This window comes from Phaeobacter italicus, assembly GCF_001258055.1.
Lineage (GTDB): Bacteria > Pseudomonadota > Alphaproteobacteria > Rhodobacterales > Rhodobacteraceae > Phaeobacter > Phaeobacter italicus.
In genome coordinates this window covers 1-111,039 of record NZ_CVRM01000032.1, presented here as the reverse complement: position 1 = coordinate 111,039, position 111,039 = coordinate 1, and the positions used below count along the sequence as shown (strand labels likewise).

Below are 111,039 nucleotides of genomic sequence, written 5' to 3'. Positions count from 1 at the left end.
AGACTGTCGTGGCACGTTTGCGCGGCGCGATTGATGCAGGCGCAAGCTATGCGGGACTGCTGGACGAACTGACTGCGCTGGGCGTTGATGTCCCCGATGCGCTGGCTGGATCTGCCGAGGGTGGCGTCAGCACGCTATCGAGCCTCAGAGACAGTTTTGCCCCTGCAGCGCGCGATGCGTTGGCCGTTGCGCGGGACGAAACCAAAGGCACTGGCGGGTTGGCCGCCTATGTCCGCCGCCAGCTTGGTGCCCGATCAGTAGAGCCGCGCGATGGCGAGGATCCGGATGCTGTCCTGTCCCGCGCCGAAGCAGCGGTTCACGCAGGCAACCTGCAAGGTGCCCTGGACGAGCTGTCCACCCTGCCGGAGGCTGCACGGGTGCCGCTGGCAGATTGGGAGGCTGCGGCACGCGCGCGCCTGTCTGCCGTTGCCGAAGTCAATGAATTGGCCACAAGCCTGACCGCCAAATAAGGAAGCCGCCATGCTCTGGTCATTGTTGAAGATCCTCGTTTTCGTCGCAATTGTTGCTGTTCTCGCGTTTGGTGCCTCTCTGCTGACAGAGACCGCCGGCGGTGTGCAGATTACAGTTGCAGGCACCGAATACACCCTGAGCGCATTGCAGTCGGTGATTGCGCTTGCTGTGCTGGTGTTTGCTGTCTGGCTTGGGTTCAAGGTGCTGTCGTTGCTTATTGCCACGCTGCGCTTTTTGAACGGGGATGAAACGGCCCTGTCGCGCTATTGGGACAAGGGGCGCGAGCGGAAAGGCTATCAGGCCCTGTCTGATGGCATGATGGCGCTTGCCTCTGGCGAGGGGCGTCTTGCGATGGCCAAAGCCGCCCGCGCAGAGAAATACCTGAACAACCCGGAACTGACAGACCTGTTGACTGCGCAGGCTGCTGAAATGGCCGGGGATACGAAAAAGGCCGCTGAAGCCTACAAGCGTCTTGTCAGCAATCAGTCCACCCGCTTTGTCGGTGTGCGCGGGATCATGAAGCAGAAGCTGTCCGAAGGTGACACAGAGACCGCGCGCCAGCTGGCGGAAAAGGCTCTTGCCCTGCGTCCCAAGCACGAAGAAGTGCAGGATACACTGTTGACGCTACAGGCCCGGGCCCAGGATTGGGCGGGTGCGCGCAAGACGCTCACGACCAAACTCAAGACCGGAACTCTGCCGCGTGATGTGTACAAGCGGCGGGATGCCGTTCTGGCACTGTCCGCATCCAAGGCAATTGTCGAGGATGGAGCCACCGTTGAGCAGCAGGAGCAGGCCATCGAGGCCAATCGCCTGTCCCCTGATCTGGTCCCCGCGGCAGCCATGGCGGCCCGGACATACCTTTCCCGTGGCAAAAAACGCAACGCTATCCGGGTCCTGAAGAAGGCATGGGAGGCCCAGCCACACCCTGATCTGGCACAGGCCTTTGCGGAGGTAGAGCCGGGCGAGAGCGCGCAGGAGCGGGTCAAACGGTTTGTGCAGCTGTCGCGGTTGGCGCCGCAGCATGATGAAACACGCCTGATCATGGCAGAGCTGAACATCGTTGCCGAAGATTTCCCCGAGGCCCGTCGGGCGCTGGGAGATTTGGTAGAGCGCGCACCGGATGCGCGGGCGCTGACGTTGATGGCGGCAATCGAAAAGGGCGAAGGTGCACCAGATGCGGTCATTCAGGGGTGGCTCACTCGCGCCCTCAGTGCACCGCGCGGGCCACAGTGGGTTTGTGACAAATGCAATCACATCCATGCCGACTGGGCGCCGGTCTGTGAAAACTGCGCGAGTTTCGACACCCTCAGCTGGACCCGCCCAGAAGCCCCTCATGTGATGGGCCCGCAGGTGCTCCCGTTGTTGACTGGCAAGCCGCAGGCAGACGAGGCGCATGGGGCCGACATCGCCGATGTCGAACTGTTGGAAGATGATCAGACCGACGCTGAAGATGATTCCGCAACCGTATCAGAGGATGCGGAATTGAAGGACGCAAAATAGATCTTTTCCGTGCGGCGCGCGAATGCTAAAGCGCGCCGCACAAGACTTTGGGCGGTTTTTATCGCCTCAGGTCGCCGCTGTAGCTCAGCTGGTAGAGCACGTCATTCGTAATGATGGGGTCGGGGGTTCGAGTCCCTTCAGCGGCACCACTCTTCTCCGAAAACCGCGACTTTAGGATTTTGGTGACTGCATCCCCGCAGTCAGAGGGCAGACAATTGGCCCGCTTTCATCCTGACAAAACTCATGGAGATATGGGCGCGCTGCATCAATGCGGCGGCATGTAGATCTCCGATTTGCAGCGCTCCAATGACGTCTTTCAGCTCTCGGTGAAAGATCTCCATCTCTGCCGCCAGATCCAGACGAGAGGCAAAGACCGACTGCAACCAGAACCTTGCTGTGCGGTAATACAGCCGTTCTGCGGTGTCGCGTAACGGTTGGTTGTCTGTCAGCAGAAGCGTGGTTCTGAAGAAATCAGTCAACAGCTGCGCAAATGCGCGGGGGTCCTGGTCCTGCAACCCATCCAGCGATCGATCCGCGAGCCGGTGGAACGTACCGATGATTTCGTCGAGATCCTGTTTCGGTGACAGCTGGCCAAGAAGCCCTGCCAATTCCATGCGGAGCTGAAACGTCTGTTCCAGCTCCTCCAGGGATACTTCTGTCACAAACGTACCTGCCCCATGCACGGATTGCAGCAGGCCTTCGTCTTCGAGACGGCCGAGAACACGGCGGAGCGGTGTGCGGCTGATTCCAAACTCCTCTGCGAGGGCAACCTCGGATAGCCGCGTGCCAGGCGCATAGTCCAACAGGCAGATCCGGTCGCGTATTTCGCCGTGGATCCACTCAAACCGGTCCTTTGCAGACAAGTCGGCGGCTGCCGTGAGTTGGGTGGGGGTGTTCAGAGTCATTCTGTCCTGCGAATTGGTGTCATGTCAGTCTTTGCGCCAGCTGCTCCAACAGATCAAGGCAGAGCGAAAGTTGCGAGTGGGTGATAAACTCATCCGGTTTGTGGGCCTGCGCGATGGATCCGGGCCCGCAGACCACGACATCCATCCCAAGGGCCTGATAGACGCCTGCCTCAGTGCCGAAGGGAACAGTAGAGGCGCCATTCTGTCCAGTGATTGCGAGCAGAGTGTCACGCAATGGATTTTGCGTCATCGCGTTCAGCCCGTCCACTTCCGCCAGCGCGGTGGTCACGATATCTGCCTGCGGACATACCGCCCGCATTTCGGGCAGCAGTTCCTCTTCGCACAGGGTTTGCAGCGTTTGTTTCACATGAAGCGCATCGACCCGCTGAACCGGGCGCATTTCCCAATCGATCTGGGCCGAGCCCGGGATCACGTTATGCGCCTGACCGCCGGTCAGGGCGCCCGTATTGATTGTGGTCCAGGGTGGATCAAAGGGGCTGTCTGGGGGGCATGCTGATTTCAGCTGCTGTTTCAGCCTCACCAGAACGCTGACAAAACGCGCGGCGTATTCAGCGGCGTTTACACCCAGATCGGGCATGGATCCGTGGCCCTCTAGCCCGCTGATGATGGTCGTGTATTCAAAACATCCTTTGTGAGCATCAATCACCTGCATTTCTGTCGGCTCGCCAATGAGCGCCTGTGCGGGCCGGATTGGCCGGCTTTCCAGAATGCGGGCAAGGTGCTGCGCGCCAAAACAGCCGATTTCCTCGTCATAGGTGATGGCATAGTGGATCGGTCGTTTGAGCGGGAGATCAGCGAAATGGGGCGCCATTGCCAGCGTCGCCGCCAGAAACCCCTTCATGTCGCATGTTCCGCGCCCATACAGTGCGTCATTGCGCGACAGCAGGGTAAAGGGGTCGCTCTGCCAGATCTGATCAGTAACAGGCACCACGTCGCTATGGGCAGACAGCATCAAACCACCGGGTCGGTCGGGGCCGATGGTGGCAAGGAGATTGGCCTTGTGCCCGCTCTCATCCGGCAGGATTTCTACCCGTGCGCCTGCGGCCTCCAGTTGTTCGGCAACATAGGCAATGCAGGCCCGGTTGCTGTCGCAGGACACGGTGGGAAACCCGACGAGCTGGGCAAGAATTTCCTCGGTGCGGGCGAGCCGCTGCATTAGTCTGCGTCCTTCACGAACAATTTGCGATCTATCTGCGATAGTGCCTCTGCAGGGCCGTCGTCCCGGATCAGGATGGTTTCGGTGGTTTCCAGACCCCAGTTGTCCATCCAGAGGCCGGGCATGAAGTGAAATGTCATGCCAGGGCGTAGTTCGCTGTTGTCTTCTTCGCGGATGGAGATGGTCCGCTCTCCCCAGTCTGGCGGATAGCTGAGCCCGATTGGGTAGCCACAGCGCCCATTGCGATCGATGCCGTTCTTTTTCAGTTCTGCATGCAGGGCGCGCGCGATATCACCGGCGGTGTTGCCTGCGCGTGCGGCCTCGATCCCGGCGGCCAACCCGTCCTCCAGCGCCTGGGCTGCGTGCAGCATGTCCTTTGGCGCGGGGCCTAGATGGACGGTCCGGCACAGGGGGGCGTGATAGCGGCGATAGCAGCCGGAAAGTTCAAAGAATGTTGCCTCCTCCATCTGCATCTCGCGGCCATCCCAAGTCAGATGCGCCGCTGTGGCGTCCTGACCGGAAGGGGTGAGAGGAACAATCGCCGGGTAATCCCCCCAATCCCCGCCAGTGCCATAGATGCCCGCCTGCATGATATCGCCAACCAGTTCATTCTTGCGTTGACCGGGGGCCGCGCGATCGATGGCAAGCTGCATGATATGATCGGAAATCCGGGCGGCCTTGCGGACAAAGACCTGCTCTTCGTCGGATTTGACAGCGCGCTGCCAGTTCACAAGCGCGGTTGCATCAATGAGATGTGCCTCGGGCATGGCGTTGGTCAGAACGGCATGGGCCTTGGCTGAGTAATAGTAGTTTTCCATCTCGACCCCGATGCGCGGGCGGGCAGACCCCTGTCGATCCGCGAGCGCCAGCAAATGCTGGGCAAGATCCTGCATCGGGTGACGCGTGGTCGATTGGACGTAGCTGTCGTCATAGCCGGTGATCTCGCTTTCCTGCATCCACACGGTACGGCGGGCGCCAAAGGAATCCATTCGCCGTCCCCACCAGATCGGATCACCTTCCTGCGGGAGGATGACCCCCTGATGAACGTAAAAGGACCATCCGTCATAGCCCGTCAGCCATGCCTGATTGGAAGGGTCCGTGACAAAAAGGATATCCAGATCGAGTGCCTGCATGGCGGCCCGCGTTTTGGTTAGGCGTCGGTCGTATTCCTGTCTGGAAAAGGGGAGGTCGATGGCTGGCATGGAAGGGCTCTTTTTCGCTGATTCCTTGAATTTGTACACAAATCGGAATTGATCTGGCAATTCCTATCGGGGTTTGGTGAGTTATTCACGGCTATCTTCGGAAAAACGCTTGACGGAATGCATTTGGTTTGACTGGTTGTGTACAAAATATGGATCCACGCCTTGGGTCCGCAGATATGAGGACCGAATATGCTGACCAATGATCATCTTGATGCCTGGGATCGCGATTGCTTTTTTCATCCCTCCACCCATCTTGCGCAGCACGCGCGTGGTGAAAGCGCGAACCGGGTGATCCGGACGGCCAGCGGGGTTCACATCGAAGACCGGGATGGAACCCAGCTTCTGGACGCTTTTGCAGGGCTTTACTGCGTGAATGTCGGATATGGCCGTCAGGAAATCGCCGACGCCATCGCGGAACAAGCACGGGAACTGGCCTATTACCATTCCTATGTCGGTCATGGGACAGAGGCGTCGATCACGCTGGCAAAGATGATTCTGGATCGGTCGCCGTCCCATATGTCCAAGGTGTATTTTGGACTTGGCGGTTCTGATGCGAATGAAACCAACATCAAGTTGGTCTGGTATTACAACAACATCCTTGGGCGTCCGCAGAAAAAGAAAATCATCTCTCGCTGGCGCGGTTATCACGGTTCAGGCCTGATGACAGGTTCACTGACCGGGTTGGAGCTGTTCCACAAGAAATTCGATCTGCCCCTGGCGCAGGTCGTGCACACGGATGCGCCCTACTACTTCCGTCGGGAGGATACCAACCAGTCGGAAGCGGAGTTTGTGGCACAATGCGTTGCTTCGCTCGAGGCTCTGATCAAGGCGGAAGGCGCTGATAGCATCGCGGCCTTCATCGGTGAACCGGTGTTGGGAACCGGTGGTATTGTGCCGCCACCTGCGGGCTATTGGGATGCGATCCAAGCCGTTCTCAAAAAACATGACATCCTGCTGATCGCGGATGAGGTTGTCACCGGATTTGGCAGGCTTGGCAGTATGTTTGGCTCGGACCACTACGGTATGAAGCCCGATATCATCACCATCGCCAAGGGGCTGACCTCGGCCTATGCGCCGCTGTCAGGATCTATCGTGTCTGATCGGATGTGGAAGGTGCTGGAGCAGGGCACCGACGAGAATGGCCCGATTGGTCACGGCTGGACCTATTCGGCGCATCCCATCGGGGCTGCCGCAGGGGTGGCCAATCTGGAGCTGATCGACAAGCTGGGACTGGTCGAGAACGCCGGAACCGTCGGAGCCTACCTGCAAGAGGGGCTGCGTGCGGCATTGGGGTCGCATGCGCATGTGGGGGACATCCGCGGTGAGGGCATGCTGGCTGCTGTCGAATTCGTGGAAGACCGCGATGACCGCCGGCTGTTTGATCCCGCCCGCAAGATCGGACCGCAAGTGGCCGCAGCTCTGTTAGAGCAGGACCGGGTCATCGCTCGCGCGATGCCTCAGGGGGACATTCTGGGGTTTGCGCCGCCCTTCTGCCTGACCAGACAAGATGCGGACCAGATTGTTGCAGCCACTCAGCGTGCGGTTGAAACCGTTCTGGGCTGATCCCCGATGCATTGACGTTCCGTCAGTGTGGACAGGCGATCCAATTGCGGCGCTCATCTTTGCTGTGGGGTCAATGATCCTGCGCAGCGGGGGAGCGCTGCAAGATGTTGGTTGTGCGGGAGGATCGTTATGCAGGCGGATTATGTCATCGTGGGGGGCGGTTCGGCAGGGGCAACGCTTGCATCGCGGTTGAGCGAAGATCCGAACACAACTGTCTGCCTGCTGGAAGCCGGTGGGCGCGGAGACAGCATTCTTGTTCGGGCTCCAGCCGCCGTGGTGGCGATGTTGCCGGGCCGACCAAAAATCAACAATTGGGCCTATGAAACCGTGCCGCAGCCCGGTTTGAACGGGCGCAGGGGTTACCAGCCTCGGGGCAAGGGGCTGGGCGGCTCCAGTGCGATCAACGCCATGCTTTATATTCGTGGCCACGCCGGTGACTATGATGAATGGGCCAGCCTTGGCTGCGAGGGCTGGGACTGGCAATCGGTGTTGCCCTATTTTCGCAAGGCTGAAAACAACGAACGCGGCGCTGATGACGTCCACGGTGCAAGCGGCCCCCTGCAGGTGAGCAACCAGAAATCACCGCGCCCCATAACGGATGCCTTTGTCGCGGCGGGTCAATCGTTGCAGATCCGGCAGGTGGATGATTTCAACTCCGGCGACAATGAAGGCATCGGCCTTTATCAGGTCACCCAGTTTCATGACGAGGCCAGGAACGGTGAACGCTGCTCGGCGGCGGCGGCCTATCTGCATCCCGTTATGGACAGGCCCAATTTGACGGTTCTCACCGGGGCGCACGCCAGTCGCATCCTGTTTGAGGGCAAGCGCGCCGTTGGGGTCCAGTATCTGCAGCATCAACAAAGCCATGAGGTCAAAGCCGCGCGTGAGGTGATCCTTTGTGGCGGGGCGTTCAATTCTCCACAGCTCTTGCAGCTGTCCGGCGTTGGCCGCGAAGAGGACATCCGCCCCCACGGCATCGAGATGCGGCACCACCTGCCGGGTGTGGGGCAGAACCTGCAGGATCATCTGGACTTCACCCTGGCTTACAAATCCAGGGATCGCGACAATTTTGGCATCTCGTTGCCGGGCAGCGTCTCTCTGCTGGGTCATATCCTGAACTGGCGCAAGACCGGCACGGGGATGATTGCCACTCCGTTTGCCGAGGGGGCAGCGTTCTTCAAGACCGATCCGGCTGGGGACCGCGCCGATGTGCAGCTGCATTTCGTGATTTCCATCGTGGATGACCACGCCCGCAAGCTGCATCTGGGGCATGGTTTCAGCTGTCATGTTTGCGTCCTGCGTCCAAAATCGCGGGGATCGGTCACGCTGGAGAGCAGCGACCCGATGGCCGCACCCCGCATTGACCCTGGTTTTCTGTCAGATCCTGAGGATTTGGATGTCTTGATGAAGGGCGTGCGCAAGACCCGCCAGATCATGGCGGCAGAGCCTTTGGCGCGCTACATTCACAAAGAGCTGTTTATCGAAGGCGAGCCAGATGACGCCGCGCTGGAACAGCACATTCGAAATCGGGCTGATACGATCTATCACCCGGTTGGCACCTGCAAGATGGGCATCGATGACATGGCTGTGGTGGATCCTCAGCTACAGGTGCACGGGTTGGACGGTCTGCGGGTGGTCGATGCCTCGGTCATGCCACGCCTTGTCGGTGGGAATACCAATGCGCCAACCATCATGATCGCGGAAAAAGCAGCGGATATGATCCGCGAAGCTGCAGCACATATTTGAATTTCTGACTTGGAGTACATGACGATATGCTTGGCAAGATGATGCACAAACAGCTGACCATCGGGTCGCTGATCGAACATGCGGGCCGCTTTCACGGTGCAACTACGGTGACATCTGTCGAAACGTCCGGCGAAACAGTGCATGTGACTTGGGGTGATATCGATCAGAACGCACGCAAACTGGCGGCTGCGTTGGGGCGCCTCGGCCTGGAACAGGGCGCACGCTGTGGAACCATTGCCTGGAACAACCGGCGGCACCTTGAAATCTATTTTGCCGTCTCTGGTGCCGGGTATGTCTGCCACACGATTAACCCACGCCTGAAACCCGAGCAGCTGATCTACATCATCAATCATGCCGAGGATCAGGTGCTGTTCATCGACACCACCTTTGTTCCAGCGGTGGCCCAGCTTCGTGCCCATATTTCGGGTGTCCGCCATATTGTCGTGATGGGCCCCCGTGACCAAGCCATTGCAGAACAGATTGAGGGCGTCCTGTTCTATGATGAGTTGATCGCCGCCGAAGATGGGCGTTTTGACTGGCCGGAGTTGGATGAAAACACGGCGTCCAGTCTCTGTTATACCTCCGGTACGACGGGCAACCCCAAGGGCGTGGAATACACCCATCGTACCAGCGTGCTGCACTCCTTGGGGGGAAATCAGCCGGATGGCATGGGGCTTCGGGCGCGTGATACCGTGTTGGCGGTTGTTCCCATGTTTCATGTCAACGCTTGGGGCACGCCCTATATTGCTGCTTCAGTTGGGGCCAAACTGGTTTTGCCGGGACCGCATCTTGATGGTGTCAGCCTTGCCAAACTGATCGACGCTGAGAAGGTGACAGTGGCGCTGGGCGTTCCGACAATCTGGATGGGATTGCTGCAGGGTTTGGCCGAAACGGGCTCTACCGCAGACAGTCTGGAGCGCACCATCGTCGGAGGATCTGCTTTGCCGACCGTTATGATTCCGACCTTCCGCGACAAATATGGTGTGGATCTGGTCCATGCCTGGGGCATGACTGAAACCAGCCCTCTGGGAACATTGAACCAGCTTTTGCAGAAACACGATGTGCTGGACACAGAGGCACAGGCAAAGCTGCGAGAGGGGCAGGGCAGACCGCCCTATGGTGTCGATTTGCGGATCGTGGACGATGAGGGCACGGTCCTGCCGCGCGATGGCCAGACGCAGGGAAATCTTCAGATCCAGGGCCACTGGATCATCGATCAGTATTTCCGCGCTGATGGATCCGCTCTTACCGATGATGGTTGGTTTGATACCGGCGATGTCGCAACCCTGGATCAGGATGGCTACATGATTATCCGGGATCGCTCAAAAGACATCATCAAATCCGGAGGTGAGTGGATTTCGACGGTTGAGCTGGAAGATATCGCCATGTCCCATCCCAAAGTCGCCCAGGCCGCAGCCATTGCAGCCCGGCACCCCAAGTGGGACGAACGGCCGGTTATCATTGCCATCAAATCTGATCCTAAACTGAACGCCGACGAACTGCTGTCGCACTATGATGGCAAAGTGGCCAGCTGGCAGGTGCCCGACCGGGTGGTGTTCGTCGACAGCTTGCCACTTGGGGGCACGGGTAAGGTTTTGAAAAACAAATTGCGCGACACCTACGGCGACATTTTGCTGGAGAACTGAGACAGCAAGCCTGCGGACGCTGGACCCTGTAGGCAGGTTTCCGCGTCCGGGGCTGGCAAGGTGCAGAGGTTGGGCGTCTATAACTGCCGGCAAATTTATCTGTTAAGCCTCACTTAAGACACCACCTGATATCCCGGTAGTGGGTGAAAATAGGTGGTGGATATGAGCGCACAGAGCAATGTGGCGCCCATTATCATCAAGAAGAAGAAATCAGGTGGTGGCGATGGTCACCACGGTGGCGCATGGAAGGTCGCATATGCGGACTTCGTGACGGCAATGATGGCATTCTTCATGTTGATGTGGCTGCTCAACGCAACGACAGAAAAACAACGCAAGGGTTTGGCGGATTACTTTTCGCCGTCCATTCCGCTCAGCCGGGTGTCCGGTGGCGGCAACGGCGCGTTCAATGGTGACAGCATGTTCACCGAACAGATCAAACCGCAGAACGGGACGGGTGCATCTGACACCAACCCGATGGATGCGCAGCAGGCCCAGGGTGATACCGGGGTTCAGGATGATCAGGAACGCGAACAGACGGATGAGACCTTCCGCGCCTTGGCCGAAGAACTGAACGGTCGTGGTGGTGAAAGCATGGTCTCGCTTGAGATGGCGCAGCATATCATTACGCGCGTCACGGATGAGGGACTGGTGATCGAACTTTTCGACACAGAGACCTCTCCGCTGTTCAAGGAAGGCACGCCTGAGCCGACGCTTCTGTTCCGCGACATCATCGAGATGGTCGCGCGTGTGACAGGTGTGGTTGAAAACAACATTGCGGTTGGTGGGCATACCCGCTCGCACCCTGTTGTGATCGCCAATAATCCAGTGTGGGAGCTGTCGCACGCACGTGCGGACATGACGCGGGTTATGCTCGAATCAGGTGGGACCAAATCCAAGCGAATCCACCGCGTCACGGGGCATGCAGACCGCAAGTTGACCGATGCAAACCCGATGGCGGCGCGCAATAATCGGATCGAAATCGTCCTCCTGCGGAAGTAATTCCACGGATTTGCCCTTTCGGGCGGCCAACAGACCAGACAATTTTATCTGTTAGCCGCCCGTTAATGGGCGATCGGCTAGCTGTTGCATCAAGAAAGATTCGATGCAGCAGAAAGGCGTATCCATGACGATTTCTTCCTCGCTCAATGCCGGCGTGTCCGGACTGACCGCGAATGCCAGCCGACTGGCCTCTATTTCCGATAACATCGCCAATTCCTCGACCGCTGGTTACAAGCGGGTGCAAACCGATTTCCATTCGATGGTCATGGGGTCTTCTGGTGGCACCTATTCCGCCGGCGGTGTGCGCACCACGAACGTGCGTCTGATCGACGAACGTGGCCCGTTGGTATCGACCAACAACGCGACCGACCTGGCGGTACGTGGCCGGGGTATGCTGCCAGTAACCTCGATGACAGAGGTTGAGGTTGGTGCATCCAATCCGCAAATGATGCTGACCACTACCGCATCTTTCCGGACCAATGCCGATGGTTTGCTGGCAACCGAGTCCGGTCTGGTTCTGATGGGCTGGCCCGCACAGTCTGACGGCACCATCCCGCCCTATGCGCGTGATACCTCGGATGGGCTGGAGCCGGTCCGCTTCAACGTGAACAAACTGTCGGGTGAACCAACCACAGAAATGTCGCTGGGTGTGAACCTGCCTGCAACTGCGACCGAGTCGGGCGCCGCGGGCACCAGCGAAAACCTGTCGATTGAATACTACGACAACCTCGGTAAATCCGAGTCCCTGCAGATTGAGTTCGTCCCAACCGTCCCGGCAACCGGTGAGTCCAACGAATGGACCATGATCATCACCGACACCGCGACAGGTGCAACACCGATTGGTGAATACACACTCACCTTTGATGACAACCGAACCTCTGGTGGTGCGCTGAACGCCGTGACCCTGGGCTCTGCCGGTGGTGCCTATGATCCTGCAACCGGTTCGATCATCGTGAACGTTGCCGGTGGCCCGATGGAGATCAACATCGGCATGATCGGTGATGACAATGGCCTGACGCAACTGTCTGATACATTTGCCCCGGCATCGATCTCCAAGGATGGTGCCCCGGTTGGTAACTTTACCGGCGTTGAAATCGACGAGGCGGGTTTTGTGCGTGCCAACTATGACACCGGCGTCAGCCGCGTGGTCTATCAGGTGCCGCTTGTCGACCTGCCCAACCCCAATGGCATGATCGCGATGGATCGCCAGACCTATATGCCCTCAAGCGAGAGTGGCTCCTACTTCCTGTGGAATGCTGGGGAAGGTCCGACAGGCGATATTCTGGGCTATGCGCGTGAGGAATCCGCCACCGATGTGGCCGGTGAACTGACCAACATGATCCAGACACAGCGCGCCTATTCGTCAAACGCGAAAGTCATCCAGACCGTGGATGAGATGTTGCAGGAAACCACCAACATCAAGCGCTGATAACGCGCCTTTCTCTTTGACACTGCACCTTTGAAAGCAGACTGATCATGACCATTACAAGTGCTCTCAATTCCGCAATGTCCGGGCTGACGGCGGCGGGCCGTCAGACTTCGGTTGTCTCGGAAAACCTGGCGAATGTCCTGACACCGGGGTATTCGCGCCGCTCTGTTGCTCTCACCAGTGCGGGGGACGGTTTCGCCGGAGTTCGCGTAAACGGGGTGCAGCGGTTCAACGACCCGGGCCTGCAGGCCAGCGTCCGCACCGCAAACACCGAACTTGGCGTGTCCAAGGTGCAGTCGGATTTCTATGGCCGCATGGTCGAACTGGTCGGAAAGGCGGATGACCCCTATTCGGTCACCCAGCGTCTTACCGATTTCGACTCGGCCCTGATCGAGGCGATTTCTCGCCCCGATTCCGGTCCTCGCCTGAATGACCTGTCCATCCAGGCAGAGGAACTGGCTCGGTCCATTTCTGACGCCGCCGAGGGGCTGCGGAATGAACGTACGGCCGCAGATCGCGCGATTGATGTGCAGGTTGAAACGGTCAATCAGTCGCTGGAAAAAATCCAGAAGCTGAATGCCAAGATTGCCATCAGTCAGGCGGCTGGTGCCGATACGGTGTCTCTGCTGGACCAGCGGGATCTGCTGATCGATCAGGTAAATGAAATCATCCCCGTCAAGGTTGTGAACCGCGATCGTGGTCAGGTCGCGCTGTTTTCGGACGGGGGGGCTGTCTTGCTTGATGGTCAGCCAGCAGAGCTGACCTTTGATGGCAAGGCCGACACCCTCCCCTACATGACGCTGGGCAATGGCCTGCTGTCTGGCCTGCAGATCAATGGCATCGATGTTGATACCGGTCCGGGTGGCCCGTTGCGCGGTGGCAGTCTTGCGGCCAACTTCGAAGTGCGCGACGTTCTGACCGTTGAGGCACAGGAAGATCTGGATGCGGTGGCGCGGGATCTGATTGAACGGTTCCAGGACCCGGCACTTGATACGACACTGGGTGCATTGGATCCGGGGCTGTTTACCGATCAGGGGGCCTTTTTCGATCCGGCCAATACTGTCGGCATCGCCAACCGGATCGAGCTGAATGACAAGGTTGCCATGCAGGGGCAGGCGGAAACCTGGCGTTTGCGTGACGGCCTGAATGCCGCCGGTCCGGGCAATGCTGGCGATGCATCACTGCTGCGGGCATATACTGACGCGCTGGATACCAAGCGTCTGGTGTCGTCTGTAGGCCTGGGAACGGCCAATCTGGATGCCAGCACGCTGAGCGCGAACCTGTTGTCGCGTTTTGCGCAAAGCGAATACAGCGCCCAACAGAATGTTGCCTTTGCACAGGCAACCCACACGGAAATGCAACAGCGCCAGCTGGCTCAGGGTGTCGACAGCGACGCCGAGCTGCAGAACCTGATTGTTATTGAAAAAGTTTACCAAGCGAACGCCAGAATGATCTCTGTCGTAGATGAGCTGATGGAAACGCTTCTGAGGATCTGACGAATGATTTTGACTTCCTATGGCGACATGGCCCACCACCTGTTCCTGCGCAATCGCTCCGTCGATCTGAAAAACAATATTTCGACACTGACGCAGGAACTGAGCACCGGAAAGACCTCTCAGCTGACCCAGAAACTGGGCGGTGATCTGACCTATCTGTCTGATGTAGAGCGCAGCCTGAGTCGCTTGAAATCCTTTCAGGTGGCCAACACAGAAGCCTCGCTTTTTGCCTCTTCCGCGCAGGAAAACATCACGCTGCTGCATGACAATGCCGCCAAGCTGACATCGGATATCTTTGCGGTCACGACCTCGCCCAATGATGACACCTCTCGCCAGATTTCCAATCAGGCGCGCGGTTATCTGACCGAGGCAATTCGCGGGCTGAACGGGGAAATTGCCGGGCGCAGCCTGTTTGGCGGCAAGGACACAGAAACCAAACCCCTAGAGAGCTTTGACACGCTCATGACGAACCTTGTGACCGAGGTTGCAGGTCTGACCACCGCGACAGATATTGTTCAGGCTGTTGAGGATTGGTTCAACGATCCGGCTGGTTTTGATGCGGTGATGTACAACGGCTCTCCTGACCGGATGGATCCGGTGAAGGTTGGTCCGAACGAGGAGGTGACTGTCTCGCTCTTGGCGACTGATCCTGCGTTCAAGCAGACCCTGATGAGCCTGTCGATTTCCTCTCTGGTGAATGAGCCTGCGCTGACGCTCGACACGAACCTGAAGTTCGAGTTGCTGCGTTCAACGGGGATCGAGCTGCGTGAAAGCACGGATCAACTGGTGCAGATGCAATCGGACCTCGGATTTATCGAGGGGCGTATCGAACAAACCTCGGCGCGCAATGCGGCTGCGGAAACCAGCCTCAGCCTTGTCTTCAATGAACTGGTTCAGGCGGACCCTTACGAAACCGCGACCCGTCTGGAAGAGGCCCAGTTCCAACTGGAGAGCCTGTTCACCGTGACGGCGCGCACATCGCAGCTGTCCCTGATGAGGTTCCTGACATGATGCGGATTGTTCGTTTTCTTCTGGCTCTGGTTCTGCTGCCTGCGATGGCACAGGCCAACGCCATCCGTCTGAAGGATCTGGTGGAATTCGACGGGGTCCGCGGCAATGATCTTGTCGGCTACGGCCTAGTTGTTGGCCTGAACGGGACGGGTGACGGTCTGCGGAACTCTCCCTTCACCGAAGAGATCATGTCGAACATTCTGGAACGGCTGGGGGTCAATGTGACCGGCGAACAGTTCCGTCCCAAGAATGTGGCGGCTGTGTTCGTGACGGCAACCCTGCCGCCCTTTGCGCGGGTTGGCGGAACGGTGGATGTAACCGTCTCCGCCATTGGTGATTCCAAGAGCTTGCTGGGTGGCACGCTGATCATGACACCGCTGAATGCGGCGGATGGTCAGATTTACGCTGTTGCGCAGGGCACGATTCTGGCTGGTGGCGCCGTGGCCGAGGGCGAAGGCGCTTCTGTCACCCAAGGCGTCCCAACAGCTGGCGTGATCCCGTCGGGTGCGCGGGTTGAGCGTGAGATCGATTTCGATCTTGCGTCGCTGACCTCCATGCGTCTTGCTCTGCGAGAGCCCGATTTCACCACGGCAGGCCGGATCGAACGGGCGATCAATGCTGAATTTGGCCGCAGCGTCGCCCTGATGCGGGATTCCGGAACGGTAGAGGTTGACGTCCAGCGGACCAACGCCCGCTCTACGGCGCATGCGGTTGGCCGGATTGAGAACATCCTGGTCGAACCTCAGCGCAAGGCACGTGTTGTTGTTGATCAGCGGTCCGGCACCATTGTGATGGGCAGCGATGTGCGCATTTCACGTGTTGCTGTTGCGCAGGGCAACCTGACACTGCGGATCGAGGAAACGCCGCTTGTGGTACAGCCCAACCCGTTCTCTGATGGTGAAACGGTTGTGGTTCCTCGCACCGGTGCAGCCATCGACGAGGAAGAGGGCATCCAGCTTGCTGAGGTACCTGAGACCACCACATTGTCCGAAGTGGTTGCGGGTCTGAATGCCCTGGGCGTTTCCCCCCGCGATATGATCGACATCCTCAAGAGCTTGAAGGCCGCTGGCGCGCTTCATGCAGAGTTCGTGGTGCGCTGAGCGTAAACAGCCGGCCAAGTTTTGCAGACAGCACCCTCCGACACCTTTTGGGTTCGGAGGGTGTTTCTTTGTGGCGTCTACGTGCGGAACTAGCAGGGTGTTGTACCCGCTGGTCTGCTGAGTGATTGGAAGGCCCTGCAGGGATGTGCCCATTGGCCATTTGTCCGGACCGGAACTTGGCTGCCTAAGGCCGGGGGCTTGCGTGGAACCGCGGCTGCATTTCTGAAAATCGACCGCGCGAACGACGAAACGAGCGCCTGCTATGACCGACTTGGCCGCAACACGGCGTTCGCGCCCAGCAACATGGGCAGGAAAGCGGGATCAAAAGGGCTGTATCAGACAATTGGGAGCGGACCGGGGATTTTTGTGATCTGCACGGGCCTGTCCCAATTCATTGACCTGGTGACCGGACGTAAAAAAGCCCGGATGCATTTCTGCAATCCGGGCTAATGAAAGGCGCGCAGCGGAAACCCTAAGGATAGTAGCTGCGTACCAGCGCGCTTGCGATCAGGCTCCAACCGTCTGCCACAACAAAGAAGGCCAGTTTGAACGGCAGCGAGACAACTGCCGGGGGAACCATCATCATCCCCATCGACATCAGAACCGCAGCTACCACCAGGTCGATGACGAGAAACGGCAAGAACACCAGAAACCCAACCTGAAAGGCGCGGGCAATTTCCGACAAAAGGAAGCTGGATACCAAGGTGGAAAGCGGGGCGTCCGGGGTTGGATCAATACCAGCCGTGCCCGGGCGGAGGTCCGCAATGGCATAGAAGGTATCGGGATCCAGACGGGCGGCCATGAATTCACGGAACGGCACAAGCGCGCGCTCCATGCCTGTTTCGACGTCGATCTGTTCTTCGATGAGAGGGTTAATGCCTGTTTGCCATGCTTCGTTAAAAACCGGCTCCATGACGAAGTAGGTCAAAAACAGCGCCAGGCTGATCATCATCATGTTGGGCGGCGCCTGCTGCAGACCAATGGCCTGCCGCAGGATGGACAGCACCGTCACCAGGAAGGGAAAACAGGTCACCATGATCAACAGCCCCGGGGCGAGGCTGAGGACCGTGATCAGAAGGATTAGCTGAATCGAGCGCGCCGAAAGCGATTGCCCATCACCCAAAGACAGGCTCAGATCCTGGGCTGCCGCGAAACCGGGCAGGCCCAAGACCAGCGCTAGTGCCAGCGCAGCAACAGCAAGAGGAGTGCGTGTCATCCCAGCCCGCTTTGCAGATCGGCAATTTCCGTCAGTCGAACAGCCAGCTGTCCGGCCTGTTCGCCTTCCATCTCTTCCAACTGGCCGCGCGCCACCAGACGATCCCCAACGTAGAGATCGACCGGGTCTTCGACCCGTTTGTCGAGGGTCAGAATGGCATTTTCACCGAGATTCACGAGATCACGGATCAGGGGGCGTGCCTTGCCAACAGACACCACGACTTCAACAGGGACAGAGACAAACGGATTTGCTGCGTCGGGGGATTTCGTCTTCATCTCGGCGGAGTTATCCATAGTTACTGTCCTCGGTCATTTGATGAGAAAAGGCTTCGATCGAATCCTTGATTGCGTCGATCAGGGCGGCACTGTTGAGCTCTCGCTCCACTCCACCCACCTTCAGATAGGCTTGCCCCGCGCTCAGCCCGACGTCTTCGCGCACGGTAACTGGCACAGAAAAGCTGCGCGTCAGCAGCGCGCGAACTGCGGCACCTTCACCTGGGGAAACAACGATGTTGATTGGCTGATCAGCCTGTGATTTTGCCATATCGGTCAGCTGATCGACGATGTGATGGCCAAAGCTAGCAGCCATCGCATCCGGCAGAACCGCGCTGGTCAACACCTTGAACATAGGATCCAGAGTTTCGAGAAGCTGGCTCTGGGCCTCGTGGAAGGTGAAGGAAAGATCTTCGAGCGAGCTGGCCAGTTCAGACGAAATCTTCGTGACTTCGTTGTCCTTGGCCGTCACGGCATCATCCCAACCCGCGCTATAGCCGGTTTCATAGGATGCCAGTTTCTGCTCTTCGATTTCGGCTTCGTTGATTTCGGGCATCGCGACGACAGGCGTTTGCGGTGCGAAATCTTCAAGAAGATGGGCAATCGTCATCAGGCTCTCTCCTCATTTTCTTCCAACCAGCCACGCAGGATCTGCACGGTTTCTTCCTGGCGTTCGCCAATCATGGAGCGCAGGCGATCAACCGGGTTTTCCTGGCCACCACCCAAGGCCGGCAGGTCGCCCATACCGCCCAGTTCGTCCAGGCCAGAGCCCATGCCCATGCCGCCCATCGGTTCAAAACCGCCATCGCCGTTCTGGATTTCACCATCCAGCGCAAGGTTCGCACCAAGATTGGGGTTGGCCATAAAGTCGCCGCCGCCAAGGGCCGGGAGTTCGGGCAGGCCACCCATGTCGTCACCATCCGGCGCACCAAGTGCAGGAACACTGGCCTGGTTCGACAGAATCGGGCGGATCACAAAAAGCCCAAGGATCAGGGTCACCAAAGCAAGTGCAGCCATCTGGATCAGAGACATCGCGTCCAGATAGATGTTGTCGAGGATCGAGGAGGACACCACCGTACCCTGCGGTTCGATCGTCGGCATCTCCATGGATTTCAGCGTGATAACGTCACCTCGGTCGGCGCTGAACCCGACAGCAGCTGAAATAAGCTCACGCAGGGCGCCCAGCTCTTCTTCCGAACGCGGCTCCATCACGGTTTCACCAGCAGCATTGGTGGTCGCAACACCGTTGAGGAGTACAGCAACAGTCAACCGCTTGATCGCACCTGGGCCACGGATGATTTCCTTTTCGGTTTCGGAAATCTCGTAGTTGACCCGCTCACGTGTTGCACTGGTGCTGGCTTTGGAACCGTCGCCAGAGGCAGCATCCCCATCAGGGATATTGGAGGCCACGGTCACTTCGCCGGACTGATTCTGCGAGGAGTCAGCGCGCTCTTCCACGTCTGTGCTGATGGCCACGCGGCTTTCCGGATCAACGCGTTTTTCGCGGATGGATTCGGTATCGGTCACGGTTTCGACGCTGACTTCAACAACGGCATTGCCGTGGCCAACGCGGGCTTCGACCAGGCGCATGACGCGTTCACGAATCGCCTGCGACCGATCGTCGGTACCTGCTCCCGCGGCCGCGGCGGCCTCGGGCGAGCCGATCAGCGCGCCGTTTGCATCAATCACCGCGACATTGTCGACGGACAGGCCGGTCACAGCTGACGACACCAGGAACCGAATCGCATTGGCCTGCTGCGGTGTGATGGGAGAGCCCATCGGCACAACCGACACAGAGGCAGTCGGCTCAGCCGTGCGTTGGAAGGGATTCGATCCGGTGTTGGCGATATGAACACGCGCCTGCGTGACATGGGGGCTGGCAACAATTGTGCGGGCCAGTTCGCCTTCTTTTGCACGCCAGTAAGCGGCATCGAACATTTGCGAGGTGGTTCCAAATCCGCTGAGCGAATCAAGCAGCTCATAGCCGCGGCCACCATTAGCGGGCAGGCCTTCGCTTGCCAGCGTCATCCGAAGTTCGTCTCGTTCCGTGGCAGGAACATAAATTGATCCGCCGCGGACTTCATATTGTGTACCGCGCTGATCCAGCGCTCGCACCACATCCCCGGCCGAGCCGCTTTCCAGCCCGGCGTACAATAGTTGCATCGTGGGTGTATTCGCCACACGGGACATCGCCAGGACGCTGAGAATCACGATAACCGTGGCTCCCACGGCAATCAGCCGCTTCCGCGTATCCAAACCTGCCCAGACATTCTTGATCTGCTGCACATTAACCTCCGTAGCACCGGCATTCTGTCCGATGTGCAACCCTTTTGCCGGATTGCCCTTAACATTCGGTTAGTGTCCGCAAGCTAAGAAGGTGCTGCACGACGTATTAGGGATAGTCATGACAGACGCTGTAGTAGACACGGAACAGGACGCCCCGGCCAAGAAGAGCAAGATGCCCCTCATCATTGGGGTTGTTCTTGCGATTGCTGGTGCCGGTGGGGGATTCTTCGCTGTCCAGTCAGGCCTTCTTCCCTTTGGTCAGAGCGCGGCCCCAGAAGGGGTGAAAGCGACCGAAGTGGCGCCAGAAGGCGTGGACAATGGTGAGTCGGCGGAAGATATCGCCAATCTCGCCTTTATCGAAATGGAACCGATCATCATCTCCTTGCGCAAAGCAAGCGGGTTGCAACACCTTCGATTCCGTTCCCAGCTGGAGGTAGATCTTGCCCATCAGGCAGAGGTCGAAAAAATCCTCCCGCGGATTGTCGATGTTCTCAACAGTTATCTCAGGGCTCTGGAGCTTGAGGATCTGACCGATCCGATGGCCCTGCCAAAATTGCGCGCACAGATGCTGCGGCGGATCAACATTGCAGCCGGTCAGGGCCGGGTGCGTGATCTGCTGATTATGGACTTCGTATTGAACTAGGAGAACGGAATGGAACTGATTGCGGATATCCTGCTGGCTGCCGGTGCCATGGGGGCGGGTTTCTACTGCCTCGTGCTGTCGCGCCGCCTGAAGAAATTCAATGACCTGGAAAAAGGCGTCGGTGGCGCCGTTGCCGTGCTGTCGGCACAGGTTGATGATCTGAACAAATCGCTGCTGGCCGCGCGCCATGTCTCCGATGGCTCCAGCAAGGCGCTGGATCAGCTGACGGAGCGTGCCGAATCGGTGGCACAGCGGTTGGAACTGATGATGGCCTCGATGCACGATCTGCCAGATGTGCCGATGCCCGAGACCCAGGCAGAAGAAAAGCCAGCCCCGACCCCGGCACCGGCAGCGCCTGTTGCGGAAGAATCGGACGCGTTGGCTGCGGCCTATGAGGCCGAAAAAGAACCGGCACCTGCAGCAGAAGCAGAGCCCGCAAAACCCGCAGGCTTGATGTTTGTACGTCACAACCGTGCACAGGGTCGGGTAGCATAATGTCGAAAGCCAAAGTCAAACAGCCCAAGGCCAAACCGGCCAAGAAGCAGCGCAACCGCCGCGCCCGCGGCAGTGCGCTGATGATGCTGGCTCTTTTGCTGATCGGGTCGGCCGCTGTGCGGCTGGGCCTGGAGGCAGGCCCCGCGATCGCGCGCGAGGTTGCCAATCTGCAGCAGGAAGATGTCGCAGACGGCGAAGCCAAGGGCGGGCTGAAAGGCCAATCCATGCCATCTTCTGCGGAACTGCAAAGCATGCTCGCCGCCTTCAAGGAGCGTGAAGCCGCCCTCAGCGCCCGCGAAGCGGAGATCGAAGACCGCATGAAGGCGCTTGAGATTGCCGATGAGGCGATTGAACAGAAACTGGTCGCGCTGGAACAAGCCGAGGAAGAGCTGAAATCCACGCTCGCCCTGGCTGATGGCGCAACCGAAGGGGATCTGACGCGGCTGACAGCAGTCTACGAGCAGATGAAACCCAAGGAATCAGCTGCCCTGTTTGAGGAAATGGATCCGGCCTTTGCGGCGGGTTTCCTCGCGCGGATGCGCCCGGAGGCAGCAGCAGGCATCATGGCGGGTCTCAGCCCGCAAGCTGCCTATACCATCAGCGTGGTCCTGGCGGGTCGCAATGGGTCTGTTCCAAAGGAGTGAGCCGCGGCCACTCCTCAGGCTTTTTTAACGTGAATCGCCTAAACTTGTACAAACAAACGAAATTCGGAGTGGACCTATGCTTGGTATAGTAGGCATCGTGGTTATCTTTGTCATGGTGTTCGGCGGCTACCTCCTTGCTGGTGGTAAGTTTGCGATCATCATCAAAGCTCTGCCATTCGAATTCATGATGATTGGTGGTGCAGGCATCGGTGCCTTTCTCATCAGCAATGACATGGGCGGCGTGAAGCACACGCTGAAAGATCTGGGCAAGGTATTCAAAGGCCCCAAATGGAAGCCGGATGATTACCGCGATCTGCTCTGCCTGCTGTTTTCGCTGATCCGAATTGCCCGCGCCAACCCGGTTGAGGTGGAGCAGCATATCGAAGATCCGGAAAACTCTTCTGTTTTCAACCGCTACCCCAAGATTCTGGCTGACAAGGAAGCTGTGAACCTGATCTGCGATACCATGCGCTCTGCGTCGATGAACTATGACGACCCCCACCAGGTGGAGGAAGTGTTGGAAAAACGGATCGAGGCAAACCTGCATCATGCCATGCATTCCAGCCATGCGCTTCAGTCGCTGGCGGATGGTCTGCCCGCTCTCGGCATTGTTGCGGCGGTTCTTGGTATCATTAAGACGATGGGCTCGATCGACCAGCCGCCAGAGGTTCTGGGTAAACTGATTGGTGGCGCGCTTGTCGGGACGTTCCTTGGGGTTTTCCTGGCCTATGGCATCGTTGGTCCCTTCGCAGGCAAAGTGAAGTCTGTGACCGAAGAGGACGGCCATTTCTACTCCCTCATCCGTGAGGTTCTGGTGGCCAATCTGCACAACCATGCAGCCGCTATTTGTATCGAAGTGGGCCGTCAGAATACGCCCTCGCATATCCGTCCCGGCTTTTCCGAGCTTGAGGACGCCCTGAAATCGGTGAAACAGGACGCAGCATAATGTGGCGAGCCATCGCACCTGCCTTTATTGCGGCACTCGCATCGACCGCTGGCGCACAAACTGTCGTGACCCGTTCGGGCGAGCACGACAGCTTTTCCCGCCTGGTCATGCGGTTGCCTGACGGCGTGGCCTGGTCCCTGAACCAGTCCGGCCAATCCGCCAGCCTGTCGGTTGATGCGCCAACGATCGTTTTTGACACCTCAAGCGTGTTCAATCTGATCCCCCGCACCCGGCTGCAGGCGGTCACCCAGGCAGGTCCGGGGCAACCACTGCAGCTGCAGCTGGGCTGCGAATGTGAAATCAGCACGTTTATCGAAGATGACGGATTTCTCGTGGTCGATATCCGCGATGGAGAAGGAGGCGCGCCGCGTCAGTTGACCGGGGCCACCTTGCCAACGTCGTTGCCGCTCATTCCCGGTGGGCTGGGTGCGGCATCCGGTTCTGGCTATCGGTTCAACCTTGCAGCCCGTGCCGCCGCAGATGCCCGCACGGCGCTGGATCTCGCTGGTGTGATTTCCGGCCGAACCCCGACACAGACTATTCAGATTGCCGCCTCTTCGGTCGAAGTCCCGGCCGTGACACAGCCCGATCCGGCAGAGCAGGCAGCACTCAGCCGGGAAATTCGCCTTCCTGTCAGCGGGTCGACATCGACCGGGCTCAACCTGTCCTCCGTGACGCTGGCTGATCCCAAGCCAGAGCGCAGCGCGCAGCAAGTCGCTGCCGCCACTGAGGTGACACCAGCCCGTGAACCACAAAAGCTGGAGGAAGAACCGGTCGCGGTTGAGGTCAACAGTGATCTGCTGCTGGATCTGGCTGAAAACGAACGGGCGGCCACGGTCAATGCGTCTGAACAACGTCTGTTGCAGCAAATTGGCCGTGCAACCAACCAGGGCCTGCTGGATCTGGTTGGCATGAACGCGCGGGATGGTGGACGTATCATTGACCCGCTTGGCCTGGCTGATCGTCCGCTTGATCCGCTGGATCAGGTCGCTGTGACGTCTTCTGTCGATCGCGAAAGCGGCCTTTCTGCTCGTCGTGCGCCGACCAGCAGCGAGGCCTCTCACTGCATGCCTGGCTATCAGGTTGCAGTGCACAACTGGGGGTCCGACGCTTCGTTTAACGAGCAGATCCCGCCGCTGCGCGCCGCGCTGGTGCGTGAATTCGATGACGTTGACCCGGTCGCGGTTTTGCGACTGGCACGGGCCTATGTCTATTTCGGTTTCGGAGCTGAGGCGCAGGCGATCTTGAACATGATGCCCTCGGGCGCTGTGGAACATGACGACGCGATGGCGCTGGCCGCGATGGCGGCGATCCTTGACGGCAAGGAGATGGATGTCAATCACGCCTTTGCCGGCCAACAGGTCTGCAACAGTGACGTGGCATTCTGGGCCGCACTTGCCGACGGCACCATCAAGAAAAGCGCCAAGACCGACGCGATTCAGCAGGCTTTTGCCAAGATGCCTCCGCACTTGCGGATCCAGGTGGGCCCGCGATTGAGCAAACTTTTCGCCCAGGCCGGTGACCCGCATCTCGCGGGTGCGGCGCTGCGGTCGCTTGACCGGATGGGGGTTGAGGACATTCCTGACATCAACCTCGCAGAGGCAGAGCTGGCAAAGCTGGAAGGCGACATTGAAACCGTTGCAGAAGAGTTGACCGAAGAGGTTGCGGAACGCACGGAAAATGCACCACGCGCTTTGATCGAACTGATTGAACTCAGCTATGATGAGCGAAAGGCGCTGTCGCCGGATGTGCCGGATTTGGCGGCATCCTACGAAGTCGAAAGCCGGGATTCGGAGCTCGGGGCTGATCTGCGCGAGGCAATCGTGACCGCGTTGGCGTTGACGGGTCAGTATCATGACAGTTTTGCGCAGTTGGACAAGGTTGATCGCCACGACGGTGATGCCGCCCGCGCGACCGCGATGATACCGCTGATGACGCTGCTGACAGAGCGGGCGGATGACGTCACATTCCTTCAGTATGCCCTGGTTTTTGCCGCCAACGGCAAGGCTGCAGACGTCGAACCGGTTGCCGATCTGGTGGCTGCGCGGTTGCTTGATCTTGGGTTTGCCCAGCAGGCCCAGGCCTTGCTGAAAAAGCTGGCGATGGAACCGGGCAACACCAAGCGCCGCTTGATGCTGGCAAAGGCTGCATTGGTTCAGGAAAAACCCCATGCCGCCCTGGTGGAACTGATGGGTTTGTCTGGATCTGATGCCGACAAACTGCGGGCAGAGGCGCTGTGGCAGAACGGGGAATATGCGCGGGCTGGTGAGTATCTGCTGGAAGTCGAAGACAAGGACGCCGCCGCCCGCGGGTTCTGGCATTCGCAGGATGGCGAAACGCTGTCTGAAATCGATCCGGACGCCGCCCAGCAATTTGGCGGGGTTGCCGAAGTTACAACGCAGATCAAGGAAACCGCAAAAGAGCCGACAGGCTTGCCGCCCCTGGCCCACGCCCGCGCCCTGGTGGAGAGCAGCGAAGGAACCCGAGGTGGCATCGCCGATCTTTTGGAACGGGTGACCCGGCAAAACGAGGTCGGCAACGGATCCTGATAGTCCAGAGCCACTATCAGATCTTGCAAAGACAAAGGCCGCCTCTTGGGCGGTCTTTGCGTGTTCAGTGCTAACGCTTTGTCAACGGTCTCGGCCTAATTTCAGGATTAGGGTGAATCCTCATTTGGACAGGCAGAATGCCGAAAATGACTCGTTTTTTCAGACGGCAGCGGTCAACGACCGTTGCGGGATATCAGCAACCTGCCTTCAGGTTGTACGTCGCGGTTGGTTTGGCCGCTTTTGGGCTGTTTGCGGGGATCGTGCCTGCACCGGCCTTTGCGGCCTCGCCGCAGGTTTCTGCACTTTGTGATCTTGCTGCGCGTCGGGCCGCCCGTGATCAGGGTGTGCCGTTGGATGTTTTGCGTGCAATCACCCGCACCGAAACAGGGCGGGGTGGCAAGCAGGGACTGCAGCCCTGGCCCTGGACCGTCAACATGGAAGGGGCGGGCAAGTGGTTCCAGACCGAAGACGAAGCCCGCGCCTACGTGTTTTCCCATTTCAAACGCGGCGCGCGCAGCTTTGATGTCGGGTGTTTCCAGATCAATTTCAAATGGCACGGGCAGGCATTCGATTCCATCGACCAGATGTTCGATCCGGTTGCCAATGCCCAATACGCGGCGCGGTTTTTGCGCGACCTGCACAATGAGTTCGGCGATTGGTCAAAGGCGGCAGGCGCCTATCACTCGCGCACACCCACCTATGCCAACCGCTATACCGCGCGTTTTGACCGGGTTCGTGCTCAGCTGAAGCCGGTCGAAACTGTTGCGGCTCTCCCGGTGGAGCGGACCCGTCAGCGGGCCACGTTCACGGCGCCGCAACCGCTGGTCAATCTTCACAATCCTTCGCCACTGATCGCGCAGGGAACGGCCCGGATGGGCTCTCTCGTGCCGTTGAACGGTGGCGGATCTTCGGCGCAAGCCTTGATCGTTCTGAAATAAGGGCAGACTTTCGTGCAAAACTTCGACATCCAAAAAGTGTTCAGCCCGACCGTGCTTCTTGCGCTGGCGCTGATGGCGATCATCGTGATGATGATCTTGCCGATGCCTGCCTGGGTGCTGGATATCGGGCTCGCCGCGTCCTTTGGTCTGGCGATTCTGATTTTCACCATCACTCTTTTCATTGAGCGGCCGCTTGATTTCTCGTCCTTTCCGACGATCCTTCTGGCCTCTCTCATGCTGCGTTTGTCGCTGAACGTTTCGTCGACCAAGCTCATCATCGGCCAAGGTCACACAGGCACTGATGCAGCTGGCGGTGTGATCGAGGGCTTTGCCCAGTTCGTGATGGGGGGCAGTGTCTTCCTTGGTCTTGTGGTCTTTGGCGTGCTGCTGATCGTGAACTTCATGGTGATCACCAAAGGCGCGGCCCGTATGGCCGAGGTGGGTGCGCGGTTTGCCCTTGACGGGATGCCAGGCAAGCAGCTGGCGATCGACAGTGATATGTCCGCAGGCGCGATCGACCATGCGACTGCCCGGGAACGTCGTGAAGCGGAATCGCGTGAAACCACCTTCTTTGGCTCCCTTGATGGTGCCTCCAAGTTTGTGAAGGGCGACGCGATTGCGGGCCTGTTGATCACCCTCTTGAACCTGATCATGGGTTTGGTGATGGGGATCCTGGTTCACGGCATGCCCGTGGGGGCTGCTTTTGAAACCTACGCGATCCTGACGGTTGGCGATGGCCTCGTGTCGCAGATTCCTTCTGTTATCATCTCGATCGCTGCGGCCCTGCTGCTGGCGCGTGGTGGTGCGACCGGTGCGACCGACATGGCGCTGGCGGATCAGTTGGGCAAACACCCTGCCGCGCTGGCAACTGTGGCTGTCCTGATGGTGTTGTTTGCATTGGTTCCGGGCCTGCCGTTCATTCCGTTTATCGTTGGTGGCGGCGTTCTGGGATACACGGCCTATCGGATGAGCAAGAAAATCACCGATGAGGCCGAGGCCGAGATGGAAGAGCAGATCGAAGAGGTCATGCAGCCAAAGGAAAGCCGGGCGCTTGGGGATATTTTGGATCTTGATGATCTGCATCTGGAATTCGCGCCGGATTTGGTGAGCATGGTGTTGGATGCAGGCACCGGTCTGGATGCCCGTATCGCAAACATGCGAACCCATGTGGCGACGACCTTTGGGCTCATTCTGCCGGAAATTCGCCTGACCGATGAACCAGAGCTGATGCAGGGCACCTATGTGATCAAGGTGCAGGGGGTTGAGCAGGTGCGCGGCAATCTGCGTCCGGATATGGTTCTGGCGCTGATGCCCGACAATCAGGATGCGCTGCCGCCGGGCACAGATGTGACCGAACCCGTCTATGGCGCGCCCGCGCGTTGGATTTCGGCCAAGTCGCAAGAGCAGGCTGCGCTGTCTGGTGCAACCATCGTGACTGCGCCGGAAATTCTGGCAACCCACCTTTTGGAAGTGATTAAGCAGAACTTCCCCCGCTTGCTGACGCTGAAAGCACTGCGTCGCCTGCTGAACGAGATGACAGAGCTATCGGATGAGTTCCGCGCCGAAGCAAACCGCAAGCTTTTGGATGAACTGGTGCCTGACAAGGTGCCGATGGACACGCTTCATGCGGTGCTGCGCCTGCTGTTGGAAGAGCGTGTTTCCATCCGCAACATGCCACTGATCCTGGAAACCATCGCTGAAGCGCGCCAGCATATTTCGCAACCCGAGATGATCTGTGAACATGTGCGTCAACGTCTCGGCTTCCAGCTCGTCGGAGAGATGAAACGCGAGGACGGCACAATTCCGTTGATCCAGTTGGCACCGGAGTGGGAGGAGACATTCTCCACCTATCAGATTGATGCACACGGCGGGGCCGTCGACATTGCGCTGCCACCGGACAAGTTCAACCAGCTGGCAGAGGGGTTGACCGATCGGTTGAACACCACGACAGAGCAGGGCGTTTTTGCAGCAGTCGTGACCTCGACCCGCCGGCGCCGATATTTGCGAACGATCCTGAAATCGCGCGGGATCATGAACCCGGTGCTGAGTTTCGAGGAAATCGGATTGGAAGCACGGCCCGCATTGGTCGGGATGGTCCCCGCATGAATATCGGCTTTCTGCCTCCAGAGCTGGTGGCCCTTCTGGGCGCCGGCTTTTGGCATGGGGCAATCGTGTTTCTGAGAGTATCGGCCATGGTCGCCATGTTGCCGGCCTTTGGCGAACAATATGTTCCAGTGCGTGTGAAACTGGCGATTGCGCTTGCGTTTACCTTTGTTGTGGCGCCGGCGCTGCCGTTGTTTCCCGCCCCTGACACACCGCTGCAATACGCGGGTTATGCGGCGAGTGAAGCCATCATTGGCCTGGCGTTGGGAGTTGGCATCCGTCTTTTTATTCACGCCATTCAGACAGCGGGCACCATCGCGGCGCAGTCGACGTCGCTTGCACAGGTTCTGGGCGGCATCGGTGCTGAGGCAATGCCCGCAATCGGGGCGGTTTTGCTGATTTCTGCCCTGGCCCTTGCGGTGATGCTGGGCATCCACGTACGGGCGGCAGAGTTCATGATCTATTCGTACATGATGTTCCCAATGGGAGAGTTCCCGGCGGCTATGGGCCTGTCCGACTGGGGCGTCCACCGGATTTCACGGGCATTTTCGCTCGGGTTCTCGCTGGCAGCGCCGTTCCTGATCGGGGCGTTGATCTACAACCTCACCCTGGGTGTCATCAACCGTGCCATGCCGCAGCTGATGGTTGCCTTTGTCGGTGCCCCGGTCGTGACCTTTGGTGGGCTTGCCATCCTGATGGTCGCCAGCCCCATGCTGCTTGAGATCTGGAGCACGGCGCTTATGAGTTTCTTCGCAAATCCGGGTGAGGGCATGCGATGAGCCAAGACGACGATTCAGACAAGTCATACGAACCGACGCCAGAGAAAATTCGCAAGGCGCGGGAAAAGGGCGACGTGCCCAAGTCCACGGATCTGTCTGTGGCTGCGGCGTATCTGGGTCTGATCATCGTCGTCTACACCTCAGGCGAGGACATGGTCCGGGACATGGGCAGCCTCATGATGTCGTTTCTGGATCAACCCGACCGCCATGCAGAGCTGTTTTTTTCCGATAACGGCACACCGCCGGTTGGCGGCCTTTTGAAATCGGTTGCCTCTGCTATGGCGCCGATGTTCATCATCCCGGCTGCGGCGGTGATCCTGTCCCTGGTCGGCCAACGCGCGCTGGTTTTTGCCCCGTCGAAGCTGGAGCCAAAACTCTCGCGGATCTCGATCATGTCGAATGCCAAGAACAAGTTCGGCATGACCGGCCTGTTTGAGTTTGCAAAAAGCACGGTCAAATTGATCCTGTTTTCGGTCTGCATGGGGATCTATCTCAACTACCGTTTGCCCGACATGATTGCCTCTGCAGCCACCGGCGCTTTTGTCGTGGTGACGATGCTGGGGCAGCTTGCGATTGAATTCATGGTTCTGGCGTTGATTATTGCGCTGGCCGTGGGCGTGGTGGACGCGGCCTTTCAGCAGGCGGATTTCACCCGCAAGAACATGATGTCCCGCAAAGAAATCATGGACGAGATGAAAAACTCGGAAGGCGATCCGCACATGAAGGGCGCGCGCAGGCAAAAGGCCCAGCAAATCGCCATGAGCGCGGGCGTTCAAGATGTCGCAACGGCGGACGTGGTGATCGTGAACCCGACTCACTATGCGGTGGCGCTGAAATGGGATCGGCAGCCAGGGCAGGCTCCGGTCTGTGTTTCCAAAGGTGTTGATGAGGTGGCGGCGATTATTCGCGAGGTCGCGAATGAAAATGGCGTTCCGATCCACAGTGACCCACCAACCGCCCGTGCGCTTCATGCGGCGGTCGAAATTGGTGACGAAATCCACGAAGAACATTACGCGCCGGTCGCCGCTGCGATCCGCTTTGCGGAGAAAATGCGTCAACGGGCGAAGGGGATGGTGTGATGAAACAGAAAATGCTCGACCAGATGGCCAGCGTGACCGAAGCGATGTACCTGCGCGAACATGCCAAGGTGAAACCGGTGCTTGATGCCGAGGCACGCTTGCGCGGTCAGCTGGCGAAACTGGACCGGCAGTATCAGGAAACCCGCGAACTGGCCCATAGCGATCACGCGATGAAAGCGCTCGGCGCGGATCTTCTTTGGCAGAGCTGGCATAGCCGCAGCAAAAGGCAGCTGAATATGGAGCTCGCCCAGATCACTGCGCAAAAACTGCGTGCAATGGATGGATTGCGCAAGGCCTTTGGTCGCAAACATGCGGTCGAGACGATGGCCAAGGAAGAACGCCAGCGCCGCAAGGTCGAGTTGGCCGAGAAGCAGCGCAATCGTCTGATGAACCAGGAGTGAGCCAGGCAGTAAACTTTCAGGGTTGATCCTGCTTGAAAACGGTCACTGAAAAACGAAACCCCCGGCGCCAATTTGGTGCCGGGGGTTTCTTTGTGGTGATCTATCAGGCGGGATTGATCAGACGTCTTGGCGTGACATCTCGACAATCAGGACGTCATGAATGTCTTTACCCAACTCTTTTTGCGCCGCTTCACGCAGCGCGGTGCGCAGTGGTGTCAGCATGTCAGAGCGGGTGAAGGCGCCGTTGAATCCCCCCATGTTGGCGTGATCGAACAGAACCTGCAGGAACATGTCGCGCAGTTTGGGTTCATAGGCGTGGATCTTTTCGGTGAGGCCGATGTTTGCCTCAAGGCTCAGGGAAATCACCACCAGCGACGACAGTTTCTCCCGTTCAACAACGGGGACGACAAACTGGCTCGTCATTTTGACGAACTCGCGGGTCGGTTCTTTTTCCTCTTCGGACTCTTTCTGAGCCTCTTCCACAGGTTCTGCGCCTTCCTGCGCGTGTTCTTCGGGGGCGGGGGCCATGACGATCCCCGCGCCGATTCCACCAGCAGTTCCAACCAAAAGAAGGATGACGGGCAGGAGTTTAGACAGCATGGACAGTCCTCAGAATGGCAGGATCACGTCCAGCACCTGCTGGCCGTAACGGGGTTGTTGGACATCGGTGATCTGACCACGGCCGCCATAGGACACGCGGGCAGAGGCGATCTTGTCATAGGTGATTTCATTCTGGCGGCTGATGTCATCGGGTCGGACATAGCCAGTGACCAGCAGTTCACGCAGTTCGAAGTTTACGCGCAGCTCCTGGGTGCCGCTGATTGCCAGAACGCCGTTCGGGAGAACATCGACAACTGTGGCCGCGACCCGCAGTTCAAGCCGTTCGCTACGTTTGACCGACCCCTTGCCACCGGACTGGCTGGTGCTGCTCAGATCGACTGCATCGGCTGCAGTCGCGCCTTCAGGCAGGTGACGATCCAGCCGCTGAGGCAGGCCAAGCAGCTGCGGCATGGCCAGGCTTTCGGAGCCAGAACGCGAGCGTTTGGTGTCGTTGGAGATTTCGGCCTCTTCGTCGATCTCGATCACGACAGTGAGAATGTCGCCGCGTTTGGTGGCGCGACGATCGCCCAGCAGGGACTGGCGCGAGCCGCTCCAGAGCGATGCCTGATCAACGGGGCGCTGGGTCTGCGTATCGGTTGGCAGGCCCTGGAACAACATGGCGACATGTTCCGGGGTTTCATTCGCCGGGCTGAAGCTGGGCGGTTTGCCAACGTGATCCATCCGTCCGCAGGCGCTGAGCATGACCACACCCATGAGGGCGGTCTTGGCTGAAAAGAGTTTCTTGTTCATTAGTTTACCTCAACTGTTCCGTCGGACGCGATGCGGCCGGTGACGGTTGTGCGTGACGAAAGATTCATGACGCGAATGGCCTCTCCATCGGCGCCACGGCCAAGCGAGCGGCCCTCTGCCATGATGGTCAGCCCACCGCGCGTAAAGCGAATGGTGACAAGGTCGTTGCGTTCAACAATCGCAGGCGGGCCGACGTCGCCTGCACGCACGGGGCGCCCGGCGTAAAGGGCAACGCGCGCCTCCTTGCCAATCACCTCGGACGGGTCGGAGAGCGCGCCGAGCACGTCGGCGGATTTCAGGGCCAGATCCTCGGCCGTGACGATTTCCTTGGCGCGGATGGTGCGCACCGGGACCAGGATCTCTGCCCAAGCGGGTTGGGCACAGACAAGCATCAAGATGGCGAGGATCCGTTTCATTACCGCACCTGTGTGGTTGCGCCCATCATCTGGTCGACTGCCGAGATGACCTTGGCGTTCATTTCATAACCGCGCTGTGCTTCGATCAGTTCGGTCACTTCGCGGACTGCGTCGACAGAGCTTGCCTCCAGGTATCCCTGACGCAGGGTGCCCAGACCGTTTTCGCCAGGGGAGGCAACGGTTGCTGCACCAGAGGCTTCGGTCTCAACAAAGAGGTTGCTGCCCAGAGCCTCAAGCCCCTTGGGGTTGGAGAAACCGGCAAGCGTGAGCTGACCCATCAGCTGGCCTTCGGCGGTTTCATCGAAATAGGCGTAGACTTCACCATCGGCGTTGATTGACACATTGCGTGCATCCGCCGGGATGGTGATGTCAGGGGAAACAGTGAAACCGTCGGAGGTGACGATCAGCCCCTCGGCCGAGCGTTTGAGTGAACCATCGCGGGTATAGGCCGACTGACCAGAGGGCAGCGTGACCTCAAGGTAGCCTTTGCCATCGATGGCCACGTCCAGATCGTTACCGGTCTGAGTGAGCGCGCCTTGGGCGAGGTGGATGGAAATGGCAGAGGCCCGAACACCCAGACCAACCTGAACCCCTGTCGGCAGAACAGTGCCGTCCGAGGCATTCACGGTGCCTGCACGTGTCACCTGCTGATAGTGCAGATCAGCGAATTCAGCACGCCGGGCGTTATAGCCTGTGGTGTTCATATTCGCGAGGTTGTTGGAAATGGTCTCAACGCGCAGCTGTTGCGCGGTCATACCTGTTGCAGCAATCTTGAGGGCGCGCATTGGCTTACTCCTAGGTTGTCTTGATCAGTTTCTTGATGGCGTCGCGTACACGCTGGTCTTCGGTTTCCAGGAAACTCTGACCCATTTCATAGGCGCGCTGGATTTCGACCATGCGGGCGACTTCGGAAATGGCGTTGACGTTCGATCCTTCGAGAAAGCCTTGCAGAACGCGGGTTTCAAACGCAGCTTCTACTTCACCATCGACGCGGAACATCACGCCGTCCTCGCGCACCATCTGGTGGGTTTGTTCCGGCTTGAAAATGCCGATCTGGCCCAATGCCCGCCCATCCACGCTGAGCGTGCCGTCTGCGCCAAATTTCACCGATTTGGCATCACCAGGAACAAACATCGGCGCGCGGCCTGCGTCGAGAACCCGGTACCCATCCATGGTCACCAGATCGCCGGCGGCATTGGTGGAAAAGGTGCCTGATCGGGTCAGACGTTCGCCCATTGGGGTTTCGACCATGAAATAGCCGTCGCCTTCCAGTGCCAGATCCAGATCACCACCGGTCTGGGTCAGCTGACCCTGCGCCAGAGAGGTGTTGCGGATGTTGGCGCGCGCCATCGACAGGGATTCCTGGCCGGGAGCAGATTGAATGAACTCCGAAAAGATCAGCCCTTCGGAACGGTAGCCAGTGGTGGCGGCGTTTGCGATGTTGTTTGCAACAACCCGCATTTCGCGCATCAGACCCGACTGGCGGGACAAAGTGGTGTAACCGGTGACACCCATCACAGACCTCCTGCGATCAACGGCACGATGTGCCCTTCAAAGAATGCGACCAAGGACTGCGTCATGAAGCCCATGGTCATCCAGAAAACGATAACGATTGCTGTAACTTTGGGGACAAAGGTCAGTGTCATTTCCTGCACCGAGGTCAGCGCCTGGAACAGGCCGATAGCCAGACCAACAACCAGCGCCACCAACAGGATCGGTGTGGACATGATCACAGAGGTCCACAGAGCCTGGCGTAGCGTGTCGTAGAAAATCCCCTCGCTCAGCATGGCGTTACACCGGCATCCGCAGGATTTCCTGATAGGCTTCGACAACCTTGTTGCGGACGGTCACCGCTGTTTCGACAGCCAGTTCAGTCTGCGCCAGCGCCTGGACCAGCGCGTGCGGGTCGCCATTTCCGGTCATCGCGGTGACAGAGGTCTGTTCGCTTTGCTGCAGAGTGTTGTTGAACTCTTCAAAGCTGGCTTTGATCCGCGCCGTGGGGCTGGTTGCCGTGTGTTCCGAGTCGATTTTTGTGGCCGGGCGGGCGGCGGCATAGCCGGAGGTGGCGGAAAGACTGCGAATATCCATTCTGGATCTCCAGTAATAAAGTGGGGTTGGTCGAATTCAGGTTAGCGGCGCAAGAGATCCATCAGCGAAGAGGACATCTGGCGCCCCTGCTCGAACATCTTGAGGTTGGCTTCGTAGCTGCGCTGCGCCTCGCGGGCGTCAGCGATTTCGATCATCAGATCGACATTTGATCCTTTGTAGTGGCCGCTGTCATCTGCCAGCGGGTGGGACGGATCGTAGACCTGCTCCAGGTCAGAGCGGTCCAGACGCACAGGTCCGACAGAGACTTTTTCGACATCAGCTGACAGGTCGCGCACCGCCTCAAACGGGACAGTCTTGCGGCGATAGCCGGGGGTGTCGGCGTTGGAGATATTCTCAGACACGTGACGCAGGCGGGTCGATTGGGCCTGCAGTGCACTGGCAGAGATAGAAAGTGATTTGGCAAATTCGCTCATGGTCTACCCTCCTCAGTTCTTGCCAAGGCTGGCGCGCAGGACTTTCATCGACGATTTGTAGATCGCCAATGCGCGGTCGTGCTGACGCTTGACCTCGACCCCTTTCAGGATTTCGGCTTCTAGAGAAACGGAATTGTCGTTGGGGTCGCCGCCGCCGCGCTGTTCAGTCACGGCCCAGTTCATGTCTGCACCGCTGCCACCGTTCAGATGGTTGGCACGGCTGGCAATCATGTCGCCGGGCCGAGCACGCTGTTCGTAGACTTCTTTAAAGGGCTTGATGTCCTTGGCGTTGTAGCCGGGGGTATCCGCATTGGCGATGTTCTGTGCAACCAATGCCTGGCGCTTACCCGCATGGGTCGCCATGGAATACGCAATTTTAAAGACGTTCAGTTCTTTGAACACCGGGGCTTCTCCCTCGATCAATTTCAATCAAGGCTTAACCCCGATTCCTTTAGAAATTGTTTTCAGGAACAGTTGGAGACGCAGAACATGATCTCAGCCATCAATGCCTTGACCCAAGATTTGGCGAACAAGCGCCTGTCCGCTGCGGTGGGCCGTGTAACCGAAATTTCTGGGGGTGCTATTGCAGTATCAGGGCTGGACGGTCAGGCACGGATCGGCGATCGCTTGGTCCTGCGGCGCGGAGGTAAAGATCCGCTGCAAGGCGAGGTGATGCGAATTTCTGGAAGAGAAATCAGTATGTTGCCGGATACTGCCCCTGATCGGGTTGCCGTAGGTGATCCGGTTTTGTTGCATCCGACACCGGAATTTGCGCCTGCCGACAGCTGGATTGGCCGCGTCATTGATCCTTTTGGTGCGCCGCTTGACGGGCGCCCGATGATGCGCGGAGAAACCGCACGTGACCTGATGGCGGCGCCCCCAAAAGCTGCAGAGCGTCGGCCGATGGGAGAGCGACTCGCGACTGGGCTCGCGGTTTTCAATACGATTCTCCCCATCGTGAAAGGCCAGCGTGTTGGTCTTTTTGCGGGATCTGGCGTTGGGAAATCCACGCTTTTGGCGACTTTGGCCCAAAATATGGAAGCAGATGTCGTGGTTATGGCGCTGATCGGGGAGCGGGGACGCGAGGTCAACCACTTCGTCAATGAGGTTCTTGGTCCTGACGGGATGAAACGCGCGGTTGTTGTGGCCGCGACCTCCGACCAGTCGGCATTGGTGCGGCGCCGCTGTGCCTGGTCGGCGATGGCCGTCGCCGAGCATTTCCGTGACCAGGGCAAAAACGTTCTGTTCCTCGCAGACTCCGTCACGCGTTTTGCCGAAGCCCACCGCGAGATTGCGGTTGCTTCCGGCGAGGCACCTGCTTTGCGGGGCTATCCACCCTCGGTGACCCCGCTGATCACCGGGCTTTGCGAGCGTGCAGGGCCAGGCAGCGACGGTCAGGGGGATATCACGGCCGTCTTCAGCGTTCTGGTTGCCGGCTCGGACATGGATGAGCCAATCGCCGACATCCTGCGTGGCGTTCTGGATGGTCATATCGTTCTCAACCGTGAAATCGCAGAGCGCGGCCGGTTTCCGGCTGTTGATGTGTCTCGATCGGTGTCGCGCAGTCTGCCTGCAGCGGCCACCGAAGAGGAAAATGCCGCCATTCTGGATGTGCGGAAATATCTTGGCGCGTACGAGCAGTCAGAAGTGATGATCCGCGCCGGTCTGTATTCGGAGGGCAATGACGTAACGCTTGATCAGGCAGTGAAGCTCTGGCCGGAGCTGGATTCATTCTTCGGGAAATCCGATCCAGACGGTATCAAAAGCAGCTTCAACAGGTTGATGTTGATGGTCCGCCGGGCGGGTGCCCTGCGTTGATAGATCGATGACGCCAGAATCATTCAGAAAGATAAGGCGCCTGACCGGGCGCCTTTCTTTTTGTCTGCTGCTGAATGCAAGAAATAGCACGAAAAACAGGCAACCATTCTGCTACCCTGGCAGGAACCGACAATCGGAGCGCCCCCAACAAAAAAAGACGCCGCACCTTTGAGGCGCGGCGTATTCTTGCAAGGCAGAGACTGCATTTCTTATTTTTGCCGACTGGGGCTGTCTTGGTGTTGGACAAGGTCCACTTGTCGGCGATCAGAGATTTCTTGGTCAATGCAGCCGAATGGTTCGGCTGCCATAGTGCCCAAAAATCAGGAAGGACGTACCGCCAGAAGACGGTCTTCGCGCGGCAGAAGTGCACGCAGAGCCTTGAGGCACCGGTAATGATTGTCCGACAAGACAGCATCCGTTGCTTCGGCAAGCGAGGCCCGGCTGTCAGGATCGGTAAAGACCTGGCTCAGCTCTTCGATGCGGCGGAGCATCTGCAGGCGGTCATCTTCGCCATTCACATCGCCGGACAGAACCAGCTGGGCCGCATAGCACACGCGGCGCACCGGTGTGTTGGCTTCTTCGGGATGGATCGCGTCACGCAGACGCAGAATGTTGGCATCGGGGGTCACAATGGACAACCGGCTGCGACGATCACCGTTTTCGATCACCGCTCCGTTGACCAGGACCCGCTCTTTTGGGGCAAGTTTCAGAACCAATCCGCTCATATCTTACGACGCTCCGCTGCGAAGGCCACGCATGATGGCCGTATTGATTTCCACCAGCATCCGGACATCCGCCTTGCGGGCCATGACTTTGCTGGTGTGTTGATTTGTAAATTCCCTAAGGTAGAGCAGCTGAGACTTGAGATCTTCGGGGAGAGGGTTCTCCGGATTGGCGACTTCGTCCGCGAAAATAGACCAGAGTTTTCGGTTATCTTTCAGGGCTTCCACCAGTTCCTTGAAACCAGGCCGACCTTTTTGGGCGGCGGCAACCATGCGGCGGGTGATGCGCGCGATGACTTCATATTCAAGGTTTTTGGCAGTTCGTGTCGGGGCCTTTGCCGCCGAATAGGCGCTCTTCGCCTTTAGAAGGGCATTCACGTGTTATCCTAACATGTAATCTACAGATTCTCTGCGATATGGGATCTGGGGCGCGCGAATGACGCGCCCCAGATCAAGCTGCCCTTAACGGAACAGCGACATCAGGGTCTGCGGTGCCTGGTTTGCAATCGACAGAGACTGTACTGCCAGCTGCTGCTGGGTCTGAAGCGCCTTCAGTCGAGCAGACGATTCTTCCATGTTGGTGTCGGTCATGGTGCTGACGCCCATTTTCAGGGAGTCGTTCAGCTTCGACACGAACTTGCTCTGGTCGCTCAGGCGGTTGGAGTCCGCACCCAGCTGAGCGGAAGCGTCAATCGCATTGCCCAGCATGGTTTCGATCTCAGTCAGCGCAGTAGACGCGGTCGCAACGTCGGTAATCGCGGTGATACCGGAGGTGTCGAGATTCGAGGCCGAGTTGATCGATGTTACGGTGATGGTGTCCGCGGACGGATCCAGACCGCCAAGAACGGTCAGCTGAGTTGTGGTTGCCGCATCCAGAAGGTTGGCACCGTTGAATTCAGCAGAGTCGATGATGGATTCGATCTGTGCCGCTTTCTTGGCGAGGCTGTCCTGGATTTTGGCGTGATCCACGTTTTCCGAGTTTGCGGAAATCGCCAGCTGTTTCATCTCGGTCAGAGTTTCAACGATCTGTTCGGCACCGGACAGAGCAACAGCAACAGTTGCCTCACCCACGCCCAGGGATTCCTGAACCGAGTTATAACCGGCAATATCGGAGTCCATGGTTTTGGAGATCGCCCAAACAGCAGCGTTGTCCTTTGCAGAACCGATGCGCTTACCGGTGGAGATCTGGCTCTGGGTGTCGTTCAGGTCCATGTTTACAGACTTCAGAGTCTGCAGAGCAACCATTGCGCCGTTGTTAGTCAGAATGCTGGACATAGCATGTATTCCTTTAGTTCGAGGCCTATTTTACCTCTGGTTTTCCCTGCCCCGAAGGGCGCTCTCTGACGTCTTTCTGACCATGCGTTCCGCCATCCGGCTTCCGCGCCACCTCTTTGGAAGGTGCAAAGCGACATTGGCCCAATATGTGCTAAAGGAGTGCTAATGCCGCGAATTCCATTGCTAGAATTTTTCCAAAATTTTCCGATCAGGCGCGTTTTTCCAGAGTAGGTGCGCCACGAGTGGCAAAACGGGTCTTGCGGCCGGCCTGGTCATAGACATCCAGTCCTTTGCGCACGCGACGCAGTTCCGCCATTCGGGCGGCCACGGCACGAATGCCTTCCATTGCACTGTCCAGAAGGGCCTGATTGCGGGTGACTTTGCTTTGAACGCTTTCCAGTGTTTCGCGCTCCAGATCACCGGCCATGTTCAGCGCGGTGATGATCTCTTCTTTCTGAGCGAGAAGCGGCTCCAGTTCATGGAGATCACCTGCAAGCAGCGCGATGCGCTCTTGATCCAGCAGGTCGTCGAGCTGTTCAATCATGTCCTGAGGGGTGCGATCAGTCATTGTCCTGTGCCTTTTTCAATGCGTGATAAAGAGATTCGGCGAGACCGATCCCGCCTGCTTTGGTGATTTGTTCCGCCTGGGCGCGGACAAGAAAGCTGGAGAATTGGTCTTCACCTGCGCCACCACCCATGGTTTCGCTGGTTTCGCCCAATCCGGCAGATTTCAACATTTCCGTAAGAAACGTCGCTTCAAGATCCTGGGCAGCCTTGCGCAGGGGATCCTGGGGTTGCGACTTTATTATGCCTGCGCGCTGAACGCTTGGCATATGAGCAATCTGTTCCATTCTGTACCTCATTCTGAGACGTCGAAATTGCTTCGATTTTTCAGAGTTTGGCCGATGATCGGTTAAAATTGCCGTAACTGATTGGCGCTAAGGTGCCAGACACCGAGATAGAATGTCTGGAAGCCAATGTTTATCAACGCACTTACCGGCCCCCTTTCTGGTGGCGCGCAAGGATCGGAGAAGATCCAGCAAGGCGAATCAGCCAATTCCCGCAAAGGCGCGAGCTTTGATGCGGTCATGGCAGACACAGCAGAAACAAAGACTGGCGAAGCAGCTGAACCGGCTGTCGCTGCAGAGACGACAGAGAATGAAGTCGCTGCAAACACTGACGAATCCAACGAAAATACAGCAAAGGATGCTGCTGTCTCCGATGACGCTCCAGATGAGGGTGTGGATACGGATGCTCCTGACTCGGTCCGTTTGGACGTGCCTCGTGATCAGGCGTCGGACATTGCCGTTGTGACAGGTGATCTGGTTGCAGATGGCGGTGATGAAGGTATCGTGTCGACAGAAAATCCGCAGCCGGTTGCAGATCACGAGGGGGGTGATTCTCCTGTCGTTGCGGATGGGCAGGTCAAGACACCGACGACCGAGACGACTGCAAATGGCGGCTCTACCGAAGCAGGAAAGATGGCGGCTGCTCCGTCCACTCCACCATTGCCGGGTGATATGCGTCATGCGCAAGTGTCTCAGGCAGCCGTAGCGGCGGCTGGGGCGATTGCGGCGGATCCGTCTGCTGTTGCTGCTGCGACGCAGGCTGATCCGGCAGCTGCCACCATTGATGCAAACGAAGTTCATCAGAAAATCGGTCGGATTGTTGACGTTGAGGTTGCCGCCGCACGAGCAAAGACGGCCCCGGCCGAGGCAAATGGCCCTGCCGCTCAGAGTGGGGTTGCACCAGATAAAGCGGATGCGAGCCGGGTTGATCTGGCGACAAAAGGATCTGTCGCAGCGGTGAAAACCGACGAATCAACAGCACAGCAACAGGTTCAGCGAGGGGATGGCGCGGCCATCCACGCGAACCCGCAGACCGGCGCCACTGTCCAGACCTCGGTCATGCGGCAAAATCCGGGGCAAGTGTCCGCCGCGGCGCTTTCCGCCGGGCAGGCAGCTGATTCGGTATCTGCAGCGCGGGATGCCGTCAGCGCATCGAAAGAACGCGCAGAAGCGCGCCTATCCGTTGTGGAGCAGACTTCGTCCTCCACCTCGACAGCGACGCCGACCTATTCCGCAACCTCAGCTCATGGTGTCTATTCGGTCGCCCGTTTTGGTTTGGGGGCTGGCGCGCTGACGGCGGCGATGCCCCAAACGCCTGCGATGCAGATCGAATCACTTACTGCGATTGAACCGCTGGCAGGCCAATCAGGGACCAGCTTGATCGGTATGGAAATGCCAGGGCTGTCTCAGCTTCTGACCGAAGCGACCATGAGCCCGGGCACCATTCACAAGCCGGAAACGCCGCGGCTGATTGCGAATCAGATGGCTGAGGCACTTGCCACCAAGGGAGATCGCAACGTTGACGTGGCGCTAAATCCCAAGGAACTGGGCCATGTGAACATGCGTGTTTCGGTGACGGAGACCGGCGTCAGCGTCATGATCCAGACGGAACGCCCTGAAACCGGTGATCTGATGCGCCGCCATATCAATGAGCTTGCGGATGAGTTCCGCCGCATGGGGTTCGAGGACATTTCGTTCCAGTTCTCTGGCGGTGAAACGGCTGGCCAGGGTGGCCGTGGTGGCGAATCGGGTCAGGGATCCGGGCAGGGCCGTGGCTCTGCTGCGGAAGGCTCTGCCGTGATGGCTGACGCGCCTTCTGAAATGACTGCACCGCCGCTCAACATTGGGGATGCCGGCGTGGATATGAGGATGTAATGAGATGACAACTGTAACGGGCGCCTCTGCAGCGCAACAACAGCAGGCGGCAGCGGCAGCTGCCACACCCAAGAAAGCCACCGGCATCGCGTCGGATTTCGAAACCTTCCTGAAAATGCTGACGGCGCAGGCGCGTTATCAGGACCCTCTGGAACCAATTGATTCGACAGAGTATTCGGCACAGCTGGCGCAGTTCTCAATGGTGGAACAGCAGGTGCAGGGCAATGATCTGTTGACCGCAATGCAGGCCCAGCTGGGTCTGGCCAATATGGCTGCAATGTCAGGTTGGGTCGGAATGGAAACACGATCAACTGCGCCGTCCCATTTTGATGGTGCCAATCCGATCACCGTGTCTCCCAATCCGGCCAAGATCGCCGATACCGTGACCCTCATCGTCAAGAACGACAAGGGAACCGAAGTGCAGCGCATCGCCATGCCGGTTTCTGCCGATCCCTATCAATGGCAAGGGATTGATGATGACGGTCTTCCCTTCCCGCCCGGAAGCTACAGTTTCACCCTGGAAAGCCAGAAAAATGGTGAGGTTGTCCTGAGCGATGCAGCCGAGACCTATACCCGCGTGAAGGAAACCCAGATGCAAGGGAATGAGGTTGCCCTGATCCTCGAAAGCGGCTCGGCTATTCTTGCATCATCCGTGACAGCCCTGCGAGAGCCTGCATCTGCTGGCAGCTGATACCGGGCATAGCGCTGGGCACCGGGCGCGGACGCGTCTATAGGATTGCGTCACAGCAACGGAGCCTGATCTGCGACAGCACCGGTCACATGACGAAGAGCGCTTTCTGGCGCATCTGGCCGAGATAGGCCTGACCAATACGGTTGCCCGTCCCCTTGTCGGGGGGCGGTCAAATCGCGTTTGGCGGTTTGGGACTGTTGTGGTCAAACTCTATGCTCGTGACACCGACAACCCACTCTTTGCAAATGATCCGCAGCGGGAGCGGGCCGCGCTTCAGGCGTTGGGCGGAACCGGGATGGTGCCACATTATCTGTCCGATGGAGCGTTCGACGGGCAACAGTGGCTCGCTTACACCCATATCCCGGGTGAAACCTGGTCACAGAACGCAGGCCATGTCGCTCAGCTGCTTGGACGTTTGCACGACCAACCAGCCATTTTCGGTCTGCCGCAGGGGTGCAATGGCAGCAGGGCGTTGGCCGAACAGACGCATCACATCCTTGGACGTTGCCAAGGGGCTGAGACCTTGTTGTCGGTGGAGCCGAGGGGAGAGGTCGCGCCCTATCTGTCACCCACTTTGATCCACGGAGATCCCGTGCCGGGGAATATTGTGGCCCATGATGGCACGCTGACCCTGATTGACTGGCAATGCCCGCAGATCGGTGACCCGACTGAGGATCTGGCGCTGTTTCTGTCACCTGCCATGCAGCAGGTTTACCGTGGCGCGCCGCTTAGCGCGGCGGAAGAGGCGGCCTTCCTCGACCGCTATCCGGACCCACAACTTGTTGCGCGCTATCTCGCGCTACGCCCGTGGTACCACTGGCGGATGGCGGCCTATTGTCTGTGGCGTGATCAGCGGGACGGACGGACGCCAAGCCGTGCATTTGATCTGGAACTGGCCGCTCTGCGCGCCTGCCCAGAAAGCGGCTGAGGCAACGCAAGAGCAGAGTTGGCAACAACCGCGCCAGTTCCAAATTCATTGTTTCCAAATAGGTTACATGGCATATTGTGCGGAATGTCGCTGGCAGGATGGGGCCGGATGGGCGGCGGCCCGCCATGGTCCCTGTTCACGGGCCCTGTTCAACCGGGAATGGATGCAGTCTTGAGCCTTTGGGAGTCTTATCGGATGCGCCTGCGACGGAAGCGTCGCATCCTACGGGCGTTGCGCAAGTCCCGCGAACTCTCTGCTGTTCAGGACAATACCGCACGGATCAGGCCGGGGGATATTCTGCTGGTTATGACAATGCGGAACGAGAAAATCCGCCTGCCATACTTCCTTGATTATTATCGCAAACTTGGCGTGAATCACTTTCTTGTCGTGGACAACGGATCGGTCGACGGTGCCCGAGACTACCTGGCGGGAATGAGCGATGTGTCGGTGTGGCATACGATGGCAAGCTATCGCCGCGCGGGCTATGGCGTCGACTGGATGAACTATCTCAAACGCCGCTATGCTGACGGGCACTGGGTCCTTGTGGTGGACCCGGATGAGTTGTTCATCTACCCATTCTGCGACAGTCGGCCCCTGCGTGCGCTGACGGATTGGTTGGATAACTCTGGCATCCGCAGTTTTTCTGCCATGTTGATCGATGTCTACCCGAAAGGGCGGTTGGATGCGGTGCCCTACCGTGCGGGTCAGGATCCGCTTGAAATTGCCAACTGGTTCGACAGCGGCAACTACTCGATCAAACGCAATCCGCTTTGTGGCAATCTCTGGATTCAGGGCGGTCCTCGGGCGCGGGTGTTTTTTGCAGACCAGCCCAAAAAGGCACCGGCCTTGAACAAGATCCCGTTGGTGAAATGGGACCGGCGTTATACTTATGTCAGCTCAACCCACGCGCTGCTGCCACGGGGCCTGAACCAGGTTTATGAAATCGACGGTGGGGAGAAGGCGAGTGGTGCGTTGCTGCACACCAAGTTTCTCCACACATTTGGCGAGAAGGCCGAGGAAGAAATGCTGCGAGGCCAGCACTACAACCGGTCGGCAGAGTACAAGGCCTATGCAGAGCTGGGCGAACAGCAGCCGGAACTGTGGTGCAAGTGGAGTGAGAAATACATCAACTGGCGCCAGCTGGAGATCCTGGGCCTGATGTCCAAAGGAAACTGGGCATGAGCACGGTCGGCATTGTCATGCTGGTCCATACCGCGTTGGATCGTGCCGAACAGGTCGCCCGACACTGGGTGGCAGGGGGCTGTCCTGTTGTTCTGCATGTCGACAAGAAGGTGCCGAAGTCGACCTATTCCGCGTTCAAAGCCGCCTTTGCGGGAGAGCCGATGGTGCGCTTTTCGCGGCGGCACCGGTGCGAGTGGGGCACATGGGGTATCGTTGCTGCGTCGCAATCCGCATCAGAAATGATGCTGGCGCAGTATCCGGATGTGCGCCACGTCTATCTGGCGTCTGGTTCTTGTTTGCCGCTGCGGCCCGTGGCTGATCTGGTGGACTATCTGGCCGCGCGACCTCGCACCGATTTCATCGAGAGCGCAACAACAGCCGACGTGCCCTGGATCGTCGGCGGACTGGATGTGGAACGCTTTACTCTGCGGTTTCCCTTTTCCTGGAAAACGCAGCGATTTCTGTTCGATAAATACGTCAACCTTCAACGTCGGCTGGGCATCAAACGCAGGGTTCCGGATGGGCTGGTGCCCCATATGGGCAGCCAATGGTGGTGCCTGACGCGCCAAACCCTGTCTGCGATTCTCGAAGATCCGGAGCGCGAGCGATATGACCGCTATTTTCGCAAGGTCTGGATCCCCGATGAAAGCTACTATCAAACGCTGGTGCGGCTTTACTCCTCGAATATCGAAAGCCGGTCGCTGACACTCTCCAAGTTTGATTTTCAGGGCAAACCGCACAATTTCTATGACGATCACCTGCAACTGCTGCGCAGGTCCGACTGTTTTGTCGCGCGCAAAATCTGGCCACACGCAGAGCGACTGTATTCCACGTTCCTGGGTGACAATCCCGACGCGATGAAGGGGACAGAACCCAACCCGGGAAAGATCGACCGGATTTTTGCCAAAGCGGTTGAGCGGCGCACGCGGGGGCGACCGGGTCTTTATATGCAAAGCCGGATGCCAGCTAACGGCTCCGAAAACGGTGTGACCTGCAACCCCTATTCGATGTTTCAGGGCTTTAGCGAGCTGTTTGAGAACTTTGAAGACTGGCTGACCCAGGCGACTGGCGCCAAGGTGCACGGGCATCTCTTTTCTCCTGACGCTGTCGAATTCGCTGATCGCCAGACGCTCATCAACGGGGCGCTTTGCGATAGCACCAGTCTGCGCGACTACAATCCCAAGGCTTTCCTGACCAACCTGATCTGGAACACCCGAGGAGAGCGACAGTGCTTTCAGTTCGGCCCGCAGGACAATCAGGCCATCAACTGGTTGGTCGCACGTGATCCGAATGCGCAGGTCTCGGTCATTTCCGGGGCTTGGGCGGTGCCTTTGTTTCGCTCGAACAAGAATTTCTCGGAACTCCGCCGCGAGGCTGCGCGCCTGCAACAGATCGAAGCCAAGCACATCGAGGTGCTGCGGTCCCGCCACGTCAAAGCCCGGGTGCGTATCTGGACCATGGCAGAATTTGTTGAATCCCCGATGGAGCCGATCCAGACCATTCTGGATGAGTTCGGCGCACAGACACAGCGGCATCTGAATACGGCGCCAACAATGGTGGACCTAGCGGGGTTCGGCCAGTTTTTGCAGAACCTCAAGAACCAGGGCATGCATCCCTATCTGATGGGCGATTTCCCGGCAGAACAGGGGCCGTTGAATATGCCCAAACCTTCTCGCAAACCCTATTTGGTGCGGTAGTTCATGACCGGAACATTTGATTACTTTGTCGTCTTTGCCGAAATGAGGACCGGCTCCAATTTCCTAGAGGCCAACCTGAACGCGCTTGATGGTGTCACGTGCCACGGCGAGGCGTTCAATCCGCATTTCATCAGTTACCCCAATCGGGACACCACATTGGGCTGGTCGCAGGACCAGCGCGAACGGGATCCACTGGGGTTTCTTGCCCGGTTTCGCGACGCGGAGGATTTTGCCGGTTTCCGCTATTTTCACGACCATGATCCACGGATTCTGGATGCCGTTCTTGATGATCCCCGCTGTGCAAAAATCATTCTTACCCGCAACCCGGCAGAGAGCTATGTCTCGCACAAGATCGCGCGTGCCACGGGGCAGTGGAAGCTGACCAATGTAAAACGGCGCAAGGACGGGATGGCGACGGTTGATGCAGCCGAATTCGCACGTCATGTCGAAGAGTTGCAGGCGTTTCAGGTCCTGCTTTTGAATCGTCTGCAACGGACCGGGCAAACGGGTTTTTACATCGCCTACGAGGATCTGCAGGACGTCGAGATACTGAATGGCCTCGCAACATGGCTTGGCGTTTCAGCTCGGTTGGATGCACTGGATGACAGCCTCAAACCACAAAACCCAGGCAGTTTGGAAAGCAAGGTTGCCAATCCAGCGGAGCTGGAGCGAGCGATGGCGCGGATCGACAGGTTTGACCTGAGCCGCACCCCGAATTTTGAACCCCGTCGCGGGCCCGCGGTGCCGGACTATATCGCCGGGCAGCAGCTGCCACTGCTGTTTCTGCCGATTTCAGGAGGGCCGACGGATCAGGTCAGGGCGTGGATGGCCGCGCAAGAGCCGGACGGTCCTGCCGGGCTGATTTCTGGAATGAACCAAAAGCAGTTGAGGCAATGGAAACGGGGTCACCCCGGATTTCGAAGCCTGACAGTGCTGCGCCACCCGGCGGTGCGGCTGCACCATGTTTTCTGTCACCGTATTCTGCAGACCGGCGAAGGTTGCCTGCGCCAGATCCGGAACCTTCTGCGCAACCAGTTCGCTGTGCCTCTGCCAAAGGAGGATCCGGACAGCAGCTATGGACGTGACCAACACAGGATAGCGTTCGAACGGTTTGTCGAGGTGATCGGCAATAATCTGGCCGGGCAGACCGGGTTTCGCACGGACGCATCCTGGGCGTCGCAGGCGCAGACGCTGGCCGGGTTTGCAACGGTCCAGTCGCCAGACGTTATCCTGCGCGAGGACGAGTTGGCCACGGCTTTGCCGGACCTTGCGCGCTGGGTCGGCCATGATGCTGTTGAGGTTGGCAATAGCAGCGATACGGATCAGCCATACGGGCTTGCCGACATTCACGATACGGAACTGGAAGAGAAAATCGCAGCTGTCTATCAGCGCGACTACCTGCTTTTTGGATTCTCTGAGTGGCGCGGCTGAGCAGCTTTGACCGTCTGTCGGATCAGGCGGCCTGAACCGACTGGTTTTCGGTCAAAATGGTATAAAGTGTGGCCGGATCCGGGTTTGCACGCAGCTTGGTGCAAAAGCTCTGTTCCCGCAGCGTGCGCGACACCAGAGCAAGAGCTTTCAGATGTTCGACGCCTGCGTCTTCGGGGGCAAACAGGGCAAAGGCAATGTCGATCGGCTGGCGATCCACAGCACCAAATTCCAAAGGGTTGTCCAGTTTGACAAAGGCACCGACCACCTTGTCCAGCCCATCAAGGCGGGCGTGGGGCAGGGCAACGCCGTGCCCTACACCGGTGGGGCCAAGGCTCTCGCGATCCAGGAGAGCCTCGACCGTGGTCTGAGAAGACAGACCATAGGCAAGCTGAGCCACATCAGCGATCTCCTGAAAGAGACGCTTTTTGCTGGAGGCAGCACCAAAGACACGGACGGCCTCCGGTTTCAGGATGTCAGAAATTTGCATTCTCTTACTGCTCCGCTCAGCTCAGATGTGGCCAAAGCCGGGTTTACGGATCGATCCAACCGATGTTTCCGTCATCCCTGCGATAGACGACATTCAGGCCGTCCTTGCCTTCGTTTCGAAACACCAGCACGGGTGCGCCTGCCAGTTCCATCTGCATCACGGCTTCACCGACGGACAGAGACGGAATTTTGGTTTCCATCTCGGCGACGATGATCGGCTGCAGGGACTCTGGTTCAGACTCGGCGCCAGCGTCTTCAGAGGCGAGGATATAAGAGCTCGCGCCGGAGAGTTCAACCGGCTCGCTCCGCTCGCGGTGATGGTCCTTCAGGCGGCGCTTGTAGCGACGCAGCTGCTTTTCCATCTTTTCGTTGCAGGCTTCAAATGCTGCATAAATTTCAGTGGCATGCGCTTTTGCTTGCGCGGTCAGACCGGTCGACAGGTGAACGGTCGTTTCACAAACATACTCATGCGCAGACCTTGAAAACACGACGTTGGCGTCGGTGGGGCGTTCAGCATATTTCTCGACTGCCGCTCCAAGCTCAGTCTGCACATGGGATTGCAGAGCTTCGCCAATGTCGATCTGTTTTCCGCTGATCTGGTAACGCATGTGATCTCCTTCACAAAAAGACTTCCAAAACCCAGGCCAGGCCAAGCCCGGCCGAAAATTCAGTTTTGAAAGAGGGATTTAGGCAAATCAGTCGGTCGCATTCGTCTGGGCCTTGTCAACAAGGCTGGAGCGAGGACAGCGTCGGACTGCAAGTTTGCCATGCGTCAATTCCATGACAACGAGGCGGCAGAGTCAATGCAAATCGGCGTTAATCGGTTACCGAATTCTGACAACAGAGACGGGGCGCCGTGGCCGAATCGGCGCAATTGCGCCGAGAGCGATCAGGAAATCCGGAAATTATCGCCCAGATAGACGCGGCGAACATTCTCGTTGTCCACAACTTCGGACGGGGTGCCGGACATCAGCACCTTGCCGTCGTGCAGGATATAGGCGCGATCGACGATTTCCAGCGTCTCGCGGACATTGTGGTCGGTGATGAGCACGCCAATTCCACGCTTTTTCAGATCACCTACCAGATGCCGGATATCGCCGACAGAAATAGGATCCACACCGGCGAAAGGTTCATCCAGCAAGAGGTATTTGGGATCTGCAGCAAGGCAGCGTGCGATCTCGACCCGGCGTCGTTCCCCGCCCGACAAAGCGAGCGCAGGTGCGCGGCGCAGGTGTTCGATCGAGAAATCGGAAAGCAGCTCTTCCAGCCGTTCACGACGCTTGTGGGGGTGTTTGACCGCGATATCCAGAACAGAAGAGATGTTGTCCTCTACCGACAGACCACGGAAGATCGACATCTCCTGCGGCAGATATCCGATACCCATCCGCGCCCGGCGATACATCGGCAGTGTTGTTGCGTTCTGCCCGTCGATGGTCACGGTTCCGGCTTCGGGAAAAACGAGCCCCGCGATCGCGTAAAAGCTGGTTGTCTTGCCAGATCCGTTCGGCCCAAGAAGAGCGACGACCTCACCGCGGTCCAGCGACATCGAAACATCGCGGATCACGACCTTCTTGCTGTAGGACTTGCGCAGCTTTTCGATACGCAGGCCAGAGCTGCCTTCAGTCACTGTAAGCGTTGGTTTCGCCATCAGTCTGATCCGCCGTTCAGGATCGTCTTGACGCGCCCGGACATGCTGGCGGTGCCGGTGGTCAGGTTCACGACCAGACGGTTCGATGTCAGCGTGCCGGTGCCCTGGCTCAGCAGGACATTGCCGGTCATGACGACGGTGCCGGAATCGATGGTGTATTCCGCCTTGTCTGCTTCGGCTGCGTCCGGGCCGTTGACTAGGATGACATTGCCAGCTGCTTCCAGCCGTTCGACACCGGTCTTGCCGCCATCGTCCTGTTTGTAGATCACCAGCACATCATCCGCTGACAGGCGCATCACGCCCTGAATGATGATCACATTGCCAACAAACCGGGCAGAGCCATCCTGCTGGTTTACGTCCAGCGCATCTGCTGTCACCTCCACCGGAAGGGATGGATCAGCCTTAACCGCACCAAAGGCGATAGAGGCGTTCTGCGCAGAAACCCCCGCTGACAGCAGGGCAAACGGCAGGCAGAACATCAAAACACGCAGATACAACACAGGTTATCTTTCCGATTGTTGCGGGTCGTATAGCAGTTTGACCCCTTTGTTGAAAACCATATGTACCGGCCCGTTTTCGGTTTTTGTGTCAATCTCCATGGCACCGGCGGTAAGTGTGCCAATGGGGCCACGGGCTTCGACGGGGCCAGGGCTGTCTGCTTTGACACCGTTCAGCGCCGCATTCAGCTCTTGCGTTGTGACCCGCAGGCCGTCGCTGGAGAGGATCTCAACATCACCGCGAAAGCTTGCGATTTCCTTTTCGGGACGTAATTCCCCGATGTCCGAGCTGACGTGTATCGTGCCGCCCTCGGCCATGCGGATTTCGGCCTGCAGGTCGATCGCGGTTGCAGGTCCATTCGCCCCGCCCGGACGCGCGGACTGGGCCGTGACCATGATTTCGTCCCCTTGCGTGGTTGTGCCAGAGAAGAAAGGCGCAGTGATCTGCTGCCCGCTGGTGCGGTCCTTCAGGTCTTTTTGGGCAAAGGGAATGACAGCGTCGGTTTCGACACCACGAGACAACAGGAAAACGGTCGACATCAGCGCCAGCGCCGTGAGCGGCAGCAAGACCTTCAGATAGGCGACAAGGCGTGAATAACCGTCCATCCGCGATGACCCCTAGCCCAGGCCGACGCGCAGGCAATCGTGGATATGCAAGAGACCTCTGGCAACGCCGTCTTTGGCCTCAGGATCAACGACGAACAGGCAGGTGATCTTGCGTTCGTTCATGATCGCCACGGCTTCTTCGGCCATTGAATCGGATGCGATGGTGGTTGGATTGGCGGTCATCACATCTGCCGCTGTTTTATCCAACAGGCCATCCATGTGGCGGCGAAGGTCACCGTCGGTGATGATACCGATCAGCGTGCCATCGTCATTGACCACGCCAGAGACGCCAAATCCCTTTTGGCTGATTTCGATAAGGGCATCGGACATTGGCGTGTCCTGCCGGACCAGGGGCAGGGCATCATCGCCGTGCATCAGGTCGCTGACCCGTGACAGGCGCGCGCCAAGTTTGCCACCGGGATGAAAGGCGCGGAAATTCTCTGGGCGAAAATCACGGTGCTTCATCAGCGCAATGGCCAGCGCATCCCCAATGGCGAGGGTCAAAGTGGTCGAAATCGACGGCACCATGCCAAAGCCGCAGGCCTCTCCCATTGCGGGGATTTGCAGGTGGACATCGGCCTCTTTCATCAGGGTGCTGTCCATCCGGCTGGACAGGCCGATCAACGGAATGCCAAATCTGCGCGTAAAGGCGAGCAGGTTGGCCAGCTCCGGAGCTTCGCCCGAATTGGAAATCGCCAAGACAACGTCGTCCTGCGATACCATGCCCAGATCGCCGTGGCTCGCCTCGGCAGGGTGGACAAAATAGGCGGGCGTCCCGGTCGATGCCAAAGTCGCAGCAATTTTATGCCCGATGTGGCCCGATTTTCCGATGCCGCTGACGATCACCCGGCCCTTTGCCTTCAAAACCAGTTCAACGGCGTCGGCAAAACGCGAATCCAGAGCGTCGGCCAGGGCGTCAAGCGCCTTGGCTTCATCGGTGATGACCTGTCGCGCGGTGGCGAGGAATGTCTCGGCGCTGTTCATGAGTGTGCAAAGATGTCTGTTTCAGGCCAGCCAGCGAGATCGAGCTTTGCACGCATCGGCAGGAAGTCAAAGCAGGCCTGAGCCATTTCGGTTCGCCCTTCGCGATCCAGACGTTTGTCCAGCGCTGCACGCAAGCGGTGCAGATGCAAGACATCAGAGGCTGCGTAATCCAGCTGTGCATCGCTCAGCTGTGCTGCGCCCCAGTCGCTCATTTGCTGCTGTTTGGAGATGTCGACGCCGATCAGCTCTTGCGTCAGGTTTTTAAGCCCATGGCGATCCGTGTAGGTGCGAACCAGACGGCTTGCGATCTTGGTGCAGTAGACGGGTGCCGCCAATGCGCCAAAGGCGTGATACATTGCGGCAATGTCAAAGCGGCCAAAGTGGAACAGCTTCAGCACATTGGGATCCTCAAGCATGCGGCACAGGTTTGGGGCCTCGGTCTGGCCTTTGGCCACCTGAACGATATGCGCATTGCCGTCGCCGCCGGACATCTGGATCACGCACAGCCGATCACGGTGTGGGTTTAGCCCCATCGTTTCACAATCGATGGCGACCACAGGGCCGAGATCAAGCCCATCGGGCAGGTCATTTTGATACAGATGATTGGCCAAAACGCGGTCCTTTGTCTTGCGGATGCAATAGGTTTGCGACCGAAATAGGCTTTCCTTCTGCCAAACTCAACTCTCGCAGCTGCTGCGGGTTGGCTTCAGGGGCAGAAACCCTGTCATGGCTGAGGGGGTGGAAGCGGTCGATCTGGCACAGACAAAAGCCGCCCAGAGGCGCTATTGTCATTATCCATCGATGTCGGGGATATGGTGCCCAGGAGAGGACTCGAACCTCCACGTCCATACGGACACTAGCACCTGAAGCTAGCGCGTCTACCAATTCCGCCACCTGGGCAGGTGTCGTGAGGGGGCATATACGCAGAACCAAAGGGGGCGTCAAATGGAAAATGCAGCTCGGCGATTTTTCCAGCAAACGCGCTTGGGCGCGGGGAGATGGCAGGAATTATTGAGCAAGCCCAAATCGTTAGATCGATTCCACAAAAGGATCAAAACGCCATTTCTGGCGCTGCGTTGGTCTAACGATGTCGGGGATATGGTGCCCAGGAGAGGACTCGAACCTCCACGTCCATACGGACACTAGCACCTGAAGCTAGCGCGTCTACCAATTCCGCCACCTGGGCAGGTGTCGTGAGGGGGCGTATACGCAGAACCGAAAGGGGCGTCAAACGGAAAATGCAGCGTTTTGGCGGGTTCCTGTGTTTTCCTGCACTTGGTCGTCGCCACCGATCAGGGCTGGACTTTTGGCTACTTCAGAAACCCCATCTGATAGGCCACATATTGCAGAAAACGGAGCCACGCCTGGCGGGTTTCCTCGGACCAATCCTCCTGCAGCGTGTCTTTCAGTGCGCCGGTAAAGCTGTCGATGAAACCTGCAAAGTGATCGTCGTTGATTTGCAGGGCTTTGTGGCGTTCCCCCTGATCCAGCAGAATCAGCCGCAGTTTCGCCGGGTGCTCCAACGCCTCTATGATGTGAGTGAGCGACATGAGCAGTTTTTCTTCCTGCAGGGACATGTCGTGGGGGAACATTGGCCGGGTGTCCGGGCAGCGCTCAAAGAATTTGGCGTAAAACAGGGATACAAACTGGTCGAGCTCCATCTTCTGACTCTCGACGCTGGCCAAAATCAGGTCTCGGTCTGCGGGGGCCACGGTTTCTGCGCTTGGATTCATGCGTTGTGCTCTCAGTTCACTTCTCTTTCACGACAATAAAGTTAGCTTTGCCGTCAGGCGCGGCAATATGACATCAATTATTTCGCGATGCTGTCACGATTGAGACGCGCTAGGGCGATTTGCGCCTTGTTCCGTTGGGCTTGGGGCGGTAAATCGGGTCAACAGCTAATGTAGGAGCCAAAAGATGTCCAAACTGGTCACGATCTATGGCGGGTCCGGTTTTGTCGGCCGTTACATCGCACGCCGCATGGCCAAGGAAGGCTGGCGTGTTCGCGTCGCCGTTCGCCGCCCCAACGAAGCCATGTTCGTCAAGCCATATGGTGTTCCGGGCCAGGTAGAGCCGGTTTTGTGCAACATTCGCAATGATGCATCCGTCGCGGCTGTGATGCAGGGTGCTGATGCGGTTGTAAACTGCGTGGGTATTCTGAACGAGGTGGGCAAGAACACCTTTGATGCTGTGCAGACCGAAGGCGCAGAGCGCATCGCGCGAAGCGCAGCAGAGCAGGGCATCACCAACATGGTGCATGTGTCCGCCATCGGTGCAGATGCTGACGGCGCAAGCGAATATGCCCGCACCAAAGCCGCAGGTGAAACCGCGGTGCAGAAGCATCAGCCGAACGCAGTTATCCTGCGCCCTTCCATCATCTTTGGCGCTGAGGATCAGTTCTTTAACCGCTTTGCCGGCATGACCCGTTTGTCGCCACTGCTTCCGATCGCGCATGCGGACACGAAATTCCAGCCGGTTTATGTTGATGATGTGGCCAAGGCTGCTGTCGCTGCCCTGACCGGTAAGGCCGCTGCTGGCGTTTACGAACTGGGCGGTCCCGAGGTGAAGAGCTTTGGTGCGCTGATGCAGCAGATGCTGGATGTCATCAACCGTCGTCGTCTGGTGGTCTCGCTGCCGGGGCCGATTGCCAAGCTGGTTGCCCTTGGTTTTGACCTTCTGCAATTCGTGAGCTTCCAGCTGATCGAAAACAAGATGCTGACGCGTGATCAGCTCAAGAACCTGAAGCTGGACAATGTTGTCTCGGCAGATGCCAAGGGGTTCGAGGATCTTGGTATTCGTCCCGTGACCGCAGGGTCGGTGCTGCCTGACTACCTCTGGAAATTCCGCCCGGCGGGTCAGTACGACGATATCATGGATTCGGCCCGCAACCTGCGGAATGACCTCTGACTTTCTGACGGAACTGAATGAAAAAGGCGCGGGATCATCCTGCGCCTTTTTTTGTTGAGCTGGCTTTGTGATGCGGGGGCTCAGCCCTGATAGGCGATGCTCAGCAGGACGAGGCCAAGGATCACTCGGTAGATTACGTATGGCGTGAAACTGACGGACCGCAGAAGCCGCATCATGAGGGCCAGCGCCGCCAGCGCGGCCAGCATCGACAACCCGGCAGCAATGGCAGCGTCTCGCAGGACGTTGGCATTGGCTTCGATGGCGACTTCTGCGCCGAGCAATACACCGGAGGCGATGATTGTGGGGATCGACATGAGCATGGAGATCCGTGCCGCATCCAGTCGCGCATAGCCCAGCTGCCGAGCGCCGGTGATGGTGATGCCTGACCGCGAGGTGCCGGGAATCAGCGCCAGCATCTGCCACAGCCCCATGATCAGCGCGTCTTTGGGTCTCCAGTCCTCAACCGTTTTGCCTGTGCGGCCGAATTTGTCGGCAAAATACAGCACGATTCCAAACCCCAACATCGTCCAGCCGATAACGGTGATGGAGCGCAGGGCATCGCTGAGCCCGGAGAAATGCAGGAACGCACCAAACAGAACAGTTGGAATGGTTGCGATGATCAGCCCCATCGCCAGTTGCGCGCCGGGCGTATCTGTCTTGCCGGTGAGGGCACGGGGCAGGCCTATCAGTCCCTCACGCACGTCCTTCCAGAAGAAAAGGACAACAGCGGCAAGGGTGCCAACATGGACAGCGACGTCGATCACCTGCCCCTGGTCCTCCAGCCCTGTCAGGCCAGGCAGCAAAATGAGGTGTCCGGAGGAGGAGACCGGCAGAAACTCGGTAATTCCCTGAATCAGGGCGATGAGGATCAGTTGGAAAAGGGGCATGATGACCGTCCGCTATATGTTCCGAAGGGATCGCAAAGATCGCTTTCTGTGTAAATCCATTGATTTTATTGAGCTCTGTGGTTTTATGGCCGATACGGACCTAAAATTTCTGTACATTTCCGCCAGAGAGGGTATCAGGCAGGTAACTGCTGTCATTTTAGGTCAGCAATGTTGACTTTTAATTCGCTCCGCTCCGATAGACCAGAAATCGCAGCCAGCCCAACATGGAGTCCGTCCCGTGGCCAAGCAACCGATGCTCAAATTCGTGCAGATCGATCGCGACATGCCCAACAAGCGGGCCGCAGAGGATCGCAAGGAAGATTTCAACGAAATCTACGCTGAATTCGCGGCCGCCAAGGCCGAGGAACAGGCAAGCCGCTGCAGCCAGTGTGGTGTCCCTTATTGTCAGTCACACTGCCCGCTGCACAACAATATCCCCGACTGGCTCCGCCTGACGGCGACAGGCCGCCTGCAAGAGGCCTATGAGACCAGCCAGGCGACCAATACCTTCCCAGAGATCTGTGGCCGCATCTGCCCGCAGGACCGCCTGTGCGAAGGAAACTGTGTGATCGAACAATCCGGCCACGGTACCGTGACCATCGGCGCGGTGGAGAAATACATCACCGATACCGCTTGGGATCAGGGCTGGGTGCAGCCGATCAAACCGGCGCAGGAACGCAGCGAGTCCGTAGGGATCATCGGCGCAGGTCCCGGCGGTCTGGCGGCAGCTGACATGCTGCGTCGCGCAGGTGTTAAGGTCACCATCTATGATCGTTACGACCGCGCTGGCGGGCTGCTCACCTACGGGATTCCGGGGTTCAAGCTGGAAAAGGACGTGGTGATGCGCCGCAATCAGCTGCTGGCTGATGGTGGGGTTGAGTTCATAATGAACTGCAACGTCGGACAGGATATCTCCTTTGACGATATCCGCGCGAAACATGATGCCGTCATCATCGCGACGGGTGTCTACAAATCCCGCGATCTGGAAATGCCGGGCTCCGGTGCCACCGGCATCGTCAAGGCGATTGATTTCCTGACCGTATCGAACAAAGCGTCGAACTTTGGTGACAGCATCGAGGAATTCGACAACGGCACGCTGAACGCCGATGGCAAGCGCGTTGTAGTGATCGGTGGCGGTGATACCGCGATGGATTGCGTGCGGACCTCAATTCGTCAGGGCGCGACCTCTGTCAAATGTCTCTATCGCCGTGACCGCGCCAATATGCCGGGCTCGCAGCGGGAAACCCAAAACGCCGAGGAAGAAGGCGTGGTGTTCGAATGGCTGTCGGCGCCCAAGGGCTTCACCGATGAGGGCGGCAAGGTTGCGGGCGTGATGGTGCAGAAAATGCGTCTGGGCCAGCCGGATGCATCCGGCCGTCAGGCCCCCGAAGTGATCGAAGGCGCTGACTACATCGAACCAGCCGATCTCGTGATTAAGGCGCTTGGGTTTGAGCCGGAAGACCTGCCGACCCTCTGGGACCAGCCTGAACTGCCTGTGACCCGCTGGGGCACGATCAAAGCAGCCTTCCAGACCGGCGCGACCGAGCTCGACGGGGTCTACGCCGTGGGTGACATCGTACGTGGCGCGTCGCTGGTGGTCTGGGCCATCAAGGACGGCCGTGATTGTGCCGACGCCATCCTGAGCCGCTTTGACGCCGCCGCCAGCAGCATCGCCGCTGAGTAAGACAGATATTCTACCGGGCAGGCGCAGCCCTTGCAGGGCCGCCCACCGGAACGGGAGCAATGATATGACAAAATTTGATGCAGACTGGGCACGCGCCGAAGAAGCCAAGCGCAAGTGGATGGCCGAAAACGGTCTCTATGCCGAGGAAGAAGAGCATTCGTCCTGCGGGGTTGGCCTTGTGGTGTCCGTCGATGGCGCACGCAGCCGGAAGGTTGTCGAGGCGGGTATCGACGCGCTGAAAGCAATCTGGCACCGCGGCGCAGTTGATGCCGACGGCAAGACCGGCGATGGCGCGGGCATCCACGTGCAAATTCCGGCACCTTTCTTTTATGATCAGGTCCGCCGCACTGGCCACGAGCCACGCGAAGATCAGCTGCTGGCCGTTGGTCAGGTCTTCCTGCCGCGCACCGACTTCGGCGCGCAGGAGCGCTGCCGGACCATCGTGGAAACAGAAGTTCTGCGGATGGGCTATTACATCTACGGCTGGCGCCATGTGCCGGTCGATGTGACCTGCCTGGGCGAAAAAGCAAATGCGACCCGTCCGGAGATCGAGCAGATCCTGATCTCCAACTCCAAAGGTGTGGACGAAGAAACCTTTGAGCGCGAGCTTTATGTTATCCGCCGTCGGATCGAAAAAGCGGCCGCTGCTGCGCAGGTTGGTCAGCTGTACATCGCATCCCTGTCCTGCCGGTCGATCATCTACAAGGGCATGATGCTCGCAGAGCAGGTTGCAGTCTTTTACCCCGACCTGATGGACGAGCGGTTCGAAAGCGCCTTTGCGATCTACCACCAGCGCTATTCCACGAACACTTTCCCTCAGTGGTGGCTTGCTCAGCCGTTCCGCATGCTGGCCCACAACGGCGAGGTGAATACCCTCAAGGGCAACCTGAACTGGATGAAGAGCCACGAAATCCGCATGGCCTCGTCCACCTTTGGCGACTACGCCGAGGACATCAAGCCGATCGTGGCGAGCGGTTCGTCCGACTCTGCTGCGCTGGATTCGGTGTTTGAGGTTCTGGTGCGGGCGGGCCGTTCTGCGCCGATGGCTAAAACCATGCTGGTGCCCGAAAGCTGGTCCAAGCAGGCGGTGGAACTGCCGCAAGCCTGGCGGGATATGTATTCCTACTGCAACTCCGTTATGGAACCGTGGGACGGCCCTGCTGCGCTGGCGATGACGGATGGTCGCTGGGTTTGTGCGGGCCTTGATCGCAACGGTCTGCGCCCGATGCGTTATGTCGTGACCGGTGATGGGCTTGTGATTGCGGGCTCTGAGGCGGGGATGGTCCCGATTGACGAGGCCACCGTTGTCGAAAAAGGCGCGCTTGGCCCCGGTCAGATGCTGGCCGTCGACATGCAAAAGGGCAAGCTGTTCCACGACACCGAAATCAAGGACAAACTGGCTGCTGCGCTGCCGTTTGGTGATTGGGTTCAGAAGATCAACGATCTCGACAGCACCCTTGCGAAAGTCACTGAAAAGGCGCTGTTCAGCGGCGATGAGCTGCGTCGCCGTCAGGTCGCTGCCGGTTACACCATCGAAGAGCTGGAACAGATCCTCGCGCCGATGGCTGAGGATGGCAAGGAAACGCTGGCCTCGATGGGCGATGACACCCCGTCGGCTGTTCTGTCCAAGATGTACCGCCCGCTGAGCCACTTTTTCCGTCAGAACTTCTCTCAGGTGACGAACCCGCCGATCGACAGCCTGCGTGAATATCGCGTGATGTCGCTGAAGACGCGCTTTGGTAACCTGAAAAACGTACTGGACGAGGACAGCTCCCAGACTGAGATCATCGTCCTTGAGAGCCCCTTTGTCGGCAACGCCCAGTGGGACGAACTGGTCGAAAACCTGAACGCACCTCTGGCAGAGATCGACTGTAGCTTTGAACCTGGCCAGGGCAGCCTGAGCGCCGCACTCGCCCGTATCCGCGCCGAAGCCGAAGAGGCCGTCAGCTCGGGGGCCGGCCACATCGTTCTGACCGATCAGCATTCCAATGCTGACAAGGTTGCGATGCCGATGATCCTGGCCACCTCTGCCGTGCATTCGCATCTGACCCGCAAGGGGCTGCGTACCTTCTGCTCGCTCAACGTACGTTCTGCTGAATGCATCGATCCGCATTATTTCGCGGTGTTGATTGGCTGTGGCGCAACCGTTGTGAACGCCTACCTGGCCGAGGATTCGCTCGCCGACCGTATCGAGCGCGGCCTGCTGGACGGCAGCCTGACCGAGAACGTCGCCCGCTACCGTGAAGCGATCGACCAGGGCCTGTTGAAGATCATGGCCAAGATGGGGATCTCGGTGATTTCCTCTTACCGCGGTGGCTTGAACTTTGAGGCGGTTGGCCTTTCGCGCGCGATGTGTGCGGAATACTTCCCCGGCATGATCTCGCGGATTTCCGGTATCGGTGTGACAGGTATTCAAACCAAGCTGGAAGAAATCCACGCCAAGGCATGGTTGGGTGCCCAGGATGTCCTGCCAATCGGCGGCTTCTACAAAGCCCGCAAGTCCGGCGAGACCCACGCCTGGGAAGCGACGTCCATGCATATGATGCAGATGGCCTGCAACCGCGCCTCTTATGAGTTGTGGAAGCAGTACTCGGCGAAAATGCAATCGAACCCGCCGATCCACCTGCGCGACCTGCTGCAGATCAAGCCGCTGGGCAAGGCCGTACCGATTGAGGAAGTGGAATCGATCACTTCGATCCGCAAACGGTTCGTGACACCGGGCATGTCCTTGGGCGCGCTGAGCCCCGAGGCGCACAAGACGCTGAACGTGGCAATGAACCGGATCGGCGCCAAGTCCGACTCTGGTGAGGGCGGTGAAGATCCGGCGCACTTCGTTCCGGAGCCGAACGGCGACAACCCGTCTGCGAAAATCAAGCAGGTGGCGTCGGGCCGCTTTGGTGTGACAGCCGAATACCTGAACCAGTGCGAAGAGCTGGAAATCAAGGTAGCCCAGGGCGCCAAGCCCGGTGAAGGCGGCCAGCTGCCGGGGATGAAGGTCACCGACCTGATTGCCCGTCTGCGCCACTCCACCAAGGGTGTGACGCTGATCTCGCCGCCGCCGCACCACGATATCTACTCGATCGAGGACCTGGCGCAGCTGATCTATGACCTGAAGCAGATCAACCCGCGCTGCAAGGTGACGGTGAAACTGGTGGCGTCTTCCGGCGTTGGCACCATTGCTGCGGGCGTTGCCAAGGCGAAGGCCGACATCATCCTGATTTCGGGCCACAACGGTGGCACCGGCGCGTCACCGGCGACTTCGATCAAATACGCGGGTCTGCCGTGGGAGATGGGCCTGACCGAGGCGCATCAGGTTCTGGCGATGAACAACCTGCGTGATCGGGTCACCCTGCGGACCGATGGTGGTCTGCGGACGGGTCGTGACATCGTGATGGCCGCAATGCTGGGGGCCGAAGAATACGGCATCGGCACCGCGGCGCTGATCGCAATGGGGTGCATCATGGTGCGCCAGTGCCAGTCCAACACCTGCCCCGTTGGTGTCTGCACCCAGGACGAAGCCCTGCGCGGCAAGTTCACCGGCAACGCGGACAAGGTTGTGAACCTCATCACCTTCTACGCACAGGAAGTCCGCGAGATCCTCGCCTCAATCGGCGCGCGCTCTCTGGACGAGGTGATTGGTCGGGCGGATCTGCTGGCGCAGGTGTCCCGTGGTTCGGCACATCTTGATGATCTGGACCTCAACCCGATGTTGATCACCGTCGATGGTGCGCATGACATCGACTACAACCGTGATCGTGAACGCAATGCTGTGCCGGACACTCTGGACAAGGAAATCGTGCGCGATGCCGCCCGCTTCCTGCAGGACGGGGAAAAGATGCAGCTGTCCTATGCGGTTCAGAACACACATCGGACCGTGGGCACCCGTACATCCAGCCACATTGTCCGCAACTTTGGCATGCGCAACACGCTGCAGCCCGACCACCTGACGGTAAAGCTGCAGGGCTCTGCTGGTCAGTCTCTTGGTGCCTTTGCAGCGCCGGGGCTCAAGCTGGAGGTTTCGGGCGATGCGAACGACTACGTCGGCAAGGGTCTGTCCGGTGGTACCATTGTGGTACGTCCGCCGATGGCATCGCCGCTGACAGCAAGCGAGAACACCATCGTTGGCAACACCGTCCTTTATGGTGCAACCGATGGCTATCTCTTTGCGGCAGGTCGTGCCGGTGAACGCTTCGCGGTCCGCAACTCCGGTGCCAGCGTGGTGGTCGAAGGCTGTGGTGCCTGCGGTTGTGAATACATGACCGGCGGTGTCGCGGTGATCCTCGGCTCTATTGGCGCCAACTTTGGTGCAGGTATGACCGGTGGCATGGCTTATATCTACGACCCGGAAGGCAAGGCCGAGACGCTGATGAACATGGAATCCCTCGTCACCTGCCAGGTTGGCGTGGAGCATTGGGAACAGCAGCTCAAAGGACTGGTCGAGCGTCATCTGGCAGAAACCGGCAGCCGCAAGGCCGCTGATATTCTCCAGCACTGGGAGAGCGAGAAAGCGAACTTCTTGCAGGTTTGCCCGACCGAGATGTTGGACAAGCTGCCCCAGCCCCTGACACTGGACGTAGCAGCCGTACCGGCGGAATAGGCCCCGCCACCTCCTCTGCATTGCCTTGGACAGGCCCCGACGGTTTCAACGGTCGGGGCCTTTTCACATCAAGATGCATGTCTGATGCCTGCTTTGGCGATCTCTTGCAGGCGGCTTGATTTCCCGGTTGGAGCAGGACGCCACTCTGCCGTATAGAGAGGCTATGGCGAAGGCAGCAAAAACAGGCGGAAAATCGGGCTCTTCCAAGAAGACCAAGGCGCGCGGGAAATCAGCGGGCAAGGCAAAGGCGCGCCCTGATATTTCACCGGGCCGTCTGGCCAAACGCTGGATCGGCCGCGCCGCGCTTGTCGGCGTTGCAGTCATGTTGCTGCCGATCCTGCTGTTTTCGGTGGTCAACCCGCCCACCACATTCACCATCTGGTCCGAATACCGCCGCCTGGGCGACATTGATCGCGAATGGATGCCGATCGAAGCAATGGCGCCAGTGCTGGCGCGATCCGTGGTCGCGGCTGAAGATGCGCGGTTCTGCCAGCATTGGGGATTGGATGCCGAGGCCATTCGCAAGGCCATCGCAGAAGGTGGTCAGCGTGGGGCGTCGACGATCTCGCAGCAGGTGGTCAAGAATGTCTTTCTCTGGCAGGGGCGCAGCTGGATCCGCAAGGCGCTTGAAACACTGATGACCCCGATGGTCGAAGCAGTATGGAGCAAGCGGCGTATCCTTGAGGTCTATCTCAACGTCGCTGAAATGGGCGAGGGTGTTTTCGGAGCCGAGGCCGCAGCCCGGCATTATTTCGGCGTTGGCCCGGATGAGCTGAGCCCGCGCCAGGCCGCGCTTCTGGCCTCTGTCCTGCCCAACCCCAAGGACCGCTCTGCCGCAAAACCATCCGCCTTCATGCGCAAGCGTGCGGCGCAGATCATGGACGGGGCGGCCACCATTCGCGCAGATGGCCGCGCGGCCTGTTTCGAGGATTGAAACTTCCTGCGCTTCGGGGCATTGCTGTCTGACCCCCGACCACACGCAACAGGAGACCTGACGACCCATGGCCCGCCTCTATCACGTGCCCCTGTCCCCGTTCTGCCGAAAAGTACGGCTGTCGCTTGCGGAAAAGCGCATCGAGGTTGAGCTGGTCGAGGAACGCTACTGGGAAAAGGAGGCGGATTTTCTGCGCCGTAACCCCGCGGCCAAGGTTCCGGTGATCCGACTGGATGGGAAGCTGATGGCCGAAAGTGCGGCGATTTGCGAGTACCTCGAAGAAACCCGCCCCGAGCCCTCTCTGATGCCGAGCGATCCCGATGGCCGCTACGAGGTGCGTCGGCTGGTCAATTGGTTTGACGACAAGTTCCACAACGAGGTGACATCAAAGCTGCTCTATGAACGGGTCAACAAAAAGGTGACCGGGCAGGGCTATCCCGACAGCAGCAACGTCAAGGCCGGGGCGCGGGCGATCAAATATCATCTCGACTATCTGGCGTGGTTGCTCGATCACCGACGCTGGCTGGCGGGGGATCAGATGACCCTTGCCGACTTTGCGGCTGCTGCGCATCTGTCGTCGCTGGACTATATCTCTGATGTGGATTGGAATCGGTCGGCTGTCGTCAAGGACTGGTACGCCAAGATCAAATCCCGCCCGGCCTTCCGCTCTATCCTCGCGGATCAGATTCCGGGTTTCAGCCCACCGCCCCATTACGCAGATCTCGATTTTTGATAAGACAATGTCTGCAGCTGCCGCCGGTGCGGTTCGCGCCGCGTGAGCCAAGGACGTAACGCCCGATGACGGATCATTCCAGTCTCAAGGATCAACTGGTGGCGCAAGCCCTGGCCGAGGGCTTTGTGTCCTGCCGGATCTGCCGACCCTGGGATGTGCCTGAGGTGCCGGATCGGCTGCAGGCCTTTCTGGACGCGGGCTATCATGGACAGATGGCCTGGATGGAGGAGCGGAGCCACTGGCGTGGTGATCCCGCACAACTGTGGCCAGAGGCGCGTTCGGTCATCATGCTGGCCGAAAGCTATACCCCTGACGTCGATCCGATGGAAATCGTGGGGCAGCCCGATCGCGGGGCCATTTCGGTTTATGCCCGAAACAAGGATTATCATGACCTTGTGAAAAAACGGCTCAAGCGGCTGGCGCGCTGGTTGATCGCCGAAGCCCAGAAGCTGGGCCATGAAGCCGAGGTAAAGGTTTTTGTGGATACGGCGCCGGTGCCGGAAAAGCCGCTGGGGCAGGCAGCGGGGCTTGGCTGGCAGGGGAAGCACACCAATCTGGTCAGTCGGGATTGGGGCAATTGGGCCTTTATAGGGTCTGTTTTCACAACGCTGGACCTACCGGCCGACCCTGCAGAGCGCGACCACTGCGGATCCTGTCGATCCTGTATTGCAGCCTGCCCCACCGATGCCTTTCCGGCGCCTTATCAGCTCGATGCCCGCCGCTGCATTTCCTACCTGACCATCGAACACAAAGGTCCGATTGACGAGGAACTGCGCAGCAAACTGGGCAACCGGATCTATGGATGCGATGATTGCCTTGCGGCCTGCCCCTGGAACAAGTTTGCCGTCGCGGCGAGCGACATCCGCTATGAGGCCCGACCCGAGTTTACCGCGCCGAAACTGGCAGAGCTGGCCACTTTGGACGACGCGGCGTTTCGTGCGTTGTTTTCGGGCTCGCCGATAAAACGGATCGGCCGGGATCGGTTTGTGCGCAACGTCTTGTATGCGATTGGCAACTCTGCTCAGCCGGAGTTGCGCGCCGTTGCCCAATCGCTGACCACGGACCCGGATCCAACGGTTGCCGATGCCGCCCGCTGGGCTGCGGCGCAACTTGCTTAGCCAACGCTTTTCTCAGCACGTCCAGTAGAATGCCGCTTCCAGACATGCGGTGCCGCTTTTGCTTCGCTAGGCGGGATGGTGCGAACAGGAGGATGATGAATGACACTGCTTTTGGGGGTCGATACCGGCGGAACCTATACCGATGCGGTGCTGATCCGTGATGAGACACATGTTCTTGCCACGGCGAAATCCCTGACAACCCGGCAAGATCTGGCGATTGGTGTCGGCAAAGCGGTTGAGGCGGTGTTGTCTGAGGCTGGAGTGTCACCATCCGAGGTCACGCTGGCGGCGTTGTCGACGACATTGGCAACCAATGCGCTGGTTGAAGGTCAGGGCGGACGCGTGGCGCTGATCTATGTCGGCTTTGCCGAGGCAGATCTGGATCGGCACGGTCTGCGCGACGCGCTCAAGGGCGATCCGGCGCTGGTTCTTGCAGGCGGCCACAACCACGCAGGCGGGGAGGCGGCGCCACTGGATACAGCCGCTCTTCGCAGTTTTCTGCAAACCGAGGCAGCCCACGTCAGCGGCTTTGCGGTGGCAGGTCTGTTCGCCACCCGCAATCCCGCGCATGAATTGGAGGTGGCGCGCATCATCACCGAAGAAACCGGCATTCCCGTCACTTGCTCCCATCAGCTCTCTGCGCGGCTGAATGGGCCGAAACGGGCGCTGACTGCGGTTTTGAATGCCCGGCTGATCGGGATGATTGACCGGTTGATCGGCAGGGCAGAGACGCGGCTGTCAGAGCTGGGGATTGCTGCGCAGATGATGGTTGTGCGTGGCGATGGTGCACTGATGTCGGCGGAACAAGCGCGCGCACGCCCGATCGAAACCATCCTGAGCGGCCCTGCCGCTTCGCTGGTTGGTGCACGGTGGTTGACGGGTGTGGAGCGGGCGCTGGTCAGTGATATCGGCGGTACGACGACCGACGTGGCCCTGATCGAAAACGGCAAGCCCAAGATCGACCCTGCAGGGGCGCAGGTCGGCGGGTATCGCACGATGGTCGAGGCGGTTGCGATGCGCACCTCTGGCCTTGGCGGCGATAGTCAGGTCCATCTGGTGACCAGCGGCATGGACGGTGGGGTCACGCTTGGCCCTCGCCGGGTTTTGCCGGTGTCTCTGGTTGCAATGACGGCACCGGATGTGGTGCACGCGGCACTGGATACGCAGTTGCGCGCGTCCACAGTCGGTGAATATGACGGCCAGTTCGTGCGTGCGGTGCCCGGACAGTCCGCTGTTGGCCTTGCCGATCGCGATGCGCGCATTCTGGAGCGGATTGGTGACGCCACCCATCCCACTGGGGCAATCCTGCAAAGCCGGATCGAACAAACTGCGTTGATGCGGCTGGTGGATCGAGGGCTGGTGCAGGTCTCCGCCATCACTCCGTCCGATGCGAGCCACGTTCTTGGCCGCCTGTCTGCCTGGGACAGGGAGGCAGCTGAAAAGGCTCTTACTCTGTTTGCCCGCCGTCGTGTTGGCTCGGGGGATCGCCTTGCGCCGGATGCGCCGTCACTGGCGCAGATCATCATCGACCAAATGACCGAGCAGACCGCTTTGACCTTGTTAGAGACTGCATTTGCGGAAGAAAGCAGCCCGTTCGGCCCGCCGCCTGATCAGCTGGCGCGCCATGTTCTGATGCAGCGTGGGTTGAAAGGCCATCGCGGTCTGATTTCCCTGCAAAGTGGGCTGAACGTGGACGTGGTTGGTCTCGGCGCGTCCGCCCCCAGCTACTATCCCGCGGTGGGCGCGCGGCTGCATTGCAACATGATCCTGCCTGAACATGCGGGGGTTGCGAATGCAATCGGGGCTGTCGTCGGTCGCATCACCATGCGCCGCAGCGGAACGGTGACCTCTCCGGCTGAGGGCAAATTCCGCGTCCATTTGGATGACGGGCCGCAGGATTTTTCCACCCCGGAGGAGGCGCTGAACCTGCTTGAAGCGCATCTTCACGGAGAAGCCACTGCAGCCGCCGAAGAGGCCGGAGCCGAGGATATCGCCACCCAGATCGAGCGGGATATTCGCACCGCAAGGGTCGAGGCGCGTGATGTCTTTGTTGAGGCATTTCTGACCGTAGAGGCCAGCGGCCGACCCCGCATCGCCCACGCCTGATTTTGCATTCTGAGAATGACGAAGCCCCGCCGTTTGGCGGGGCTTTTTGCTGGGGCGCTTATTCGGCGGCCGTCTCGCTGCGTTTGGGCAGGACCCAATCGGGGCGGGGGAAGTGGCAGGTGTAGCCATTCGGGAGCCGCTCAAGATAGTCCTGATGCTCTGGTTCGGCTTCCCAGAAGTCGCCCACAGGTGCCAGTTCGGTGACGACCTTGCCGGGCCAGATTCCAGAGGCGTTCACATCGGCGATGGTGTCTTCTGCAATCTGCTTTTGCGTCTCATCGACGAAAAAGATTGCAGAGCGATAGCTGGTGCCGATGTCATTGCCCTGGCGGTCCACGGTGGTTGGGTCGTGGATCTGAAAGAAGAATTCCAGCAGCGTGCGATAGCTGGTCTGGGCAGGATCAAAGATGATCTCGATCGCCTCGGCATGAGTGCCGTGGTTCTTGTAGGTTGCGTTGGGCACGTCACCGCCGCTGTAGCCTACGCGCGTGCTGATGACGCCCGGACGCTTGCGGATCAGGTCTTGCATACCCCAGAAACACCCACCGGCCAGAACGGCCCGTTCAGTTGCGGTGCTCATGATCTATCCTCCACTTGGTCGATATAGTCGCCGTAACCTTCTGCCTGCATGTCGTCGAGATGCACAAAGCGAAGAGAGGCGGAATTGATGCAATAGCGCAGGCCGCCACGGTCGCGCGGCCCATCGGGGAACACATGGCCGAGATGGCTGTCGCCATGGGAAGAACGGACCTCGGTGCGGATCATCCCGTGGGTGCGATCCTCAAGCTCCTGAACATGGGCGGGCTCGATCGGCTTGGTAAAGCTGGGCCAGCCACATCCGGATTCATATTTGTCGGACGAGGCAAACAATGGCTCTCCCGAAACGATATCCACATAGATGCCGGGTTCTTTGTTGTAGAGCAGTTTGCCAGTACCGGGACGTTCTGTGCCCGATTGCTGGGTGACGTAGAATTCTTCTTCCGAGAGGGCCGCAATGGCGTCGGGGTCTTTGGAATAGCTGCGCATCTTGTCCTCCGATCTTTGGCGTTTGTCAGTAAATGGGGGCAGGGGGCAGAAAAAGCAAAGCGCTATTTCATGACCTCGCGCGACCGTGTTTGGCTGCCCGCGTCAGGGGCGGGCCCGGCCGGGCGCCTCTGGCAGGGTTCTGGTGGCCGTGGTGGCTGCATCGACTTGGGCCTTTTGGCGGGCAAGCTGCACCGCCAGAATGCCAAAGGTGACAATGGCGACACCGACCAGATCCAGAACACCCAGCCGCTCCCCCAGAAGAACACTGGCCACCGCAACGCCGAAAACCGGGTTCAAAAAGTGGAACGTTGCCGCGCGCACCGCACCGATCCGGTTCAGCAGCAGAACCCAGATAAAGGTCGCGGTCAGCCCCGGCACGAGCGTGGTGTAAACAAAGGCGAGGGCGAGCGGCCAACTGGGTTCCAGCCGGAAGGTTTCAACCATCGGGGCAACGACAAACAGAACTGCTGAACCGATCAACATCTGCAGGCCAACGACCATCATGTAGTTGCCGCCAGATGTTGCCCCACGCAGGGCAAGGGTCGCCAGCGTCAGGGCCAGCACGCCAATGCCGCAAAGCATGACACCAAAGAGATCCACACCGGCGCTGATGCGCGTCCCCATGATCAGTGCAACGCCAATGACCCCGGCAATCAACCCGGCCACGCCGAGCCGGGGCAGGCGTTCGCCGTAAACCGCCCACAGCGCAATTGCGACCAGCATCGGCATGGTTGATGCGATGATCGCAGCCAGTGACGCTTCGATGCTTTCCATCGCGACGAAATTGAGCCCAAGATAGAGGGCATTCTGGCAGATCCCGAAAACGATTGTGGCCTTCATCTGGCCGCGGGTCAGGCGCCAGCTCTGCCCGAGATACCGGGCAACGGCGACCCCGATCAAACCGGAAATCAGGAAGCGGAACGCCAGCGAATAAAGCGGCGAGGCATCCGCCACAATGATCCGGGCCGACGTAAAGGCCGACGACCACATGAAGGCAAATGCAAGCCCCATCGCCAATGCGCGCAGATCCATGGCCGTCTCTCCCTGCCGATCTAATGGCGTGACCCTGAAGCGACGCGCGGATGATGTCCATAGCTGCGCAAGACCGGGCAAAAAGAAAGGGCCGCCTGAAAGGCGACCCGCAACACAATCTTGGTCGTGATGTGAACTTAGCCGTTCACGCTGTCTTTCAGCGCTTTGGCGATGGTCATTTTCACGACTTTGTCCGCTTCTTTGGTGAACTTCTCACCGGTCGCGGGGTTGCGCACTTCGCGCTCAGGGCGCTCGCGGCAGTAGATCTTGCCAACGCCGGGCAGGGTCACTGCGCCACCGCCGGAAACTTCGCGGGTGATCAGCGCGCAAACGGCATCCAGAGCGGCGCCGGCGGCTTTCTTGTCGCTGCCCATTTCTTCAGCCAGAGCGGCAACAAGCTGGGTCTTGGTCATCGGTTTGGACATTCTTAGGTCTCCTTGTCACTGCCCGAGTTATGGGGCCTCATCGCGTAACCTTAGCGTTATGTTGTGTCGTAACACAACGCATTGTGTAGCATTTAGCCCAACAAAATAGGGGTTTTTGGCAGATTTCGGTGGAAAACTCGCCTTAAAGAAAGGCTGTTTCGTCGAAGGAGCGCAGTTTTCGACTGTGCAAACGCTCAAGTGGCATGCCGCGCAACTGTTCCATCGCCTTTATCCCGATCTGCAAATGCCGCGCAACCTGCGTGCGGTAGAAATCAGATGCCATGCCTGGCAGTTTCAGCTCACCATGCAGGGGTTTGTCCGACACGCACAGCAGCGTTCCGTATGGCACGCGGAAGCGATATCCATTGGCCGCGATTGTTGCGCTTTCCATATCCAGCGCGATGGCGCGGGACTGTGATAGCCGCTGGACCGGGCCGGATTGGTCGCGCAATTCCCAGTTACGGTTGTCGATGGTGGCAACGGTACCGGTCCGCATGATCCGTTTCAGATCATAACCTTCCAGTTCGGTCACCTCAGCAACGGCATTTTCCAGCGCGACCTGAATTTCCGCAAGCGCGGGGATCGGGGTCCAGATCGGCAGATCGTCGTCCAGCACGTGGTCCTCGCGCAGATACCCGTGGCCAAGCACGAAATCCCCCAGGGTTTGCGTATTGCGAAGACCGGCACAGTGGCCAACCATCAACCACGCATGCGGGCGCAATACGGCGATGTGGTCCGTGGCGGTTTTTGCGTTGGACGGGCCGACGCCGATGTTCACCAGGGTGATGCCACTGCCGTCTTCCCGCTTCAGGTGGTAGGTCGGCATCTGCGGCAGTTTGGTGGTTGGCGGGATTTCGGCATCCGCATGGGTGATCTCGTGGTCGCCGGTGCTGACAAAGCTGATGTAGCCTGACTGCGGGTCAGCCAGCTGGGCGCGGGCATAGGCCTCGAACTCCGCGACGTAGAACTGGTAGTTGGTGAACAGCACATGGTTCTGGAAATGCTGTGGATCCGTCGCCGTATAGTGCGACAGGCGGGCCAGCGAATAGTCGATGCGCTGCGCCGTAAACAGCGAGAGCGGCCCGGTGTTGTCGCTGGCCTGATAGGTGCCGTTCACGATGTCATCGTTGGTGGTCGCCAGATCCGGCACATCGAACACATCGCGCAGGGTAAAGCCTGCCGCCCCCTCTTGCGGGACGGTCAGATTGGGGTCTGAGGCGACAGCAAAATGCACCGGGATTGGTGTGTCCGAGACCGCAATGGTGACAGGCTGGCCATGATTGCGGATCAACAGGCCGATCTGTTGGGTCAAATAATGACGAAACAGATCCGGGCGTGTCACCGTCGTGGCATAGGTGCCGGGCGCTGACACATGCCCATAGCTGAGCCGACTATCCACCTGTGCAAACGACGAGGTGGTAAAGCGGATCTCCGGGTAATAGGCGCGGATGCGGTGCGGTACTGCGGCGCCATCGGCAATCACGCTGGAGAATTCGGTGCACAGGAACTGTGTCGCCTCCGAATAAAGCTGCTCCAGACGGGCGACGGCTGCGGCCGCGTCGGTGAATTCCTCAGCGGCAGGAAGTTGTGGGGTTTTTACTGTTGTCATGAAAGCGGCTCGATCACTGGAATTTTCTTGAAGCTGCGAACGTCGACCAGTCCAAGGTCGGAAATACGCAGCTCTGGGATGACGACAAGCGCCAGCAGGGAATGTTGCATATAGGCATTGTTCAGCGTGCAGCCACAGGCTTCCATCGCGTCGACCATCTTCTGCGCCTTGGCGGCGACCTCGGTTGCGGGGCTGTCGGACATCAGCCCGGCAATCGGCAGTTCAACCAATGCCAGCTCCTGCCCCTCGCGGAAAATGGTGATGCCTCCACCGACCTCGGCCAGCCGGTTCGCGGCCAGCGCCATCTGTGCACGATCGGTTCCGACGACAATCATATGATGGCTGTCATGGGCCACGGTCGAGGCCATCGCCATTTTGCCGGAATAGCCAAACCCGGAGACAAAGGCGTTGGTCACGCCGCCGGTTGCCCGATGCCGTTCGACAAGGGCAATCTGGCAGACGTCGCCACTGCCCTCGACCAGCCCGTCAACCACCGGCAATTCCGCCTGAAGGGCTTTGGTGGGGGCCTGGTTCTCGACGACCCCAATCACATTTGCAGTGACCGCGTTGGCCCCTTCAGGTGCGCTGATCTCAAAATCACGTGCGGACAACTCATGGCCCAGATGGACTGTGCCTCGGGCGCTGTCTGGCCAGTCGAGGTGCGGGCAGTCCACTTTGATTTCTCCGGCCTCGGCCACGATCTGGCCCCGCGCCACCACCACCTCGATGGGCAAGGACTTAAGGTCAGAGGTCAAAATCACATCTGCCCGGCGGCCCGGCGTGATAGAGCCCAGCTCTCGCTCAAGACCGAAATGGGTGGCTGTATTGATCGTGGCCATCTGGATGGCAACCAAGGGGTCGCAGCCGCAGTCGATCGCGTGACGCACAACCCGGTTCATATGGCCATCGTTGACGAGCGTGCCGGAATGGCAATCATCGGTACACAGGATGAAGTTGCGCGGATCCAGACCCTTTTCGGTGATCGCGGTGATCTGCGCCTCAACATCGTACCAGGCCGATCCCAGCCGCACCATCGCGCGCATACCTTGGCGCATGCGGGCAATGGCATCTGCCTCACAGGTGCCTTCGTGATCATCAGCCGGGCCGCCCGCCACATAAGCCGCAAAATCAGGGCCAAGGTCAGGAGAGGCATAATGCCCGCCAACGGTTTTCCCTGCGCGCTGGGTCGCGGCGATTTCGGCCAGCATCTTGGGGTCGCCATTGGCAACACCGGGAAAGTTCATCATCTCGCCAAGGCCGATGATCCCCGGCCAGTTCATCGCCTCGCCAACATCTTCGGGCGAGATCTCGTAGCCGGTGGTTTCCAGCCCTGGCGCAGAGGGCGCACAGCTTGGCATCTGGGTAAAGATATTGACCGGCTGCAGCAGCGCTTCGTCATGCATCAGCCGCACGCCTTCAAGGCCCAGCACATTGGCGATTTCATGCGGGTCGGTGAACATCGAGGTGGTGCCATGGGGGATCACAGCGCGGGCAAATTCTGCTGGGGTCAGCATGCCGGATTCGATGTGCATATGCGCATCACACAGGCCGGGCATCATGTAGCGCCCGTTTGCCTCGATCACCTCGGTGTCGGGACCGGTGCAATAGCCCGCGTCAGGCCCGACATAGGCAATACGTCCTGCGCTTATGGCAATGTCATGATCGGGGAGGAGTTCACGGGTGTGAACATTGACCCAGACCCCCTTGCGGATCACCGTATCCGCCGGGCGGCGACCTGCCGCAACTTCGATCAACTGGGGGGCTACATCGGGCCAGCTTGGGAATGCGATATCTGTCATGTGCCAATTGTTCTGATTACCTGAGCAAGCGCAAGGCCCCTTCAGGTCTAGCGCAAACAATAGCTCTTTTTTGTGAAACCATAAGATCGGTATCAGCGATGCGCCGCCGATGGTCAGCGCCGTGCGCTGCGCAACTGTCGGGGCGTTGTCTGAAACTCTGTCCGAAACGCCCGTGTCAGCGCGCTTGGGTTTTCATAGCCGCAGCGGAGGGCAATCTCCGCGACGCTGTATTCCGTCTCTAACACGAGGCGTTTCGCCCGTTTCAGACGAAAATGGCGATACAGTCCCTGTGGCGTCACGCCCAATTCTGCCTGTGTCCGGCGGGCCAGCTCGCGCAGGCTGCGCCCGGTCTGGCGGGCCACGTCGGTCAGGGGCAGGGGGTTCTCCAGATTGTCCTCCATCACCTTGACCGCCCGCGCCACAGTGGTGCTGCGCAAGGGCGTGCTGGAAAGGTTGCTGCCAGATGTCGGCTCCGGGTCTGCGCTCATGAATAGATCGGCAACATCCAGGCGCAGCGCCTGACCGTGTTGCTGTCCGATCATGTCAAGAATGCTGTCAAAGGCAGACATCGCTCCTGAACAGGTCAACCGGTCACGATCCCATAGATAGCGCTGCTGGCTGGCGTCCACCTCGGGAAAGCAGTCGGTGAACTCCTCCATCTCGGCGCGGTGAATGGTGGCGCGATAGCCCGTCAGCAATCCGGCAGCGGCCAGAAGCCAGGCGCCAGTATCAAAACCCGCCATCACACGGTATCGGGCGGCAGCAGCCCGCAGCCCCCGCGCCGTCGCATCGGTTGCGTGACGCAGATAGCCATAGCTCGGCATCGCGATGAGCATATCACCCTCAGCCCGCGCCAGTGCCCTCTGCGCGATAACTTCCATGCCGGCGGATGACACGGCAGGCGCACCTGAAAGGGTCAGGAACCGCCAGGAATAGAGATCGCGTCCAGCAAAGCCATTTGCCGCGCGGAGTGGCTCGACGGTATTGGCAAGGCAATGGCCCGAAAACTGATCAAACAGCAAAAGGTCAATCTGCTGCGTTGCAGCGTGTTGTTTCTTCCATTTTGGCACGATGATGTCCGATAGTGCATGATATTCTGTTCATCCAGACCTACGCTCAGGGGCAAGTCAACAGAATTACCCTGACGGGAGGGACCGATGCAGTTCGCAATGACCGAAGAACAGGCCATGATCGTGGAAACCACCCGCGCCTTTGTGGAGAAAGAGCTCTACCCCCACGAGGCGGAGATCGAACGCACCGGCCACCTGGACATGGACGTGATCCGCGATGTGCAGAAAAAGGCGATGGAGGCAGGGCTTTATGCCGCCAACATGCCAGAGGAGGTAGGAGGTGCCGGCCTCGATACGCTGAGCTGGCTGATGTATGAAAAGGAACTGGGCCGCGCCAACTATGCGCTGCACTGGACCGGCGTGGCGCGGCCATCGAACATCCTGCTGGCAGGCACCGAGGAGCAGAAGGAAAAATACCTGTTCCCCTGTATGAAAGGCGAGAAGTGGGACTGTCTGGCGATGACAGAGCCGGACGCGGGCTCGGACCTGCGCGGCATGAAGGCGACGGCGCGCCAGGACGGCGATGACTGGATCCTGAACGGCACCAAGCATTTCATCAGCCACGCCGATATCGCCGATTTCGCGATCTGCTTCATGGCCACCGGGATCGAGGACACCCCGCGCGGGCCGAAGAAGAAGATCACTGCCTTCTTTGTCGACAAGGGCACGCCGGGTTTTGAGGTGCGCGACGGCTACGGCAACGTCAGCCACCGCGGCTATACCAACGCGGTGCTGGAATTCGACGACTGCCGCCTGCCGTCCTCGGCCATTCTGGGCGAGGTCGACAAGGGGTTCGATGTTGCCAACACCTGGCTGGGCGCGACCCGCCTGCAAGTGGCCGCCACCTGCCTTGGTCGCGCAGACCGTGCCTTGCAGCATTCGATCGACTACGCCGCCGAGCGCAAACAGTTCGGCCAGCAAATCGGCAAGTTTCAGGGTGTGTCCTTCAAGCTCGCCGATATGGCGCTGGAACTGAAGGCGGCGAACCTCTTGACCTGGGAAGCCGGTTGGAAATTCGATCAGGGCACCGTCACCGAAAGCGACATGTCGATGGCCAAGCTGAAGGCGACCGAGATGCTGGCCTTTGTCGCCGATGAGGCGATCCAGATTCATGGCGGCATGGGATTGATGGATGAACTGCCGCTGGAACGCATCTGGCGCGACGCGCGGGTGGAGCGTATCTGGGAAGGCACCAGTGAAATCCAGCGGCACATCATCAGCCGCGAGATGCTGCGCGCCGTCGGAGGCTGATCCATGACCCAAACCGCACCACAGGCTGTGAAACCCAATGTGACCATCACCTACTGCATCGGCTGCAACTGGCTGCTGCGCGCGGGCTGGATGGCACAGGAATTGTTGCAGACATTCCAGGATCAACTGGGGGGAGTCACCCTGATCCCCGGTCACATGGGTGGTGTGTTCGAAATCCGACTGGACGGTGATCTGATCTGGGAACGCAAACGCGACGGCGGTTTTCCGGATGTGAAGGCGCTGAAAACCCTGGTGCGCGACCGGATTGACCCGGACCGGGATCTGGGCCATCTCGACCGGCCGGCACATTGAAACCCAGCAGTTTTTTCGCCTTCGGCGAGGATATTTGAAGGCCAGAAGAAGAGTGAAACCAGATCCAGCCCCCGGAGGGCAACGCCGCAACCGGGGGCCTTCTCCTGGCGCGGTCATCGGCGTCCCCGCCTGTACCGCGCAATCAGCGTTGCCGATTCTGGTTAATGAAACCCTACGCTTCTTCTGGCTGAAAATATCCCCGCCGGAGGCTCCCGAACTCTCAGCCTGCGGAACCGCAAGACAATGACACGCGACCTTTCCCGCCTTTTCCGTCCCAAATCCATAGCTGTGATCGGTGGTGGCGCCTGGTGCCGCTTGGTGATCGAGCAGTGCCAGAAGATGGGGTTCGGGGGCACCATCTGGCCCGTCCACCCCAAGGCCGAAGAGGTTGCGGGCCTGCCTGCGTTCAAAGACGTGGACAGTCTGCCAGAGGCACCAGATGCGGCCTTTGTCGGGGTGAACCGCTTTGCCACGATCGACGTGGTGCGGGCGCTGTCGGCGCGCGGGGCTGGCGGGGCAGTGTGCTTTGCGTCCGGTTTTCTGGAAGCCGCAGCAGAGGACGCCGAAGGGGCTGATTTGCAGGCGCAGCTGTTAGATGCGGCGGGCGATATGCCCTTCCTCGGCCCCAATTGCTATGGCTTCATCAACTATCTGGACGGTGCGCTTTTGTGGCCGGACCAGCATGGCGGCCAGCGGGCTGAGACAGGCGTGGCCCTGGTCACTCAAAGCTCCAACATCGCAATCAACCTGACCATGCAGAAGCGTGGCCTGCCGCTGGCCTATGTGGTGACTGCGGGCAATCAGGCACAATCGGGCATTGCTGCAATTGGCGAGGCGCTGCTGGAGGACGACCGGGTCACTGCGCTGGGTCTGCATATCGAGGGGTTTGGTGATCTGCGCGCCTTTGAGGCACTTGCCGCCCGTGCCCGCGCATTGGGCAAGCCCATCATCGCCCTGAAGGTTGGCAAGTCGGCCGAGGCCCAGGCCGCAACGGTTTCTCATACCGCCTCGCTTGCGGGCGGCGACGCGGGGGCAGGGGCTTTGCTGTCGCGATTTGGTATTCCGCGTCTGGATGATCTGTCGTCTTTCCTGGAGACGCTGAAGCTGTTGCATGTAACGGGGCGTCTGCCCTCGAACCGTATTGCGACCATCAGCTGTTCGGGGGGCGAGGCAAGCCTGGCCGCGGATACCGCTCATGCGCGCAGGGTGGCGTTTCCACCCCTGAATGACCGCCAGAAAACCGATCTGCGCGCCGCGCTCGGCCCGATGGTGGCGCTGGCCAATCCGCTTGATTATCACACCTATATCTGGCGCGACACCGAGGCGATGACCAACGCCTTCGCTGCGATGATGGATCCGCAACTGGCGATGACCATGCTGATTGCCGATTTTCCGCGCGGGGATCGCTGTGATGCGTCTGACTGGGAATGTACCATTGCTGCAATGATCGCAGCGCGGGAGCGGACCGGCGCCAACGCCGGTTTCATCGCAACCCTTCCCGAACTCATGCCAGAGGAGGTCGCAGCCCGGCTGATGGAGGCCGGTGTAGTTCCGTTTTCCGGGCTGACAGAAGCAATTGCTGCCTGCGAAGCGGCAAGCCTGTGTCTGCCCGAACCACCGGAGCCGCTGTTGTTGCCGACAGCCACAGTAGAGCCCGATCTGATCCCCGAAGCCGAGGCCAAGCGTCAGCTCTCGGCCTATGGGTTGCGGGTGCCGCATTCCAAACGCGCCATCTCGGCCACCAACGCACGGGCCGTGGCTGTTGATCTCGGCTTCCCTGTTGTTCTCAAGGGAGAAGGGGTCGCCCACAAGACTGAGGCAGGAGCCGTTGTGCTGAACCTGACCTCAGGTCAGGCGGTCAGCGATGCAGCACATGACATGCCGGCCCGCAGTTTCCTGATCGAGGAAATGGTGACAGGTGCGGTGGCAGAGCTGCTGATCGGTGTGGTCAAGGACCCGGCCCACGGGTTTGTCATGACCCTTGCAGCGGGTGGTACGCTGACCGAAGTCCTGCAGGACAGCGCATCGGTTCTATTGCCTGCGTCTGAGGCGGATCTTGAAACCGCGCTCAACAGCCTGCGGGTGTCACGGTTGCTCGACGGGTATCGTGGCGCTGCCGCTGCCAATCGCGAGGCTCTCATGGCGGCCATCCGCGCGGTTGAGGCCTATGTGCTTGAGAATGCGCTGGGGTTGGAGGAGATCGAGATCAACCCGCTTCTGTGCACGCCAACAGATGCCGTGGCCGCGGATGCGCTGATGCGGCGGAAATACTAGGGCTGCGGCTTGAAAACAGACAGGCATGCCACATGCCAGGAGGAGACGACATGAGTGAAGACACCGGCAGCAGCCCCGTGAAAACCCGCCGCGACGGCGCCATTCTGGAAGTGACGCTGGACCGACCCAAGGCCAACGCCATTGATCTGGCGACCAGCAAGGTCATGGGTGAGGTCTTCCGCGATTTCCGCGACGATCCTGACCTCAGGGTGGCAATCCTGACGGGTGGGGGAGAGAAGTTCTTTTGCCCCGGTTGGGATCTGAAAGCGGCGGCTGACGGTGATGCGGTGGATGGCGACTATGGTGTCGGCGGGTTCGGTGGATTGCAGGAGCTGCGCGACATGAACAAGCCGGTGATTGCCGCGGTGAACGGGATCGCCTGTGGCGGCGGGCTGGAGCTGGCCCTGTCTGCGGACATGATCATTGCTGCCGATCATGCCACCTTTGCGCTGCCGGAAATCCGCTCTGGCACCGTGGCGGATGCAGCCAGTGTGAAACTGCCCAAACGCATTCCCTATCACATCGCGATGGAGCTATTGCTCACCGGGCGCTGGTTTGATGCAGAAGAGGCCAACCGCTGGGGGCTGGTGAATGAGATCGTGGCAGCGGACCAGCTGATGGATCGCGCTTGGGAACTGGCCCGTCTCCTGGCCTCTGGCCCGCCGCTGGTCTACGCCGCAATCAAGGAAATCGTGCGCGATGCCGAGGACAGCAAATTCCAGGACGCCATGAACCGGATCACCAAACGCCAGTTGCGCAGTGTTGATGTGCTTTATGATAGCGAGGATCAGCTGGAGGGTGCGCGCGCTTTTGCCGAAAAACGCGATCCGGTGTGGAAAGGGCGCTGATCGCCGTCTCAGACCTTTGCAAATACAGCGACAAGGGCAGTGTCCGCGCGATGGATGCCCTTGGCCGCAGAGCCGTAGATTGCCACTTCCGGCAACCGCAGATCCCTGATCCAGCCACCGCGTTGCAAGCGGTGCAACGCGTCGTCAAAACCGGAGGCCGCCGCAAACCGCGCGTTGATGGCCAGGGCGAAAATCGCGTCAGGACGAGCCACCCGCAGGAGGGTTGGCAAGGCCTCCGGTCCGACGTGGCCATGGGTGAAGGTGCCAGAGGATACCAAACCGCAATAGGCCCCCTGTGGCACCGGGATACCCTCTGTCAGGTCGGCTTCGATCACATCGCGATACACATCCTTGCGCAGCGCCTGTGCCAGCATGTCGGGGCTGATGTCGGTGGCGTCAATCGGGCCAAGGTTCTGCTTTGCAAGGGCAACCCCGCATAATCCAGTACCGGCCCCCACATCGAGAACCGGCCCCCTGCCACCAGCGGCCGCAAAAACCAACGCGACCTGTTCGGGCAGGATGTAGTCTGTTTCGCTCGCAAAGCCGCTGTCGTAGGTCTCTGCCCAATCTGCATAAAGGGCACGCGACTGCTCCGGGCCCGCAAGCCCGTATGCTGCATCCACATCAATCGGTTTTTTGTCCATGGACCCAGCAAATGCGCAATCGGCAGAGGAATCAACCCTTGCACCCAAACAGGCCCGCGCGCATCTATGGGGCATGACAAAAACACTGCTCTGTCTTGGATTTGGCTATACTGCCCGCGCATTGGCCCCCCAGCTGCTTCAGGCGGGCTGGAAGGTTATTGGCACCACCCGATCAGCAGATGATGCCGTGCCCGTCCACGGGGTCGAGTTGATCACCTGGCCCGGTGCCCCCCTTTCTCTGGATGGGGTGACCCATATCCTGTCGTCCGTCGGGCCAACCGCAGAGGGGGACCCGGTGTTGAACGACCTGGCCGACGCTCTGGCAGAGGCAGCGCAGGGCGATACGCTGGAATGGGTTGGCTATCTCTCGACCACTGCGGTCTATGGCGACCATGATGGCGCCTGGGTGGATGAGGACACCGCCGTCACCCCGTCCAGCCAGCGTGGCCGCTGGCGCGCTGCGGCGGAAACAGGTTGGCAGACCATTCCCGACCTGCCACTGCATATCTTTCGTCTCGCAGGGATCTATGGTCCCGGTCGCGGCCCGTTTGCCAAGCTGATGGCAGGGAAGGCGCGGCGCATCGTGAAGCCGGGACAGGTGTTTTCGCGCATTCACGTCGATGATATCGCACAGGTTCTTGCCGCTTCGATTGCGCGGCCCGATCCCGGTGCGATCTACAACCTCTGTGATGATGATCCCGCCCCGCCGCAGGATGTGCTGGGCTTTGCGGCCGAGCTGCTGGGCCTGCCTGTCCCTGCCGAAGTCCCCTTTGATGAGGCCGGCATGACGCCTATGGCGCGCAGCTTCTATGGCGAGAACAAGCGCGTCAGAAACCAGCGCATCAAAGATGATCTGGGGGTGGATCTGCTCTACCCCAGCTACCGCGAAGGCCTGCGCGCCGTCCGCGCTGCCGAAGATCTGGAAACCTTCGTTCCCCCGCAGGAGACGACGGGGGTTTAGGCCCGTTTCTCTCCAATCGTCGCCACGCCCAGAACCTCCAGCACCTTGGCTTCGATCTGCGGCGCGTTCATCGCCGCGATCTCATACATGTCCGCCGGGCTGGCCTGATCGATGAAGGTGTCGGGCAGCACCATGGAGCGGAACTTCAGCCCGCTATCAAAGACGCCTTCCTCCGCCAGAAGCTGCGCCACGTGTGAGCCAAAGCCCCCGACTGCGCCCTCTTCGATGGTGATGAGTGCTTCGTGATCGGCAGCCAGCTTCAGGATCATGTCGCGATCCAGCGGTTTGGCGAAACGGGCGTCCGCGATGGTTGGGGTGATCCCCTTGGCAGACAACGCCTCGGCGGCCTTTTTGACTTCGCCCAGACGGGTGCCGAACGACAGGATCGCCACGCGTTTGCCGTTCTGGATCATCCGGCCTTTGCCGATTTCCAAGACCTCAGGCACCTCTGGCATATCGACGCCTTCGCCCTCACCCCGTGGATAGCGGAAGGCGATGGGGCCGTCATCATAGGCCGCAGCGGTGGCTGTCATATGCACCAACTCTGCTTCATCGGCGGCGGCCATCACCACCATGCCGGGCAGGTTTGCCATATAGGCAATGTCGAAACTGCCCGCATGGGTTGCCCCATCCGCGCCCACCAGACCCGCACGGTCGATGGCAAAGCGCACCGGCAGGCGCTGGATCGCCACGTCATGCACCACCTGGTCATAACCGCGCTGCAGGAATGTGGAATACATCGCGCAGAACGGTTTCATCCCGCCAGCGGCCAGCGCGGCGGCAAAGGTGACGCCATGCTGTTCTGCGATGCCGACGTCAAAGGTGCGCGAGGGGTAGCGTTCGGCCATCAGGTTCAGGCCGGTGCCATCGGGCATCGCTGCGGTGACGGCGCAGATCTTGTCATCCTCGGCCGCCAGCCGCACCAGTTCCTTGCCAAAGACAGCGGTATAGGAGGGCGCGTTTGAGGGCGCTTTCTTCTGTTCACCGGTCACCATGTCGAATTTGGCAGTGGCATGGCCCTTGTCGCGGGCGCGTTCCGCCGGGGCATAACCCTTGCCCTTCTTCGTCAGCACATGGATCAGGATCGGACCGGTGGCACGAGCCTTCACGGTGCGCAGCACTGGCAGCAGCTGGTCCATATCGTGGCCATCAATCGGCCCGAGATAGGAAAAGCCCAGGCTTTCAAACAAAGTGCCGCCAACGGCCATGCCCTTCAGCATGTCTTTGGCGCGCTTGGCACCTTCGCGGAAGGGTTCCGGCAGCAAGGAGGCAGCGCCCTTGGCCACCGCCTTCAGCTCCTGAAACGGTTCCTCGGCATAAAGCCGCGACAGATAGGACGACAGCGCCCCAACGGGGGGGGCAATCGACATCTCGTTGTCGTTCAGAATGACAATCAGCCGCTTGCCCAGATGGCCTGCGTTGTTCATCGCCTCAAACGCCATGCCGGCCGACATCGACCCGTCGCCAATGACGGCAATCGCATCGCCATTGCCCTCGGGGATTACACCGCCCAGGTCGCGCGCCACCGCAAAACCAAGCGCCGCGCTGATCGAGGTAGAGCTATGCGCGGCGCCAAAAGGATCGAAGGGTGATTCCGAACGTTTGGTAAAGCCGCTCAGCCCGTCCTTCATCCGCAGGGTGCGAATGCGGTCGCGCCGTCCAGTCAGGATCTTGTGCGGATAGCACTGGTGCGAAACATCCCAGATGATCTTGTCCCGCGGTGTGTCAAACACCGCGTGCAGCGCGGTGGTCAGCTCGACGACCCCCAGACCTGCGCCCAGATGTCCACCAGTCACTGAGACGGCGGAAATTGTTTCCTGCCGCAGTTCCTGCGCGACCTGCGTCAGCTGCGCATCGCTCAAGGATTTCAGATCCGCAGTGCGGGTGATCTGATCCAGAAGAGGGGTCTGGGGCCGGTCTGACATGGCAGCTCCTTGGGCGTGTTGCTTTGGCGGTGCACGCATTGTGCGGCTCAGCTATCGCGCGAGATAACGAAGCGCGCGGCTTCCTTCAAGGTTTCGGCGGCACTGCCATACGGGCTCAGCGCATCACAAGCCTGTTCCATCAAGGTTCTGGCGCGATCCTTGGCAGCGTCCAGCCCCAAGAGCGAAACAAATGTGGCTTTGCCTGCATCCGCATCCTTGCGGACCGCCTTGCCGACCTTGGCGGCATCGCCTTCTACATCAAGGATGTCGTCGGCAATCTGAAAAGCAAGGCCAAGCGCATCGGCATAGCGTCGCAGCGGTGCCTCATCCGCGCCAGCCATGACCGCGCCCGCAGTGGCAGACCAGGAAATCAGGCAGCCCGTCTTGCGGTTTTGCAGCCGTGTGATCTGATCAAGATCCAGTGGCGTGGTGGCGGTTTCCGCAGCAATGTCCAGCATCTGTCCGGACACCATGCCATCCTTGCCAGAGGATTGGGCCAGTCCGCGGATAAGCACCAGTGCATGGGGACCGATCTTGGGGTCGGCCAGCAGTTCAAAGGCAAAGGTCTGCAGGCTGTCACCAGCCAGAACCGCCATCGCCTCATCCCATTTCTTGTGCACAGTGGGCTGGCCGCGACGCAGATCGTCGTCATCCATGCAGGGCAGATCATCATGCACCAGCGAATAGGCATGAATGCACTCGATCGCCAGCGCGGCCTCAAGTGCTGCATCATCGTCAACACCGTGCAGGCGTGCGCTTTCCAGAACCAGAAATCCGCGCAGCATCTTGCCGCCGGTAATGGCGTAACGCATCGCGGCATGCAGCGGGTCATTCCCACCCAGCCGGGCCTCCATATGGGCCGTGATCCGGGACTGTGCCTCTTTCAGAGCCTGCGCAAACGGGCGGCTCTGTGCATCTGCAGCAGCAGCCATGTCTCAGCCGGCATCCAGCGGCTGGGTGCCGGTCGGTGCGCCCTTGGCGTCAAGCGTGATCGCAGCCACTTTTTCCTCAGCCCGCTTAAGCTCATCTTCGCAGCGTTTCTTGAGGGCTGCGCCACGTTCATAAAGGGCGATAGACGCATCCAGCGCCACGTCACCGCGCTCCAGCTGATCCACTACAGTTTCAAGCGCGCGCATCGCCTGCTCAAAGCTCAGTTCTTCAACGGGGGTTTCGGGACTGGTGGTGTCGGTCATGTGCCTGCCTCTATCAGTTCTTCCGCGTGGGCCTTGGCCGATGCGGCCAGGGCGTTCAGATCATATCCGCCCTCCAAAGTCGAGACGATACGACCCCCGCAAAGCTCCTGTGCGAGAGAGCAGAGTTCGCGGCTCAGCCAGCGAAAATCCTCTGTGCTCCAGGCCAGTTCGGCCAATGGATCATCCTGATGGGCGTCAAAACCTGCAGAAATAATAATCAGCTCGGGTTTAAAGGCCCGCAAGCGTGGAAAGGCCTGATCGACATAGGCGGCCTTCATCTGCACGCCGCCCGAGCCGGGTGGTAGGGGCAGGTTCAGGATCTGGCCATGGGCGCCGTCTTCCTCTGGTCGGCCCGATCCGGGCCAAAGGGGCATCTGCTGGCTGGAAATGAACAGCGCGCGTGGTTCGTCCCACAACAGATCCTGCGTGCCATTGCCGTGGTGCACATCAAAATCCACCACCGCCACACGGGCCAGACCGTGGTGATCCAGCGCATGTTTGGCGGCAAGCGCGGCATTGCCGAACAGGCAAAACCCCATTGCGGTGTCGGTTTCGGCGTGATGCCCGGGCGGGCGCACGGCGGCAAAGGCGTTTTGCACCTCGCCGCTGAGCACCATATCCACCGCGCGCACGACAGCCCCCGCCGCGCGAAAGGCCGCATCCAGCGATCCCGGTGACATATATGTATCCGCGTCCAGCTGTACGCGACCGTCCTGTGGCACAGCATTGCGCAGATCAGCGAGGTAACTGGCCGGATGAATGCGCAGGATGTCGTCTTCCGCGGCCATCGGCGCGGTGACCCGTTTCAGCGCAAGTCCTTCCAGGGCGTGCAGCACATGCTCCAGACGGGCCACGCGCTCTGGGTGGCCATCGGGTGTCACGTGGTTCAGACAGTCAGCATGGGTGATCAAGGCAGTCGTCATCAGGGCCCCCCGTTTCCTTTTGCCAGAAATATCCCCGCCAGGGGCTCAAAGCGCCGCGTGGTGGTTGCAGGTCTGGTGGCTTAATCCGGTGCCAGCATATAACCCGCGCCCCGCACCGTCTGCAGATATTGCGGCTGTTTGGGGTTGGGTTCGATCTTGCGACGCAGACGGGTGATCTGAACATCAACAGCGCGTTCCTGTGCCTGACCGCGGTCGCGCCCCAGATCTTCGACCAGTTTGGTGCGGCTGACCGGTTCACCGGGGCAGGCGGAAAAGATCTTCATCAGCTGGCTTTCGGTGCCGGTCAGACGGATCAGCTCTTCACCCTGCCACATCTCGCCGCGTTCAATGTCATAGCGGATCGGCCCCAGATGCAGGACCTTGGGGGCTGCGTCCTTGGCCGTGGGTTCAGGCATGCGGCGCAGGATCGCGTTGATCCGCAACAACAGCTCCTTGGGCTCAAAGGGTTTCGCCAGATAGTCATCCGCGCCCGCTTCCAGCCCTTCAATACGATCCTCGGTCTCTCCCTTTGCGGTCAGCAAAAGGATCGGCGTGCTCATGGTTTCGCGCAGCGCGCGGGTCAGAGAGATGCCATCTTCGCCGGGCATCATCACATCCATCACGATGAGATCGAAATCGAGCCCTGACAGCACCCGACGCGCATGGGCAGCATCACGCGCTGCGGTCACCAGAAAACCGGCGCGCATCAGGAATTTCTTCAACAGGCCACGAATGCGCTCATCGTCGTCGACGATCAGCAGATGGGAATCGAAATTGCTCATGCGCCGGTCTCCCGCAATTTCGCATAGGCGCGACGCATGTCGGAATCCATCATTGCTTCCAGAACCCGTTTGAAACCCTGCACTGCCTCTGGGCCTGCATCCTTGTACGCGGCGCGCATGCGGGCGCGCTGCGCATCCGACAGGCTGGTTTCCAGCGCACGTCCCTTGTCCGTCAGAAACAGATGGCGTTCGCGTTTGTCGGTCACACCCACGCGGCTTTCAACCAGCCCGTCGCTGATCAGGGCACGCAGCACCCGGTTGAGCGATTGCTTGGTGACACCCAGGATCGACAAGAGATTGTTGACGGTCGTGCCAGGTGCGCGATTGATAAAGTGGATCGCCCGGTGGTGCGCGCGCCCATAGGCCATCTCGGCCAGGATCCGGTCCGGATCTGCTGTGAACCCGCGATAGGCAAAGAACATTGCCTCAATGCCTTGCCGCAACTGCTCATCCGTCAGAAACAGCAGGCTTTCGCCGCCAAATCCCTGCCCTGGTCGCCCTTCTGCCATGGGTGTCTCCCTTTTGTGCTTGGGTCATTTTAAGTCAGCCTTGTTGACATTCCAAGTCTGAAGATGTATCGAATCGCAGGTTTAGCGCAACTTTATGTCCGGACCGGTCGTAATTGGCGCAACATTTGAAAATTGGGCGAGGCTTAAGGAGGGTGCGCCATGGCGGGATACGAAGATCGTGACGGTTTGATCTGGATGGATGGCGAGATGGTCGAATGGCGTGATGCCAAGGTCCACATCCTGACCCATGCCATGCATTATGCCTCCTCCGTCTTTGAGGGTGAGCGCGCCTACAACGGCAAAATCTTCAAGAGCCGCGAGCATTCCGAGCGTCTGATCGCCAGCGCAGAGGCGCTGGATATGCCGATGCCCTATACCGTCGACCAGATCGAGGCGGCAAAGGAAGAAACGCTGAAGGCCTCTGGCCTGCAGGACGCGTATGTGCGTGCAATCGTCTGGCGTGGTTCTGGCGAAGACATGGGTGTCGCGTCGGCGAAAAACCCGGTCCGCATGGCCATCGCGGTCTGGGGATGGGGCGCATACTACGGCGACGCCAAGATGAAGGGTGCCAAGCTCGACATCGCAGAATGGAAACGCCCAAGCCCGGAAACCATCCCGGTTCACGCCAAGGCGGCGGGTCTCTACATGATCTGCACCATCTCCAAGCACAAGGCGGAGGCCAAGGGCTGCTCGGATGCGCTGTTCATGGACTATCGCGGCTATGTGGCAGAGGCGACCGGCGCAAACATCTTCTTCGTGAAGGACGGCGAGGTTCACACACCAAAGCCCGACTGCTTCCTGAATGGCATCACCCGTCAGACCGTGATCGGCATGCTGAAAGACCGCGGCATCACCGTGCATGAACGCCACATCATGCCGGAAGAGCTGGATGGGTTTGAACAATGCTGGCTGACAGGCACCGCAGCCGAGGTCACACCGGTTGGCGAGATTGGTCCGCACCGTTTTGAAGTCGGAGAGCTGACCCAGGAGATCGCCAAAGCATATGAGGAACTGGTGCGCAGCTGATCGCGGCCCAGTTTCGGAAAATGCAAAAGCGCGGAGATGTCTCCGCGCTTTTTCTGTTTAAATCCCCACCTGCCTGAAAGGCAGGTGGGGGCCGTATTCGGATGGGTAGGTCTCAGACCAGTTCGGTGGTCACAACCACATTGCCACGCACCGCGTTGGAATAGGGGCAGATCTTGTGACCCGCATCCGCAACGGCCTGTGCTTCTTCCGGGCTGAGGCCGGGCAGGGCAACCTTGAGGGTGACAACCAGGCCAAACCCGCCCTCATCGCGGGGACCGATGCCAACTTCGGCTGCAACCGAGACGTCATTTGGCACTTTTGCCAGCTGATCGTTCTGGCTGGTCGCGAATTTCATGGCGCCGATGTAGCAGGCCGCATAGCCGGCCGCAAAGAGCTGCTCTGGGTTGTTGCCTTCGCCTTTGCCGCCCATTTCCTTGGGCGGATCCAGATCAATCACCAGATCGCTGCCCTGAATGGTGGCCTTGCCATCGCGACCGCCGGTGGCAGTGGCAAATGCGGTATAGACGGGTGAAACGCTCATATCAGGATCCTTTCCTGTCGGGGTGGCATGCGGGCGGCGCCTCGCATATTTATATCGTGCACGACATAAAGTGGGGCGTCTGTGTCGAACGTCAAGTGTTGCGGACGCATCGTGTGCGACCTAAATCAATAAAATGACCCAGACGCCGAACAAACCCATCAGCCATGCCCCCGCTCAGGGACAGCAAAACCAACCGGCCATACCGCCGGATGGACCTGAAATTTCCGACCTGCTGTGTTTTGCGATCTATTCCGCCAACCATGCGCTGACCCGGCTATACCGCCCGCTCCTCGCGCCCCTTGGGCTGACCTATCCGCAGTATCTTGTCCTGATCTCGCTTCGGCACAATCCCGGTCAGACCATCAAGGCGCTTGGCCAGCAGCTGGATCTTGAGACCAACACCCTTACCCCTCTTCTGAAAAGGATGGAGGAGGCAGAGCTGCTGCGACGTGTTCCCAATCCACAGGATGATCGCAGCCGGTTGCTGGAGCTGACAGAAACAGGTGCAGAGCGGGCCGCCAAAGCGGGAGAGATCACCGCCTGCATCGTTGAGGGTATGGGGGGCGATCTGGAAGAGCTGCTGGATCTGCGCGACCGGGTGAATGCCCTGCGCTCCCGGATGGGGGCAACCTGACCCCAGGCGACTGGCGCATGAGCCAGCTGCCGGTTTGCGGCGGTTCAGCCTTTGGGGTCGGTGACGGCGCGCGCCTTGCCACGTTCCAGGCCCAGGCGGCTTTCGCGCCAGATCACCAGAACATTGCCGACAATCACCAGCCCCGCCCCCGCCAGCATGACGAGCGTCGGCAGTTCGTTGAACCAGACATACCCCAGCACAATGGCAAACAGCATTGATGAATAATCATAAGGTGCCAGCATCGACGCGGGTGCAAAGCGGTAGGACGACGTCACCAATATCTGCGCAACCCCACCTACCAGTCCCGCGCTGATCAACAGGGCAAGCGTGGCCGGATCAGGCCAGACCCACCCAAAGGGGAGCGTGCACAGTGACAGCAGCGAGGCTGTCAGGGAGAAATAGAACACGATGGCAGCGGTGTGCTCTGTCATCACCATCCGGCGGATATGTATTTGCACCAGCCCGCGGGCCACCGTTGCGATCAGGATCAGGATGGCCCCCAGCGTTGCCGCATCTCCCAGATCACCGCCCCCCAGCCGAGGCCATAGCATCACCAGAACCCCGATCAGGCCAATGGTAACGGCGGTGATACGGATCAGACGGATCCGCTCACCTAGTAGCAGCGCGGCCAGAATCAGTGTGAAAATCGGCGTGGCATAGCCAATCGCCGTCACCTCAGGCAGCGGCAGCATCCCCAGCCCCATGAACGTCATTCCCATCGCGGTTGTGCCCAGAAGACCGCGCAGAAAATGCTTGCCCGGATGCGCGGTGCGCAGTCCGCGGCCCAGTTCCTTGCGCATGGCAAGCCACACCAGGATAACGGGAATTGCGAAAAACGATCGAAAGAACACCGCTTCACCAGCAGGGACAACATCGGATGTCGCCTTGATGATGGCCGACAGACCTGTGAACAGGCCAATGGCTGCGACCTTCAGCGCAATGGCGCGGCCCGGTTGATGCGATGTTAAGGAACTCGACATGCGCAGACCCTGCGCCCTTGCACCGGAAAGTGCAACGGGTTGATTTTTCCAGCCCGCAGTGTCCAAGGTCGCCCTACCCGCAAGGAGAGAGTTCCAATGTATGATGCCAACCCCCTGATCCAGCATTTGCGCGCCGCCTCTGTCGGGCGTGAAGACGCGGTGTTTGCCACCCAGCCCAAGACGGCTGGCGGTGATGTCACTTTTGGTGCGCTTTTTGCCCGCGCAGAACAGATGGCTGCGGCACTTGTTTCACGTGGAGTGGAACCGGGTGATCGGGTGGCGGTGCAGGTTCACAAATCGCTTGCCGCGATTGAGCTGTACCTTGGCACTGTCATGGCCGGCGCCATTTTCCTGCCGCTCAACACGGCCTACACCGATGCAGAGGTTGCTTATTTCATCGCAGACGCAACACCGCGTGTCTTTGTGTGTGATCCGGATCGCGAAACCGGTCTGCGCGAGGTGGCAGGCGCGGCAGAGATTGTCACGCTCGACAGGAACGGGCAGGGCACGCTCAGTGTTTTGGCAGATGGTCAGGGCGGTTTTGACCCGGTGGCGCGGGAGGCAGATGATCTTGCGGCGATTCTTTATACTTCCGGCACGACGGGGCGGTCCAAGGGGGCCATGCTCAGCCATGCCAACCTCTATTCCAATTCGCTCACCCTGCGGGATTATTGGCAGTTCACGTCAGATGATGTGCTGATCCATGCCCTGCCGATCTTTCACACCCACGGGCTGTTCGTGGCGACCAATGTGGCGCTTTTGTCCGGGGCGTCGGTGGTGTTCCTGCCGGGGTTTGATGGTGAGGCGATTCTGAACGCCATGCCGGGCGCGACGGCGTTGATGGGGGTGCCGACCTTTTACACCCGCCTTCTGGCCGATCCGCGGCTGACGCGCGAGCGTGCCGCCAATATGCGCCTTTTCATCTCCGGCTCTGCTCCCCTGTTGGTCGATACCCACGAACAATGGGAGATGCGGACTGGTCACCGTATTCTCGAACGCTACGGGATGACCGAAACCAATATGAGCACGTCGAACCCCTACAAGGGCGAGCGTCGCGCAGGCACCGTGGGCTTTCCTCTGCCGGGCGTGGAGGCGCGGGTGATGAAAGAGGGGGGCGAGGTGCCAACCGGCGAAATCGGCGTGCTGGAAGTGCGCGGCCCGAATGTGTTTCAGGGCTATTGGCAGATGCCAGAAAAGACAGCCGAGGAACTGCAGGCGGACGGCTGGTTCATCACGGGTGACATGGCAAGGATCGACGCCGACGGCTACGTTACCATTGTCGGGCGACAGAAGGATCTGGTCATCACCGGTGGCTTCAATGTCTACCCCAAGGAGGTCGAGAGCCTGATTGATGACCTGCCCGGGGTTCTTGAAAGCGCAGTGATCGGCGTGCCGCATCCGGATTTCGGCGAGGCGGTGGTCGCTGTGGTGGTGCCGGAGGGTGAGGGCACCAGCGCGGAAGCGATAACGGCCGCGCTCTCAGGCCAGTTGGCCAGGTTCAAACAGCCCAAGGAAATCATCCTGCTGGATGCGCTGCCACGCAACACAATGGGCAAGGTGCAGAAAAAAGCCCTGCGCGAGGAATATGCGGGGCTGTTTGCTTGAGGGGCAACGCCCGGCCCGGCGGGGGCGGGACGGGCGCTGCAGGCGGGTTAGTGCGCGTGGGCGTGCGCCTCTTCCTCGCGCCACTCCCGCACAGCTTGCGTGAGGATCTGAAAGGCAGAGTTCAGGAACAGACCTGCCATGATCCCCGCAACCACAAGGTCCGGCCAGCCAGTGGCCGTGCCCCAGACCCCCAGCGCGGCGATCATTACCGCGACATTGCCAATGGCATCATTGCGCGAACACAGCCAGACAGAGCGCACATTGGCGTCGCCGTCCTTGTAGCGGGCCAGCAGCATGACCGAGATCAGATTCGCCGCCAGCGCCATGAAACCGATAACCCCCATGATCTCTGCCTGCGGGACGCCGACGTAGAATACCTGATAGACGGTAGAGCCGAAAACCCAGATTCCCATCAACAGCAGGCTGACCCCCTTGCCGAGCGCTGCCAGCGCACGGGTGCGCAGGGTCGCGCCGATCACGGCGAGGGAAATACCGTAGGTGAGCGCATCGCCCAGAAAGTCCAGCGCGTCGGCCTTCAGCGCCTGACTGCCGGACATCTGCCCAGCCCCCATTTCGACTGCAAACATCGCGGCGTTGATCGCAATGACCAGCCAGAGCCTGCGTTTGTAATCTGCCGAAACGCCGTCAAAGCGCGCGTTGTGATTGCAGCAACCTGCCATTTTACCTGTCCTCTTTTCGATTCGAGACCAAGGTAATTGCTCTAGTCACTAGAGCTTCAAGGGCAGGGTCGTCCTTTTTCGAGGATTTTATCAGCCGCCGATCTGACCCTGATTTTCCCCAATCTGCCCGCGATGCAGCAGCAGGTGGTCCAGGATCACACAGGCCATCATCGCCTCAGCGACGGGCACGGCGCGAATGCCGACACAGGGGTCATGGCGACCTTTTGTAATGACTTCAGCTGGGCTGCCGTCTTTGCGGATCGACTGGCGCGGGGTCAGGATCGAAGAAGTCGGTTTGACAGCAAATCGCACCACAACATCCTGACCGGTGGAAATCCCGCCGAGGATACCACCTGCATGGTTGGACGAGTAAACCGGAGCGCCGTCATTGCCGAGGAAGATCTCGTCAGCGTTTTCCGACCCCTTCAGGACTGCCGCATTCATGCCTTCACCAATCTCGACGCCCTTGACGGCGTTGATCGACATCATCGCGGCGGCAAGGTCGGTGTCCAGCTTGCCATAGATGGGCGCGCCGATGCCTGCGGGCACGCCACGGGCGACGACCTCGATCACGGCGCCCACGGAATCATGCGCTTTGCGCAGTGTTTGCAGGTAGTCTTCCCAGTCCTGAACAGCGGCAGCATCAGGAATCCAGAAATCATTCTGATCAATCGCGTCCCAGTCGAACCGGCTGCGGTCGATTTCCATCTCCCCCATGCGGGTCATGTAGCCCTTGATCTCCAGGCCAGGAACCAACGTCTTGATCGCTTCGCGGGCAACGCCCCCCGCAGCGACGCGCGCCGCGGTCTCGCGGGCAGAGGAGCGACCACCGCCGCGGTAATCGCGGTTGCCGTATTTCTGGAAATAGGTGATGTCGGCATGCCCCGGACGGAAAGTCTGGGCGATGTCGCCATAATCCTTGGAGCGCTGATCGGTGTTTTCGATCATCAGCTGAATGGGGGTGCCGGTGGATTTGCCCTCGAACACGCCAGAGAGGATTTTCACCGCATCAGGTTCGTTGCGCTGGGTCATGTTCTTGTTCTGACCGGGGCGACGTTTGTCCAGCCAGTGCTGCAGCATCTCGGGCTCGATCGGCACATTCGGCGGGCAGCCGTCGACGGTTGCGCCAAGCGCGGGTCCGTGGCTTTCGCCCCAGGTGGTGACGCGGAACAAATGGCCAAAACTGTTCATCGACATGGATGCGCTCTCCTTTGTCGGGCCTGATCACGCGACCCTGATGCTGCGGGAGTGCTTAGCGGTCGCAGGCCGCTGTCTCAAGGGGTTTCCTGTGACAGGGCCCCACCTCTCGCCGCAGATATTAACCCCGCAGAAAGGACAGGCAGACTCCCCCAATGTTTCGCACGCGAAACATTTGGTCAGAGGTGCTGACTGATCTTTTGGCCGAAATCTGCCGTATTTCCGCGCTGTCGTGTTGCCGGGCAGGCCGAAGTCACGGACCAGTTGTCGGGGATGCTTGTGTTTTGGTGCACCTCTGCCTAGGGTCCGCGTCACCTCGGGGTGCGTCGCAGACGCTGAGATCAAACCCGTAGAACCTGAACCGGCTAGAACCGGCGGAGGGAAGGTTTTGGACAGCATTCCACCCTTGCCCGTCGCCGCATTGGAGGATGCCATGAAACATCTTGCTTTTGCAGCAGGCATGCTGGGCGCAACAGCGGCATTTGCCGATACGCCCGAACTGATCGTCTACACATATGACAGCTTTGTCTCCGACTGGGGCCCGGGCCCTGCGGTTGAAAAGGCCTTTGAAGCGGAATGCGGCTGTGACCTGAAACTGGTCGGGGCCGGTGACGGCGCAGCCCTGCTGGCGAGGATCAAACTGGAAGGTGCGCGTTCTGACGCGGATGTGGTGCTGGGGCTGGATACCAACCTCACTTCTGCGGCCAAAGCCACCGGCCTGTTTGCTGACCATGCCGTCAGCGCCGATTACGCACTGCCTTTCGCGTGGGAAGACACCACTTTTGCTCCGTATGACTGGGGCTACTTTGCCTTTGTGCACAACGCAGACGCCACCGCGCCCAAGAACTTTGGCGAACTGGCGGCGAGCGATCTGAAAATCGTGATTCAGGATCCCCGTTCCTCGACCCCCGGTCTGGGCCTGCTGATGTGGGTCAAGGCAGCCTATGGCGACAAGGCGCCGGAAATCTGGGAAGGTCTGGCCGATAACGTGCTGACCGTCACCAAGGGCTGGTCCGAGGCCTATGGTCTGTTCCTGGAAGGTGAGGCGGATATGGTGCTCTCTTACACCACCTCTCCCGCATATCACCTGATCGCAGAGGAAGACGCCAGCAAGGCAGCTGCTGCCTTTGACGAAGGGCACTACATGCAGGTGGAAGTGGCCGGCAAGCTGGCGGCAACCGATCAGCCGGAACTGGCAGATCAGTTCCTGGCCTTCATGGTGTCGGATGCGTTCCAGTCGATCATTCCGACCACCAACTGGATGTACCCGGCCGTGACCCCGGCAGAGGGGCTGCCCGAAGGGTTTGAAACCCTCATCTCGCCAGAGAAATCGCTGCTGCTGACCGAGAATGACGCAGCAGATCTGCGTGATATGGCGCTGGAAGAATGGCTGAGCGCGCTCAGCCGCTAAGATCCCGCTGGGGTTTGGGCGTCGCCGCATGTGTGGCGGCGCTTATCCTTGGGGCGCTGGCCGCTGTGGTCTGGCGCGCCGAGGTGGGGCGGGGCATCGGCCCTGCCGACTGGGCTGCAATCCGCTTTACGGTTGTGCAGGCGATCCTCTCTGCCGGTGTGAGCGTTGCGCTGGCCGTCCCGGTTGCCCGGGCCCTTGCGCGACGGCGATTTCCGGGCCGGCGTTTTCTGATTGCCTTGATGGGTGCACCCTTCATCCTGCCGGTGATCGTGGCGATCCTTGGTATTCTCGCAGTTTTTGGCCGCTCTGGCTGGCTGAGCGATGCGTTGGCGGTATTCGGTTTTGAACCGATCCAGATCTATGGCCTGCACGGGGTCGTGCTGGCGCATGTGTTTTTCAACTTGCCGCTGGCCACCCGTCTGATTTTGCAGGGCTGGCAGGAGATCCCAGCAGAACGGTTTCGTCTGGCGGCGCAGATCAATGCGGATCCGCGCGCCATGTGGCGCCTGCTGGAAGCGCCGATGCTGCGGCAGGTGGTGCCCGGCGCGCTGGCGGTTGTCTTTGCCATCTGCCTGTCGAGCTTTGCGGTGGCGCTGACACTGGGGGGCGGACCCCGTGCCACCACTATTGAACTGGCAATCTATCAGGCGTTTCGATTTGATTTCGATCTGGGGCGCGCGGCGCTTTTGTCGGGGGTGCAGCTGGTGCTGACGGGGGCGGCGGCCATTGTCGCGCTGCGGGTCGCAACCGGCGAAGGCTTTGGCACCGGATTGGACCGTTCGTTGCGGCGCTGGGATGGGCAAACCCCTGCGGCGCGTCTTTGGGACAGCCTTTGGATCTGTGCCGCAGCCTTGTTCCTGATCCTGCCGCTAAGCGCGATTGTCTTGGCCGGCGTGCCGGGGCTGGCGGCGATGGGGGGGCGGTCAGCGGCGGCAATCTGGTCAGCGGCTGCAAACTCTGTCGTGATTTCAGCAGTCAGCACCGGGGTGCTGGTGATGATGGCGCTGCCGATGGCGGTGGCCGTGGCGCTGGGCTCTGCCCGCGGAGGTGGTGCGCTGGTCGAGATGGCCGGCCTCCTTGGGTTGGCGGTGTCACCGCTGGTGATCGGTACTGGCCTGTTTGTTGTGATCTATCCCATTGCAGACCCCTTTGCGCTGGCGCTGCCGGTCACGGCCCTTGTCAACGCGCTGATGTCGTTGCCCTTCGCGCTGCGCATATTGGTGCCGCGCACCCGCGAAATCCTGTCACGATACGGGCGCCTGTCGCTCTCGCTGGATGTGCGGGGGTGGGATTTTATCCGTCGGGTTCTGCTGCCACGGATGCGGCCTCAGATCGGGTTTGCCGCCGGGTTGGCGGCTGCGTTGTCGATGGGGGATCTCGGGGTTATCGCGCTTTTTGCGGACAGCGAAACCGCGACGCTGCCCCTGCAGGTCTATCGCCTGATGGGGGCCTACCGGATGGAGGCAGCATCGGGTGGGGCGCTGTTGCTTTTGTGCCTGTCGATGGGGGCGTTCTACATTCTCGACCGGGGAGGTCGCCGACATGCTGAAACTTGATCGCTGTCTGTTGGAAAATGGCAGCTTTCGCCTTGCTGCTGATCTGGAGATCGACGCAGGTCGCCGGATCGCGGTGATCGGCCCGTCCGGTGCCGGGAAAACCACACTGATCGAAGCGATTGCCGGGTTTGTTCCGATCTCCGAAGGCAAGCTCAGCTGGAAAGCGCAGGAGCTGACGAACGTGGCACCGGGGCAGCGCCCGATTGCGATGCTGTTTCAGGATGGCAACCTGTTCCCACATCTGAGCGTGGCGCAGAACGTGGGGCTGGGGATCCGCCCGAACCTCAGGCTGAGCCGCGAGGAACAGGACAGGGTGCGCGCGGCAATCGCCCGGGTCGGCCTTCGGGGTATGGAAGAGCGCAAGCCGGCCGCCCTGTCCGGGGGTCAGCAAAGCCGCGTGGCGCTGGGGCGAGTGCTGGTGCAGGGGCGCGATCTGCTGCTGCTGGACGAGCCTTTCGCGGCGCTGGGGCCTGCTCTCAAGGTCGAGATGCTGGATCTTGTGGCAGAGCTGGCAGAGGAAACCGGGGCCACTGTCCTGATGGTCAGCCATGATCCCGCAGATGCGCGTCGGATTGCGGATCAGGTGGTCTTGGTGGCGGATGGCACTGCGCATCCGCCTATGCCGACGGCTGATTTGCTGGACAATCCGCCGCCTGCGTTGAAGGCCTATCTGGGATAGGCCTTCGCCCCGGAAGGGGCCTAAACGCCGAGCGCCTCTTGGCGGGTTTTGGTGATCATCAGCGCAGCGTTTGCGGCTTCACGTCCCTTGTCGACGAAATGCGCGCGGTAGATGGCGTTGTGGTGATCGGTTTCCTGATAATGGTGCGGTGTCAGGGACACGGACAGGACCGGCACGTTGGTTTCCATCCCGGCTTGCATCAGGCCATCCACGACGGCCTGCGCGACGAAATCGTGGCGATAGATCCCGCCGTCCACCACAAAGGCGGCACAGGCGATGGCCGAGTATTTGCCGGTCTTGGCCAGCTCTTTGGCGAGCAAGGGCATTTCAAATGCACCGGGAACGTCGAACACGTCGATTTGCTCAGCCGGGATCAGCTCCTGGAAACCATCCAGCGCGCGATCCACGATGTCCGCATGCCAGCGGTCTCTGATAAACGCGAAACGGGTGTGTGTCATGATCGATAACTCCTATAGGTTTGACACGTCACCCAAGGCGATCACGAGTGATAAGGGCACACGTCACCCGTGGCCCTGTCACACGTTCTCTTCCATCCGGACTATGACCGTCGGCTCTGGAGTTGCACCAGATCTGCTGACACTTCCAAATACATGGAAGCCGCTCGCGGGCTTGCGGGACTGGCCCGCTTACCGCCGGTGGGGAATTCCGCCCCGCCCTGAGAACAGGGTGAGCATTGCCAATTTGCGCCCGCAAGATCAAGAGTGTCGCGGCGACAGAAAGACAGCGGGCCCGACTGCATGGTCTGCGGAAAAGGAGACAGCGATGAATTTGACAGGAAAGCGGGTCATTGTGACCGGTGGCAGCGATGGTATCGGGCGCCACATCTGCCTGAAACTGGCAGATCAGGGCTGCGCCATCGCGATTGTGGGGCGCAATCAGGCGCGTCTGGATGCGGTGGTGGCCGAGTGCAAGGCGCGCGGTGCCGCAGAGGCACGGGCCTATGCGGCGGATCTGACCGATGCGGCGGCAATCGAACAGGCCGCTGCGGCGATGCTGGATGATTTTGGCGGCATGGATATCCTGATCAACAATGCGGGCATCTGGCACAAGGCGGGTCCGCTGGACAGCATTGATGCCGACATGCTGGTGGCGACGGTACAGACCAATCTGACCGCTCTGATGCAGCTGACCCGCCATGTGCTACCGGTTCTGCGGCAGCAGGAAGAGGCCGCGATCCTGAATGTTGCGTCGAAATCGGGTGTTGTGGCGCAGGCGGGGCAGTCGGTTTATTCTGCCACCAAATACGGCGTGCGGGGCTTTACCGATGTGCTGAAGGTGGATGAGGCCGAAACCGGTGTCCGGGTTGCGGGGCTTTATCAGAGCGGCACCAACACCGGCATGTTCGCCAAGGCAGACGAAGACGTGCCCAACCACATCTTTACCGAGCCGGATGATCTGGCGGATGTTGTTGTTTTCATGCTGTCGCGCCCGCCAAAACTGTGGATGCATGAGGTGCGTGTCGAGCTCTGAGCGAGCTGTTCATCCGGATCGGGGTGGCGTGGCTGTCGCCATCCCGCAACAGGCCACGTGACAGGACGATTCGCGCCTGAAATGGTGGGGCAGGCAAAGATCTTGCCCCCCGCGTCCCTTGAAATGGGCCGGATCGCTGCAAATATGTGATCCAGTTTGCAACAGTTCCATGCAATTACTTGAGGCTGCGTCCATCTGCGCGTCTATGACCGCTGGACGAAAGCCCTTCTCCCCGTTAGATACCCGCGATGAGTCACTGTGTCTTGAGCGCAGTGAATGCGCATGTTTGCCCTAAACGGGCGCTGGAATTGGAGAAAACCTCGTGTCCCACGCAGAAGACAACGAAGGAACCCGGAGAGATTTCCTCTACTACGCCACTGCTGGCGCCGGGGCAGTGACTGCGGGTGCCGCTATTTGGCCCCTGGTCAACCAGATGAACCCCTCGGCTGACGTTCAGGCTCTGTCCTCGATCATCGTGGACGTGAGCGGCGTGGAAGTCGGGACCCAGATCTCTGTCATGTTCCTTGGCAAGCCGGTGTTCATTCGCCGTCGTACCCAAGAAGAAATCGACGAAGCGCGTGCTGTCGATCTGGCAGAACTGCCCGATCAGCTGGACCGCAACGCGAACAAGCCGGGTCTGGATGCATCTGACGAAAACCGCACCCTTGATGACGCCGGTGAATGGCTGGTCATGATGGGTGTGTGTACCCACCTCGGCTGTGTGCCGCTCGGTGATGGTGCAGGCGAGTTCAATGGCTGGTTCTGCCCCTGCCACGGTTCGCACTACGACACCGCTGGTCGTATCCGCAAAGGCCCCGCGCCCGAGAACCTCCCGGTTCCGACTGCGGAGTTCATTGACGCAACGACCATCCAACTGGGATAAGGGAGGCACACATGTCCGGCATTCCGCACGATCATTACGAGCCGAAAACCGGTGGCGAGAAGTGGCTTCACAGCCGTCTGCCCATCGTCGGCCTGATCTACGACACAATCATGATCCCCACGCCCAAGAACCTGAACTGGTTGTGGATCTGGGGTATCGTTCTGGCCTTCTGTCTGGCCCTGCAAATCGTCACCGGTATCATCCTGGTGATGCACTACACCCCGCATGTGGATCTGGCTTTTGCCTCTGTTGAGCACATCATGCGCAACGTGAATGGCGGCTATATGATCCGCTATCTGCACGCCAACGGCGCCTCGCTGTTCTTTATCGCGGTCTACATCCACATCTTCCGTGGTCTGTACTACGGCTCCTACAAGGCCCCGCGCGAGATCACATGGATCATCGGCATGCTGATCTATCTGATGATGATGGGCACCGCCTTTATGGGTTACGTTCTGCCCTGGGGTCAGATGTCCTTCTGGGGTGCAACCGTTATCACCGGCCTGTTTGGCGCGATTCCGTTCATCGGTGAGCCGATCCAGACCCTGCTTCTTGGCGGTCCGGCCGTGGACAACGCGACCCTGAACCGCTTCTTCTCGCTGCACTATCTGCTGCCGTTCGTGATTGCTGGCCTCGTGATCGTTCACATCTGGGCGTTCCACACCACTGGCAACAACAACCCGACCGGTGTTGAAGTGCGTCGCACCTCCAAGGAAGACGCGGCAAAAGATACTCTGCCGTTCTGGCCGTACTTCGTGATCAAGGATTTCCTGGGTCTGGCCGTTGTTCTGGTTATCTTCTGGGCCATCGTCGGTTTCATGCCGAACTACCTGGGCCACCCGGATAACTATATCGAAGCCAACCCGCTGCAGACCCCTGCGCACATCGTTCCGGAATGGTACTTCCTGCCGTTCTACGCGATCCTGCGTGCCTTCACTTCTGAAGTCTGGGTTGTGCAGATCGCGTCCTTCGTGACCGGTGGCATCATCGACGCCAAGTTCTTTGGTGTTCTGGCGATGTTCGGCGCGATTGCTGTGATGGCACTGGCACCTTGGCTGGACACCAGCCGCGTGCGTTCTGGCCGTTACCGTCCGCAGTTCAAGTGGTGGTTCCTGCTGCTGGTCATCGACTTCTTTGCCCTGATGTGGCTGGGTGCGATGCCTGCGGAAGAGCCCTATGCCTCCTTCTCGCTGATCGCATCGGCCTACTGGTTCGCTTACTTCCTGGTGATCCTGCCGCTCTTGGGTGTGATCGAGAAGCCGATTGCGACGCCGGAAACCATCGAAGCAGATTTCGATGCACACTACGGCAAGTCTGCTGGCGGCGACGCCACTCCTGCTGAGTAATTGAGAAGGACAGCAACCATGTTGAAAAAACTTGCAACCGGTGCCGCCTTCGCTCTGGCGCTCGTTCCTGCCGCATCTTTTGCGGCAGGCGGGGCAGGCCATGTCGAAGACTACGACTTCTCTTTTGAGGGTCCGTTCGGCACCTACGACACCAACCAGCTGCAGCGCGGCCTGCAGATCTACACCGAGGTCTGCGCAGCATGTCACGGTCTGAAGCAGGTGCCGATCCGCACTCTGTCTGATGAAGGTGGCCCGAATCTGCCTGCAGATCAGGTCCGCGCCTACGCGGCTGACAACTTCAGCGTTTATGATCCGGAACTGGACGAAGATCGCCCTGCGATCCCGACCGACCACTTCCCGGAAAACAACAACGCTGGCGCACCTGACCTGTCTCTGATGGCAAAGGCCCGCGCGGGCTTCCACGGTCCTTACGGCCTGGGTCTGAACCAGATGTTCAAAGGCATGGGTGGCGCAGAATACATCGCGTCGCTGCTGGCGGGCTACACTGGCGAAACCAAGGAAGAAGCTGGCACCACCTTCTATGAGAACACTGCCTTCCCCGGTGGCTGGATCTCTATGGCACCGCCGCTGTCGGATGAGCAGGTCGAATTCATCGACGGCGCACCGAACGATCTGGAGAGCCTGTCCAAGGACGTGTCGGCCTTCCTGATGTGGACGGCTGAACCCAAGATGATGGCGCGCAAGCAGGCCGGTTTCGTGGGTGTTCTGTTCCTGACGGTTCTGTCGGTTCTGCTTTATCTGACCAACAAGCGTCTGTGGGCACCGCACAAAGGCAAGAAAACCAGCTAAGTCGGTTTTCCTTCCGACAAGATCGACACCCCCGCAAATGACCTTTGCGGGGGTTTCTTTTTGCCGCTGACAGAAGGGGCGCTGCCCCTCTGCCCTTGCGGGCATTCACCCCGGAGTATTTGCGGAAAGATGAAAACGCCCCCGGGGGGTGACGCCGTACCAAGTGTGGGGGCAGGTGGACAGCCGGGACCCGCCGGGCCGGAGGTGGCAGTTGCTGTGGGGGATCAGCTGAAGAACCGGGAGCGAGGCCTGGGCCCGTCCAGATGGGTCAGGAGCAGCTGCGCCATGTCCTCGACCGGGGTGCTGCCGTCAAACGTCAGGTCGTAGTGCAATCCGTCATGAACATGGGCCGCATCCCGTGCGGCGCTGCCGATGGGCCTGTTTCCCCGTGCTGCCTCGCGCTGCGTGAGCGCAGCGAGGGAGGGTGTAAGGCCGACAAAAAGCACGTCATGCGGGGCAAAGAGCGTCTGCAACTGGGTATGCCAGCCGACGGTGTCGAGAATATGCTCCACAATCAGATCGCACCCCGCGTCGGCAAAGCCTGCGAGCATGCGATGGAAGCCATCAAAGAAAGCAGGTCGCGCGGCAGGCCAGTCGGCATAGGCGTCAGGACGCCAAGCGCCGCTGTCGCGCAGATGGTCGATCGAGAGGTGCAGGAAGGGTGTTGCCGACTTTGCACGTATGGCAGCCGCCAACGTGGATTTGCCGCTGCTGGACGGGCCGTGGAGGAAGAGAATGCGCGCCATGCTTGGGGCCCCTTTCCTGTCCTGCTTTGTGGTGCTGGATCCCGGTCTAGACTGTCAGCTGGGCGCCCTGAATGCCAGTGGGCGTTGCGGTGACGATCTGCCCCTCGATCTGGGGTGTGGCAAAGGTCACCTCGGAAAACTGTTCCGTGCGACCCATATGGGGGTTTTCCATCAGGATGTGATGGGTCCGCCCGACCTGGGCGGCGAGATGGGCCTGCACCTGCGCATCACCTGCGGCCCGCAGCCGGGCGGCGCGGTCCTTGATCACGGTGCCATTGACCTGATTGGGAATGCGGGCCGCTGGGGTGCCTTCGCGTTTGGAGTAAGGGAAGACGTGCAGCCAGGTGAGATTGCAGTCCTTCACCAATTTGAGCGAGTTCTCAAAATGCGCGTCGGTTTCGGTGGGGAACCCTGCAATGATATCGGCCCCATAGGTCATATCAGGGCGCAGGCGCGAGGCCTCTTCCGTAAAGCGGATGGCATCGTCGCGCAGGTGGCGGCGGGCCATGCGTTTCAGAATCAGGTCGTCGCCATGCTGCAGTGACAGATGCAGATGCGGCATGAGACGAGATTCGGTGGCGATGGCCTGCATCAGGTTCTCATCCACCTCGATCGAATCAATCGATGAGATCCGCAGGCGTGGCAGATCCGGGACCAGTTTCAGGATGCGCATCACCAGATCGCCCAGCTTTGGCGTGGCGGGAAGGTCTGCGCCCCAGGACGTGAGATCAACACCGGTGAGCACCACCTCGTTGAACCCCTTGTCCACCAGGCGCTTGATCTGATCGACCACCACGCCTGCGGGGACAGACCGGGAATTGCCCCGACCATAGGGGATGATGCAGAAGGTGCAGCGGTGATCGCAACCGTTCTGGACCTGCACATAGGCGCGGCTGCGGGTGCCGAAGCCATCAATCAGATGGCCCGCGGTTTCGGTGACCGACATGATGTCATCCACCTGCACCTTTTCCGTTGTGCCAATGAAATCCGGGCCCTTGGCGATCTGCTGCCAGGTCTTTGGCTGCATTTTCTCGGTGTTGCCGATGACCTGTGTGACCTCTTCCATCGCGGCAAAGGTTTCCGGTTCGGTCTGAGCCGCGCAGCCGGTGACGATGATTGGCGCATCCGGGTTTTCACGGCGCAGCTTGCGAATCTCCTGGCGGGCCTTGCGCACAGCCTCCGCGGTGACGGCGCAGGTGTTCACCACGACCGCATTCTGAAGCCCAGCCTGCTGGCTCAGCTCCTTCATGGCTTCGGTTTCATAGGCGTTCAGCCGACAACCGAGTGTTGTGAACTTGGGGGTGTTGGTCACTTGGTGAGGCTTTCAAGGAATTCGCGGGTAAAATGGCCATCGGCCACATGCATGGTGGGTCCGGTCATCCAGACACCATCGTCACGCCAGTCGACCCAGAGGGTGCCCCCGTCCAGATCGATCTGCACCTTGTGCCCGGTCAGTCCGCGACGCACAGCGGCCACGGCGGTGGCACAGGAGGAGGAGCCGGAGGCAAGTGTAATGCCGACACCGCGTTCCCAGACGCGCATCCGCAGATGATCGGGGCCAACCACATGGGCGACCTGCACATTGGTGCGTTCGGGATAAAGCGGATGATGTTCGTAACGGGCGCCAAACTCGGCCAGGGGAATCACCTCCGCATTCTCCACAAAGAAGGTGCAGTGGGGGTTGCCCATGCCCGTGGCTGTCGGGGTCCCTTCGATGGGGAGTTCGAGCGTATCGACATCCTCGGCCAGCGGGATGTCCTGCCAGTCAAGCTGGGGCTGACCCATGTTGACGGATGTGAGCCCGTTTCCGACATCTTCCGCCAGAAGGAGGCCGCGATCCGTGGTCAGGCGCAGTTTAGGTTTGCCGCTTTCATCCAGCAGATAGCGGGCGATACAGCGGGTGGCATTGCCGCAGGCGCCGGAGGTCGACCCGTCCGCGTTGTAGAACGTCAGATGAGCGTCTTCGTCGCCTTTGGTAATGACCGTCAGCTGATCAAAGCCGATGCCCATCTGTCGATGCGCGATTCCCTCGGCCATGGCCGGGGTGATGTCCCAGGACTGATCGCGCGCGTCCACGACAACGAAATCATTGCCAAGGCCGTGCATCTTCATAAAGGGCAGGCGGGTGTCGGATGCTGTGGTCATTTCGGGCATATAGACCCCCGCCGAAGATGAATCCAGTCTTGTGGCAAGAAAGTTGAAAAAAGGGGTTGACCGTTCCTGCGCATACCCCTAGATACGCCGCCTATCGGGACACGGTGACTGACACAGACACAACGTTCCGAAGCAAATTAAGTGCTTGATCCTTCTGGATTATGTCCTTAAAGAGCGAGCAAGGAACGACACAATGTTCCGATGAAGAAGTGGGCCGTTAGCTCAGTTGGTAGAGCAACTGACTTTTAATCAGTGGGTCGCAGGTTCGAATCCTGCACGGCTCACCACTTCCTCCCTTTACCACTGAAAACCACCAGATGATCTGTTGACCAGAGCAGCAGCAGCTGCTGGGTGTTTCTCAGTGTTTTCCTGCAAAAATCCTGTGTTTTCGTGGCTCTGTGGTCGCGGGGGCCTCTCTGGGTTGCTAGGGTGCGGCGAGCGCTAACACGAAGCGGCGCGGCCTGCGGGCGGTTGTCGGCTTTGTTCCAGAGGTAAGGAGCCTGTGATGGTATCGCCAATGTTTGAGCTGCCTGCGATTCCCGTGATTCCGGTTGAGGGTCAGGAGAGCGGATTTCCGATTGGCCGAATCTTTTGTGTGGGGCGCAACTATGCTGCCCATGCGGCCGAGATGGGGGTCGAGGTCGATCGCGAAAAGCCGTTCTATTTCACCAAATCCGCAGCCAACGCGGTGTTGAGCGGGGCGGAGGTCTCTTATCCCAAGGGGACAGAGAATTTTCATCACGAGATGGAGCTGGTGGTTGCGATTGGTCGCCCCCTTTCAGAGGTTTCGCCAACCGCGGCCCGTGCAGCCATTTTCGGCTATGGCTGCGCGCTGGATATGACGCGCCGCGATCTGCAGCTCAGCGAGCGCAAGAAACAGCGTCCCTGGAGCCTTGGGAAGGATCTGGAGGCGGGCAGCGTCTTTGCGCCGCTGACGCCGGCTGCAGAGTGGGGGCCGGTTGCTGATCAGCGAATCTGGCTGACGGTCAATGATGAACCGCGCCAAGACGCAACGCTGGCAGAGCTGGTCTGGTCGGTCGAAGAAATTCTATGCCACCTGTCTGGGTTCTACGATCTGCGGGCCGGGGATCTGATCATGACCGGAACGCCCGCTGGTGTCGGGCCTGTGGTGGCAGGGGACCGAATTGAGGGCGGCATCACGGGGCTGGGCAATGTCCGGCTGTCATTGTCGCCGTCGTGAGCGGGACGTATTTTTACGTATCCATATTTTTGTTGCGAATGTATTTCTGTAACGTATTTTTGTTTCAGAAAGCGAGCTCAGCCAAGTATGTTTGAAAAATCATGCGGCAGAAATGCATAATCATCTGTTGATGGTTACAAGTGCACCTAATAGCTGAAGGTGTCAGGGGGCGCATTTGGCTGTGGGCGATGCTTTGGCGGGCGCGTTGGGTTTGTTGCATCAGAGACATCTGAGCGCGATAGTTGAGAAAAGACATAGGGTCAGAGGGAGGAAACACATGACCACTCGGAGAAAGCTACTTGGCGCGGCTGGGGCCGTTGCTCTCATGGCGATGGGCGCGACGTCCGCCATGGCGCAGGAGGTGACGCTGAAGCTGCACCAGTTTCTGCCGGCTCAGGCCAATGTGCCCAAGCTGATTCTGGACGTCTGGGCGGACAAGGTGGAGGCCTCGTCCGATGGCCGCATCAAGATTGACCGCTATCCTTCCATGCAGCTGGGTGGCAAACCACCAGAGTTGATGGACCAGGCCATTGACGGTGTGGCGGATATCGTCTGGACCGTGGTGGGCTATACGCCTGGCCGCTACCCCTCGACCGAAGTTTTCGAACTGCCGTTCATGATGACCAATGCGCGCGCGGCGTCGCATGCCTATTGGGAAATGTTCGAAGAGCACATGAAAGATGGCGAGTTCAAGGATGTGAAAATCCTTGGCACCTGGGTGCACGGCCCCGGCATCATTCACACCTCTGAGCCGGTTGAAACACCTGATGACCTGCGCGGCATGAAAATCCGCGGTGGTGGCCGTTCGGTGAACGCGCTGCTGACAGAGTTGGGGGCAACCCCGGTGGGCATGCCGGTTCCGGCTATCCCGGAAGCGCTGTCCAAGGGTGTGATCGACGGCACCACCATCCCGTGGGAAGTTACCGCTGCGCTGAAAGTGCCGGAGCTGGTTGAAAACCACACCGAGTTCACTGGTCGCGCGCTTTACACGCTGACCTTTGTTCTGGCGATGAACAAAGACAAATATGAGAGCCTGCCGGACGACCTGAAAAAGGCCGTGGATGAAAACTCGGGTTTGGAATTCTCTGTCTTTGCGGGCGGCACCATGGCCGATGCGGATGGTCCATCGCGCGAGTTTGCGCTGGATGAGGGCAACAATGTCATCACGCTGGATGAAGAGCAGACAGCGATCTGGCGTGAAGCGGCACAGCCGATCTATCAGCAGTGGCTCGATGATATGAAAGCAAAAGGCGTCGATGGTGACGCGCTGCTTGAGCAGGCCACGTATCTGATCGACAAATACACCGCTCAGCACAACTAACTGAGCGCACGACCGGTGGACCTGCTGCTTTTGCGGGTCCACCCCACCTGAAAGGGTAGGCTTTTCATGCACAAGCTGATGATGGGACTGGCCAGAACAATGGCCATGGTGGGCGGCGTTGTGCTGTCGCTGCTGATCCTGCTGACATGTCTGTCGATTGCCGGGCGTCTCTTGAACGGGGGGCTGCATGGCGCCCTGATGCAGAGCATCGCGCCGGATCTGGCCGAATGGCTGATCGCCATCGGTGTCGGACCAATCAACGGGGATTTCGAGATTGTCGAGGCCGGTGTCGCCTTTGCGATCTTTGCGTTTTTGCCGCTGTGTCAGATCACCGCCGGCCATGCATCGGTGGATATTGTCACCAACAGTTTTCCGAGGGGCGCCAAACGGTTCCTGCGGATGGTGACGGAAATCGTTTTTGCCGCTGTTCTGGTGTTGATTGCAGTCCGCCTGGGGGCAGGCACGCTGAGCAAGTTCCAAAACGGCGAGACGTCTTTCCTGCTCGAGTTTCCGGTCTGGTGGGCCTATGCCGCCAGCCTTGTCGCGGCCGGCGTGGCCGCATTGGTGGGCATCTACATGGCCGCCGTACGTACGATTGAATTCATGACTGGCCGCATCCTTGTCTGGGACGGCGTGGAGGGCGAACAGTGACTGCGCTTGAAATCGGGATTGCCTCTTTTCCCGTCCTGATGATGCTGATTTTCCTGCGGGTGCCTATCGGCCTGTCGATGTTTCTGGTTGGTCTGGTCGGGCTGATCATTGTGACCGACGGCACGCAGGTGGCCTTTGGCCGGATGAAGAGTGAGACCTACACGACCTTTTCGTCCTATTCCCTGACCATCGTGCCGATGTTCCTGTTGATGGGGCATTTTGCGACACTTGGGGGGATGTCCACTGCGCTGTTCAAGGCGGCGGAGGGGTTCCTTGGCCACAAGAAGGGCGGTGTTGCCATGGCCGCCATCGGGGCCTGTGCGGGCTTTGGTGCGATCTGCGGCTCGTCCCTGGCAACTGCGGCGACGATGGGGCGCGTGGCCCTGCCTGAGCTGCGCAACTATGGCTATGCTGGTGGTTTTTCGACCGCGACGCTGGCAGCGGGGGGCACCCTGGGCATTCTGATCCCGCCCTCTGTGGTGTTGGTGATCTATGCCATCCTGACCGAACAGAACATTGCCAAGCTGTTCCTGGCCGCCTTCATTCCCGGTATTCTGGCCGCCATCGGCTATGTGATCGCAATTTCCATCTACGTTCGCGTCTTTCCCGGAAGCGCCGGCACCCGCCCGCCAGTTCCCTGGGGCGAGCGGTTTGCGGCGCTGTTCCATGTCTGGCCGGTTCTCTTGGTCTTTGGGCTTGTCGTTGGTGGTATCTACCTTGGTTGGTTCACCCCGACCGAAGGCGCGGCTGTTGGCGCGTTGGGGACCGGGCTGATTGCCTGGCTGAACGGCGGGCTTAACCGCGAGACCCTGACCGACAGCTTCATGGTCACGGCGCGCTCGACCGCGATGATCTTTTTCATCGTGCTGGGGGCCGGGTTCTACAACGGGTTCCTTGCCCTGACCAAGGTGCCGCAGGAACTGGCTGATTTCGTTGTCTCACAGGGGTTGAGCCCCTGGGTCGTATTGATGCTGATCCTTGCCTTTTATCTGGTGTTCGGCTGCCTGATGGACAGCCTGTCGATGATCCTGCTGACAATCCCGATTTTCTATCCTGTCATTTCGGCGATGGATTTTGGTCTGGTGAACCTGCCCGCGATGCAGGCTGAGGCCGCGATGGAGGTGTTGAAAGCAGGGGTGCCGCAGGGGATGGGGGCTGAAATGCTCGCCTCGATCCAGGAGGCGATTGCCACCGGCACCGAACTGACCCGCGAGCAGATGAAAGAGCTGGGCATTCGCGTGACCAAGGGCATGGCGAACCGGCTTGAGACCGAATATGTCGCCATCTGGTTCGGCATTCTGGTTCTGATCGTGGTCGAGGTCGGCCTGATTACCCCGCCGGTTGGCATGAACCTGTTCGTCATCAATGCGATGGATCGCACCACTCGCATGGTCGATACCTATAAGGCGGTGATGTTCTTTGTCGCCTCCGACCTGATCCGGGTTGTGATTTTGGTGGCCTTTCCGATCATCACGCTATTGCCGCTGATGTTGATGCGCTGAGGCCTATTGCAGACCCATGCGGCCATCTGTCTGACCACTGGTTCGACGGGTGGCCGTTCCCTTTTCCAACCCGCTTGCCAGACGTGAGATCCCGAATGACCAATAGTCAGACAACCGATTTTGTTCATGAAATCCGCGTGGGCTGGGGCGATTGTGACCCGGCGCGCATTGCCTATACCGGTCATTTGCCGGGTTTTGCGCTGCAGGCGATTGATGCCTGGTGGGAACATCAGCTGGATGGAGACGGCTGGTATCAGATGGAGCTGGACCGCGGCACCGGCACGCCCTTTGTACATATGAGCATCGATTTCCGGTCCCCGGTCACACCGCGCCACCGTCTGGCCTGTTCTGTCTGGCCCGTGGCCTTGGGGCAGAAATCCGTGACCTTCCGGGTAGAGGCACGGCAGGACGGCACGCTGTGTTTTGAAGGCAAATTTGTCTGCGTCTTTATCGAGCCAAGCGACTTTAGCGCCAAGCCAGCGCCCGCAGATTATCGCGCGGTCATCGAGCCCTTGCTGCGGCCTGACCTCGCATAAGGTGCAGTTTTTCGCGGATTAGAGCCGAAATCACAGTGGATTGCGCTGCCAGTCATTTGCAAATGTCACCCGTTCCATGTCGACAAAACGGCGGACCCGCTCCAGTTCGGCCTCCAGCCGATTTTGTCGTGCCGGGGACCATTTGACGCCGCGTTCCGGCCAAAGGGCGGTGACATGCAGGCTGCCTGCCAGATCACCTGTCTGACGGTGGGCTTTCATGTCGATGCGCCCGACCAGACGGTCGCCTTCCATCAGCGGAAAAACGTAATAGCCATAGCGTCGTTTCTCGGCAGGGGTGAAAACCTCGATCCGGTAGTGGAAGCCAAACAGCCCCTCTGCGCGCTTGCGATCGCGCAGGGCCGGATCAAATGGGCTGAGGACGCGCAGCCGCCCGGGTGGTGGCGGCAGGGCGGCGGCCTGTTCAACAGTGCCGGGGCGGGCAAAGACGCGGCGACTGCGGCCATCCGCGAGCGTGATATCAACCGGTTCGATCTGCCCATCCGCCAGCGCCTGTTTGCACCACGTGGCACATTCTGCGGGGGAGGCCGTCGCCCAGAAGGCAGCCAGCTCTCCCGAGGTGGCAAAGCCCAGCCGGTCCAGCGCCGCGTTGCACAGCCAGTCCAGCGTATCCTGCGGCGCGGGGGAGCCTTGAGCGGGGAGGTGACGGGTGTCGATGACCCGTTCGCTGAGATCGTAGCGTTTCTGAAAGCCACTGCGCCCGACCACCGCCAGCGCGCCTGAACGCCACAGGTATTCCAGCGCGGTTTTTGACGGGTGCCAGTCCCACCAGCCACCGCTGCCTTTCCTTTCATCCTTGCCCACATCCGAAGAGCTGACCGGGCCGTGCTCTCGGATATGGTCGAGAACATGCTGGAACTTTGCCTCGTACCCGTCGCGTCGCCAGTTGCGGTATCTTTTGCGCAGAACCTCTGCATCGCGCTGAAACCGCAGGTGCCAATGAGGGTAGAATTCCATCGGCAGAACGGCGGCATCGTGGGTCCAATGCTCAAACAGATGCTGGTGGTCCTGCTCATAGAGCCGTTTCAGCGCTGCCGGCCGATAGCTGGGCCTGCGCGAAAACAGGATCATGTCATGGGCACGGGCGACGGTATTGATGCTGTCGAGTTGAACAAACCCAAGCCGGGTGATCAGATCCAGAAGCGCATCACCCTTGGCTGGCCCGCTGGGTTGCTCCAGCAGGGCATGCCGATCCATGAACAGGCGCCGCGCGGCCCGGTTGTCCAGCCGCGCAACCGCCATCAGCGTCGCTTGAGCGTGTCACCAAAGGTGATCGTGGGCGTCAGGGTCACGTGTTTTTCGATCTCGGCATCCGGATTGTCGAGCTGTGCGGCAATGATCTCTGCCGCCTTGCGCCCGATTTCCAGACGACAGGCATCCATCGTGGCCAGCTGCCGTGGCAGCCCCTGCAACAGTTCGACCCCGTTAAAGCCGGCAAGGCCGATCTGACCGGGAATGTCGATCTTTTGATCCATCAGGTAGAGCATGCCACCTGCGCCGATCATGTCGTTGGAATAATACAGGAAATCCAGTTCAGGAGAGCGTTCCAGCATCTCCTGCGTCATCTCGCGGCCCTTGGCCAGCGCAGACCCGCCGGAATAGAAAGCGCGGTCCATGATCTCCACGCCTTCCTTGGCGAGTGCCTCGGTGAAGCCTTCAAACCGTTTGCGGGCGCGGTGGTCCAGCGGCATTTTGGTGCCCATGAACCCGATGTTGCGATAGCCCGCTTTCAGGATCGCCTTGGCCATTTCCCGGCCTGCGCGGCGGTGTGAAATGCCGACCATCGCATCTACCGGCTTGCCATCGGTGTCCATGATCTCAACGACCGGAATGCCAGAGGCATTGAGCATGGCGCGCGCCGCCTCGGTATGTTCGAGACCCGCGATGATGACGCCAGAGGGCCGCCAGGACAGCATCTCGTAGAGGACTTTCTCCTCCTTCTCCGGCTGATAGTCCGTAACACCGACAACGGGCTGCAGATCCGTGTTTTCCAGAACCGAGTTGATACCGGTCAGAACCTCGGGAAACACCATGTTAGAGAGCGATGGAATGATGACCGCCACCAGGTTCACCCGGTTCGACGCCAGCGCACCAGCGATCTTGTTGGGGACATAGCCCAGCTCCTTGGCTGCGGTCAGAACCTTTTGGCGGGTCTTTTCCGAGACATCGCCACGATTGCGCAAAACGCGGCTGACAGTCATTTCGGAAACACCGGTGGCTTCTGATACATCACGAAGGGTGAGCGGGCGCTTGTTGTCCGTGGTCACGTCGATGGCCTCACATTGTTGTTGTGTTCAGGTTAGCGCAGAGAGAGCAACCTGCACAATGGGGCGCGGACGCTGCGAAAACCAATTCGTCAGGATTGTTTTGCCACGGGTCATTTGTTATCGCGTAAACCACTGGCCCAAGTCAGGCCCCGTGGCTCAACTGGATAGAGCAGCCCCCTCCTAAGGGGCAGGTTGCAGGTTCGAATCCTGCCGGGGTCGCCAAAACTACCTGAAAAAAATGGCTTATTTACAGGACGTTGCGCGGAAGCGTGCAGAAAGTCCCGTCGGCTTTCGCGGCGTAATCGGCTGAAACAGCCGATTTCTCGTACAAAACCTGTACAAAATTCGCACGTTTGTGCGTATTTCGGGGGCCAATCATGAGCCGCCATAGCTTTGATCCCGAAATCGCGGGACGTGTTGGCCTGAACGCAGCGGTGATTTTCCAGAACATCACCTTCTGGATCGAGAAGAACCGAGCCAATCGCCGTAACCTTCGAGACGGGCGGTATTGGACCTACAACTCGATCTCGGCTTTTGGTGAGTTGTTCCCCTATCTGAGCGAAAAGCAGATCCGAACAGCGCTCGAAAAGCTGGTCAGCGCAGAGCTGATCATCAAGGGCAACTTCAGTGTTGATTGTCACTGAGAACTGACCCGGTAGCCCTATAAATTGTCACTGAGAATT

The 111,039-nt window shown here is 59.5% G+C and carries 110 protein-coding genes, 5 tRNA genes and 2 riboswitches (1 of these 117 only partly in view); of the genes, 59 read left to right on the top strand and 56 right to left on the bottom strand.

Annotated elements, in window-relative coordinates; genetic code table 11:
• The 3 genes from NIT7645_RS14100 to NIT7645_RS14090 all read left to right on the top strand — a co-directional run.
• On the top strand, window positions 1-470 hold the 3' portion of the coding sequence (locus NIT7645_RS14100; RefSeq protein WP_074964261.1) for a COG4223 family protein. 853 nt of this gene lie to the left of the window's left edge; the window shows 470 of its 1,323 coding nt (coding positions 854-1,323); its start codon lies off the left edge, out of view; its stop codon occupies window positions 468-470.
• A gap of 10 nt (window positions 471-480) precedes the next feature.
• Window positions 481-1,971, top strand: coding sequence for a heme biosynthesis protein HemY (locus tag NIT7645_RS14095; protein ID WP_008561810.1), 1,491 nt, complete (start codon window positions 481-483; stop codon window positions 1,969-1,971).
• A gap of 73 nt (window positions 1,972-2,044) precedes the next feature.
• A tRNA-Thr gene (locus NIT7645_RS14090) sits at window positions 2,045-2,120 on the top strand.
• 51 nt (window positions 2,121-2,171) lie between these two features.
• Here the strand turns inward: NIT7645_RS14090 and NIT7645_RS14085 are convergent.
• From NIT7645_RS14085 to NIT7645_RS14075, 3 genes are read right to left on the bottom strand one after another with little or no spacing between them, the layout of a single operon-like run.
• Window positions 2,172-2,876, bottom strand: coding sequence for a GntR family transcriptional regulator (locus tag NIT7645_RS14085; RefSeq protein WP_008559745.1), 705 nt, complete (start codon window positions 2,874-2,876; stop codon window positions 2,172-2,174).
• Between the two features lie 19 nt (window positions 2,877-2,895).
• Window positions 2,896-4,053, bottom strand: coding sequence for an acetylornithine deacetylase (gene argE / locus NIT7645_RS14080; RefSeq protein ID WP_008560935.1), 1,158 nt, complete (start codon window positions 4,051-4,053; stop codon window positions 2,896-2,898).
• Entirely contained in the window at window positions 4,053-5,255 is a 1,203-nt protein-coding gene (locus tag NIT7645_RS14075; RefSeq protein ID WP_008559917.1) for a M24 family metallopeptidase, read from the bottom strand. The genes argE and NIT7645_RS14075 overlap by 1 nt, the downstream gene beginning before the upstream one ends.
• 189 nt (window positions 5,256-5,444) lie before the next feature.
• Here NIT7645_RS14075 and NIT7645_RS14070 point away from each other — a divergent pair, with 189 nt between their 5' ends.
• The 9 genes from NIT7645_RS14070 to NIT7645_RS14030 all read left to right on the top strand — a co-directional run bounded on the left by NIT7645_RS14070 (window position 5,445) and on the right by NIT7645_RS14030 (window position 16,695).
• Entirely contained in the window at window positions 5,445-6,818 is a 1,374-nt protein-coding gene (locus NIT7645_RS14070) for an aspartate aminotransferase family protein (protein WP_008560379.1), read from the top strand.
• Window positions 6,819-6,947: 129 nt separating this feature from the next.
• Complete coding sequence (locus NIT7645_RS14065) at window positions 6,948-8,564, top strand: GMC family oxidoreductase (protein WP_008562858.1); 1,617 nt, start codon at window positions 6,948-6,950, stop codon at window positions 8,562-8,564.
• 26 nt (window positions 8,565-8,590) lie between these two features.
• Entirely contained in the window at window positions 8,591-10,210 is a 1,620-nt protein-coding gene (locus NIT7645_RS14060; RefSeq protein WP_008560557.1) for a long-chain-fatty-acid--CoA ligase, read from the top strand.
• Between the two features lie 162 nt (window positions 10,211-10,372).
• Window positions 10,373-11,209, top strand: coding sequence for a flagellar motor protein MotB (locus NIT7645_RS14055; protein ID WP_008562411.1), 837 nt, complete (start codon window positions 10,373-10,375; stop codon window positions 11,207-11,209).
• Window positions 11,210-11,312: 103 nt separating this feature from the next.
• A complete protein-coding gene (locus NIT7645_RS14050; protein WP_008559791.1) occupies window positions 11,313-12,638 on the top strand; it encodes a flagellar hook protein FlgE in 1,326 nt (441 codons plus the stop codon).
• Between the two features lie 47 nt (window positions 12,639-12,685).
• Entirely contained in the window at window positions 12,686-14,134 is a 1,449-nt protein-coding gene (gene flgK / locus NIT7645_RS14045) for a flagellar hook-associated protein FlgK (RefSeq protein WP_008559635.1), read from the top strand.
• 3 nt (window positions 14,135-14,137) lie between these two features.
• Window positions 14,138-15,145: a flagellin gene (locus tag NIT7645_RS14040; RefSeq protein ID WP_008561169.1), complete on the top strand. Its 1,008-nt coding sequence runs from the start codon at window positions 14,138-14,140 to the stop codon at window positions 15,143-15,145.
• Window positions 15,142-16,245, top strand: a complete 1,104-nt coding sequence (locus tag NIT7645_RS14035; protein ID WP_008562581.1) for a flagellar basal body P-ring protein FlgI — start codon at window positions 15,142-15,144, stop codon at window positions 16,243-16,245. Before NIT7645_RS14040 ends, NIT7645_RS14035 begins: the two co-directional genes overlap by 4 nt.
• A 198-nt stretch (window positions 16,246-16,443) precedes the next feature.
• On the top strand, window positions 16,444-16,695 hold the full coding sequence (locus tag NIT7645_RS14030; protein ID WP_008560633.1) for a hypothetical protein: 252 nt from the start codon (window positions 16,444-16,446) through the stop codon (window positions 16,693-16,695).
• Between the two features lie 22 nt (window positions 16,696-16,717).
• Here NIT7645_RS14030 and fliP read toward each other — a convergent pair whose 3' ends face one another.
• Genes fliP through fliF form a run of 4 tightly spaced genes read right to left on the bottom strand, consistent with a single transcriptional unit; the run spans window position 16,718 to window position 20,019 of the window.
• Complete coding sequence (gene fliP / locus NIT7645_RS14025) at window positions 16,718-17,461, bottom strand: flagellar type III secretion system pore protein FliP (RefSeq protein WP_008559481.1); 744 nt, start codon at window positions 17,459-17,461, stop codon at window positions 16,718-16,720.
• The gene (locus NIT7645_RS14020; RefSeq protein ID WP_008559596.1) at window positions 17,458-17,754 is read right to left on the bottom strand and encodes a FliM/FliN family flagellar motor switch protein; all 297 of its coding nucleotides are present in this window, start codon (window positions 17,752-17,754) and stop codon (window positions 17,458-17,460) included. Before NIT7645_RS14020 ends, fliP begins: the two co-directional genes overlap by 4 nt.
• Window positions 17,747-18,343 carry a FliH/SctL family protein gene (locus tag NIT7645_RS14015; protein ID WP_008561874.1) on the bottom strand — a complete coding sequence of 199 codons (597 nt, stop codon included), beginning with the start codon at window positions 18,341-18,343 and terminating at the stop codon, window positions 17,747-17,749. Before NIT7645_RS14015 ends, NIT7645_RS14020 begins: the two co-directional genes overlap by 8 nt.
• A complete protein-coding gene (gene fliF / locus NIT7645_RS14010; protein WP_008558958.1) occupies window positions 18,343-20,019 on the bottom strand; it encodes a flagellar basal-body MS-ring/collar protein FliF in 1,677 nt (558 codons plus the stop codon). The genes NIT7645_RS14015 and fliF overlap by 1 nt, the downstream gene beginning before the upstream one ends.
• A 118-nt stretch (window positions 20,020-20,137) precedes the next feature.
• On the opposite strand from fliF, the gene NIT7645_RS14005 reads away from it, so the two are divergent.
• From NIT7645_RS14005 to NIT7645_RS13960, 10 genes are all read left to right on the top strand, one after another.
• Window positions 20,138-20,662 (top strand): flagellar basal body-associated FliL family protein, encoded by a 525-nt coding sequence (locus NIT7645_RS14005; RefSeq protein WP_037302615.1) that lies wholly within the window; start codon window positions 20,138-20,140, stop codon window positions 20,660-20,662.
• Between the two features lie 9 nt (window positions 20,663-20,671).
• Window positions 20,672-21,157 (top strand): hypothetical protein, encoded by a 486-nt coding sequence (locus NIT7645_RS14000; RefSeq protein WP_037302614.1) that lies wholly within the window; start codon window positions 20,672-20,674, stop codon window positions 21,155-21,157.
• The gene (locus NIT7645_RS13995; RefSeq protein ID WP_008561978.1) at window positions 21,157-21,801 is read left to right on the top strand and encodes a MotE family protein; all 645 of its coding nucleotides are present in this window, start codon (window positions 21,157-21,159) and stop codon (window positions 21,799-21,801) included. Before NIT7645_RS14000 ends, NIT7645_RS13995 begins: the two co-directional genes overlap by 1 nt.
• A gap of 76 nt (window positions 21,802-21,877) precedes the next feature.
• On the top strand, window positions 21,878-22,747 hold the full coding sequence (gene motA, locus NIT7645_RS13990; RefSeq protein ID WP_008559370.1) for a flagellar motor stator protein MotA: 870 nt from the start codon (window positions 21,878-21,880) through the stop codon (window positions 22,745-22,747).
• Window positions 22,747-25,296 (top strand): tetratricopeptide repeat protein, encoded by a 2,550-nt coding sequence (locus NIT7645_RS13985; RefSeq protein ID WP_050687303.1) that lies wholly within the window; start codon window positions 22,747-22,749, stop codon window positions 25,294-25,296. Before motA ends, NIT7645_RS13985 begins: the two co-directional genes overlap by 1 nt.
• A gap of 212 nt (window positions 25,297-25,508) precedes the next feature.
• Complete coding sequence (locus NIT7645_RS13980) at window positions 25,509-26,234, top strand: transglycosylase SLT domain-containing protein (protein WP_008561520.1); 726 nt, start codon at window positions 25,509-25,511, stop codon at window positions 26,232-26,234.
• Window positions 26,235-26,246: 12 nt separating this feature from the next.
• Window positions 26,247-28,340 (top strand): flagellar biosynthesis protein FlhA, encoded by a 2,094-nt coding sequence (flhA, locus tag NIT7645_RS13975; RefSeq protein WP_008562885.1) that lies wholly within the window; start codon window positions 26,247-26,249, stop codon window positions 28,338-28,340.
• Window positions 28,337-29,116: a flagellar biosynthetic protein FliR gene (locus NIT7645_RS13970; protein WP_008562734.1), complete on the top strand. Its 780-nt coding sequence runs from the start codon at window positions 28,337-28,339 to the stop codon at window positions 29,114-29,116. Before flhA ends, NIT7645_RS13970 begins: the two co-directional genes overlap by 4 nt.
• Window positions 29,113-30,195, top strand: a complete 1,083-nt coding sequence (flhB, locus tag NIT7645_RS13965) for a flagellar type III secretion system protein FlhB (protein ID WP_008560454.1) — start codon at window positions 29,113-29,115, stop codon at window positions 30,193-30,195. Before NIT7645_RS13970 ends, flhB begins: the two co-directional genes overlap by 4 nt.
• Entirely contained in the window at window positions 30,195-30,596 is a 402-nt protein-coding gene (locus tag NIT7645_RS13960) for a hypothetical protein (RefSeq protein WP_008561138.1), read from the top strand. Before flhB ends, NIT7645_RS13960 begins: the two co-directional genes overlap by 1 nt.
• Before the next feature lie 117 nt (window positions 30,597-30,713).
• Here NIT7645_RS13960 and NIT7645_RS13955 read toward each other — a convergent pair whose 3' ends face one another.
• Genes NIT7645_RS13955 through NIT7645_RS13915 form a run of 9 tightly spaced genes read right to left on the bottom strand, consistent with a single transcriptional unit; the run spans window position 30,714 to window position 35,286 of the window.
• Window positions 30,714-31,196: a flagellar basal body-associated FliL family protein gene (locus NIT7645_RS13955; protein ID WP_008559087.1), complete on the bottom strand. Its 483-nt coding sequence runs from the start codon at window positions 31,194-31,196 to the stop codon at window positions 30,714-30,716.
• Between the two features lie 9 nt (window positions 31,197-31,205).
• Complete coding sequence (flgH, locus tag NIT7645_RS13950; RefSeq protein WP_008560106.1) at window positions 31,206-31,946, bottom strand: flagellar basal body L-ring protein FlgH; 741 nt, start codon at window positions 31,944-31,946, stop codon at window positions 31,206-31,208.
• Window positions 31,946-32,362 carry a flagellar basal body P-ring formation chaperone FlgA gene (flgA, locus tag NIT7645_RS13945; RefSeq protein WP_008562483.1) on the bottom strand — a complete coding sequence of 139 codons (417 nt, stop codon included), beginning with the start codon at window positions 32,360-32,362 and terminating at the stop codon, window positions 31,946-31,948. Before flgA ends, flgH begins: the two co-directional genes overlap by 1 nt.
• Complete coding sequence (flgG, locus tag NIT7645_RS13940) at window positions 32,362-33,147, bottom strand: flagellar basal-body rod protein FlgG (protein WP_008563117.1); 786 nt, start codon at window positions 33,145-33,147, stop codon at window positions 32,362-32,364. Before flgG ends, flgA begins: the two co-directional genes overlap by 1 nt.
• Window positions 33,148-33,157: 10 nt before the next feature.
• Window positions 33,158-33,877, bottom strand: coding sequence for a flagellar hook-basal body complex protein (locus NIT7645_RS13935; protein ID WP_008558729.1), 720 nt, complete (start codon window positions 33,875-33,877; stop codon window positions 33,158-33,160).
• Entirely contained in the window at window positions 33,877-34,149 is a 273-nt protein-coding gene (locus tag NIT7645_RS13930) for a flagellar biosynthetic protein FliQ (protein ID WP_008559581.1), read from the bottom strand. The genes NIT7645_RS13935 and NIT7645_RS13930 overlap by 1 nt, the downstream gene beginning before the upstream one ends.
• 4 nt (window positions 34,150-34,153) lie before the next feature.
• The gene (fliE, locus tag NIT7645_RS13925; protein WP_050687301.1) at window positions 34,154-34,450 is read right to left on the bottom strand and encodes a flagellar hook-basal body complex protein FliE; all 297 of its coding nucleotides are present in this window, start codon (window positions 34,448-34,450) and stop codon (window positions 34,154-34,156) included.
• A 41-nt stretch (window positions 34,451-34,491) separates the two neighbouring features.
• Window positions 34,492-34,884: a flagellar basal body rod protein FlgC gene (gene flgC / locus NIT7645_RS13920; protein WP_008561350.1), complete on the bottom strand. Its 393-nt coding sequence runs from the start codon at window positions 34,882-34,884 to the stop codon at window positions 34,492-34,494.
• A 12-nt stretch (window positions 34,885-34,896) separates the two neighbouring features.
• Window positions 34,897-35,286 carry a FlgB family protein gene (locus NIT7645_RS13915; protein ID WP_008563127.1) on the bottom strand — a complete coding sequence of 130 codons (390 nt, stop codon included), beginning with the start codon at window positions 35,284-35,286 and terminating at the stop codon, window positions 34,897-34,899.
• An 87-nt stretch (window positions 35,287-35,373) separates the two neighbouring features.
• Here NIT7645_RS13915 and NIT7645_RS13910 point away from each other — a divergent pair, with 87 nt between their 5' ends.
• The gene (locus NIT7645_RS13910; protein ID WP_037302613.1) at window positions 35,374-36,702 is read left to right on the top strand and encodes a FliI/YscN family ATPase; all 1,329 of its coding nucleotides are present in this window, start codon (window positions 35,374-35,376) and stop codon (window positions 36,700-36,702) included.
• A gap of 320 nt (window positions 36,703-37,022) precedes the next feature.
• Here NIT7645_RS13910 and flbT read toward each other — a convergent pair whose 3' ends face one another.
• The 5 genes from flbT to NIT7645_RS13885 form a co-directional block, all read right to left on the bottom strand.
• Window positions 37,023-37,427, bottom strand: coding sequence for a flagellar biosynthesis repressor FlbT (flbT, locus tag NIT7645_RS13905; RefSeq protein ID WP_008560440.1), 405 nt, complete (start codon window positions 37,425-37,427; stop codon window positions 37,023-37,025).
• Between the two features lie 3 nt (window positions 37,428-37,430).
• A complete protein-coding gene (flaF, locus tag NIT7645_RS13900; protein ID WP_008560650.1) occupies window positions 37,431-37,802 on the bottom strand; it encodes a flagellar biosynthesis regulator FlaF in 372 nt (123 codons plus the stop codon).
• Between the two features lie 84 nt (window positions 37,803-37,886).
• On the bottom strand, window positions 37,887-38,699 hold the full coding sequence (locus NIT7645_RS13895) for a flagellin N-terminal helical domain-containing protein (protein ID WP_008559761.1): 813 nt from the start codon (window positions 38,697-38,699) through the stop codon (window positions 37,887-37,889).
• Between the two features lie 208 nt (window positions 38,700-38,907).
• Complete coding sequence (locus NIT7645_RS13890) at window positions 38,908-39,267, bottom strand: flagellar protein FlgN (protein ID WP_008558845.1); 360 nt, start codon at window positions 39,265-39,267, stop codon at window positions 38,908-38,910.
• Window positions 39,260-39,550 (bottom strand): rod-binding protein, encoded by a 291-nt coding sequence (locus tag NIT7645_RS13885; RefSeq protein ID WP_008560398.1) that lies wholly within the window; start codon window positions 39,548-39,550, stop codon window positions 39,260-39,262. The genes NIT7645_RS13890 and NIT7645_RS13885 overlap by 8 nt, the downstream gene beginning before the upstream one ends.
• Window positions 39,551-39,676: 126 nt before the next feature.
• Between NIT7645_RS13885 and fliK the strand changes: the two genes are divergently transcribed.
• From fliK to NIT7645_RS13855, 6 genes are all read left to right on the top strand, one after another.
• Window positions 39,677-41,422 carry a flagellar hook-length control protein FliK gene (fliK, locus tag NIT7645_RS13880; RefSeq protein ID WP_050687299.1) on the top strand — a complete coding sequence of 582 codons (1,746 nt, stop codon included), beginning with the start codon at window positions 39,677-39,679 and terminating at the stop codon, window positions 41,420-41,422.
• A gap of 4 nt (window positions 41,423-41,426) precedes the next feature.
• A complete protein-coding gene (locus tag NIT7645_RS13875; RefSeq protein WP_008559591.1) occupies window positions 41,427-42,113 on the top strand; it encodes a flagellar hook capping FlgD N-terminal domain-containing protein in 687 nt (228 codons plus the stop codon).
• A 106-nt stretch (window positions 42,114-42,219) separates the two neighbouring features.
• Entirely contained in the window at window positions 42,220-43,041 is an 822-nt protein-coding gene (locus NIT7645_RS13870) for a phosphotransferase family protein (protein ID WP_370728739.1), read from the top strand.
• A gap of 195 nt (window positions 43,042-43,236) precedes the next feature.
• A complete protein-coding gene (locus tag NIT7645_RS13865; protein ID WP_050687440.1) occupies window positions 43,237-44,223 on the top strand; it encodes a glycosyltransferase family 2 protein in 987 nt (328 codons plus the stop codon).
• The gene (locus NIT7645_RS13860; protein WP_008562667.1) at window positions 44,220-45,920 is read left to right on the top strand and encodes a DUF5927 domain-containing protein; all 1,701 of its coding nucleotides are present in this window, start codon (window positions 44,220-44,222) and stop codon (window positions 45,918-45,920) included. The genes NIT7645_RS13865 and NIT7645_RS13860 overlap by 4 nt, the downstream gene beginning before the upstream one ends.
• A 3-nt stretch (window positions 45,921-45,923) precedes the next feature.
• Entirely contained in the window at window positions 45,924-47,351 is a 1,428-nt protein-coding gene (locus NIT7645_RS13855; RefSeq protein ID WP_008561039.1) for a sulfotransferase family 2 domain-containing protein, read from the top strand.
• A 22-nt stretch (window positions 47,352-47,373) separates the two neighbouring features.
• Here NIT7645_RS13855 and NIT7645_RS13850 read toward each other — a convergent pair whose 3' ends face one another.
• From NIT7645_RS13850 to NIT7645_RS13805, 10 genes are all read right to left on the bottom strand, one after another.
• Complete coding sequence (locus NIT7645_RS13850) at window positions 47,374-47,838, bottom strand: PTS sugar transporter subunit IIA (protein ID WP_050687297.1); 465 nt, start codon at window positions 47,836-47,838, stop codon at window positions 47,374-47,376.
• Between the two features lie 43 nt (window positions 47,839-47,881).
• Window positions 47,882-48,445, bottom strand: coding sequence for a ribosome hibernation-promoting factor, HPF/YfiA family (gene hpf / locus NIT7645_RS13845; protein ID WP_008561766.1), 564 nt, complete (start codon window positions 48,443-48,445; stop codon window positions 47,882-47,884).
• A gap of 281 nt (window positions 48,446-48,726) precedes the next feature.
• On the bottom strand, window positions 48,727-49,485 hold the full coding sequence (gene lptB, locus NIT7645_RS13840) for an LPS export ABC transporter ATP-binding protein (protein ID WP_008559443.1): 759 nt from the start codon (window positions 49,483-49,485) through the stop codon (window positions 48,727-48,729).
• Window positions 49,485-49,964 carry an LptA/OstA family protein gene (locus tag NIT7645_RS13835; RefSeq protein ID WP_050674125.1) on the bottom strand — a complete coding sequence of 160 codons (480 nt, stop codon included), beginning with the start codon at window positions 49,962-49,964 and terminating at the stop codon, window positions 49,485-49,487. The genes lptB and NIT7645_RS13835 overlap by 1 nt, the downstream gene beginning before the upstream one ends.
• Before the next feature lie 24 nt (window positions 49,965-49,988).
• On the bottom strand, window positions 49,989-50,588 hold the full coding sequence (lptC, locus tag NIT7645_RS13830) for an LPS export ABC transporter periplasmic protein LptC (protein ID WP_008562394.1): 600 nt from the start codon (window positions 50,586-50,588) through the stop codon (window positions 49,989-49,991).
• A 12-nt stretch (window positions 50,589-50,600) separates the two neighbouring features.
• The gene (locus NIT7645_RS13825) at window positions 50,601-51,572 is read right to left on the bottom strand and encodes a KpsF/GutQ family sugar-phosphate isomerase (protein WP_008562542.1); all 972 of its coding nucleotides are present in this window, start codon (window positions 51,570-51,572) and stop codon (window positions 50,601-50,603) included.
• The gene (locus NIT7645_RS13820; RefSeq protein ID WP_008561916.1) at window positions 51,569-52,183 is read right to left on the bottom strand and encodes a ribonuclease D; all 615 of its coding nucleotides are present in this window, start codon (window positions 52,181-52,183) and stop codon (window positions 51,569-51,571) included. The genes NIT7645_RS13825 and NIT7645_RS13820 overlap by 4 nt, the downstream gene beginning before the upstream one ends.
• A 202-nt stretch (window positions 52,184-52,385) precedes the next feature.
• Window positions 52,386-52,472: transfer RNA gene (locus NIT7645_RS13815), tRNA-Leu, on the bottom strand.
• Between the two features lie 199 nt (window positions 52,473-52,671).
• Window positions 52,672-52,758 (bottom strand) — tRNA-Leu (locus tag NIT7645_RS13810).
• Between the two features lie 124 nt (window positions 52,759-52,882).
• Window positions 52,883-53,305, bottom strand: coding sequence for a globin domain-containing protein (locus NIT7645_RS13805; protein WP_008558912.1), 423 nt, complete (start codon window positions 53,303-53,305; stop codon window positions 52,883-52,885).
• Window positions 53,306-53,489: 184 nt separating this feature from the next.
• Between NIT7645_RS13805 and NIT7645_RS13800 the strand changes: the two genes are divergently transcribed.
• Window positions 53,490-54,479: a complex I NDUFA9 subunit family protein gene (locus tag NIT7645_RS13800; RefSeq protein ID WP_050687295.1), complete on the top strand. Its 990-nt coding sequence runs from the start codon at window positions 53,490-53,492 to the stop codon at window positions 54,477-54,479.
• An 80-nt stretch (window positions 54,480-54,559) separates the two neighbouring features.
• Here the strand turns inward: NIT7645_RS13800 and NIT7645_RS13795 are convergent, their stop codons facing one another.
• Entirely contained in the window at window positions 54,560-55,366 is an 807-nt protein-coding gene (locus NIT7645_RS13795; RefSeq protein WP_008562576.1) for an undecaprenyl-diphosphate phosphatase, read from the bottom strand.
• Between the two features lie 238 nt (window positions 55,367-55,604).
• Between NIT7645_RS13795 and NIT7645_RS13790 the strand changes: the two genes are divergently transcribed.
• The 6 genes from NIT7645_RS13790 to NIT7645_RS13765 all read left to right on the top strand — a co-directional run bounded on the left by NIT7645_RS13790 (window position 55,605) and on the right by NIT7645_RS13765 (window position 66,538).
• Window positions 55,605-57,050 (top strand): NAD(P)-dependent oxidoreductase, encoded by a 1,446-nt coding sequence (locus tag NIT7645_RS13790; protein ID WP_008561594.1) that lies wholly within the window; start codon window positions 55,605-55,607, stop codon window positions 57,048-57,050.
• 64 nt (window positions 57,051-57,114) lie between these two features.
• Entirely contained in the window at window positions 57,115-61,647 is a 4,533-nt protein-coding gene (gene gltB, locus NIT7645_RS13785; RefSeq protein WP_008560395.1) for a glutamate synthase large subunit, read from the top strand.
• Between the two features lie 163 nt (window positions 61,648-61,810).
• Window positions 61,811-62,581 (top strand): monofunctional biosynthetic peptidoglycan transglycosylase, encoded by a 771-nt coding sequence (gene mtgA / locus NIT7645_RS13780; protein ID WP_008560513.1) that lies wholly within the window; start codon window positions 61,811-61,813, stop codon window positions 62,579-62,581.
• Between the two features lie 67 nt (window positions 62,582-62,648).
• Window positions 62,649-63,314: an FtsZ-binding protein FzlA gene (fzlA, locus tag NIT7645_RS13775; protein ID WP_008560007.1), complete on the top strand. Its 666-nt coding sequence runs from the start codon at window positions 62,649-62,651 to the stop codon at window positions 63,312-63,314.
• 65 nt (window positions 63,315-63,379) lie between these two features.
• A complete protein-coding gene (gene queG, locus NIT7645_RS13770) occupies window positions 63,380-64,432 on the top strand; it encodes a tRNA epoxyqueuosine(34) reductase QueG (protein ID WP_008561641.1) in 1,053 nt (350 codons plus the stop codon).
• 99 nt (window positions 64,433-64,531) lie between these two features.
• Window positions 64,532-66,538, top strand: a complete 2,007-nt coding sequence (locus NIT7645_RS13765; RefSeq protein ID WP_008562312.1) for a hydantoinase/oxoprolinase N-terminal domain-containing protein — start codon at window positions 64,532-64,534, stop codon at window positions 66,536-66,538.
• Window positions 66,539-66,596: 58 nt separating this feature from the next.
• On the opposite strand, the gene msrA is transcribed toward NIT7645_RS13765, so the two are convergent.
• The 7 genes from msrA to NIT7645_RS13730 form a co-directional block, all read right to left on the bottom strand.
• Window positions 66,597-67,118: a peptide-methionine (S)-S-oxide reductase MsrA gene (msrA, locus tag NIT7645_RS13760; protein WP_008562392.1), complete on the bottom strand. Its 522-nt coding sequence runs from the start codon at window positions 67,116-67,118 to the stop codon at window positions 66,597-66,599.
• Window positions 67,115-67,564 (bottom strand): peptide-methionine (R)-S-oxide reductase MsrB, encoded by a 450-nt coding sequence (gene msrB / locus NIT7645_RS13755; RefSeq protein ID WP_008559649.1) that lies wholly within the window; start codon window positions 67,562-67,564, stop codon window positions 67,115-67,117. Before msrB ends, msrA begins: the two co-directional genes overlap by 4 nt.
• Before the next feature lie 102 nt (window positions 67,565-67,666).
• The gene (locus NIT7645_RS13750) at window positions 67,667-68,596 is read right to left on the bottom strand and encodes a DMT family transporter (protein ID WP_008559725.1); all 930 of its coding nucleotides are present in this window, start codon (window positions 68,594-68,596) and stop codon (window positions 67,667-67,669) included.
• 137 nt (window positions 68,597-68,733) lie between these two features.
• Window positions 68,734-69,021, bottom strand: coding sequence for an HU family DNA-binding protein (locus tag NIT7645_RS13745; protein WP_008561673.1), 288 nt, complete (start codon window positions 69,019-69,021; stop codon window positions 68,734-68,736).
• A 142-nt stretch (window positions 69,022-69,163) separates the two neighbouring features.
• A complete protein-coding gene (locus NIT7645_RS13740; protein ID WP_008562516.1) occupies window positions 69,164-70,630 on the bottom strand; it encodes an AMP nucleosidase in 1,467 nt (488 codons plus the stop codon).
• Window positions 70,627-72,429, bottom strand: a complete 1,803-nt coding sequence (gene ade, locus NIT7645_RS13735; protein WP_008560544.1) for an adenine deaminase — start codon at window positions 72,427-72,429, stop codon at window positions 70,627-70,629. Before ade ends, NIT7645_RS13740 begins: the two co-directional genes overlap by 4 nt.
• Before the next feature lie 113 nt (window positions 72,430-72,542).
• Window positions 72,543-73,499 (bottom strand): GlxA family transcriptional regulator, encoded by a 957-nt coding sequence (locus tag NIT7645_RS13730; protein ID WP_008560697.1) that lies wholly within the window; start codon window positions 73,497-73,499, stop codon window positions 72,543-72,545.
• Between the two features lie 87 nt (window positions 73,500-73,586).
• On the opposite strand from NIT7645_RS13730, the gene NIT7645_RS13725 reads away from it, so the two are divergent.
• The 4 genes from NIT7645_RS13725 (at window position 73,587) to NIT7645_RS13710 (ending at window position 78,184) form a co-directional block, all read left to right on the top strand.
• Window positions 73,587-74,750 (top strand): acyl-CoA dehydrogenase family protein, encoded by a 1,164-nt coding sequence (locus NIT7645_RS13725; protein ID WP_008562752.1) that lies wholly within the window; start codon window positions 73,587-73,589, stop codon window positions 74,748-74,750.
• Window positions 74,751-74,753: 3 nt separating this feature from the next.
• Window positions 74,754-75,062 (top strand): Rdx family protein, encoded by a 309-nt coding sequence (locus NIT7645_RS13720; protein ID WP_008561158.1) that lies wholly within the window; start codon window positions 74,754-74,756, stop codon window positions 75,060-75,062.
• Between the two features lie 243 nt (window positions 75,063-75,305).
• A complete protein-coding gene (locus tag NIT7645_RS13715) occupies window positions 75,306-77,336 on the top strand; it encodes an acetate--CoA ligase family protein (RefSeq protein WP_050687294.1) in 2,031 nt (676 codons plus the stop codon).
• 50 nt (window positions 77,337-77,386) lie between these two features.
• Entirely contained in the window at window positions 77,387-78,184 is a 798-nt protein-coding gene (locus tag NIT7645_RS13710) for a carnitinyl-CoA dehydratase (RefSeq protein WP_008561091.1), read from the top strand.
• Window positions 78,185-78,192: 8 nt separating this feature from the next.
• Here the strand turns inward: NIT7645_RS13710 and NIT7645_RS13705 are convergent, their stop codons facing one another.
• Window positions 78,193-78,828, bottom strand: a complete 636-nt coding sequence (locus NIT7645_RS13705; RefSeq protein ID WP_008561003.1) for a class I SAM-dependent DNA methyltransferase — start codon at window positions 78,826-78,828, stop codon at window positions 78,193-78,195.
• A gap of 73 nt (window positions 78,829-78,901) precedes the next feature.
• Here NIT7645_RS13705 and NIT7645_RS13700 point away from each other — a divergent pair, with 73 nt between their 5' ends.
• Complete coding sequence (locus tag NIT7645_RS13700) at window positions 78,902-79,789, top strand: SDR family oxidoreductase (RefSeq protein ID WP_037303013.1); 888 nt, start codon at window positions 78,902-78,904, stop codon at window positions 79,787-79,789.
• Here the strand turns inward: NIT7645_RS13700 and dxs are convergent.
• From dxs to NIT7645_RS13670, 6 genes are all read right to left on the bottom strand, one after another.
• Complete coding sequence (gene dxs / locus NIT7645_RS13695; RefSeq protein WP_050687292.1) at window positions 79,786-81,714, bottom strand: 1-deoxy-D-xylulose-5-phosphate synthase; 1,929 nt, start codon at window positions 81,712-81,714, stop codon at window positions 79,786-79,788. The genes NIT7645_RS13700 and dxs overlap by 4 nt on opposite strands.
• Before the next feature lie 47 nt (window positions 81,715-81,761).
• Complete coding sequence (locus NIT7645_RS13690) at window positions 81,762-82,646, bottom strand: polyprenyl synthetase family protein (RefSeq protein ID WP_008559708.1); 885 nt, start codon at window positions 82,644-82,646, stop codon at window positions 81,762-81,764.
• A gap of 3 nt (window positions 82,647-82,649) precedes the next feature.
• A complete protein-coding gene (locus NIT7645_RS13685; RefSeq protein ID WP_008562988.1) occupies window positions 82,650-82,907 on the bottom strand; it encodes an exodeoxyribonuclease VII small subunit in 258 nt (85 codons plus the stop codon).
• The gene (locus NIT7645_RS13680) at window positions 82,904-83,830 is read right to left on the bottom strand and encodes a histone deacetylase family protein (protein WP_008562335.1); all 927 of its coding nucleotides are present in this window, start codon (window positions 83,828-83,830) and stop codon (window positions 82,904-82,906) included. The genes NIT7645_RS13685 and NIT7645_RS13680 overlap by 4 nt, the downstream gene beginning before the upstream one ends.
• Window positions 83,831-83,910: 80 nt before the next feature.
• The gene (locus NIT7645_RS13675; RefSeq protein WP_008559332.1) at window positions 83,911-84,612 is read right to left on the bottom strand and encodes a response regulator; all 702 of its coding nucleotides are present in this window, start codon (window positions 84,610-84,612) and stop codon (window positions 83,911-83,913) included.
• Window positions 84,609-85,121 carry a MarR family winged helix-turn-helix transcriptional regulator gene (locus tag NIT7645_RS13670; protein WP_008559286.1) on the bottom strand — a complete coding sequence of 171 codons (513 nt, stop codon included), beginning with the start codon at window positions 85,119-85,121 and terminating at the stop codon, window positions 84,609-84,611. Before NIT7645_RS13670 ends, NIT7645_RS13675 begins: the two co-directional genes overlap by 4 nt.
• 159 nt (window positions 85,122-85,280) lie before the next feature.
• Between NIT7645_RS13670 and NIT7645_RS13665 the strand changes: the two genes are divergently transcribed.
• Window positions 85,281-86,147: a branched-chain amino acid aminotransferase gene (locus tag NIT7645_RS13665; RefSeq protein WP_008560626.1), complete on the top strand. Its 867-nt coding sequence runs from the start codon at window positions 85,281-85,283 to the stop codon at window positions 86,145-86,147.
• A gap of 112 nt (window positions 86,148-86,259) precedes the next feature.
• Here the strand turns inward: NIT7645_RS13665 and NIT7645_RS13660 are convergent, their stop codons facing one another.
• Window positions 86,260-86,688, bottom strand: a complete 429-nt coding sequence (locus tag NIT7645_RS13660) for an organic hydroperoxide resistance protein (protein ID WP_008560584.1) — start codon at window positions 86,686-86,688, stop codon at window positions 86,260-86,262.
• A 133-nt stretch (window positions 86,689-86,821) separates the two neighbouring features.
• Between NIT7645_RS13660 and NIT7645_RS13655 the strand changes: the two genes are divergently transcribed.
• Window positions 86,822-87,322: a MarR family winged helix-turn-helix transcriptional regulator gene (locus tag NIT7645_RS13655; RefSeq protein WP_008561954.1), complete on the top strand. Its 501-nt coding sequence runs from the start codon at window positions 86,822-86,824 to the stop codon at window positions 87,320-87,322.
• A 44-nt stretch (window positions 87,323-87,366) separates the two neighbouring features.
• On the opposite strand, the gene NIT7645_RS13650 is transcribed toward NIT7645_RS13655, so the two are convergent.
• The gene (locus NIT7645_RS13650; RefSeq protein ID WP_037302610.1) at window positions 87,367-88,302 is read right to left on the bottom strand and encodes a DMT family transporter; all 936 of its coding nucleotides are present in this window, start codon (window positions 88,300-88,302) and stop codon (window positions 87,367-87,369) included.
• Window positions 88,303-88,398: 96 nt separating this feature from the next.
• Between NIT7645_RS13650 and NIT7645_RS13645 the strand changes: the two genes are divergently transcribed.
• Window positions 88,399-89,907, top strand: a complete 1,509-nt coding sequence (locus NIT7645_RS13645) for a malonate--CoA ligase (protein ID WP_008560615.1) — start codon at window positions 88,399-88,401, stop codon at window positions 89,905-89,907.
• A gap of 47 nt (window positions 89,908-89,954) precedes the next feature.
• Here NIT7645_RS13645 and NIT7645_RS13640 read toward each other — a convergent pair whose 3' ends face one another.
• Window positions 89,955-90,587: a cation efflux transmembrane domain-containing protein gene (locus NIT7645_RS13640; RefSeq protein WP_008558996.1), complete on the bottom strand. Its 633-nt coding sequence runs from the start codon at window positions 90,585-90,587 to the stop codon at window positions 89,955-89,957.
• 90 nt (window positions 90,588-90,677) lie between these two features.
• Window positions 90,678-91,784 carry a chorismate synthase gene (aroC, locus tag NIT7645_RS13635; protein WP_008562464.1) on the bottom strand — a complete coding sequence of 369 codons (1,107 nt, stop codon included), beginning with the start codon at window positions 91,782-91,784 and terminating at the stop codon, window positions 90,678-90,680.
• 307 nt (window positions 91,785-92,091) lie between these two features.
• Window positions 92,092-92,184: riboswitch (TPP riboswitch) on the top strand.
• Window positions 92,185-92,217: 33 nt separating this feature from the next.
• Between aroC and thiB the strand changes: the two genes are divergently transcribed.
• From thiB to NIT7645_RS13620, 3 genes are read left to right on the top strand one after another with little or no spacing between them, the layout of a single operon-like run.
• On the top strand, window positions 92,218-93,195 hold the full coding sequence (gene thiB, locus NIT7645_RS13630; RefSeq protein WP_037303011.1) for a thiamine ABC transporter substrate binding subunit: 978 nt from the start codon (window positions 92,218-92,220) through the stop codon (window positions 93,193-93,195).
• Window positions 93,171-94,751, top strand: coding sequence for a thiamine/thiamine pyrophosphate ABC transporter permease ThiP (locus NIT7645_RS13625; RefSeq protein ID WP_037302609.1), 1,581 nt, complete (start codon window positions 93,171-93,173; stop codon window positions 94,749-94,751). Before thiB ends, NIT7645_RS13625 begins: the two co-directional genes overlap by 25 nt.
• Window positions 94,738-95,430, top strand: a complete 693-nt coding sequence (locus NIT7645_RS13620; RefSeq protein ID WP_008561795.1) for a thiamine ABC transporter ATP-binding protein — start codon at window positions 94,738-94,740, stop codon at window positions 95,428-95,430. Before NIT7645_RS13625 ends, NIT7645_RS13620 begins: the two co-directional genes overlap by 14 nt.
• 20 nt (window positions 95,431-95,450) lie before the next feature.
• Here the strand turns inward: NIT7645_RS13620 and NIT7645_RS13615 are convergent, their stop codons facing one another.
• On the bottom strand, window positions 95,451-95,888 hold the full coding sequence (locus NIT7645_RS13615) for a 6,7-dimethyl-8-ribityllumazine synthase (protein ID WP_050687289.1): 438 nt from the start codon (window positions 95,886-95,888) through the stop codon (window positions 95,451-95,453).
• A gap of 80 nt (window positions 95,889-95,968) precedes the next feature.
• Window positions 95,969-96,118, bottom strand: a riboswitch (FMN riboswitch).
• 95 nt (window positions 96,119-96,213) lie between these two features.
• Here NIT7645_RS13615 and NIT7645_RS13610 point away from each other — a divergent pair.
• The 4 genes from NIT7645_RS13610 (at window position 96,214) to NIT7645_RS13595 (ending at window position 99,960) form a co-directional block, all read left to right on the top strand.
• Window positions 96,214-96,921 (top strand): SDR family NAD(P)-dependent oxidoreductase, encoded by a 708-nt coding sequence (locus NIT7645_RS13610; RefSeq protein WP_008558943.1) that lies wholly within the window; start codon window positions 96,214-96,216, stop codon window positions 96,919-96,921.
• A gap of 322 nt (window positions 96,922-97,243) precedes the next feature.
• Window positions 97,244-97,804, top strand: a complete 561-nt coding sequence (gene petA / locus NIT7645_RS13605) for a ubiquinol-cytochrome c reductase iron-sulfur subunit (protein ID WP_008561240.1) — start codon at window positions 97,244-97,246, stop codon at window positions 97,802-97,804.
• 11 nt (window positions 97,805-97,815) lie between these two features.
• Window positions 97,816-99,150 (top strand): cytochrome b, encoded by a 1,335-nt coding sequence (gene petB, locus NIT7645_RS13600; protein WP_008562385.1) that lies wholly within the window; start codon window positions 97,816-97,818, stop codon window positions 99,148-99,150.
• An 18-nt stretch (window positions 99,151-99,168) separates the two neighbouring features.
• The gene (locus NIT7645_RS13595; protein ID WP_008563132.1) at window positions 99,169-99,960 is read left to right on the top strand and encodes a cytochrome c1; all 792 of its coding nucleotides are present in this window, start codon (window positions 99,169-99,171) and stop codon (window positions 99,958-99,960) included.
• 224 nt (window positions 99,961-100,184) lie between these two features.
• Here NIT7645_RS13595 and NIT7645_RS13590 read toward each other — a convergent pair whose 3' ends face one another.
• Genes NIT7645_RS13590 through dapF form a run of 3 tightly spaced genes read right to left on the bottom strand, consistent with a single transcriptional unit; the run spans window position 100,185 to window position 102,860 of the window.
• On the bottom strand, window positions 100,185-100,706 hold the full coding sequence (locus tag NIT7645_RS13590; RefSeq protein ID WP_050687287.1) for a chloramphenicol phosphotransferase CPT family protein: 522 nt from the start codon (window positions 100,704-100,706) through the stop codon (window positions 100,185-100,187).
• A 46-nt stretch (window positions 100,707-100,752) separates the two neighbouring features.
• Window positions 100,753-102,018: a tRNA (N(6)-L-threonylcarbamoyladenosine(37)-C(2))-methylthiotransferase MtaB gene (mtaB, locus tag NIT7645_RS13585; protein ID WP_050687285.1), complete on the bottom strand. Its 1,266-nt coding sequence runs from the start codon at window positions 102,016-102,018 to the stop codon at window positions 100,753-100,755.
• The gene (gene dapF, locus NIT7645_RS13580) at window positions 102,015-102,860 is read right to left on the bottom strand and encodes a diaminopimelate epimerase (protein WP_050687284.1); all 846 of its coding nucleotides are present in this window, start codon (window positions 102,858-102,860) and stop codon (window positions 102,015-102,017) included. The genes mtaB and dapF overlap by 4 nt, the downstream gene beginning before the upstream one ends.
• Before the next feature lie 211 nt (window positions 102,861-103,071).
• Here dapF and NIT7645_RS13575 point away from each other — a divergent pair.
• From NIT7645_RS13575 to NIT7645_RS13550, 6 genes are all read left to right on the top strand, one after another.
• Window positions 103,072-103,147: transfer RNA gene (locus tag NIT7645_RS13575), tRNA-Lys, on the top strand.
• 218 nt (window positions 103,148-103,365) lie between these two features.
• A complete protein-coding gene (locus tag NIT7645_RS13570) occupies window positions 103,366-104,061 on the top strand; it encodes a fumarylacetoacetate hydrolase family protein (RefSeq protein WP_008563110.1) in 696 nt (231 codons plus the stop codon).
• A gap of 277 nt (window positions 104,062-104,338) precedes the next feature.
• Window positions 104,339-105,382 (top strand): TRAP transporter substrate-binding protein, encoded by a 1,044-nt coding sequence (locus NIT7645_RS13565; RefSeq protein ID WP_037302607.1) that lies wholly within the window; start codon window positions 104,339-104,341, stop codon window positions 105,380-105,382.
• A 66-nt stretch (window positions 105,383-105,448) separates the two neighbouring features.
• Window positions 105,449-106,033 carry a TRAP transporter small permease gene (locus NIT7645_RS13560; RefSeq protein WP_037302606.1) on the top strand — a complete coding sequence of 195 codons (585 nt, stop codon included), beginning with the start codon at window positions 105,449-105,451 and terminating at the stop codon, window positions 106,031-106,033.
• Window positions 106,030-107,535: a TRAP transporter large permease gene (locus NIT7645_RS13555; protein ID WP_008559965.1), complete on the top strand. Its 1,506-nt coding sequence runs from the start codon at window positions 106,030-106,032 to the stop codon at window positions 107,533-107,535. The genes NIT7645_RS13560 and NIT7645_RS13555 overlap by 4 nt, the downstream gene beginning before the upstream one ends.
• Window positions 107,536-107,630: 95 nt before the next feature.
• Entirely contained in the window at window positions 107,631-108,071 is a 441-nt protein-coding gene (locus NIT7645_RS13550; RefSeq protein ID WP_008561486.1) for an acyl-CoA thioesterase, read from the top strand.
• A 30-nt stretch (window positions 108,072-108,101) separates the two neighbouring features.
• Here the strand turns inward: NIT7645_RS13550 and NIT7645_RS13545 are convergent, their stop codons facing one another.
• On the bottom strand, window positions 108,102-109,331 hold the full coding sequence (locus tag NIT7645_RS13545) for a winged helix-turn-helix domain-containing protein (protein ID WP_008560815.1): 1,230 nt from the start codon (window positions 109,329-109,331) through the stop codon (window positions 108,102-108,104).
• Window positions 109,331-110,356: a LacI family DNA-binding transcriptional regulator gene (locus tag NIT7645_RS13540; protein WP_008561355.1), complete on the bottom strand. Its 1,026-nt coding sequence runs from the start codon at window positions 110,354-110,356 to the stop codon at window positions 109,331-109,333. Before NIT7645_RS13540 ends, NIT7645_RS13545 begins: the two co-directional genes overlap by 1 nt.
• A 145-nt stretch (window positions 110,357-110,501) precedes the next feature.
• Between NIT7645_RS13540 and NIT7645_RS13535 the strand changes: the two genes are divergently transcribed.
• Together NIT7645_RS13535 and NIT7645_RS13530 are read left to right on the top strand one after the other, a co-directional pair.
• Window positions 110,502-110,578 (top strand) — tRNA-Arg (locus NIT7645_RS13535).
• A gap of 155 nt (window positions 110,579-110,733) precedes the next feature.
• Window positions 110,734-111,000, top strand: a complete 267-nt coding sequence (locus NIT7645_RS13530; RefSeq protein WP_050687282.1) for a hypothetical protein — start codon at window positions 110,734-110,736, stop codon at window positions 110,998-111,000.
• Window positions 111,001-111,039 lie beyond the last annotated feature (39 nt).

Excerpts from the sequence above, each read along its gene's own strand:
- NIT7645_RS13825 (WP_008562542.1), bottom strand. The coding sequence starts at position 51,572 with ATGAACAGCGCCGAGACATTCCTCGCCACCGCGCGACAGGTCATCACC.
- aroC (WP_008562464.1), bottom strand. The coding sequence starts at position 91,784 with ATGTCGATGAACAGTTTTGGCCATTTGTTCCGCGTCACCACCTGGGGC.
- NIT7645_RS13955 (WP_008559087.1), bottom strand. The coding sequence starts at position 31,196 with ATGCTGTCTAAACTCCTGCCCGTCATCCTTCTTTTGGTTGGAACTGCT.
- NIT7645_RS14050 (WP_008559791.1), top strand. The coding sequence starts at position 11,313 with ATGCAGCAGAAAGGCGTATCCATGACGATTTCTTCCTCGCTCAATGCC.
- NIT7645_RS13645 (WP_008560615.1), top strand. The coding sequence starts at position 88,399 with ATGTATGATGCCAACCCCCTGATCCAGCATTTGCGCGCCGCCTCTGTC.
- NIT7645_RS13805 (WP_008558912.1), bottom strand. The coding sequence starts at position 53,305 with ATGAATCCAAGCGCAGAAACCGTGGCCCCCGCAGACCGAGACCTGATT.
- NIT7645_RS13560 (WP_037302606.1), top strand. The coding sequence starts at position 105,449 with ATGCACAAGCTGATGATGGGACTGGCCAGAACAATGGCCATGGTGGGC.
- NIT7645_RS13565 (WP_037302607.1), top strand. The coding sequence starts at position 104,339 with ATGACCACTCGGAGAAAGCTACTTGGCGCGGCTGGGGCCGTTGCTCTC.
- NIT7645_RS13545 (WP_008560815.1), bottom strand. The coding sequence starts at position 109,331 with ATGGCGGTTGCGCGGCTGGACAACCGGGCCGCGCGGCGCCTGTTCATG.
- petB (WP_008562385.1), top strand. The coding sequence starts at position 97,816 with ATGTCCGGCATTCCGCACGATCATTACGAGCCGAAAACCGGTGGCGAG.
- NIT7645_RS13620 (WP_008561795.1), top strand. The coding sequence starts at position 94,738 with ATGCTGAAACTTGATCGCTGTCTGTTGGAAAATGGCAGCTTTCGCCTT.
- NIT7645_RS14035 (WP_008562581.1), top strand. The coding sequence starts at position 15,142 with ATGATGCGGATTGTTCGTTTTCTTCTGGCTCTGGTTCTGCTGCCTGCG.
- NIT7645_RS13740 (WP_008562516.1), bottom strand. The coding sequence starts at position 70,630 with ATGACAACAGTAAAAACCCCACAACTTCCTGCCGCTGAGGAATTCACC.
- flbT (WP_008560440.1), bottom strand. The coding sequence starts at position 37,427 with ATGAGCGGATTGGTTCTGAAACTTGCCCCAAAAGAGCGGGTCCTGGTC.
- NIT7645_RS13715 (WP_050687294.1), top strand. The coding sequence starts at position 75,306 with ATGACACGCGACCTTTCCCGCCTTTTCCGTCCCAAATCCATAGCTGTG.
- NIT7645_RS13530 (WP_050687282.1), top strand. The coding sequence starts at position 110,734 with ATGAGCCGCCATAGCTTTGATCCCGAAATCGCGGGACGTGTTGGCCTG.
- NIT7645_RS13675 (WP_008559332.1), bottom strand. The coding sequence starts at position 84,612 with ATGAGCAATTTCGATTCCCATCTGCTGATCGTCGACGACGATGAGCGC.
- NIT7645_RS13665 (WP_008560626.1), top strand. The coding sequence starts at position 85,281 with ATGGCGGGATACGAAGATCGTGACGGTTTGATCTGGATGGATGGCGAG.
- NIT7645_RS14020 (WP_008559596.1), bottom strand. The coding sequence starts at position 17,754 with ATGGATAACTCCGCCGAGATGAAGACGAAATCCCCCGACGCAGCAAAT.
- NIT7645_RS14055 (WP_008562411.1), top strand. The coding sequence starts at position 10,373 with ATGAGCGCACAGAGCAATGTGGCGCCCATTATCATCAAGAAGAAGAAA.
- NIT7645_RS13995 (WP_008561978.1), top strand. The coding sequence starts at position 21,157 with ATGTCGAAAGCCAAAGTCAAACAGCCCAAGGCCAAACCGGCCAAGAAG.
- NIT7645_RS14015 (WP_008561874.1), bottom strand. The coding sequence starts at position 18,343 with ATGACGATTGCCCATCTTCTTGAAGATTTCGCACCGCAAACGCCTGTC.
- ade (WP_008560544.1), bottom strand. The coding sequence starts at position 72,429 with ATGACAGATATCGCATTCCCAAGCTGGCCCGATGTAGCCCCCCAGTTG.
- dxs (WP_050687292.1), bottom strand. The coding sequence starts at position 81,714 with ATGTCAGACCGGCCCCAGACCCCTCTTCTGGATCAGATCACCCGCACT.
- NIT7645_RS14095 (WP_008561810.1), top strand. The coding sequence starts at position 481 with ATGCTCTGGTCATTGTTGAAGATCCTCGTTTTCGTCGCAATTGTTGCT.
- mtgA (WP_008560513.1), top strand. The coding sequence starts at position 61,811 with ATGGCGAAGGCAGCAAAAACAGGCGGAAAATCGGGCTCTTCCAAGAAG.
- NIT7645_RS13860 (WP_008562667.1), top strand. The coding sequence starts at position 44,220 with ATGAGCACGGTCGGCATTGTCATGCTGGTCCATACCGCGTTGGATCGT.
- NIT7645_RS13720 (WP_008561158.1), top strand. The coding sequence starts at position 74,754 with ATGACCCAAACCGCACCACAGGCTGTGAAACCCAATGTGACCATCACC.
- NIT7645_RS13750 (WP_008559725.1), bottom strand. The coding sequence starts at position 68,596 with ATGGATCTGCGCGCATTGGCGATGGGGCTTGCATTTGCCTTCATGTGG.
- NIT7645_RS13710 (WP_008561091.1), top strand. The coding sequence starts at position 77,387 with ATGAGTGAAGACACCGGCAGCAGCCCCGTGAAAACCCGCCGCGACGGC.
- NIT7645_RS13910 (WP_037302613.1), top strand. The coding sequence starts at position 35,374 with ATGATCTCAGCCATCAATGCCTTGACCCAAGATTTGGCGAACAAGCGC.
- NIT7645_RS13680 (WP_008562335.1), bottom strand. The coding sequence starts at position 83,830 with ATGACGACTGCCTTGATCACCCATGCTGACTGTCTGAACCACGTGACA.
- flgG (WP_008563117.1), bottom strand. The coding sequence starts at position 33,147 with ATGCGCGCCCTCAAGATTGCTGCAACAGGTATGACCGCGCAACAGCTG.
- fliK (WP_050687299.1), top strand. The coding sequence starts at position 39,677 with ATGTTTATCAACGCACTTACCGGCCCCCTTTCTGGTGGCGCGCAAGGA.
- NIT7645_RS13850 (WP_050687297.1), bottom strand. The coding sequence starts at position 47,838 with ATGCAAATTTCTGACATCCTGAAACCGGAGGCCGTCCGTGTCTTTGGT.
- NIT7645_RS14040 (WP_008561169.1), top strand. The coding sequence starts at position 14,138 with ATGATTTTGACTTCCTATGGCGACATGGCCCACCACCTGTTCCTGCGC.
- flgC (WP_008561350.1), bottom strand. The coding sequence starts at position 34,884 with ATGAGCGAATTTGCCAAATCACTTTCTATCTCTGCCAGTGCACTGCAG.
- NIT7645_RS13745 (WP_008561673.1), bottom strand. The coding sequence starts at position 69,021 with ATGTCCAAACCGATGACCAAGACCCAGCTTGTTGCCGCTCTGGCTGAA.
- argE (WP_008560935.1), bottom strand. The coding sequence starts at position 4,053 with ATGCAGCGGCTCGCCCGCACCGAGGAAATTCTTGCCCAGCTCGTCGGG.
- NIT7645_RS14085 (WP_008559745.1), bottom strand. The coding sequence starts at position 2,876 with ATGACTCTGAACACCCCCACCCAACTCACGGCAGCCGCCGACTTGTCT.
- NIT7645_RS13670 (WP_008559286.1), bottom strand. The coding sequence starts at position 85,121 with ATGGCAGAAGGGCGACCAGGGCAGGGATTTGGCGGCGAAAGCCTGCTG.
- NIT7645_RS14005 (WP_037302615.1), top strand. The coding sequence starts at position 20,138 with ATGACAGACGCTGTAGTAGACACGGAACAGGACGCCCCGGCCAAGAAG.
- flhB (WP_008560454.1), top strand. The coding sequence starts at position 29,113 with ATGAGCCAAGACGACGATTCAGACAAGTCATACGAACCGACGCCAGAG.
- NIT7645_RS13610 (WP_008558943.1), top strand. The coding sequence starts at position 96,214 with ATGAATTTGACAGGAAAGCGGGTCATTGTGACCGGTGGCAGCGATGGT.
- NIT7645_RS13650 (WP_037302610.1), bottom strand. The coding sequence starts at position 88,302 with ATGTCGAGTTCCTTAACATCGCATCAACCGGGCCGCGCCATTGCGCTG.
- NIT7645_RS13935 (WP_008558729.1), bottom strand. The coding sequence starts at position 33,877 with ATGGGTGTCACCGGTTACACCACTTTGTCCCGCCAGTCGGGTCTGATG.
- NIT7645_RS13885 (WP_008560398.1), bottom strand. The coding sequence starts at position 39,550 with ATGGAACAGATTGCTCATATGCCAAGCGTTCAGCGCGCAGGCATAATA.
- NIT7645_RS14075 (WP_008559917.1), bottom strand. The coding sequence starts at position 5,255 with ATGCCAGCCATCGACCTCCCCTTTTCCAGACAGGAATACGACCGACGC.
- flgK (WP_008559635.1), top strand. The coding sequence starts at position 12,686 with ATGACCATTACAAGTGCTCTCAATTCCGCAATGTCCGGGCTGACGGCG.
- NIT7645_RS13985 (WP_050687303.1), top strand. The coding sequence starts at position 22,747 with ATGTGGCGAGCCATCGCACCTGCCTTTATTGCGGCACTCGCATCGACC.
- NIT7645_RS13700 (WP_037303013.1), top strand. The coding sequence starts at position 78,902 with ATGACAAAAACACTGCTCTGTCTTGGATTTGGCTATACTGCCCGCGCA.
- NIT7645_RS13660 (WP_008560584.1), bottom strand. The coding sequence starts at position 86,688 with ATGAGCGTTTCACCCGTCTATACCGCATTTGCCACTGCCACCGGCGGT.
- NIT7645_RS13595 (WP_008563132.1), top strand. The coding sequence starts at position 99,169 with ATGTTGAAAAAACTTGCAACCGGTGCCGCCTTCGCTCTGGCGCTCGTT.
- NIT7645_RS13855 (WP_008561039.1), top strand. The coding sequence starts at position 45,924 with ATGACCGGAACATTTGATTACTTTGTCGTCTTTGCCGAAATGAGGACC.
- NIT7645_RS13765 (WP_008562312.1), top strand. The coding sequence starts at position 64,532 with ATGACACTGCTTTTGGGGGTCGATACCGGCGGAACCTATACCGATGCG.
- NIT7645_RS13800 (WP_050687295.1), top strand. The coding sequence starts at position 53,490 with ATGTCCAAACTGGTCACGATCTATGGCGGGTCCGGTTTTGTCGGCCGT.
- fliE (WP_050687301.1), bottom strand. The coding sequence starts at position 34,450 with ATGGATATTCGCAGTCTTTCCGCCACCTCCGGCTATGCCGCCGCCCGC.
- NIT7645_RS13895 (WP_008559761.1), bottom strand. The coding sequence starts at position 38,699 with ATGTCCAGCATTCTGACTAACAACGGCGCAATGGTTGCTCTGCAGACT.
- flgH (WP_008560106.1), bottom strand. The coding sequence starts at position 31,946 with ATGAACAAGAAACTCTTTTCAGCCAAGACCGCCCTCATGGGTGTGGTC.
- NIT7645_RS13640 (WP_008558996.1), bottom strand. The coding sequence starts at position 90,587 with ATGGCAGGTTGCTGCAATCACAACGCGCGCTTTGACGGCGTTTCGGCA.
- NIT7645_RS13685 (WP_008562988.1), bottom strand. The coding sequence starts at position 82,907 with ATGACCGACACCACCAGTCCCGAAACCCCCGTTGAAGAACTGAGCTTT.
- NIT7645_RS13835 (WP_050674125.1), bottom strand. The coding sequence starts at position 49,964 with ATGTTCTGCCTGCCGTTTGCCCTGCTGTCAGCGGGGGTTTCTGCGCAG.
- fzlA (WP_008560007.1), top strand. The coding sequence starts at position 62,649 with ATGGCCCGCCTCTATCACGTGCCCCTGTCCCCGTTCTGCCGAAAAGTA.
- NIT7645_RS13550 (WP_008561486.1), top strand. The coding sequence starts at position 107,631 with ATGACCAATAGTCAGACAACCGATTTTGTTCATGAAATCCGCGTGGGC.
- dapF (WP_050687284.1), bottom strand. The coding sequence starts at position 102,860 with ATGCCCGAAATGACCACAGCATCCGACACCCGCCTGCCCTTTATGAAG.
- NIT7645_RS14060 (WP_008560557.1), top strand. The coding sequence starts at position 8,591 with ATGCTTGGCAAGATGATGCACAAACAGCTGACCATCGGGTCGCTGATC.
- msrB (WP_008559649.1), bottom strand. The coding sequence starts at position 67,564 with ATGCGCAGCTATTCCAAAGACCCCGACGCCATTGCGGCCCTCTCGGAA.
- NIT7645_RS13625 (WP_037302609.1), top strand. The coding sequence starts at position 93,171 with ATGGCTGAGCGCGCTCAGCCGCTAAGATCCCGCTGGGGTTTGGGCGTC.
- NIT7645_RS14065 (WP_008562858.1), top strand. The coding sequence starts at position 6,948 with ATGCAGGCGGATTATGTCATCGTGGGGGGCGGTTCGGCAGGGGCAACG.
- NIT7645_RS13865 (WP_050687440.1), top strand. The coding sequence starts at position 43,237 with ATGCGCCTGCGACGGAAGCGTCGCATCCTACGGGCGTTGCGCAAGTCC.
- NIT7645_RS13875 (WP_008559591.1), top strand. The coding sequence starts at position 41,427 with ATGACAACTGTAACGGGCGCCTCTGCAGCGCAACAACAGCAGGCGGCA.
- queG (WP_008561641.1), top strand. The coding sequence starts at position 63,380 with ATGACGGATCATTCCAGTCTCAAGGATCAACTGGTGGCGCAAGCCCTG.
- NIT7645_RS13725 (WP_008562752.1), top strand. The coding sequence starts at position 73,587 with ATGCAGTTCGCAATGACCGAAGAACAGGCCATGATCGTGGAAACCACC.
- NIT7645_RS13890 (WP_008558845.1), bottom strand. The coding sequence starts at position 39,267 with ATGACTGATCGCACCCCTCAGGACATGATTGAACAGCTCGACGACCTG.
- NIT7645_RS13930 (WP_008559581.1), bottom strand. The coding sequence starts at position 34,149 with ATGCTGAGCGAGGGGATTTTCTACGACACGCTACGCCAGGCTCTGTGG.
- NIT7645_RS13970 (WP_008562734.1), top strand. The coding sequence starts at position 28,337 with ATGAATATCGGCTTTCTGCCTCCAGAGCTGGTGGCCCTTCTGGGCGCC.
- NIT7645_RS13570 (WP_008563110.1), top strand. The coding sequence starts at position 103,366 with ATGGTATCGCCAATGTTTGAGCTGCCTGCGATTCCCGTGATTCCGGTT.
- NIT7645_RS14000 (WP_037302614.1), top strand. The coding sequence starts at position 20,672 with ATGGAACTGATTGCGGATATCCTGCTGGCTGCCGGTGCCATGGGGGCG.
- hpf (WP_008561766.1), bottom strand. The coding sequence starts at position 48,445 with ATGCGTTACCAGATCAGCGGAAAACAGATCGACATTGGCGAAGCTCTG.
- NIT7645_RS13690 (WP_008559708.1), bottom strand. The coding sequence starts at position 82,646 with ATGGCTGCTGCTGCAGATGCACAGAGCCGCCCGTTTGCGCAGGCTCTG.
- motA (WP_008559370.1), top strand. The coding sequence starts at position 21,878 with ATGCTTGGTATAGTAGGCATCGTGGTTATCTTTGTCATGGTGTTCGGC.
- fliP (WP_008559481.1), bottom strand. The coding sequence starts at position 17,461 with ATGACACGCACTCCTCTTGCTGTTGCTGCGCTGGCACTAGCGCTGGTC.
- NIT7645_RS14070 (WP_008560379.1), top strand. The coding sequence starts at position 5,445 with ATGCTGACCAATGATCATCTTGATGCCTGGGATCGCGATTGCTTTTTT.
- NIT7645_RS13615 (WP_050687289.1), bottom strand. The coding sequence starts at position 95,888 with ATGACACACACCCGTTTCGCGTTTATCAGAGACCGCTGGCATGCGGAC.
- lptC (WP_008562394.1), bottom strand. The coding sequence starts at position 50,588 with ATGGACGGTTATTCACGCCTTGTCGCCTATCTGAAGGTCTTGCTGCCG.
- msrA (WP_008562392.1), bottom strand. The coding sequence starts at position 67,118 with ATGAGCACCGCAACTGAACGGGCCGTTCTGGCCGGTGGGTGTTTCTGG.
- gltB (WP_008560395.1), top strand. The coding sequence starts at position 57,115 with ATGACAAAATTTGATGCAGACTGGGCACGCGCCGAAGAAGCCAAGCGC.
- NIT7645_RS13960 (WP_008561138.1), top strand. The coding sequence starts at position 30,195 with ATGAAACAGAAAATGCTCGACCAGATGGCCAGCGTGACCGAAGCGATG.
- lptB (WP_008559443.1), bottom strand. The coding sequence starts at position 49,485 with ATGGCGAAACCAACGCTTACAGTGACTGAAGGCAGCTCTGGCCTGCGT.
- NIT7645_RS13655 (WP_008561954.1), top strand. The coding sequence starts at position 86,822 with ATGACCCAGACGCCGAACAAACCCATCAGCCATGCCCCCGCTCAGGGA.
- flgA (WP_008562483.1), bottom strand. The coding sequence starts at position 32,362 with ATGAAACGGATCCTCGCCATCTTGATGCTTGTCTGTGCCCAACCCGCT.
- NIT7645_RS13795 (WP_008562576.1), bottom strand. The coding sequence starts at position 55,366 with ATGCCCCTTTTCCAACTGATCCTCATCGCCCTGATTCAGGGAATTACC.
- NIT7645_RS13590 (WP_050687287.1), bottom strand. The coding sequence starts at position 100,706 with ATGGCGCGCATTCTCTTCCTCCACGGCCCGTCCAGCAGCGGCAAATCC.
- NIT7645_RS13705 (WP_008561003.1), bottom strand. The coding sequence starts at position 78,828 with ATGGACAAAAAACCGATTGATGTGGATGCAGCATACGGGCTTGCGGGC.
- thiB (WP_037303011.1), top strand. The coding sequence starts at position 92,218 with ATGAAACATCTTGCTTTTGCAGCAGGCATGCTGGGCGCAACAGCGGCA.